Origin of the sequence: Methylobacterium sp. J-070, from assembly GCF_022829385.1 — a bacterium.
Classification (GTDB): domain Bacteria; phylum Pseudomonadota; class Alphaproteobacteria; order Rhizobiales; family Beijerinckiaceae; genus Methylobacterium.
Genome location: NZ_JAKSXX010000165.1, coordinates 336,693 through 418,987 on the forward strand (window position 1 = coordinate 336,693; position 82,295 = coordinate 418,987).

At 71.3% G+C, this 82,295-nt stretch carries 92 protein-coding genes and 1 pseudogene (1 of these 93 only partly in view); 43 read left to right on the forward strand and 50 right to left on the reverse strand.

Features of this window, described 5'->3' with window-relative positions; genetic code table 11:
- On the forward strand, positions 1 to 279 hold the end of the coding sequence (gene guaB, locus MKL01_RS17555; protein WP_243906480.1) for an IMP dehydrogenase. The gene continues 1,215 nt to the left of window position 1, outside the view; the window shows 279 of its 1,494 coding nt (coding positions 1,216-1,494); its start codon lies off the left edge, out of view; it ends in the stop codon at positions 277 to 279.
- 9 nt (positions 280 to 288) lie between these two features.
- The gene (panE, locus tag MKL01_RS17560) at positions 289 to 1,233 is read left to right on the forward strand and encodes a 2-dehydropantoate 2-reductase (RefSeq protein WP_243906481.1); all 945 of its coding nucleotides are present in this window, start codon (positions 289 to 291) and stop codon (positions 1,231 to 1,233) included.
- A gap of 21 nt (positions 1,234 to 1,254) precedes the next feature.
- Here panE and MKL01_RS17565 read toward each other — a convergent pair whose 3' ends face one another.
- Positions 1,255 to 1,428 (reverse strand): hypothetical protein, encoded by a 174-nt coding sequence (locus tag MKL01_RS17565; protein ID WP_243906482.1) that lies wholly within the window; start codon positions 1,426 to 1,428, stop codon positions 1,255 to 1,257.
- A 225-nt stretch (positions 1,429 to 1,653) separates the two neighbouring features.
- Between MKL01_RS17565 and MKL01_RS17570 the strand changes: the two genes are divergently transcribed.
- Complete coding sequence (locus MKL01_RS17570) at positions 1,654 to 2,955, forward strand: RsmB/NOP family class I SAM-dependent RNA methyltransferase (RefSeq protein WP_243906580.1); 1,302 nt, start codon at positions 1,654 to 1,656, stop codon at positions 2,953 to 2,955.
- 106 nt (positions 2,956 to 3,061) lie between these two features.
- Complete coding sequence (locus tag MKL01_RS17575) at positions 3,062 to 4,081, forward strand: alpha/beta hydrolase (RefSeq protein WP_243906483.1); 1,020 nt, start codon at positions 3,062 to 3,064, stop codon at positions 4,079 to 4,081.
- Positions 4,082 to 4,085: 4 nt separating this feature from the next.
- Here the strand turns inward: MKL01_RS17575 and MKL01_RS17580 are convergent, their stop codons facing one another.
- The 4 genes from MKL01_RS17580 to MKL01_RS17595 form a co-directional block, all read right to left on the reverse strand.
- Positions 4,086 to 5,324 carry a peptide ABC transporter permease gene (locus MKL01_RS17580; protein ID WP_243906484.1) on the reverse strand — a complete coding sequence of 413 codons (1,239 nt, stop codon included), beginning with the start codon at positions 5,322 to 5,324 and terminating at the stop codon, positions 4,086 to 4,088.
- A 107-nt stretch (positions 5,325 to 5,431) separates the two neighbouring features.
- Positions 5,432 to 5,956, reverse strand: a complete 525-nt coding sequence (locus tag MKL01_RS17585) for a DUF2937 family protein (RefSeq protein WP_243906485.1) — start codon at positions 5,954 to 5,956, stop codon at positions 5,432 to 5,434.
- Positions 5,957 to 6,025: 69 nt separating this feature from the next.
- Positions 6,026 to 7,039: a WD40 repeat domain-containing protein gene (locus MKL01_RS17590; RefSeq protein WP_243906486.1), complete on the reverse strand. Its 1,014-nt coding sequence runs from the start codon at positions 7,037 to 7,039 to the stop codon at positions 6,026 to 6,028.
- Entirely contained in the window at positions 7,036 to 7,710 is a 675-nt protein-coding gene (locus tag MKL01_RS17595; RefSeq protein WP_243906487.1) for a YoaK family protein, read from the reverse strand. The genes MKL01_RS17590 and MKL01_RS17595 overlap by 4 nt, the downstream gene beginning before the upstream one ends.
- 207 nt (positions 7,711 to 7,917) lie before the next feature.
- Here MKL01_RS17595 and MKL01_RS17600 point away from each other — a divergent pair, with 207 nt between their 5' ends.
- Positions 7,918 to 8,349: a response regulator gene (locus MKL01_RS17600; RefSeq protein ID WP_243906488.1), complete on the forward strand. Its 432-nt coding sequence runs from the start codon at positions 7,918 to 7,920 to the stop codon at positions 8,347 to 8,349.
- A 24-nt stretch (positions 8,350 to 8,373) separates the two neighbouring features.
- Positions 8,374 to 8,733 (forward strand): photosystem reaction center subunit H, encoded by a 360-nt coding sequence (locus MKL01_RS17605; RefSeq protein ID WP_243906489.1) that lies wholly within the window; start codon positions 8,374 to 8,376, stop codon positions 8,731 to 8,733.
- Between the two features lie 101 nt (positions 8,734 to 8,834).
- Here MKL01_RS17605 and MKL01_RS17610 read toward each other — a convergent pair whose 3' ends face one another.
- From MKL01_RS17610 to MKL01_RS17685, 16 genes are all read right to left on the reverse strand, one after another.
- Entirely contained in the window at positions 8,835 to 9,464 is a 630-nt protein-coding gene (locus MKL01_RS17610; RefSeq protein WP_243906490.1) for a DUF2939 domain-containing protein, read from the reverse strand.
- Between the two features lie 24 nt (positions 9,465 to 9,488).
- Positions 9,489 to 10,043 (reverse strand): RNA pyrophosphohydrolase, encoded by a 555-nt coding sequence (locus MKL01_RS17615; protein WP_243906491.1) that lies wholly within the window; start codon positions 10,041 to 10,043, stop codon positions 9,489 to 9,491.
- A 95-nt stretch (positions 10,044 to 10,138) separates the two neighbouring features.
- Positions 10,139 to 11,374 (reverse strand): divergent polysaccharide deacetylase family protein, encoded by a 1,236-nt coding sequence (locus tag MKL01_RS17620; protein ID WP_243906492.1) that lies wholly within the window; start codon positions 11,372 to 11,374, stop codon positions 10,139 to 10,141.
- Positions 11,375 to 11,546: 172 nt separating this feature from the next.
- The gene (locus MKL01_RS17625) at positions 11,547 to 12,887 is read right to left on the reverse strand and encodes a S41 family peptidase (RefSeq protein ID WP_243906493.1); all 1,341 of its coding nucleotides are present in this window, start codon (positions 12,885 to 12,887) and stop codon (positions 11,547 to 11,549) included.
- Positions 12,887 to 14,179, reverse strand: coding sequence for a murein hydrolase activator EnvC family protein (locus MKL01_RS17630; protein WP_243906494.1), 1,293 nt, complete (start codon positions 14,177 to 14,179; stop codon positions 12,887 to 12,889). Before MKL01_RS17630 ends, MKL01_RS17625 begins: the two co-directional genes overlap by 1 nt.
- Before the next feature lie 294 nt (positions 14,180 to 14,473).
- Positions 14,474 to 14,968 carry a 23S rRNA (pseudouridine(1915)-N(3))-methyltransferase RlmH gene (gene rlmH, locus MKL01_RS17635; RefSeq protein ID WP_243906495.1) on the reverse strand — a complete coding sequence of 165 codons (495 nt, stop codon included), beginning with the start codon at positions 14,966 to 14,968 and terminating at the stop codon, positions 14,474 to 14,476.
- Between the two features lie 16 nt (positions 14,969 to 14,984).
- Complete coding sequence (gene rsfS / locus MKL01_RS17640; RefSeq protein WP_243906581.1) at positions 14,985 to 15,371, reverse strand: ribosome silencing factor; 387 nt, start codon at positions 15,369 to 15,371, stop codon at positions 14,985 to 14,987.
- A gap of 60 nt (positions 15,372 to 15,431) precedes the next feature.
- Positions 15,432 to 16,106: a nicotinate-nucleotide adenylyltransferase gene (locus tag MKL01_RS17645; protein ID WP_313901472.1), complete on the reverse strand. Its 675-nt coding sequence runs from the start codon at positions 16,104 to 16,106 to the stop codon at positions 15,432 to 15,434.
- Positions 16,107 to 16,125: 19 nt separating this feature from the next.
- A complete protein-coding gene (locus tag MKL01_RS17650) occupies positions 16,126 to 17,424 on the reverse strand; it encodes a glutamate-5-semialdehyde dehydrogenase (protein ID WP_243906496.1) in 1,299 nt (432 codons plus the stop codon).
- Positions 17,425 to 17,585: 161 nt separating this feature from the next.
- Complete coding sequence (gene proB / locus MKL01_RS17655; protein WP_243906497.1) at positions 17,586 to 18,701, reverse strand: glutamate 5-kinase; 1,116 nt, start codon at positions 18,699 to 18,701, stop codon at positions 17,586 to 17,588.
- A gap of 272 nt (positions 18,702 to 18,973) precedes the next feature.
- Complete coding sequence (gene obgE / locus MKL01_RS17660; RefSeq protein WP_243906498.1) at positions 18,974 to 20,002, reverse strand: GTPase ObgE; 1,029 nt, start codon at positions 20,000 to 20,002, stop codon at positions 18,974 to 18,976.
- Between the two features lie 182 nt (positions 20,003 to 20,184).
- A complete protein-coding gene (locus MKL01_RS17665; RefSeq protein WP_243906499.1) occupies positions 20,185 to 20,781 on the reverse strand; it encodes a GNAT family N-acetyltransferase in 597 nt (198 codons plus the stop codon).
- A gap of 184 nt (positions 20,782 to 20,965) precedes the next feature.
- On the reverse strand, positions 20,966 to 21,232 hold the full coding sequence (gene rpmA, locus MKL01_RS17670; RefSeq protein WP_243906500.1) for a 50S ribosomal protein L27: 267 nt from the start codon (positions 21,230 to 21,232) through the stop codon (positions 20,966 to 20,968).
- A 62-nt stretch (positions 21,233 to 21,294) separates the two neighbouring features.
- Positions 21,295 to 21,609 carry a 50S ribosomal protein L21 gene (gene rplU, locus MKL01_RS17675; protein WP_243906501.1) on the reverse strand — a complete coding sequence of 105 codons (315 nt, stop codon included), beginning with the start codon at positions 21,607 to 21,609 and terminating at the stop codon, positions 21,295 to 21,297.
- A 178-nt stretch (positions 21,610 to 21,787) separates the two neighbouring features.
- Complete coding sequence (locus MKL01_RS17680) at positions 21,788 to 22,153, reverse strand: hypothetical protein (protein ID WP_243906502.1); 366 nt, start codon at positions 22,151 to 22,153, stop codon at positions 21,788 to 21,790.
- A 124-nt stretch (positions 22,154 to 22,277) separates the two neighbouring features.
- A complete protein-coding gene (locus MKL01_RS17685) occupies positions 22,278 to 22,907 on the reverse strand; it encodes a YceI family protein (protein WP_243906503.1) in 630 nt (209 codons plus the stop codon).
- Positions 22,908 to 23,030: 123 nt separating this feature from the next.
- Here MKL01_RS17685 and ruvA point away from each other — a divergent pair, with 123 nt between their 5' ends.
- From ruvA to MKL01_RS17720, 7 genes are all read left to right on the forward strand, one after another.
- The gene (gene ruvA, locus MKL01_RS17690) at positions 23,031 to 23,648 is read left to right on the forward strand and encodes a Holliday junction branch migration protein RuvA (RefSeq protein ID WP_243906504.1); all 618 of its coding nucleotides are present in this window, start codon (positions 23,031 to 23,033) and stop codon (positions 23,646 to 23,648) included.
- A 206-nt stretch (positions 23,649 to 23,854) separates the two neighbouring features.
- The gene (locus MKL01_RS17695; protein ID WP_243906505.1) at positions 23,855 to 24,127 is read left to right on the forward strand and encodes a bacterioferritin-associated ferredoxin; all 273 of its coding nucleotides are present in this window, start codon (positions 23,855 to 23,857) and stop codon (positions 24,125 to 24,127) included.
- A gap of 43 nt (positions 24,128 to 24,170) precedes the next feature.
- Positions 24,171 to 24,668, forward strand: coding sequence for a bacterioferritin (gene bfr, locus MKL01_RS17700; RefSeq protein ID WP_243906506.1), 498 nt, complete (start codon positions 24,171 to 24,173; stop codon positions 24,666 to 24,668).
- Positions 24,669 to 24,795: 127 nt separating this feature from the next.
- Positions 24,796 to 25,593 (forward strand): 4-hydroxy-tetrahydrodipicolinate reductase, encoded by a 798-nt coding sequence (dapB, locus tag MKL01_RS17705; protein ID WP_243906507.1) that lies wholly within the window; start codon positions 24,796 to 24,798, stop codon positions 25,591 to 25,593.
- The gene (locus MKL01_RS17710) at positions 25,590 to 26,246 is read left to right on the forward strand and encodes a 2,3-bisphosphoglycerate-dependent phosphoglycerate mutase (protein ID WP_243906508.1); all 657 of its coding nucleotides are present in this window, start codon (positions 25,590 to 25,592) and stop codon (positions 26,244 to 26,246) included. The genes dapB and MKL01_RS17710 overlap by 4 nt, the downstream gene beginning before the upstream one ends.
- Positions 26,247 to 26,921, forward strand: a complete 675-nt coding sequence (locus MKL01_RS17715; protein ID WP_243906509.1) for an alpha-ketoglutarate-dependent dioxygenase AlkB — start codon at positions 26,247 to 26,249, stop codon at positions 26,919 to 26,921.
- 87 nt (positions 26,922 to 27,008) lie between these two features.
- Entirely contained in the window at positions 27,009 to 27,977 is a 969-nt protein-coding gene (locus MKL01_RS17720; RefSeq protein WP_243906510.1) for a hypothetical protein, read from the forward strand.
- A gap of 4 nt (positions 27,978 to 27,981) precedes the next feature.
- Here the strand turns inward: MKL01_RS17720 and MKL01_RS17725 are convergent, their stop codons facing one another.
- From MKL01_RS17725 to MKL01_RS17735, 3 genes are all read right to left on the reverse strand, one after another.
- On the reverse strand, positions 27,982 to 29,601 hold the full coding sequence (locus MKL01_RS17725) for a gamma-glutamyltransferase family protein (RefSeq protein WP_243906511.1): 1,620 nt from the start codon (positions 29,599 to 29,601) through the stop codon (positions 27,982 to 27,984).
- Positions 29,602 to 29,959: 358 nt separating this feature from the next.
- Positions 29,960 to 30,382 carry a hypothetical protein gene (locus tag MKL01_RS17730; protein ID WP_243906512.1) on the reverse strand — a complete coding sequence of 141 codons (423 nt, stop codon included), beginning with the start codon at positions 30,380 to 30,382 and terminating at the stop codon, positions 29,960 to 29,962.
- A gap of 136 nt (positions 30,383 to 30,518) precedes the next feature.
- Entirely contained in the window at positions 30,519 to 31,361 is an 843-nt protein-coding gene (locus MKL01_RS17735; protein WP_243906513.1) for a hypothetical protein, read from the reverse strand.
- Between the two features lie 320 nt (positions 31,362 to 31,681).
- Between MKL01_RS17735 and MKL01_RS17740 the strand changes: the two genes are divergently transcribed.
- Together MKL01_RS17740 and MKL01_RS17745 are read left to right on the forward strand one after the other, a co-directional pair.
- A complete protein-coding gene (locus MKL01_RS17740; protein WP_243906514.1) occupies positions 31,682 to 32,719 on the forward strand; it encodes an aspartate-semialdehyde dehydrogenase in 1,038 nt (345 codons plus the stop codon).
- A 330-nt stretch (positions 32,720 to 33,049) separates the two neighbouring features.
- Positions 33,050 to 34,879 carry an alkaline phosphatase family protein gene (locus MKL01_RS17745; RefSeq protein WP_243906515.1) on the forward strand — a complete coding sequence of 610 codons (1,830 nt, stop codon included), beginning with the start codon at positions 33,050 to 33,052 and terminating at the stop codon, positions 34,877 to 34,879.
- Positions 34,880 to 34,991: 112 nt separating this feature from the next.
- Here MKL01_RS17745 and MKL01_RS17750 read toward each other — a convergent pair whose 3' ends face one another.
- From MKL01_RS17750 to MKL01_RS17760, 3 genes are all read right to left on the reverse strand, one after another.
- A complete protein-coding gene (locus MKL01_RS17750) occupies positions 34,992 to 35,273 on the reverse strand; it encodes a DUF2312 domain-containing protein (protein ID WP_243906583.1) in 282 nt (93 codons plus the stop codon).
- A gap of 116 nt (positions 35,274 to 35,389) precedes the next feature.
- Positions 35,390 to 35,698: a DUF1244 domain-containing protein gene (locus MKL01_RS17755; RefSeq protein ID WP_243906516.1), complete on the reverse strand. Its 309-nt coding sequence runs from the start codon at positions 35,696 to 35,698 to the stop codon at positions 35,390 to 35,392.
- Between the two features lie 55 nt (positions 35,699 to 35,753).
- On the reverse strand, positions 35,754 to 36,518 hold the full coding sequence (locus MKL01_RS17760; protein ID WP_243906517.1) for an N-formylglutamate amidohydrolase: 765 nt from the start codon (positions 36,516 to 36,518) through the stop codon (positions 35,754 to 35,756).
- Positions 36,519 to 36,693: 175 nt separating this feature from the next.
- Between MKL01_RS17760 and MKL01_RS17765 the strand changes: the two genes are divergently transcribed.
- From MKL01_RS17765 to pyk, 3 genes are all read left to right on the forward strand, one after another.
- On the forward strand, positions 36,694 to 38,013 hold the full coding sequence (locus tag MKL01_RS17765; protein ID WP_243906518.1) for a glycerate kinase: 1,320 nt from the start codon (positions 36,694 to 36,696) through the stop codon (positions 38,011 to 38,013).
- Positions 37,979 to 38,461, forward strand: coding sequence for a DUF1036 domain-containing protein (locus MKL01_RS17770; protein WP_243906519.1), 483 nt, complete (start codon positions 37,979 to 37,981; stop codon positions 38,459 to 38,461). Before MKL01_RS17765 ends, MKL01_RS17770 begins: the two co-directional genes overlap by 35 nt.
- 111 nt (positions 38,462 to 38,572) lie before the next feature.
- Entirely contained in the window at positions 38,573 to 40,009 is a 1,437-nt protein-coding gene (gene pyk / locus MKL01_RS17775; RefSeq protein ID WP_243906520.1) for a pyruvate kinase, read from the forward strand.
- A 36-nt stretch (positions 40,010 to 40,045) separates the two neighbouring features.
- Here the strand turns inward: pyk and MKL01_RS17780 are convergent, their stop codons facing one another.
- From MKL01_RS17780 to ubiG, 6 genes are all read right to left on the reverse strand, one after another.
- Positions 40,046 to 41,065: an alpha/beta fold hydrolase gene (locus MKL01_RS17780; RefSeq protein WP_243906521.1), complete on the reverse strand. Its 1,020-nt coding sequence runs from the start codon at positions 41,063 to 41,065 to the stop codon at positions 40,046 to 40,048.
- Positions 41,062 to 41,673: a tetratricopeptide repeat protein gene (locus MKL01_RS17785; RefSeq protein WP_243906522.1), complete on the reverse strand. Its 612-nt coding sequence runs from the start codon at positions 41,671 to 41,673 to the stop codon at positions 41,062 to 41,064. The genes MKL01_RS17780 and MKL01_RS17785 overlap by 4 nt, the downstream gene beginning before the upstream one ends.
- 186 nt (positions 41,674 to 41,859) lie before the next feature.
- Entirely contained in the window at positions 41,860 to 41,985 is a 126-nt protein-coding gene (gene ykgO / locus MKL01_RS17790; RefSeq protein WP_003601867.1) for a type B 50S ribosomal protein L36, read from the reverse strand.
- A 176-nt stretch (positions 41,986 to 42,161) separates the two neighbouring features.
- Positions 42,162 to 42,782 (reverse strand): PAS domain-containing protein, encoded by a 621-nt coding sequence (locus MKL01_RS17795; RefSeq protein ID WP_243906523.1) that lies wholly within the window; start codon positions 42,780 to 42,782, stop codon positions 42,162 to 42,164.
- A gap of 135 nt (positions 42,783 to 42,917) precedes the next feature.
- The gene (locus MKL01_RS17800) at positions 42,918 to 43,490 is read right to left on the reverse strand and encodes a YbhB/YbcL family Raf kinase inhibitor-like protein (RefSeq protein WP_243906524.1); all 573 of its coding nucleotides are present in this window, start codon (positions 43,488 to 43,490) and stop codon (positions 42,918 to 42,920) included.
- 46 nt (positions 43,491 to 43,536) lie between these two features.
- A complete protein-coding gene (gene ubiG / locus MKL01_RS17805) occupies positions 43,537 to 44,298 on the reverse strand; it encodes a bifunctional 2-polyprenyl-6-hydroxyphenol methylase/3-demethylubiquinol 3-O-methyltransferase UbiG (RefSeq protein WP_243906525.1) in 762 nt (253 codons plus the stop codon).
- 309 nt (positions 44,299 to 44,607) lie between these two features.
- On the opposite strand from ubiG, the gene MKL01_RS17810 reads away from it, so the two are divergent.
- The 4 genes from MKL01_RS17810 (at position 44,608) to prmC (ending at position 50,513) form a co-directional block, all read left to right on the forward strand.
- Positions 44,608 to 45,843 carry an aspartate kinase gene (locus tag MKL01_RS17810; protein ID WP_243906526.1) on the forward strand — a complete coding sequence of 412 codons (1,236 nt, stop codon included), beginning with the start codon at positions 44,608 to 44,610 and terminating at the stop codon, positions 45,841 to 45,843.
- A 188-nt stretch (positions 45,844 to 46,031) separates the two neighbouring features.
- Positions 46,032 to 48,293, forward strand: coding sequence for a phosphoenolpyruvate--protein phosphotransferase (gene ptsP / locus MKL01_RS17815; RefSeq protein ID WP_243906527.1), 2,262 nt, complete (start codon positions 46,032 to 46,034; stop codon positions 48,291 to 48,293).
- A 220-nt stretch (positions 48,294 to 48,513) separates the two neighbouring features.
- Positions 48,514 to 49,599 (forward strand): peptide chain release factor 1, encoded by a 1,086-nt coding sequence (gene prfA / locus MKL01_RS17820; RefSeq protein ID WP_243906528.1) that lies wholly within the window; start codon positions 48,514 to 48,516, stop codon positions 49,597 to 49,599.
- Positions 49,600 to 49,607: 8 nt separating this feature from the next.
- Positions 49,608 to 50,513 (forward strand): peptide chain release factor N(5)-glutamine methyltransferase, encoded by a 906-nt coding sequence (prmC, locus tag MKL01_RS17825; RefSeq protein WP_243906529.1) that lies wholly within the window; start codon positions 49,608 to 49,610, stop codon positions 50,511 to 50,513.
- Positions 50,514 to 50,555: 42 nt separating this feature from the next.
- On the opposite strand, the gene MKL01_RS17830 is transcribed toward prmC, so the two are convergent.
- Complete coding sequence (locus tag MKL01_RS17830; protein ID WP_243906530.1) at positions 50,556 to 50,849, reverse strand: hypothetical protein; 294 nt, start codon at positions 50,847 to 50,849, stop codon at positions 50,556 to 50,558.
- Positions 50,850 to 50,935: 86 nt separating this feature from the next.
- On the opposite strand from MKL01_RS17830, the gene MKL01_RS17835 reads away from it, so the two are divergent.
- On the forward strand, positions 50,936 to 52,012 hold the full coding sequence (locus MKL01_RS17835; protein WP_243906531.1) for a DUF4167 domain-containing protein: 1,077 nt from the start codon (positions 50,936 to 50,938) through the stop codon (positions 52,010 to 52,012).
- Between the two features lie 73 nt (positions 52,013 to 52,085).
- On the opposite strand, the gene MKL01_RS17840 is transcribed toward MKL01_RS17835, so the two are convergent.
- The 4 genes from MKL01_RS17840 to MKL01_RS17855 all read right to left on the reverse strand — a co-directional run bounded on the left by MKL01_RS17840 (position 52,086) and on the right by MKL01_RS17855 (position 55,267).
- Entirely contained in the window at positions 52,086 to 52,853 is a 768-nt protein-coding gene (locus tag MKL01_RS17840; protein WP_243906532.1) for a hypothetical protein, read from the reverse strand.
- An 11-nt stretch (positions 52,854 to 52,864) separates the two neighbouring features.
- Positions 52,865 to 53,590: an RlmE family RNA methyltransferase gene (locus MKL01_RS17845; RefSeq protein ID WP_243906533.1), complete on the reverse strand. Its 726-nt coding sequence runs from the start codon at positions 53,588 to 53,590 to the stop codon at positions 52,865 to 52,867.
- A 10-nt stretch (positions 53,591 to 53,600) separates the two neighbouring features.
- Positions 53,601 to 54,683, reverse strand: a complete 1,083-nt coding sequence (locus MKL01_RS17850; RefSeq protein WP_243906534.1) for a Ppx/GppA phosphatase family protein — start codon at positions 54,681 to 54,683, stop codon at positions 53,601 to 53,603.
- Positions 54,684 to 54,793: 110 nt separating this feature from the next.
- Positions 54,794 to 55,267 carry a response regulator gene (locus MKL01_RS17855; RefSeq protein WP_243906535.1) on the reverse strand — a complete coding sequence of 158 codons (474 nt, stop codon included), beginning with the start codon at positions 55,265 to 55,267 and terminating at the stop codon, positions 54,794 to 54,796.
- Positions 55,268 to 55,581: 314 nt separating this feature from the next.
- Here MKL01_RS17855 and MKL01_RS35760 point away from each other — a divergent pair, with 314 nt between their 5' ends.
- From MKL01_RS35760 to MKL01_RS17905, 9 genes are all read left to right on the forward strand, one after another.
- Complete coding sequence (locus MKL01_RS35760; RefSeq protein WP_279604671.1) at positions 55,582 to 56,382, forward strand: cold-shock protein; 801 nt, start codon at positions 55,582 to 55,584, stop codon at positions 56,380 to 56,382.
- Positions 56,383 to 56,479: 97 nt separating this feature from the next.
- A complete protein-coding gene (locus MKL01_RS17870) occupies positions 56,480 to 56,743 on the forward strand; it encodes a hypothetical protein (protein WP_243906536.1) in 264 nt (87 codons plus the stop codon).
- Between the two features lie 252 nt (positions 56,744 to 56,995).
- On the forward strand, positions 56,996 to 57,310 hold the full coding sequence (locus MKL01_RS17875; RefSeq protein ID WP_243906537.1) for an iron transporter: 315 nt from the start codon (positions 56,996 to 56,998) through the stop codon (positions 57,308 to 57,310).
- A 26-nt stretch (positions 57,311 to 57,336) separates the two neighbouring features.
- A complete protein-coding gene (locus MKL01_RS17880) occupies positions 57,337 to 58,827 on the forward strand; it encodes a PepSY-associated TM helix domain-containing protein (protein ID WP_243906538.1) in 1,491 nt (496 codons plus the stop codon).
- Positions 58,824 to 59,171, forward strand: coding sequence for a DUF3325 domain-containing protein (locus tag MKL01_RS17885; protein ID WP_243906539.1), 348 nt, complete (start codon positions 58,824 to 58,826; stop codon positions 59,169 to 59,171). Before MKL01_RS17880 ends, MKL01_RS17885 begins: the two co-directional genes overlap by 4 nt.
- Positions 59,172 to 59,517: 346 nt before the next feature.
- Complete coding sequence (gene adh, locus MKL01_RS17890; RefSeq protein ID WP_243906540.1) at positions 59,518 to 61,041, forward strand: aldehyde dehydrogenase; 1,524 nt, start codon at positions 59,518 to 59,520, stop codon at positions 61,039 to 61,041.
- 143 nt (positions 61,042 to 61,184) lie between these two features.
- Positions 61,185 to 61,604 (forward strand): DUF779 domain-containing protein, encoded by a 420-nt coding sequence (locus tag MKL01_RS17895; RefSeq protein ID WP_243906541.1) that lies wholly within the window; start codon positions 61,185 to 61,187, stop codon positions 61,602 to 61,604.
- Between the two features lie 12 nt (positions 61,605 to 61,616).
- Positions 61,617 to 62,030, forward strand: a complete 414-nt coding sequence (locus MKL01_RS17900) for a carboxymuconolactone decarboxylase family protein (RefSeq protein WP_243906542.1) — start codon at positions 61,617 to 61,619, stop codon at positions 62,028 to 62,030.
- Positions 62,027 to 62,467, forward strand: a complete 441-nt coding sequence (locus MKL01_RS17905) for a cupin domain-containing protein (protein ID WP_243906543.1) — start codon at positions 62,027 to 62,029, stop codon at positions 62,465 to 62,467. Before MKL01_RS17900 ends, MKL01_RS17905 begins: the two co-directional genes overlap by 4 nt.
- A 232-nt stretch (positions 62,468 to 62,699) precedes the next feature.
- Here the strand turns inward: MKL01_RS17905 and MKL01_RS17910 are convergent, their stop codons facing one another.
- The 7 genes from MKL01_RS17910 to gap all read right to left on the reverse strand — a co-directional run bounded on the left by MKL01_RS17910 (position 62,700) and on the right by gap (position 68,792).
- Positions 62,700 to 63,746, reverse strand: coding sequence for a tetratricopeptide repeat protein (locus MKL01_RS17910; RefSeq protein ID WP_243906544.1), 1,047 nt, complete (start codon positions 63,744 to 63,746; stop codon positions 62,700 to 62,702).
- On the reverse strand, positions 63,743 to 64,387 hold the full coding sequence (locus tag MKL01_RS17915; protein ID WP_243906545.1) for a thiamine phosphate synthase: 645 nt from the start codon (positions 64,385 to 64,387) through the stop codon (positions 63,743 to 63,745). Before MKL01_RS17915 ends, MKL01_RS17910 begins: the two co-directional genes overlap by 4 nt.
- A gap of 20 nt (positions 64,388 to 64,407) precedes the next feature.
- Positions 64,408 to 65,478 carry a class II fructose-bisphosphate aldolase gene (fba, locus tag MKL01_RS17920; RefSeq protein WP_243906546.1) on the reverse strand — a complete coding sequence of 357 codons (1,071 nt, stop codon included), beginning with the start codon at positions 65,476 to 65,478 and terminating at the stop codon, positions 64,408 to 64,410.
- 179 nt (positions 65,479 to 65,657) lie between these two features.
- Positions 65,658 to 65,915, reverse strand: coding sequence for a hypothetical protein (locus tag MKL01_RS17925; RefSeq protein WP_243906547.1), 258 nt, complete (start codon positions 65,913 to 65,915; stop codon positions 65,658 to 65,660).
- 84 nt (positions 65,916 to 65,999) lie between these two features.
- The gene (locus tag MKL01_RS17930) at positions 66,000 to 67,202 is read right to left on the reverse strand and encodes a phosphoglycerate kinase (RefSeq protein WP_243906548.1); all 1,203 of its coding nucleotides are present in this window, start codon (positions 67,200 to 67,202) and stop codon (positions 66,000 to 66,002) included.
- Between the two features lie 35 nt (positions 67,203 to 67,237).
- Positions 67,238 to 67,705, reverse strand: coding sequence for a hypothetical protein (locus MKL01_RS17935; RefSeq protein WP_243906549.1), 468 nt, complete (start codon positions 67,703 to 67,705; stop codon positions 67,238 to 67,240).
- Positions 67,706 to 67,787: 82 nt separating this feature from the next.
- Positions 67,788 to 68,792 carry a type I glyceraldehyde-3-phosphate dehydrogenase gene (gene gap / locus MKL01_RS17940; RefSeq protein ID WP_243906550.1) on the reverse strand — a complete coding sequence of 335 codons (1,005 nt, stop codon included), beginning with the start codon at positions 68,790 to 68,792 and terminating at the stop codon, positions 67,788 to 67,790.
- A 439-nt stretch (positions 68,793 to 69,231) separates the two neighbouring features.
- On the opposite strand from gap, the gene MKL01_RS17945 reads away from it, so the two are divergent.
- Positions 69,232 to 69,516, forward strand: a complete 285-nt coding sequence (locus MKL01_RS17945; protein ID WP_243906551.1) for a DUF4164 family protein — start codon at positions 69,232 to 69,234, stop codon at positions 69,514 to 69,516.
- A 68-nt stretch (positions 69,517 to 69,584) separates the two neighbouring features.
- Entirely contained in the window at positions 69,585 to 69,956 is a 372-nt protein-coding gene (locus MKL01_RS17950) for a cell division protein ZapA (RefSeq protein WP_243906552.1), read from the forward strand.
- Between the two features lie 289 nt (positions 69,957 to 70,245).
- Here the strand turns inward: MKL01_RS17950 and MKL01_RS17955 are convergent, their stop codons facing one another.
- The 3 genes from MKL01_RS17955 to madL all read right to left on the reverse strand — a co-directional run bounded on the left by MKL01_RS17955 (position 70,246) and on the right by madL (position 72,243).
- The gene (locus MKL01_RS17955) at positions 70,246 to 70,914 is read right to left on the reverse strand and encodes a GntR family transcriptional regulator (protein ID WP_243906553.1); all 669 of its coding nucleotides are present in this window, start codon (positions 70,912 to 70,914) and stop codon (positions 70,246 to 70,248) included.
- Positions 70,915 to 71,003: 89 nt separating this feature from the next.
- Positions 71,004 to 71,768, reverse strand: a complete 765-nt coding sequence (madM, locus tag MKL01_RS17960; RefSeq protein ID WP_243906585.1) for a malonate transporter subunit MadM — start codon at positions 71,766 to 71,768, stop codon at positions 71,004 to 71,006.
- A gap of 16 nt (positions 71,769 to 71,784) precedes the next feature.
- Positions 71,785 to 72,243 (reverse strand): malonate transporter subunit MadL, encoded by a 459-nt coding sequence (gene madL, locus MKL01_RS17965; protein WP_243906554.1) that lies wholly within the window; start codon positions 72,241 to 72,243, stop codon positions 71,785 to 71,787.
- A gap of 226 nt (positions 72,244 to 72,469) precedes the next feature.
- Between madL and mdcA the strand changes: the two genes are divergently transcribed.
- The 8 genes from mdcA to MKL01_RS18005 all read left to right on the forward strand — a co-directional run bounded on the left by mdcA (position 72,470) and on the right by MKL01_RS18005 (position 80,391).
- Positions 72,470 to 74,116 (forward strand): malonate decarboxylase subunit alpha, encoded by a 1,647-nt coding sequence (gene mdcA / locus MKL01_RS17970; RefSeq protein WP_243906555.1) that lies wholly within the window; start codon positions 72,470 to 72,472, stop codon positions 74,114 to 74,116.
- A 51-nt stretch (positions 74,117 to 74,167) separates the two neighbouring features.
- Positions 74,168 to 74,476: a malonate decarboxylase acyl carrier protein gene (gene mdcC, locus MKL01_RS17975; protein ID WP_243906556.1), complete on the forward strand. Its 309-nt coding sequence runs from the start codon at positions 74,168 to 74,170 to the stop codon at positions 74,474 to 74,476.
- Positions 74,477 to 74,478: 2 nt separating this feature from the next.
- On the forward strand, positions 74,479 to 75,408 hold the full coding sequence (locus MKL01_RS17980; protein ID WP_243906557.1) for a biotin-independent malonate decarboxylase subunit beta: 930 nt from the start codon (positions 74,479 to 74,481) through the stop codon (positions 75,406 to 75,408).
- Positions 75,395 to 76,111, forward strand: coding sequence for a biotin-independent malonate decarboxylase subunit gamma (gene mdcE / locus MKL01_RS17985; RefSeq protein WP_243906558.1), 717 nt, complete (start codon positions 75,395 to 75,397; stop codon positions 76,109 to 76,111). The genes MKL01_RS17980 and mdcE overlap by 14 nt, the downstream gene beginning before the upstream one ends.
- Positions 76,104 to 76,763 carry a malonate decarboxylase holo-[acyl-carrier-protein] synthase gene (gene mdcG / locus MKL01_RS17990; RefSeq protein ID WP_243906559.1) on the forward strand — a complete coding sequence of 220 codons (660 nt, stop codon included), beginning with the start codon at positions 76,104 to 76,106 and terminating at the stop codon, positions 76,761 to 76,763. The genes mdcE and mdcG overlap by 8 nt, the downstream gene beginning before the upstream one ends.
- Positions 76,760 to 77,686 carry an acyltransferase domain-containing protein gene (locus MKL01_RS17995; RefSeq protein WP_243906560.1) on the forward strand — a complete coding sequence of 309 codons (927 nt, stop codon included), beginning with the start codon at positions 76,760 to 76,762 and terminating at the stop codon, positions 77,684 to 77,686. The genes mdcG and MKL01_RS17995 overlap by 4 nt, the downstream gene beginning before the upstream one ends.
- 175 nt (positions 77,687 to 77,861) lie before the next feature.
- Positions 77,862 to 78,845 carry a GDP-mannose 4,6-dehydratase gene (gmd, locus tag MKL01_RS18000; RefSeq protein WP_243906561.1) on the forward strand — a complete coding sequence of 328 codons (984 nt, stop codon included), beginning with the start codon at positions 77,862 to 77,864 and terminating at the stop codon, positions 78,843 to 78,845.
- Positions 78,846 to 78,909: 64 nt separating this feature from the next.
- On the forward strand, positions 78,910 to 80,391 hold the full coding sequence (locus tag MKL01_RS18005; RefSeq protein ID WP_243906562.1) for an aldehyde dehydrogenase: 1,482 nt from the start codon (positions 78,910 to 78,912) through the stop codon (positions 80,389 to 80,391).
- Between the two features lie 149 nt (positions 80,392 to 80,540).
- Here the strand turns inward: MKL01_RS18005 and MKL01_RS18010 are convergent, their stop codons facing one another.
- Entirely contained in the window at positions 80,541 to 80,750 is a 210-nt protein-coding gene (locus MKL01_RS18010) for a hypothetical protein (RefSeq protein ID WP_243906563.1), read from the reverse strand.
- A 16-nt stretch (positions 80,751 to 80,766) separates the two neighbouring features.
- A complete protein-coding gene (locus tag MKL01_RS18015; RefSeq protein ID WP_243906564.1) occupies positions 80,767 to 81,894 on the reverse strand; it encodes a glycosyltransferase in 1,128 nt (375 codons plus the stop codon).
- Positions 81,895 to 81,932: 38 nt separating this feature from the next.
- Here MKL01_RS18015 and MKL01_RS18020 point away from each other — a divergent pair.
- Positions 81,933 to 82,175: pseudogene (locus MKL01_RS18020) on the forward strand (class I tRNA ligase family protein); the annotation flags it as partial.
- Positions 82,176 to 82,295 lie beyond the last annotated feature (120 nt).

Below are 82,295 nucleotides of genomic sequence, written 5' to 3' on the forward strand. Positions count from 1 at the left end.
TCGGCCGACCGCTACTTCCAGGCCGAGGTCAACGACACCCACAAGCTCGTGCCCGAGGGCATCGAGGGGCAGGTGCCCTACAAGGGGCCGGTGGGCAACGTCCTGCACCAGCTTGCCGGCGGCCTGCGCGCCGCCATGGGCTATGTCGGCGGCGCCACCATCCCGGAATTCCAGGCGCGGGCGCAGTTCATCCGCATCACCAATGCCGGCCTGCGCGAGAGCCACGTCCACGACGTGACGATCACCCGCGAGAGCCCGAACTACCCGTCCCGGACCTGAGGATCGCCGATGCGCACGCTGATCGTCGGAGCCGGCGCGACCGGCGGCTATTTCGGGGCGCGCCTCGCCGAGTCCGGCGCCGACGTGACCTTCCTGGTCCGGCCGGCCCGGGCGGCGAAGCTCGCCGCGCAGGGTCTCAACCTGCGCAGCCCGCTCGGTGATCTGCATCTCCCGGACCCGGCCACCGTCACGGCCGACCGGCTGGGGCAGGCCGGCCGGTTCGATCTGATCCTGCTGTCCTGCAAGGCCTACGACCTCGACAGCGCGCTGACGGACGTGGCGCCCGCTGTGGGCGAGGGCACGGCGATCCTGCCGGTCCTGAACGGCATGTCCCATCTGGACGCGCTCGACGCCCGGTTTGGAGCCGAGCGGGTCCTGGGCGGCGCCTGCGCGATCGCCGCGACGCTCGCGCCGGACGGCACGATCCACCACATGAGCGAATTGTGCAGCATCACCTACGGCGAGCGGGACGGGTCGCGTTCGGCGCGGATCGAGGCGGTCGACGCCCTGATGCGCGGCCTCAAGTTCCAGCCGCGGCTGAGCGACGTGATCCTGCAGGAGATGTGGGAGAAGTGGGTGTTCCTGGCCTCGCTGGCGGGGGCGACGACTCTGATGCGCGCGGCGGTCGGCGACATCGTGGCGGCGCCGGGCGGGACGGCGTTCATCGCGGCGCTCCACGCGGAATGCACGGCGGTGGCCGCCGCCAGCGGCTTCGAGCCCCGGGCCGTGGTGGCCGAGCGGGCGCGGGCGCAGTTGACGGCAGCCGGCTCCACCTTCACGGCCTCGATGCTGCGCGACATCGAGGGCAAGGGACGGATCGAGGCGGATCACGTGATCGGCGACCTGATCGCCCGTGGCCGGCGGCTCGCCCCCGAGGCCGCGTTCCCCATGCTGGCGAAGGTCTATACCGGTCTCAAGGCCTACGAAGCCCGGCGGGCGCGGGAGGCGGCCTGAGCCGCGCCCCGCGCCTTGCCGTCAGTAGCGGCCGGGCGGCGGCGGGGGCGGGCTGCCGTATTCGAGCTGCGTCTTGGCATCGACCGGCCGGCGCGGCGGCGGGGTGAAGTCCGGCTGAGCGGCGGGGGCACTCGCGCAGGCGGCGAGCGAGGCGGCGACCAGGGCCGCGAGGGCGACGCGAACGGCAGACGTCATGGGTGGGGATACTCCGGAGGCACGCCGGACCGCGAACCGCTCTGGTCCGAAGCCGGCGGATGCCATACGACACGCGGCGGCCCGCACGGCGGGCCACCCGAACGCGGTCTGAGCCGCGAACGTGCTCGAAGCTCGGCCGTACCGTGGCGTCATCGTGGGTGAAGCGTGGCCGTTTCGCGTCGACGCGAGCCCGTTCCACCAGACACAATCCGAAGGATCAGACCCCTGACACCCGCTGCCCGCTGCTCTGCCGCCATCGAGGTCCTGAGCGACATCTCCGAGCGCCGCCGGCCGGCCGCCGACGCCCTCAAGGATTGGGGCCTCGCACACCGCTTCGCCGGGTCGGGCGACCGGGCGGGCATCGCCAGCCTCGTCTACGATGCCCTGCGCCGCCGGTCGTCCGCCGCCTGGATCATGGGCTCGGACACGCCGCGCGCCGTCCTGCTCGGCGCCCTGCGGCTGCAGCAAGGCCTCGCCGCCGCCTCGGTGGCGGCGCTGTTCTCGGGCGAGCGCTTCGCCCCCGAGCCCCTGAGCGCCGACGAGCGCGCGCGGCTCGAGATCGGCTCCCTGCAGGACGCGCCGCCGGAGGTGGCGGGCGACGCACCGGGATTCATCCTCCCCGACCTCGCGGCCACGCTCGGCGACGACCTCGTGCCGGAGCTGAAGGCGCTGGCCCGGCGCGCGCCGCTGGACATCCGGGTGAATGCCCTGCGCGGCAGCCGGGACGCGGTGATGCCGGCTCTGGCCGCCTTTTCGGCGGCTCCGACGCCCTACGCGCCCGATGGCCTGCGGATCCCGATCGGCGCGGACGGGCGCGGCCCGGCGCTGCATGTCGAGGGGGAGTTCCTGGACGGCTGGTACGAGATCCAGGACGAAGGCTCGCAGCTCGCCGCGCTCCTGGCCGCGCCGCGGGCCGGCGAGACCATCGTCGATCTCTGCGCGGGCGGCGGCGGCAAGACGCTCGCCCTCGCCGCGGGGACCCGGAACGGCGCCCGCCTGATCGCCACGGACGGCGATCCCCGCCGCCTCGCGCCGATCCACGAGCGGCTCCGCCGGTCGGACGCCGCCGCCGAGGTGCGCACGCCGCGGACCGGCAAGGCCCGGACCGACGTGCTGGAGGATCTCGACGGACGCGTCGACCGGGTGGTGGTCGACGCGCCCTGCACGGGGTCCGGCACCTGGCGCCGGAACCCGGACGCCAAGTGGCGGCTCCGGCCCGGCAGCCTCGCGCTCCGCACCGCGGAGCAGACCCAGGTCCTCGACCGGGCGGCGCGCCTGGTGCGACCGGGCGGCCGGATCGTCTACATCACCTGCTCGCTTCTCTCCGCCGAGAACGACGCGGCGGTCGCCGGCCTGATGTCGCGCTGGCGCGGGCGTTTCGACGCCGTCCCGGCGGCCGATATGCTGGCGGCGGGTCCGGCCGCGCTGCGGGAGGCGGTCCGCACCACACTCCACGGGGTGCAGATGAGCCCGCACCGGACCGGGACGGACGGCTTCTACGTCGCCACCCTCGCGCGTCGGGACTGAGTCGCGGCGGAACCCGGGCCGGCATCCGCGACATAGATCGGGGCTCCTCGGGGAGCCGGGTTGGTCGGCGGGCGCCCCCGCCCGCGGCCTCATCGGGGAGACGCCCTTGCGCTTCGACCGCCGATTCCTGCTCGCCGGGCTCGGGAGCGCCCTCGGCCTGCGCTCTGCCCGGGCGGAGATCGACGGGCCGCCGGAGCCCACCTCCGGGCCGGCCCCACACGAGTCCGTCCGGGCTCTGCCGCGCTCCCTGCCGGGCGCGGACCTCCAGGTCATCGACCTGTGGCCGGGCGATGCGCCGGGCGGCGGCAGCGGGCCCGACGCGGACGGGTATCGCTATGTCGAGGGTCCCCGGGGCGACATCACCCGCGTCGCGCGGCCCTGCCTCCTGGTGATGCGGCCCGCCAACGCCAACGGCGCCGCGATGATCGTCGCCGCCGGGGGCGGCTACGCGTTCATCGCGCTCGGCAACGAGGGCGTGCCGGTCGGGCGGGTGCTGAATGCCGCGGGCATCACGGTGTTCCTGCTGATCTACCGCCTGCCCGGGGAGGGCTGGGGCTCGGGTCCCGACGCGCCCCGGCAGGACGCGCAGCGCGCCCTGCGGCTGGTGCGGGCGCGCGGCACGGAGTTCGGCGTCGATCCCGGGCGGGTCGGCGTCCTCGGCTTCTCGGCGGGGGGCCACCTGATGGGCGAGACGGCCGTCGGCAGCGCCCGCGACCTCTACCCCGGCGTCGATGCGATCGACGCCCAGCCGGTGCGTCCCGCCCTGGCCGGGCTGATCTACCCGGTCATCACCATGCGCAAGCCGTTCGACCGGACCGCCACGCGCCGGATCCTGGTGGGCGACGACGTGACCCCCACCGAGATGAAGACCTACTCGGTGGACCTGCAGGTCGGGCCGGAGACCCCGCCGACCTTCCTGGTTCAGGCCATCGACGACCCGATCGCGGTCGCCGACCATCCGCTGCTGATGTTCTCGGCCCTGCGCAAGGCGCGGGTGCCGGCCGAGCTGCACCTGTTCGAGCAGGGCGGCCACGGCTTCGGTCTCGGCGTGCCCGGGACCCCGGCGGCGGCATGGCCCGGCCTGTTCCTGGCCTGGATCCGCCTGCACGGCTTCCTGCGCGGCTGAGCGCTCAGCCTCCGCCGGCCTGCAACCGGTGCAGCTTGGCAACCTTCGGCCGGCTGGTACGGAACTGACCCCGCTCGACCGACACGAACACGATGGTGGCGATGGCCAGGGTGGTCAGCCACCAGATCGCCGTCAGGCCGACGCCGAGGCACGCGACCGCGAAGGCGGCGGCGAAACATCCCATCGCGCCCGGCACCAGGGCCGGGCTGTCCCGCCCGGCCCGGCGGATCGAGGCATAGAGCGCGAAGGCGGCGGCCAGGGCGCCGACCACGCCGAGCTCGTACCAGAACTCGAACAGCGCGGTGGTCGGCGCGTTCAGCGGGACCAGCCCGACCAGGCGTCCGCGCAGGGCGGTCTCGAATCCGTGGCCGGTGATCAGCCGCACAGGATCGGTCGTCACCACCTTCTGCCAGCTCTTCAGCGACAGCACCGAGGGGGCCAGGGGGCCGAGCAGGGCCGCGCCCACCGGCCGCGCCAGGAACGGCAGCAGCGGCGCCAGGGCCAGGAGCGCGGCCGCCAGGGAGGCCGTCAGGACCACACCGAGCCTCGGCCGGTAGCTCGTCACCGCGAAGGCGACGGCACCGACGGCCAGGGCGGCGATCTGGGTCGCGTCCGGCTGCACCGTGAGCGCAAGGGCGACCAGCAGGGCGAGGCCCAGGGCCTCGCGGTCGCGGCGCCGGGAGCGGAGCCAGGCGAGGGCGGGCCAGAGCAGCAGGATCAGGAGGACGAGGCCGCGGTCGAGGGCTCCGTCATCCTCGGTGCCGGACGGCGCCATGTGGGCACCGAACACGCCGAGCATGATCGCCACGATGGCGCTGGCCACCACCCCGAGCGGCAGCAGATAGAGGTTCGCCGAGCGCATCCGGTCGGGCAGGGCGAGATAGCCTAGGAGGGCGAGGCCGATCGTGGCCATCAGGTTGGCCAGCCGCTCGAGGGCCGGCCCCAGGAACGGCGTCCAGGTCAGCGACAGTGCCGACCACAGGACCACCAGCATGCCGGCCAGGAAGGCCGGCGCGGTCAGGAGGCGGGAGGCGGCCGGACGCACCGGGCGCTGGCGCCGGTCGATCACGCTGGCGATGATGAACAGGATCACCGCGATGGGCGCCAGGATCACCGATGCGCGGCGGGCCACCTGCGCGAGGACCGGAAGCACCACGAACAGGCCGAAGAAACCGATACGCCGCAGCAAGGCGGCGGCGTCGAGCGCCGGATCGATGGTGGACGAGGTCGACGCGCGCGGCATCTGGCGCCCTTTTCCCGAACCGGAACGGCCGGATCCCTGCTCGATACGCAAGGCTCGCGCAAGCCGCTGTAGACGTAGCGCCACACTTCCCGGTGTGCGGCGCCTCCTCAGGCCGTCGTGACGGCCCCACGCGGTCGGCGGCGGACCATCCGCCGGCCGAGATCCGACAGGACCCGCCAGCCGCCCCAGGCGGCGAAGAAGCCGATCAGCCCCGCGGCCAGCCCGTCCGCACTGGTCGGAACGGCCGGACTGAAGTCCCGGTAGGCGGCCTGGGCGACCGGCAGGTCGGGATCGCGCAGCATCGCCACCACCCGGCCGAGCGGGCTCATGGCCGAGGCCAGGGCCTGCCGCTGGGCATCGAGCCGGCCGAGCCGCGCGATGTCGGTGCGTGCGGCGTCGCCGCGCCGGGCCACGAGCTGGTCCGGATTCGTGCGGAGCCGGTCCACGGCGTCGTCACGGGTCGTGCCGGAGGCCCGCGCGTCGGAGTCGAGGACCTCAACCTGCCGGCGCAGCTCGTCCGCGGCGCCGCCGAGCCGCTGCGCGTATTGCTGCGCGAATTCGGGTGCCTGCGCCGCCACCACGCCGCCGAGCAGGCCCAGGGCGAGGCCGAGGGTGCGGAACACGCGGAACACGGTGGGCCTCCGGCACGACGAATCGACCTTCGACAAAGAGCATGCCTCCGGCCGGGGTTCCAGCGGGGCTCAGCCCGGAAGCGTCAGCAGGCCCGCATCCCCGTCGGCGCAGCCGAACAGCAACCGCGCGCCGCGGCCGTCCCACGCCAGCGCCGTCACGGTGCTGCCGGGCACCGCCGGGCGCACCAGCAGCTCGGCCGCATCGGCGAAGCGGACGAGCAGGATGCAGCCGTCCTCATAGCCGATCGCCAGCACCGGCGCCTTCGGGTGGAAGGCGACGCGGGACACCCGGGCCGGGCGGACCCCGCATTCCCGCGGGGCCTTGCCGGTCGGCCCCTCCTTCGAGTCGAAGGGCCACACGATGGCGGCCTCGGCGCCGCTGGTGGCGAGCCAGTGCCCGTCGGACGACCACGCCACCGAGCGGACCTTCCCGGGATAGCCCGACATCCGCATATGGCCGCGATCCGGCTGAAGCCGCCAGCCGTGCAGGGCGCTCTCCTGCATGGTCGAGACCACGAAGCGTCCGTCCGGCGACCACGTCACGTCGATGTGCGAGCCCTTCCACTCGATCACCTCGGCGGGCGTCTCCAGGTTCGGATACCAGAGGCTGACGCCGTTGTAGTGCGCCACCCCGAGGCGGTAGCCCTTGGGCGCGAACACGAGGCCGCGGGCGCTGGTCGGCGCCTGGAAGTGCCGTTCGCGCCCCTTGGCGTCCCGCGCCACGACGTTGCGGCCGGCGGACCAGGCCACGGCACCGTCCGGGTGCAGCGCCAGCGCGTCGATCCAGGCCCCGCCCTTGGCGAGGCCGAGCGGCTCCAGGGTTCCGTCGGCGCGGATCTCGACCACGCGACCGTCGTCGCCACCCGTGAGCAGCCGACCGCCACCGCCTGCGGCGACCAGGATCCCGCTCCCGGGATGCGCCGTGAGGCGCGTCAGGGCGCCCTCCCGCGCCAGCGCCACCGTGCCGTCGCCGAGCGCCAGGGCCGGGACGTCCTTCAGGAAATGGGCCGCGACCACGTGGGCCCCGGCCTTCAGCGCGGCCACGTGACTGGTCAGGGAGGGGTTGCTGAGCGGGCTCGTCATGTCGGGGGAACCTTCGCGGCGGCCGGATGGGCGCGCAAGACCAGGACTGCCGTGATCACCGCCAGTCCGCCGGAAATCGCCGCCGGCGCGACCAGGGCATAGAGGGAGAAGAGCCCGTAGGCGTGAGCGCCCAGGAAGGCGCCGAACAGCAGGGAGAGCCAGACCATCCCGTCGCCGACCCAACCGAACGGATCGCCGGTCCGGGTCAGCGCCTGGGCGATCTTCTGGCCCAGGCTGAACAGGGCACCGGTGACGAAGGTCGTGCCGGCGCGGAACCCCTTCACCTGCGCCAGGACCGCGTTCTGCGAGCCCATGGCCACGGCGACGAAGAAGGCCGCGAGGCCGAGTTCGGGGGATTGCAGGCCCAGGCCCAGACCGCCCAGGATCAGGAGCGATTCGTAGGCGAGGACCACCGGCGTCGTCCAACGCGGCGGCACCAGGATGGCGAGCCCGCTGCCCAGCACCGATCCGGTCAGGAAGGCCAGGAGCAGGATTGCGGGCAGGATCATGCGGTGCAGCTCGGCCTCCGCACCGAAGACGGCGAGCTGCGTGGTGTTGCCGCTCATGAACGAGGTGTAGAGGCCCCCCAGCCGCACGAAGCCCAGGGCGTCGACATAGCCGGCGAGGCCCGTGAGGAGCAGGCCGATGCCGAGCTGCCAGCGCCGGTTCACGCCGCGGCCCCGCGGCGGCGGCTCGGTAACCCTTCGTTAACCATTCGGGCCATTTCGTTCATCAGCGCCGGGGCTCGGTTAACGCACCGCTCACCAAACCCGCGCAAATGGATGCAATCAGGGTGAACACCGCGTCGGAAGGGGCCGTTGCCCCTGCGATCCGGTCTGGGGTTCTCGCGCCCCCGCCGGGTGAGTGGGAGTTGCGTCATGGTTCCGTTCGCTGCCGCTTTCGTCTGCCCGTCCATGCCCGTCCTGGACCCGGCCGCCGCCACGATCCTCGTCGTCGAGGATGAGCCGACCGTGTGCGAGCTGGCCGCCGAGGCGCTCCTCGACGCGGGTTATCGGGTGCTCACCGCCGCGGATGCGTGGCAGGCCGAGGCGATCCTGGCCGGGGAGAGCGTGGACATGCTCTTCACCGATATCGATCTCGCCCGCAACACGAATGGCCTGGCGCTGGCGCGGATGGCGCGGCGGCTCTGCCCGGACCTCGCGGTGGTCTACACCTCGGGCGGCCGGGCCAACCTGTCGCCCCGCGAGGCCGTGCCGGGCTCGGTCTTCGTGCCGAAGCCCTATCGGCCCGGCCAGCTCGTGAACCTCACCCGCGACGTCCTGCGCGCCGCGCTCCTCCACCACGCCTGATCCCGGCCTCCAAGGACCTTCGCCATGCGGCGCATTCTTTCCGCAGCCGGCCTCGCCCTCGCGGTGGCCGCCACGCCGGCCGAGGCGGCGTGCGACGTGAAGGGCGCGCAGATCGAGGAGGCGATCGCCGCCAAGAGCACCCTGCAGGCCGATGCGAACGCCCAGCTGGTGCGCGACCTGCGCACCCTGCGGGACGCGGCGATCGTGCTCGACACCTACAAGTTCCCGGGCGAGTGCGAGGTGCTGCTCGGGGTCGCCAAGTCGCTCCTGGCCAATCCCGGCCAGACCATCGAGCAGGGCGGCGATACCGACGAGGACAAGGCCGAGAGCCTTGTGGAGGCCCGGAAGCCCAAGGACGCGGCCGGCGGCACGAAGGCGAAGTGACGGCGCGGCCGGCGCGGGCCTGAGCGTTCGCCCGCCGCGGGCCGCCGCGTTCCGGCCTCAGAGCCGGCCTTCGCGGAACCGCGAAGGCGAACCTACCGGCCTCACCGCTCCTCCCCGGCGCTGGCGCCGATCCTGGCCCGCGCGAGCGCGCGGCCGAGCTTGGCGGCGATCTGTTGCCGGAGCAGGTCGGCCATCTCGATATCCACGAGCCGCCAGCTGAGGCCGCGCAGCCGCAGCCTGATCCGCGTGCGCTCCGCGCGCGCTGCCTCGGGCGGGATCGGGATCACCACCGATCGGAAGCCGCGCATCTCGAGGGCGGCGTAATAGGGCATCAGCCGGTCGAGCTTGCGGATCGCGAGGCCCTCCGGGCGGGCGCCCGCGGGCCGCTCCAGGTCGAGCTTGTCGGGCCAGCCGTTGGCCAGGAGATCGATCACCGTGTCGGGCGTCACCATCGTCTCGGACAGGGCGAGCGCGAGCCCGTAGGCGGCATCGTTCAGGCGCTGGCGGTCGCGGGGCTCCAGGTCCGTGTCGGTCTCGGCGGCGGCGCGCATCGCCGCGGTGATCTGCCGGACCAGGGATAGGCGCAGCGTCCGGAAATTCACGTGCGCCTCGACATAGGCGGCGTCGTGACGGCGCACGGCCTGCGCGAGATCGTAGAGCGACCAGAGCGGGCTCACCGTGAAGGCCAGCCATGCCAGGGCCAGGCCGAGCGGGATCGCGAGCCAGCGCACGGCCTCAGGACCCGGTACGCGGCGTCATGGCTCGCCCGCCCATTGCGCGAGCCCGGAAAACGCCGCCGCTACGCGTTCGTAGACGGGCCGCTTGAACGGCACGATCAGGTCCGGCAGCTCGGAGAACCCGGCCCAGCGCCACGCGTCGAATTCCGGCTTGTGCGCGCCCCCTCCCGGCTGATGCACGTCGATGAGATCCTCGGCGCCGAGGAAGCCGAAGGCGAACCATTTCTGGGACTGCCCTCTGTAGCGGCCCTTCCAGGCCTGCTTCATCACGGCCGGCGGCAGATCGTAGGCGAGCCAGTCCGGGATCTCGGCGAGCAGCCGGAGCGCCTCCGACGGGACGTTGGTCTCCTCGAAGAGCTCGCGGCGGGCGGCCGTCTCGGGATCCTCGCCGGGGTCGATGCCGCCCTGGGGCATCTGCCACATGTGATGGCCGGCAACGTGCTCGGGACCGGCATCCTGCCGCCGACGCCCGACGAAGACGCCCCCCGATCGCGCGATCAGGGCGACGCCCACGCAGGGCCGGTAGGGCAGGGCGCTGCCGAAGTCCGAATCCGTCGTCATCGGGAGGACCATAGGTCAGGCCTGCGTCGGGCGGCAACGCCGACTGGGGATGTCCGTCCGGGTCCGACGGCGCCATCAAGTTCCGCGACCGATGATCCTGCGGTCACTCAATCGGCCGTTGAGACACGCTTGTCGCGCGACCCGCGAAGCGCCACGCTGGCCGGCACGAGGTGAAGATTCCGGGCGTCGAGCTCCCTGGCCCAGCGCGCGATTCGGTCGACGCTGAGGGCGGCGCCGCTGGCCGAGACGAGGACGAAGCCGTTGGCCCGCGCCCGGGCCTCGGCCTGGGCCAGGGCCGCGTCGATGGCTTCGGCGCGCGGGGTGGCGTCGAGGACGATCTCGGCCCGGGCGATCGGGGTCTTCGCCTTGTTGAGGGGCGCGGCCGCCGTCTTCGGAGCCGTGCCGTCGTCGATGAAGCCGAGACCGCGGGCGCCGATCTCGCGCAGGACCGGCTCGAAGGCGGGATCCGCCATCAGCTTGGAGCCCATGAAGTTCGCGACGCCGACATAGCCCGGGAAGCGGGCGAGCGCCCAGGCCAGACGGTCGGCGTTCTCGGGCCCCTTCAGGGCCGTGAGCAGGGCCTGCGGGCCGGGATCGCTGTCGGGATAGTCGAAAGGCTCCATCGGCAGCTGGAGGAAGACCTCGTGACCGGCGTCGCGGGCCCGGGCAGCGGCGCGCTCGGCCTCGCCCCCGTAGGGCAGGAACGCGAGGCTGACCGCCGCCGGGAGGCGGGCGGTGGCGCCGGCGGTGGCCGCCTGGCCGACACCGAGGCCGGTCACCACGATGGCGATGCGCGGGCCGGTGCCGGGTTCCTCGTTCCGGGCATAGACGTCGAGGGCGCGGACGCGGCCCTCGCCGAGCTTCGGCATGAGACCGTGGCGCCCCGTCTCGCTGATCCGCGGGTCCGGGGCGGCGGCGAGCCGCGGCGCGGTCGGCGGGGGCACCCGGATCACCACGGCGTCGGAGGGCCCGGATCCGGCCGGGCGCACCACCGTCACGCCCGAGGCGGTCTCGACCTCCTCCGCGCTGCGCTGGAGCGACGGCGGCGCGGGGAGCGCGGCGGCGACCTGCGGCGCGGCGGCCGGCGCGGCCGGTGCGGACCGGCTCATCGGTTCGCGCAGCGTGATCCTGGCTTCCGCACGCGGTTCACCGCCCCGGGGATCGCCCAGCGCGAGCACCAGGCCGGCGGTCGCCAGGAGAGCCGCCGCGATGAATCCGGCCGCGACCCTGGGCTTGCGGGCGGACGCGACGAGGCGTCCGAACCGGCCGCCGGTCTGCTCCGGCGCCTCCGCCTCCGGCACCCCGAGGGGCCGCGTGAGGATATCGTCGGTGGACTCGGTCAAGCGGCTCTCGATGCGGGATCGTGGTCCCAGCACCGTCGGACGCGGCGCGGATCCCTGCACCTATTGCTGCCGGGTATGGTTAACGTTCCGCTAATACCCGGTCCGGATAGAAAAATCCCGCCCGGCGGCTGGCCGGGCGGGATCGGATACCTGGCGATCCGCGATCGACGGATCAGTTCGGCAGGCTCGGCTTCTGCTGCTGCGCCGCCGGCGTGCCGTTGGCCGCACCCTTCTGGATCCCGTGCAGGAAGTCGACGGCCGAGATCAGCTGCTTGTCCTTGGCCGGATCCGGCGGGACGTAGGCGGACGAGCCGCCGCGCTCGTCGGTGTCCTTCTGCTTCAGGTGCCCCTTCAGGCCGGCCTCGCCCTTGGTCTCGTCCTTGCCCTTCAGCTCGTCCGGAACCTCCTGCAGCACTTCGACATCCGGCTCGATGCCCTTCGCCTGGATCGAGCGGCCCGACGGCGTGTAGTAGCGCGCCGTGGTCAGCCGCAGCGCGCCGGAGCCGCCGAGGGGGATGATCGACTGCACCGAACCCTTGCCGAACGAGCGCGTGCCCAGGATGGTCGCGCGCTTGTGATCCTGGAGGGCGCCGGCCACGATCTCCGAGGCGGAGGCCGAGCCGCCGTTGACCAGCACCACCACCGGCTTGCCCTTGGTCAGATCGCCGGACTTCGCCGAGAACCGCTGCGTCTCATCGGGGTTGCGGCCGCGGGTGGAGACGATCTCGCCGCGATCCAGGAACGCGTCCGACACCATCACGGCCTGGTCGAGGAGGCCGCCCGGGTTGTTGCGCAGGTCGATGACGTAGCCCTTGAGCTTGTCGGCGCCGATCTCGCCCGACAGCTTGTCGATGGCCGCGCGCATGCCGTCGAAGGTCTGCTCGTTGAACTGCGTCAGGCGGATATAGGCGACGTCGCCGCCCTCGACCTTGGAGCGGACCGGCTTGATCTTGATCACGTCGCGGGTGAGCGTGACGTCGATCGGGTCCTTCGATTCCTTACGGGAGATCTTGAGCTTCACGCTCGAATTGACCGGGCCGCGCATCTTGTCGACGGCCTGGTTCAGGGTCAGGCCCTGGACCTGGTCGTCGTCGATCTGGGTGATGACGTCGTTCGCGAGAAGCCCGGCCTTGGCGGCCGGCGTGTCGTCGATGGGGGTGACGACCTTGATCAGGCCGTCCTCCATGGTGACCTCGATGCCGAGGCCGCCGAACTCGCCCCGCGTGGTCGTCTGCATGTCCCGGAACGCCTTGGCGTCCATGTAGCTCGAATGCGGATCGAGGGAGGTCAGCATGCCGTTGACCGCCGCCTCGATCATCTTCGACTCGTCCGGCTTCTCGACGTAGTCGGTGCGGACCTTCTCGAAGACATCGCCGAACAGGCTGAGCTGGCGATAGGTCTCGGCGGAGGCGGCCACCGCCCGCGGACCCGACAGAAAATCGGTCTGGGTCGCCACCATGGAGGTGCCGGCACCCAGGAAGGCGCCGAGCATGATCAGGGATGTCTTGCGCATCAGCCGCGAACCTTCTCGCCAAGTACCGTATTGCTCGGGCTCTTCGCCCACCACGGCTCCGGGTCGATGGAGCCGCCGTCCTTCTTGAACTCGACGTACAGGGTGGGATCGCCGTCGGACACCGACGGGCCCGCGCCCTTCTCGCCCATGCTGCCGACCGGTTCGCCCGCGAGCACGAACTGGCCGACCTCGACGCTGATCTGATCCATCCCCGCGAGCAGAAGATAGTAGCCGTCGCCCGCGTTGATGATCAAGAGTCGCCCGTAAGACCGGAAGGGTCCGGCGAATTGCACCCACCCGTCGGCGGGGGCGGAGACCGTCGCCTTCGGGCGCGTGGTGAACGACACGCCGCGCGTCATACCGCCGTTTCCGTCGGGCTGGTTGAAACCGCGCATCATCCGGCCACTCACCGGCCGCGGCACTTCGCCCCGTACATCGGCAAAATGCACTTTCGGTGCCAGGCGCGCCGGATCCCGGAACCCCGCCGCGGCAAATCGCTCCTGCGTGACCCGGACCTCGCGCTCGGCCGCGGCCTTCGCCTCTTCGGCGTTGCGTTTGGCCGCGACGACCTCCGCCTCGGTCCTGTCGAGCAGATCCTTCAGGGACTTGGCCTGGGCACCCAGTTCGGCGGCGCGCCGACGCTCGGCGGAGAGGCCGCTCTCGATCTCGGCCTGCCGGGCGCGACGGGCCGCGACCAGGGCCTGCAGCCGCTGCTGCTCGCGCGCCCAGCCGGCGAGGTCCGTCGCCAGACCCTCCTTGTCCTGGGCGATCAGACCGCGCAGGCGGATCATCTCGGCGAGATCGGCCGCGAGGGTGTCGACCTCGCCGCGCAGCTCCGGCACCACGGCGCCGAGCAGCATCGAGGTGCGGATGGCCGCCAGCACATCCTCCGGGCTCACCAGCACCGCCGGCGGCGGCCGACGGCCCATGCGCTGAAGGGCCGCCAGGATCTCGGCGACGATGCTCCGGCGCCCCTGGAGCGAGCGCCGGATCGCGGCCTCGCTCTCGCTCATCGCCTTCAGGCGGTCCTCCAGACGGCTCAGACGCTCCTCGGTCGCCTGCGCCTGCCGACCGGCGTCGAGGAGCGCGGCGTCCAGCTTGGCCCGATCGGTTCCGATCGCGGCAATCTCGGTCTCGAACTGGGCCCGCTGCCCGGCGCTGGCGGCGAGCGCATCCTGCACGCGTTTCAGGTTCTCGGCGCGGCGGTCGCGCTCCTCGTTGGCCCGCTGGGTCGCCGCCGCATCGTCGGGCGCGGGGGTCTCGGCGCGCGCGGGCGCGGAGATGAGGGCCATGCCCAGCAGAGCGAGGGCGGAAAGCCCATGTCGACGGCCGCAGGGCGGGCGCCGGATGGCGCGGACAGAAGTCTTCCGACCGGCACCGCTCACCGGGAGAGGCCCGAGCCGAACCGGGGCCGCCTCCAGGCCCGCCGGCGACGGCAGGTCGGTCCCCGCCCGATCCGCCGACGCGCGCATCTCCGGATGCGCGCGCCGGGCGGCGAGCCTGGACGGGAGAGGCCGGTACGTCCCGGAGGGATCATCCGCACCAGCGGAACGCGCGCTCACCGCGCCGGATGTCGCCACGGCCGGTCAGCCCGCCTCGCCGCGGTGATACGGATGGCCGGCCAGGATGGTCAGGCTACGATAGAGCTGTTCGAGAGCGAGCACGCGCACGAGTCCGTGGGGCAGGGTGGCGGCCCCGAAGGACAGAATCAGCTCCGCCTTCGTCCGAATTGAGGCATCGAGCCCGTCCGGGCCGCCGATCGCCACGACGAGGGCGGGTCGCGCCACGTCGCGCCAGGCCGCCACACGCTCGGCCAGGGCCTCGCTGCCGAGATCGGCCCGCCCGCGCTCGTCGTAGGCGAGCAGAACGCCGCCGGGCGGCAGATGGGCCGCGAGCGCCAAGGCCTCCTCGGCGCAGCGGTCGGCGGCCCGCCTCGCGCGGGACTCCGGGATCTCGACGCTGTCGCAGGCGAGGAAGCCCAGGCCGCGTCCCACCTGCGCGGCGCGGTCGCGATATCGTGACGCCAACTCGCGCTCAGGGCCGGCCTTCAGCCGGCCGACCGCCGCCAGGATGAGGCGCACCCCGGCACGCCCCGGCTCAGCCGGCCGCGAGCCCGATGGGACGATCGGCGCCCCACATCTTCTCGAGGTTGTAGAACCCCCGCACTTCGGGACGGAAGATGTGCACGAGCACGTCGCCCGCGTCGATCAGCACCCAGTCGCAGGCGGGCAGGCCCTCGACCCGGGCGTTGCCGAAGCCGCGGTTCTTCATCTCCTGGATGACCTTGTCGGCGATCGAGCCGACGTGGCGCTGCGAACGGCCGGAGGTGATGATCATGGTGTCGGCCAGGGACGTCTTGCCGGCCAGGTCGATGGCGATCGTCTCCTCGGCCTTCATCTCGTCGAGGCATCCGAGGGCGAGGGCCTTCAGGTCGTCCGAGCGCGCTAGGCCCGACTCATCCGGGGCCTGGACGGGGGTGCGGATCGTTTCCGTGCGGATGGTCTCGGGCAGAGTCCTGGTTCCTCGTGGTGCCGCGCAGCGGAGTCACGCCTGGCGGGAAAAGGGGAAATTGGCGGCATCCGGTCGCGATTGCAACCGTTGAGGCCCGGATCGGGCGGTGCCGGCCCCGCCGCCGTCGCGGATCGCCGTCGACGACAGGGCCGAACGGGGGCCGTGGAGGAACACCCAAGCCGGCGGGGTGCGCAGCGGAAGCGCCGGCGCGTCCGCCTCGGCCAGCCGTGCCCCGGCGAGCCGCCGCGCCGCCCGGGCGCTGAGCGGGGTCATCGTGAAGCCGGGCCGGTCGATGACGGCGATCGGCACCAGCCGCGCGATCTCGGCGAACCCCTTCCACCGGTGAAACGTCGCGAGCGAATCGGCACCCATGATCCAGACGAAGTGCACGCCGGGGCGCCGGCGCGCCAGGAAGCGCAGGGTCTGGACCGTGAAACGCGCGTTGAGGGCCGCCTCCACACCGGTGACCGCGATCCGCGGATGCCGCGCGACCCGCTGCGCCTGCGCGCATCTAAACGCCACGGCGGGCAGCGCAGTCCGGCTCTTCAGCGGGTTGCCCGGGCTGACGAGCCACCAGACGCGGTCGAGGCCGAGCCGGCGCAGCGCCATCAGGGTGACGTGCCGATGCCCGAGATGGGCGGGGTTGAAGGACCCGCCGTAGAGGCCGATCCGCATGCCGGGGGCGCTCGGCGGCAGGGTCAGCCGCACGCCGGGTCCTCGGCCGGCCTCACGGACGGGTCTGGCCGCTGCCGTGGACGCGGTACTTGAACGTCGTGAGCTGCTCGACGCCCACCGGCCCGCGCGCGTGCATGCGCCCCGTGGCGATGCCGATCTCGGCGCCGAAGCCGAACTCGCCGCCATCCGCGAACTGGGTGGAGGCATTGTGGGTCACGATAGCGGAATCCACCTCCGCCAGGAAGCGCGTGGCCGCGGCGTCGTCCTCGGTGACGATCGCGTCCGTGTGGTGGGACCCGTAGGTCTCGATGTGCTCGATCGCCGCGTCGATCCCGTCCACCACGCGGACCGCGATGATCGCGTCCAAGTATTCGGTCCGCCAATCCTCCTCGGTGGCCGCGACGACCCGCGGATCCGCCGACTGGGCCTCGGCATCGCCGCGGACGCTGCAGCCGGCGTCGAGCAGCGCACCCACCAGGGGCGCGAGGTGCGTCGCCGCGCAGGCGCGGTCCACCAGCAGGGTCTCGGCGGCGCCGCAGACGCTGGTCCGGCGCATCTTGCTGTTGAGGAGCACGGTGCGCGCCATGTCGAGGTCGGCGGCGGCGTCGACGTAGACGTGGTTGATCCCGTCGAGATGGGCGAAGACCGGAACCCGCGCCTCCGCCTGGACACGGGTGACCAGGCCGCGCCCGCCCCGGGGCACGATCACGTCGACGCAGCCGTCGAGTCCGGCAAGCATCAGGCCCACCGCGTCCCGGCTGCGCGTCGGCACGAGCTGGATCGCGTCCTCCGGCAGCCCGGCATCCGCGAGGCCGCGGCTCATAGCCCGGGCGATCGCCATGGCGGTGCGATGGCTGTCGGAGCCCGCCCGCAGGATGGCGGCGTTCCCGGCCTTGAGGCACAGCGCGCCGGCATCGGCGGTGACGTTGGGCCGGCTCTCGAAGATCACGCCGATCACGCCGAGCGGCACCGCGACGCGCTCGATCAGCAGGCCGTTGGGCCGCTCGATGGCGGCGAGCTGGCGCCCGACCGGATCCGCCAGGGACCCGACCTTCTCGACGGCATCCGCCATGGCGGCCAAGCGGCCGGGGTCCAGGGTCAGGCGGTCGATCAGCGCTACGCTCTGGCCAGCATTGCGCGCCGCCGCCACGTCGCGGGCGTTCTCGGCCAGGATCTCGTCGCCGCTCGCCCGCAGACGCTCGGCGATCCGCTTCAGCGCGACATCCTTGGTCCGGGCCGAGGCCAGCGCCATCCGGCGGGAAGCCGCCCGGGCGCGGCGGCCGATCGCCGCCATCTGCTCCGGGAGGCCGTCAGCCTCGGCGAAGTCCGATCTCAGGTTCAGGACGGGCACGCTGGCGTCCTCGATAGGGGTCCGCCGACCGATCGGCGCGGCGCAGGGAGCACGCGGTATTTGCACACCGGGCGCCGCACACACAAGCGTGCCCGAGTGCGGGTCGTCACACTAATCGACGACAGCACGATTGTGATTAATCCAATGCGAAAGTACGGAATCTATAATAATGCCAGATCATCACGATGCACCATCCAGGCACGGCCGGGATAATTGAGCAGATCCGGAATGCGCGCGCTCGGGTGCCCGATGATCAGGGCGGCTTCGGCGCTGTCGTAGGCGACGAGGCCGCGTCCGAGCACACGGCCTTCCGCGTCGCGGATCATCACGGCGTCGCCGCGGGAGAAGCTGCCCTCGATCGCCCGCACGCCGACCGGCAGCAGGCTCGCGCCGCCCATCAGGGCCTTGGCGGCCCCGGCATCGATGGTCAGCGTGCCCCGCGGCTCCAGGGAGCCGGCGATCCAGGTCTTCCGGGCGGCCGTCGGTGTGGACCCCGAGAGGAACCACGTGCAGCGGGCCCCCTCGCGCACGGCGCGCAGCGGGTTCTTCCCCCGACCGTCGGCGATCACCAGATGGGTGCCGCCCGAGATCGCGATCTTGGCCGCCTCGACCTTGGTGCGCATGCCGCCCCTGGACAGCTCCGAGGCCGGCCCGCCGGCCATGGCCTCGATCTCGGGGGTGATGCGCTCGACGACCGGCAGGTGCCGGGCGTCCGGGTCGACCTTCGGCGGGGCGGTGTACAGGCCGTCGATATCCGAGAACAGCACCAGCACGTCGGCGTCGATCATGGTGGCGACGCGGGCCGCGAGCCGGTCGTTGTCGCCGTAGCGGATCTCGGAGGTCGCCACCGTGTCGTTCTCGTTGACGACCGGCACCGCGCGCATCTCCAGGAGCTTCAGGACGGTCGCCCGGGCATTGAGGTAGCGGCGGCGCTCTTCTGTGTCCTGGGGTGTCACGAGGATCTGCCCGGCGACGATGCCGTGATGGCCCAGCGCCTCGGCCCAATGGCGCGCCAGGGTGATCTGCCCCACCGAGGCGGCACCCTGGCTCTCCTCCAGCCGCAGAGGACCGGCGGGCAGGCCGAGCACGGTTCGCCCCAGGGCGATGCTGCCCGAGGACACGACCAGCACGTCGACGCCGCGGGCGTGCAGCTCCGCGATGTCCTCCGCGAGGGCCGCCAGCCAAGCATGACGCAGGCGGCCGGCGACGCGGTCGACCAGCAGGGCCGACCCGACCTTGATGACGACGCGGCGGAATTCTTCGAGGACGGGGATCATGAGTCTGGCGAATGCGGGCGATTGACGCGGTGTGAACGAAGCGCGGGCCGTTGAACAGACGCCGGAGCACACGGGACGCATCGCGCCAGCCGCTCTGGCCGGCGAGCAGGGTGGAGGCTGTCAGACCGGGGCGCGGCATCCGTCGGGTCGGGCGCGACGCCGGGGCTGCCCGAAATCTCGCCCACGCCGGACATCGGCATCGGGGATCTTCACGGGCCCATGCATCCTGGCCCCGGCGCCGCCAGACGTGGCCCGGCCGCGGCGCCCGTCGCTCACGGCTCCCAGGCGGCCACCGGCTTCCGTTCGGCCTCCGCGCTGGCATCGATCTCGGCCTGGAGCGCCCGCAGCGCTTCGGGCACGCCCTTCCGGCTCGCCGAGGACAGCACCAGCGGCGCGCGGCCGGCGGCGCGCTTCAGCTTCGCCACCTGGCTCTTCAGCGTCTCGGGATCGAGGGCGTCGGCCTTCGACAGCGCCACGATCTCGGGCTTCTCGGCCAGCCCGTTGCCGTAGGCCTCGATCTCGCCGCGCACGAGCTTGTAGCTCTTTCCGGCATGCTCGCTGGTGCCATCGACGAGGTGCAGCAGCACCCGGCAGCGCTCGACGTGGGCGAGGAACCGATCGCCGAGCCCGACGCCCTCGTGCGCGCCCTCGATCAGGCCGGGGATGTCGGCGAGGACGAATTCCCGGTTGTCCGAGCGGACCACGCCCAGGCCCGGATGCAGGGTGGTGAACGGATAGTCGGCGATCTTCGGCTTGGCCGCCGTGACGCTCGCCAGGAAGGTCGACTTGCCGGCATTCGGCAGGCCGATGAGGCCGGCATCGGCGATCAGCTTGAGGCGCAGCCAGATCCACATCTCCTGCCCTTCCAGGCCGGGATTGGCGTGCTTCGGAGCGCGGTTGGTGGAGGTGGTGAAATACGCGTTGCCGAAGCCGCCGTTGCCGCCCTTGGCCAGCCGGATCCTCTGGCCGACCTCGGTCAGGTCGGCGATCAGGGTCTCCCCGTCGTCGGCGAAGATCTGCGTGCCCGCCGGGACCTTCAGCACCGCGTCGGACCCGTTGGCGCCGTGGCAGTTCGAGCCCATGCCGTGCTCGCCCTTCCTGGCCTTGAAATGCTGCTGGTAGCGGTAGTCGATCAGGGTGTTCAGCCCCTCGACGCACTCGACCCAGACGTCGCCGCCGCGGCCGCCGTCGCCGCCGTTCGGGCCGCCGAACTCGATGAACTTCTCCCGCCGGAACGAGACGCAGCCGGGACCGCCGTCACCGGAGCGGACATAGACCTTGGCTTCGTCGAGGAATTTCACAACGCTATCCCTTTGAGAGCACCGTCCCGGACCGCGGTCCGGGGCGATTCCCCAAGTCCCTCATCGGCATCGGCCCGAAAACCGGCCGCCCGTTCGGGACGATGATCTAAGGTGCGGACCAGCGATCCGCACCCTCGTTTCGTCGACGCGCGCCGTGCATCGCAGAGCGCGGAGGCGCCACCTCAGGCGGCTTCCGTCAGCGCCGCCTCGGCGACGCAGGCTCGCCACCGGGCCCGATCCAGCTGGAACAGGTCCACGGGCAAGTCGGCGCCGCGGGCGGGGAACGGCTTCATGCCGGTGCCGGTATGCACGAACCCGCAGGCCTCCAGCACGCGCCGAGAGGCGGGGTTCACGACCAGCGCCGCGGAGGCGAGCTCCGTCCCGCCCGCATAGGCGAAGAAGGCGTCGCACAGAGCCCGCACAGCCTCGCGCATCAGGCCGGCGCCCCAAAACGGCTGGCCGAGCCAGTAGCCGAGTTCCGGCGTGGCATCGGTGCCGGGGTGGATGCTGACCACGCCGATCAGGCTCGCCGGGGCCGAGCGCCGCGCGAGCGTCAGGGTCAATCCGGCGCCGGCCGCGTTCTCGGCCCGTGCCTGCAGCAGGAAGGCGTCGACCACGGGGGCCGGCAGCGGATGCGGCACCCGCGCCAGCATCTCGGCCACCGCGCGCTCGCCGGCCAGCGTCAGGATGGCGTCCCTGTCCCTGGCCATCGGCCAGCGCAGCCAGAGCCGGCGGGTCTCGATCCGGAAGACGTCGTCGCGGGTGAGATCGGGGAACATCGTGCCCTCGCAGGGCGGCGTCCCCGGCTCCGGGGCACCGCCTCAAGACGACGAAGGGGAGGATGGCGTCCCATCCTCCCCGGTGTTCCGTCCGATCCGGCCCGGCGGGGCTCGGCTACGACGTCTCCGGTCCGGTGTGGGACACCGGGCGGGACGCCAGCTTCGCCACTTGGGCGCCCGCCTGTTATTCCGCGGCCTCGGCCAGCGGCGTCACCGCCACGAACTCGCGCCCGCGGCGCGTCTCGAAGCGCACATGGCCCGGTACCAGCGCGAAGAGCGTGTGGTCCTTGCCCATGCCGACGTTGCTGCCGGGATGCCATTTCGTGCCGCGTTGGCGCACGATGATGTTGCCCGGGATCACGGCCTCCGAGCCGAACTTCTTGACGCCGAGGCGACGGCCGGCCGAGTCGCGGCCGTTGCGGGACGAGCCGCCTGCTTTCTTGTGTGCCATGGGACCTGCTCCGAATGCTGTGGGTCGCGCGGATCGCGGGCCCGATCAGGGCCCGCGCTCGATCACGCGGAGATGCCGGTGATGCGCACCACGGTGTGGTGCTGGCGGTGACCGCGCTTGCGGCGCGAGTTCTGGCGGCGGCGCTTCTTGAAGGCGATCACCTTCTTGTCGCGGCCGTGGCTCACGATCTCGCCCGTGACGCTGATGCCCGACAGGGTCGGCGCGCCGACCTGCGTGGCGCCCGCACCGTCGGCGAACAGCAGGACCTCGCCGAAGGTCACGGCCTCGCCGGCCTCGCCCGCCAGGGAGGCGATGGTGATGGTGTCGTTGGCGGCGACGCGGTACTGCTTACCGCCCGTCTTGATGACTGCGAACATCGTTCTCTCGTGTTCTCGAACGGCCTCCGGGGCGGCTGCCCCTGGACCGGCTTCTTGTTTGAAGTCATTGCGCGGGCTTGGCCCGGACAACGCGAAACGCGCGGACCCCAGGAGAGGCCGCGCGCCATGCGGCGTCACTACGGGCGCCGCGGCGGCGTGTCAATCCTGGCGGCCCGGATCAGCGGATCGGTGCGCCGGTCGCCAGGATGCCTTTCGCGACCGTGCCCTGCGGGCCGAAGGCCGCCAGGGCGTCCGTGCACCACGCGTCCCGGCCGTCCGCGGCGAGCTGCTGGCGCACCTGCGCGGCGCGGATCCGCAGCTTCTCCTCGAGGACGGCCTCCTGTCCGGCATTCACCCGGGCGGCGAGGCGAAGCGTGGTCAGCTGGCCGGCCCGCACCTGCACGCCGGGACAGGTCTGCTCGGCGATGATCGTGGTGGCGGCCGCCGCGGCGTAATTGTCGAGGGGGGAAGCGCTTGCCGGCGGCGCCGGGGGCGCGCCCACCTGTGCGGTGGCCGGCCCGGCCAGGGCCAGGGAGATGCTCACGACGCGCGCAATCCGCACAGCTCAGACCTCAACGGTGGCGCGGCCCGGCAGGGTGACGCGCCCGCACGGTTCCGGACGGCGGCTGACTACACCGGCACGGGCCCGGCGTCACCCGACCGACGCGTCAGGGGGCGGCCTTGAACTCGCCCTCGATGCGCAGCGTCACCTCGTCGCCGAGCTGCGGCAGGAAGGCGTTGATGCCGAACTCCGAGCGCTTGACGACGGCGCGCCCGTCGAAGCCCACGGTGTAGCGCTGGTCCACCGGGTGGATGCCCGCCTGATTGAAGGTGGCGTCGATCGCCAGCGGCCGGACGGTGCCGCGCAGGGTCAGGTCGCCGGTGATCCGTGCGGTGGTCGGGCTGGTCGGTTCGACCTTGGCGGCACTGAAGGTGGCGGTCGGGAACTTGGCGGTGTCGAGGAAGTCGGGCGTCGCGAGGCGCTCGTTCAGGCGCGCGCTGCCGGTGATCACGCCGCCGAGGGGCACGGTCACGGTGAGGCGGCTCTTCTCCGGCGCCTTCGGATCGAGGTCGAGCGTGCCGGTCAGGCCGGTGAACTGACCGTAATAGGTCGAGTAGCCGAGATGCGACACGGACCAGGTGATCTTGCCGTGGTCGGGATCGAGCACGTAGGAGCCCGGCCGCACCTGGGTCGGGTCCGCGCTCGGGGCGATCGGAGCCGCTGTGACCGGGTCGTCCGCCGCCCGGGCGGCGCCCAGGCACAGCATACCGATCAAGGCAAGAAGCGGCGCACGCATGATCATCCCCCGGCGCCCGGGCGGCACCGCGCCCCTGATTTCATGAACCCCCGGCGCGCTCAAGCATGTCTGGCGAAGGCCGCCCCGCTTCTGTAGGCATCCCGGGACAGCGGCAGGCGTGGCATGATCGGCAAGCTCAGAGGCGTCGTGGACTCGTTCGGGGAGGATTTCGTGATCCTCGACGTCTCGGGGGTCGGCTACATCGTTCACTGCTCCGCACGGACGCTGCAGCGCATGCCCAAGGTCGGCGAAGCCGCGGAGCTGTCGATCGAGACCCACGTCCGCGAGGACATGATCCGCCTCTACGGCTTCCGCTCCGACGCCGAGCGGGAATGGTTCCGCCTGCTCCAGACCGTGCAGGGTGTCGGAGCCCGCGTGGCGCTCGGCGTCCTGTCGGTGCTGGAGCCGGACGCGCTGGCCGGCGCCATCGCGACCGGCGACAAGAATACGATCAGCCGCGCCCCAGGGGTCGGGCCGCGGCTCGCGGCCCGGCTCGCCGCCGAGCTGAAGGACAAGGCTCCGGCCTTCGCGCCGATCGACCCGGCCCTCATCGCGCTCACCGGGGCCGTGGAGGAGGGCGCCGCGCCGCAGCCGGTGGCCGATGCAGTCTCCGCCCTGGTCAATCTCGGCTACCCGCAGGTCCAGGCCGCCGCCGCCATCGCGGCCGCCCTCAAGGGGGCGGGGGAGGGGGCCGAGGCCAAGGTCCTGATCCGGCTCGGACTGCGCGAACTCGCCCGCTGAGGCGGCCCACACGGGCCAATCCGAAGGCGGCCATCGCCGCCGTGCGGGTCCTCACTTGACCCGACGGGTGACGAGTGCCATTCGGTCCGCGGCCGGTAAGACGTTGAAATGTCGCTACTTTTCAATCTTTCTAATCTGGCTGAGTGAGGCTGTTTGGTCCGACCGGGTCGTGACCCGCTGGCACAGGGACGGGATTGACGGCGCGTATGATCGTCTGCTCTTGCAATGTCATATCGGACGGGGCCGTGCGGTCCTGTCTGTCGCCCGGCCCGGGATGCCCGCGCACGCCGGCGCAGGTCTACGCGTGCCTCGGCTGCAGCCCGAAATGCGGCCGCTGCGCCAGGACCATCCGTTCCATCATGGACAGCGCCCTGGGCCAAGGCGATTTGGCGGAGGGCAGCCATTCCTGCTCGACGGCTTGCGCGAAAGCCTGCAGTTTGGCTTTATTCCAAACTGCGGATGAGGGAGTCGCGGCCTGACATGGCTGCTCCCCGCCTCTATTGAGTTAGGAGTTCGGGGGCCATGAAGGGCGACACCAAAGTCATCGAGTACCTCAATCGCGGCCTTCGCAGTGAGTTGACCGCCGTGAGCCAGTACTGGCTCCACTTCCGGATGCTCAACAACTGGGGCTATATCGATCTCGCCAAGTTCTGGCGCAAGGAATCGATCGAGGAGATGAACCACGCCGATCGGTTCATCGACCGGATCCTGTTCCTCGACGGGTTCCCGAACCTGCAGGAACTCGAGCCGCTGCGGATCGGTCAGACCGTCCAGGAGGTGATCGAGTGCGATCTGGCCGCCGAGCACGGCGCCCGGACCCTCTACCTCGAAGCCGCGCAGTACTGCGATTCGATCAACGACCGCGTCTCCATGCGGCTGTTCGAGGATCTGGCGGAGGACGAGGAGGGCCATATCGACTTCCTCGAGACCCAGCTCGATCTGATCAGGCAGATCGGCCTGCCGCTCTACGCCCAGCGCCATATCGGCGGACTGGAGCCGATCGCGCCCGAGAAGGATTGATTCCGCGCGGAGCGGATGAAGCGTCGCGGACCGCCGCTTCATCCGCTCCGATCCGACAGCGCGGGTCTGCCGCGAAGGGGCGGCCGGTCTCGCGGGACCGGCCGGGTGCACGAGGACGGAAACCGGGATGCGGCTGGTGGTTGTCGGCGCCGACGGGCGCATGGGGCGGATGCTGGTCCGCGCGGTCGCGCAGGCGGACGGCTGCACGCTCTCCGCGGCGATCGAGCGCCCGGGTTCCCCGGCGATCGGCCAGGATGCCGGGACGCTCGCCGGCCTCGCCCCCCTCGATGTGCCCGTCACGGACGATCCCCTCGCCGCCTTCGCGGCCGCGGACGGCGTGCTCGACTTCACCGCGCCGGCCGCCACCGTGGCGTTCGCCGAGCTCGCCGCCCAGGCCCGGATCGTCCACGTCGTCGGCACGACCGGCCTGTCCGAGGATGACCTGGCGAAGCTCAAGGCGGCCTCGTACCACGCCCGCATCGTGCAGTCGGGCAACATGTCCCTCGGCATCAACCTGATGGCCGAGCTGGTGCGCCGCGTGGCCAAGTCCCTGGGCGACGAGTTCGACATCGAGATCTCCGAGATGCACCATCGCATGAAGGTGGATGCGCCCTCCGGCACGGCCCTGCTGCTGGGCGAGGCCGCCGCGGAGGGCCGCGGCGTCGACCTGAAGGCGGTCCGCGTCTCGACGCGGGACGGGCATACCGGCGCGCGCCGGCCCGGCGATATCGGCTTCGCCACGCTCCGCGGCGGCAGCGTCGTGGGGGATCACAGCGTGATCTTCGCCGGCGCCGGGGAGAGCCTGACGATCAGCCATCACGCCGCCGACCGCGGCCTGTTCGCCGCGGGCGCCGTCAAGGCGGCGCTCTGGGCGCAGCCCAAGCCGCCGGGACTCTACGCCATGACGGACGTGCTCGGCCTGTGACCGGCGCGGCGGCCTCGGAACGGCTCCTGGTCCTCGTCCGGCACGGCCAGAGCGAGTGGAACCTCCAGAACCTGTTCACCGGCTGGCGCGATCCCGATCTGACCGAGCGCGGCGTCGCCGAGGCCCGGGCGGCCGGCCGCGGACTGAAGCGGGCGGGCTACGTCTTCGACGTCGCGTTCACGTCGGAACTCGTGCGGGCGCAGCGCACCTGCGCCCTCGTCCTGGAGGAGATGGGCCTCCAGGGGCTTCCGGTGATCCGGGACCGCGCGCTCAACGAACGTGACTACGGCGACCTCGCGGGCCTCAACAAGGACGACGCCCGCGCCCGGTGGGGCGACGCCCAGGTCCATGCCTGGCGCCGGTCCTACGACGTGCGGCCCCCCGGGGGCGAGAGCCTGAAGGACACCGCCGCGCGGGTGCTGCCCTACTACATCGAGACGGTCCTGCCCCGCGTGATGGCGGGCGAGCGGGTGCTGGTCGCGGCCCACGGCAACTCGCTGCGCGCGCTGGCGATGGTCCTCGACCGCCTGGACGGCGGCCGCGTCGCGGATCTGGAGATCAAGACCGGAATCCCCCTGATCTACCGGCTCAACGCGGACACCACGGTCGCCTCCAAGACGGTTCAGGAGCGGGACGGCGACGCGGACCTCTGAGTGGCGACCGAACTCGCCCCGGGCCTGATCCACCATCCGGGCTTCCTCGACGCGGCCGCGCGCGAGCGGCTGGCCGCCGAGGTCGCGGCGATCCTCGAAGCCGCGCCGCCCGTCACCCCGCGGATGCCCCGCACGGGCAAGCCGTTCTCCGTGCGGATGTCGAATGCCGGGCCCCTCGGCTGGGTGTCCGACATCCGCGGCTACCGCTACCAGGCGGCGCATCCCGAGACCGGCCGACCCTGGCCCGCCATGCCGCCCACCGCCCTGGCGGCCTGGGACGCCCTGGCGGCGTTTCCCGCCGGGCCCGAGGCCTGCCTGATCAACCTCTATGCCCCCGGGACCCGGATGGGACTGCACCAGGACCGGGACGAGGCCGAACTCGCCGCGCCGGTGCTCTCGCTCTCCCTCGGTGCACCCGCCCTGTTCCGCTACGGCGGGCTGAAACGCTCCGACCGGACGCGCTCGGTGCGCCTCGAGTCCGGGGACGCCCTGGTGATCGGCGGAGCCTCACGGCTGATCCACCACGGCGTCGACCGGCTCTACGGCACCGGCGACCTGCTCGACGCCGAGACGGGGCCCGGTTTCCTGCCGCCCGGCGGTCGCTGTAACCTCACGCTGCGCCGGGTGACGAACGTTGCGTCTCGCACGGATGCGTCAAACCTCCCGAACTGCTGATCTTCCTGGCGCTTGACAGTCGCCGCGCGGAGTCCGACCCATCTTCGGAAGCGGGGCCCTCGGGCTCTTGTGGAGATCGAAGGTCCGATGCTGGTGCGTCCCCTGTCACTGCGTCTCGGGCGGCTTCTCGTCCTCGCCACCCTGGCGGCCGGCCCGGTCACCGGGGCCGGGGCCAGCGACGCCGTCTTCCCGCCGGGATCCCGCTTCGGCTTCGATCCGCCCGGCGACATGTCGCTCTCGCGCCGCTTCTCCGGCTTCGAGCGCAAGGAGGGCGGCGCCACCCTGTCGGTGGTGGAACTGCCGCCCAACGCCTTCGCGGAACTCGTCAGCGGCTTCACCGACGCCAACCTGCTGAACCAGGGCTTCGCCGTCGAGAAGCGCGAGGAGGTCAAGATCGGCGACAACGAGGGCATGCTCTACACCGGCGAGCAGCCCGCCGATCCCAACACCTCGGCCCCGGCGATCCGGAAGTGGATCCTCGTCGTCGGCGCGCCGAGCGTGACCGGCCTCGTCATCGCGCAGGCGCTCCCCGACGCCGAGACCGATGCGACGATGCGCAAGATGGTGACCGGCGTCACCCTGCGTCCGGCGCTGAGCCTGACCCAGCAGGTCGACGCGCTGCCGTTCCGGATCGCCGACATGGCGGGTTTCCGTCCGGTGCGGGTGCTGGCCGGCAACTCGGTCCTGCTCACGCAGGGGCCCAAGGACCAGATGCAGAATCTGGAGCAGCCGATCCTCGTCCTCGCGCAGGCCGTGCAGCAACCGCCCACCGCCGATCAGCGGGACGGCTTCGCCCGGGCCGCCCTGGCGTCGAACCAGACCCTGAAGGATTTCGTGATCGAGCGGGCGCAGAGCTACCGCTCGAACGGGATCGACTGGCACGAGATCGTGGCCCGGGCCGTTGACCAGCCGACGAACGTGCCGGTGGTGGTGTCGCAGACCATCCGGTTCGCGCCGGACGGCTATCTGCGCGCCCTCGGGGTGGTCCGCGAGGATCAGCGGACCGGGGTTCTGGCGAAGTTCCGCGAGGTCGTGGACAGCGTGCAGGTGAAGTAGCGCCTCACCAGACCGCGGCCTGTCCGTCGCGGCGCGGGTCGCTCGCGGCCACGTACCCCTCCACGGCCGGATCGCCCATCCGCCAGATGAACTGCCCGGCGCCGAAATCCTGGTAGCTGTCCTCGATCACCTCCAGCCGGTGGCCGAGGGCCGTCAGCCGGTCCAGGGTCGCGGCCGGCATCGCCGCCTCGACGTTGATGTCGAGGCCCTCGCTCACCCGCCAGCGCGGGGCGTCGCAGGCGGCCTGGGGGTTCTGGCCGTGATCCAGCATGCGCACCAGCGTCTGGACGTGGCCCTGGGGCTGCATATTGCCGCCCATCACGCCGAAGCTCATCACCGGCGCCCCGTCCCGCGTCAGGAAGCCCGGGATGATGGTGTGGAAAGGCCGCTTGCCCGGCGCCACCACGTTCGGGCTCGCCGGATCGAGAACGAAGCCGTAGCCGCGGTTCTGCAGGGAGATGCCCCAGCCCGGAACGACCACGCCCGAGCCGAAGCCCATGAAGTTCGACTGGATGAAGCTCACCATCATGCCGGATTCGTCCGCCGCGGTGAGGTAGATCGTGCCGCCGGCCGGCGGCTTGCCGGGCCCGAACACCTGCGCGCGGTTCCGGTCGATCAGCCTGGCGCGCTCCGCCAGGTAGGCGGCATCGAGCATCGCCTCCGGGGTCACCGCCATGCTGCCCGGATCGGCGACGTAGCGGTAGGTGTCGCTGAAGGCGAGCTTCATCGCTTCGATCTGGAGATGCTGCGCCTCAGGGCCGTCGACGGGCAGGCCGGCGAGGTCGAAATGCTCCAGGATACCCAGCGCGATCTGCGCCGCGATGCCCTGCCCGTTCGGCGGGATCTCGTGGAGCGTGTAGCCGCGATAGTCCTGGGCCGTCGGCGTCACCCATTCGGGGCGGTAGGCGGCGAGGTCGGCCGCCGTCATGGCGCCGCCGTTGGCCCGGGCATGCGCGGCGATCGCCTCGGCGATCTCGCCCCGGTAGAAGGCCTCGCCCTTGGTCTCGCCGATCAGCCGGAGGGTCCGCTCGGCGCCCGGGAACGTGACCAGCTCGCCGACCTCCGGCGCCCGGCCCTTCGGCAGGAAGAAGTCCGAAAACCCCGGCTGGCGGGTGATCGCCTCGACCCGGGCGGCGGCCGCCCATTTCTGCTGCACGACCACCGGCGCGAGATAGCCGCGCTCGGCGATGCGGATCGCCGGCTGCATCAGGTCGGCGAAGGGGAGGCGGCCGAAACGCTCGCTCAGGGCCGCCCAGGCGGCGACCGCGCCGGGAACGGTGACGGAATCCCAGCCGCGCATCGGCGGCCGATCGGCCGGCCCGTACTTGCTCAGGAAGTAATCCCGGGTCCAGGCCGCCGGCGCACCGCCCGAGGCGTTGAGACCGTGCAGGGCCTGCCCGTCCCACAGGATGCAGAAGGCATCCGACCCGAGGCCGTTGCTGCAGGGCTCGGTGACGGTCTTGGCGGCCGCCGCGGCGATGGCCGCGTCGACGGCGTTCCCCCCCGCTTGGAGCATCTGGAGGCCAGCCTGGGCGGCCAGCGCGTGGGAGGTCGCCACGCAATTGCGCCCGAACATCGGCATGCGCACCGACGGATATCCGGTCACCCAGTCGAACGGCATCATGGAACGGATCCCGGCAGCGGCAGCACCACCGCTCCCGTCCCCCTGGCATACAGGATATCCGGGACCGGTGAACGGCCGAAACGGCAGGGTCGCAAACGAAAAACGCGGACCCGAGGGCCCGCGCGACTGCTCAGTACGATCTTTATGGCACGCGACCTTCTCCCGGGCGCATGCAGCCTTAGCGGAATGCGACCCGGGATCCGCCACGAGGGGTCGCGAAGCGCCTTACTGGATCAATCCGTGCCGCTGCCGTGGCGCTTCCTGTGCTGGATCCAAGATCAGGCTTCGCTGACGCTTCACCTGTCCAGGAAAGGGGTGCGTCACGATCCCGGAAGAGCGCCGATCCCTTGCCGCGCGATCAGTACGGGCGGCCGTAGAGCGGCGAAGTCGGGTCGAGACGGTCGACGAAGGAGAGGTCGACGTTGCGGATCGCGGACGAGCGCGCACCGATGAACGGGCCGTTGGTGATCGGATCCGGCAGGACGCCGCGGCCGTAGCGGTCGCTCGGGCCGTAGGGCGGGGTCAGCTGGTTGGAGGCGGCGATCAGATAGGGGTTCAGGGCCGGGTTGCCGGACCCGCCGGCGCCGGGAACGTTGGAGGTCAGCGGCACGTTGCCGGCGTCGAGCCAGGACCGCGGACGCACGCGGATCGGCAGCGGCCGGCTGACCCGATAGACCGGGCCGGACACGAAGCCGTCCTGGGCGACGGCGGGCGCGGAGGCCAGAGCGCCGAGGCCGGTGGCGGCGACGACGCCGAGAAGGGCGATCTTGAGCGAGCGCATGGCCAACCTTATCAATGAGTGCCGACACTATGGCGGCCGAAGCTTAACAGTTCGCCGCCTTTGACCAGAAGACGCTTGAGCGGGGCTGTTGTTCCGCCCTTATGGCAGAGCTTGTGCGATTTGCCACACTCTGGCCTCATTTTTTGTTTCGCGAACGTTGCGGAATCGATCCCGTCCGGTTGGAAACCTCCGACGCGGGGGGCGGGGCGGGACAGGTCCGCGGCGCCTGTGGGGCACTCGCGAAGGCCGCGCTGGTCTCCGGATCGGCGAGATCGAGGAAGCTCAGCGCGTCGAGCATGCAGGCCAGAGCCTGGGCCTCCGGCGGACGTCCGAGCGGGGCGCAGAACCACCCATCCAGCCGGATCGCGCCGTCCCGGGTGACGAAGCCCGTGCAGGTCCGAGGCGTCGCGCCCCCGAAGGTCAGCTCCAACGTCTCCACGACACCGAATCTGGTGCGGATCTGGCCGCGTGACCCGGTCCGCAGCACCGAGAGGGCCGGTCGATCGATCGCGGGGCCCCCCGCGGCACGCCGGGCCATCAGCACGAACAGCGAGGCCGCCACGTCGGGGACCGCGCCGCGGGTCAGCGTGACCCGCAGCGCCGGGGCCTCGATCGCCGCGACGTCGCCCTGGGTCAGGGCGTCCTCCCGCAGGCCGGTCAGCCGGTCGATCCGCGCGGCGACGTGCGCCGGGTCCGGACCCGGCTGCGCGAAACCGAACCGGGCCGGAGGCGCCGGCGGCGGCGCGGGGGCGGCCTTCGTGGCCGGCACGAAGGCCGGTTCCGCGCCGAGCAGGGCAGACGCCGCGCCGGGGACCGAGCCGGGCTTCCTGCCGGGCGGCAGGGCGCAGACGCACAGCAGCGCGATGACCGATGAGGCCAGGGCGACGCGCAGGCCGAGATCGACGAGCGACGGCGCGGCCCGCGCGGTCAGCATGCGGGAATCGGCCCGCGCGCCCGCAAGCGCTGTTTCGATCGGCATGGCGCCCCGTGCAGACGGCGAACCTCATGGTCCGCCTGCGACCCTCGCGGGCAAGGATTGAATTCCCTTGTCCGGCGGGTCTCCGTCACCGGATTCTCCGGATCAGGGTGAATCGATCGTTGCCCGGCCGCCGGCCTTGACAGCACGTCCCCGCGCGCGCCTTGCTCGGTGCGGCCGTCGATCCCACCTCAGGCGAGGTCGGGGTCTGCGGCCGCGTCCGTTCTGCGGGCGTCATCCGGCACGAACGATCCGTCGGCCGATTTTGCTGGCTAGAGGCGCGGCGCCCGGATCGATCAGGGCCATCCGCGCGGAGACGAGAGATGGGTTACAAGGTCGCCATCGTCGGCGCCACGGGCAACGTGGGCCGCGAGATGCTCGATATCCTGGCCGAGCGGGCGTTCCCCGCCGACGAGGTCGTGGCGCTGGCCTCGCGCCGCAGCCAGGGCCAGGAGGTCTCCTTCGGCGACAAGACGCTCAAGGTCAAAACCCTCGACACCTACGACTTCTCCGACACCGACATCTGCCTGATGTCGGCGGGCGGCGAGACGTCCAAGGAATGGTCTCCGCGGATCGCCAAGCAGGGCTGCGTGGTCATCGATAACTCGTCCGCGTTCCGCTACGACGCCGACGTGCCGCTGATCGTCCCCGAGGTGAACGCCGACGCGATCGTGGGCTTCACCAAGCGCAACATCATCGCCAACCCGAACTGCTCGACCGCTCAGCTGGTCGTCGCCCTCAAGCCCCTGCACGAGGCGGCCACGATCAAGCGCGTCGTGGTGTCGACCTACCAGTCGGTCTCCGGCGCCGGCAAGGAGGCGATGGACGAGCTGTTCAACCAGACCCGCGCCGTCTTCACCGCCGGCGAGATCAAGCAGGGCGGCAAGTTCACCAAGCGGATCGCCTTCAACGTCATCCCCCACATCGACGTCTTCATGGAGGATGGCTACACGAAGGAAGAGTGGAAGATGGTCGCCGAGACCAAGAAGATGCTCGATCCGAAGATCAAGCTGACCGCCACCGCGGTTCGCGTGCCGGTCTTCATCGGCCACGCCGAGGCGGTGAACGTCGAGTTCGAGCGCCCGCTCTCGGCCGAGAGGGCCACCGAGATCCTGCGCGCCGCCCCCGGCGTGCTGGTGATCGATAAGCGCGAGAACGGCGGCTACATGACGCCCCACGAGGCGGCCGGCGAGGACGCGACCTACGTCTCGCGCATCCGCGAGGACGCGACCATCGAGAACGGCCTGAATTTCTGGTGCGTCTCCGACAACCTCCGCAAGGGCGCGGCCCTCAACACGGTTCAGATCGCCGAGGTTCTGGTCAACCGCAAGCTGCTGAACCGGTCCAAGCGCGCGGCCTGAAGCCGTCCGGCAGGGCGGTTCGGCGACTGGGACACGGCCGGTCCGAACCCTGTTTCCCCGCCGCACGTGCGGGGTTTTTCACCCGTTCCGGCAACGCAGCTTCAGGATCGGGCGCGGGTCCGCCCTCCCCCCTTTGCGGGGGAGGGAAACGCGCGCATCTCTCTCATTGTCCTGTTCCCGACAGAGAGGGCTGAGTGACGCGCGATCGATCGCACACGGTCTCGGCCGCAGGTCGATGAATCCGCACGCTGCGCGGCCCGGCACCACGCGTGTCACGCGCCTGTCATCGTCTCCCCGCACGTCACACCCCGGAACGTTCGGAGAGTCATCGTGCGGCGCGCACTCTTTTCCTGCCTGATCGGACTGGGGCTGCTCGGTTCGTCCGACGCGGGGGCGCAGCCCCGCAACGTCGTCCTGTTCGTGGCCGACGGCCTGCGCTACGGGATGGTGAACGCCGCCAACGCGCCGACCATGGACCGGCTCATGAAGACGGGCGTGCGGTTCACCAACCCGCATTCCCTGTTCCCGACCTTCACGATGCCCAACGCCACCGCGATGGCGACGGGGCACATGCTTGGGGACACCGGCCAGTTCGGCAACACGATCTACACCGCCTTTCCCGTGCCGGGCGCCGGCAACAGCCTCACGCCGTTCCTGGAGAGCGACCCGGTCCTCGGCGACGTCGACGCGCATTTCGCCGGCAACTACCTCAACGAGGAGACGATCCTGCGGGCCGCCCACGCCAAGGGGCTGTCCACGGCGAGCATCGGCAAGCTCGGTCCATCCCTTGTCTTCGACCACACGGCGCGCTCCGGCCAGGAGACCATCCTGATCGACGACAGCACGGGGCGGCCGGGCGGGGTGCCGCTGAACGACGACCTCCGGGCGCGCCTCGACGCGGCCGGCCTGCCGGCCCAGACCCCGGCGCGGGGCGCCAACGGTCAGGCCGGGACCTCGACCACGCCCGGCACGGTGACGGCCAACGTGGAGCAGCAGGGCTATTTCGCCGCCGTGGCGGCGCGGGCGGTGCTGCCGCTGTTCAAGGCGCGGGGCGCTCCCTTCGTGCTGGTGTTCTGGTCACGCGATCCGGATGGGACGCAGCACAACCAGGGTGACAGGCTGGGCCAGCTGGTGCCGGGTATCAACGGCCCGACGAGCCTCGCGGCCATCCGCAACGCCGACACGAACCTCGCGGCCCTGCTCGCGGCCCTGGCAGAGCAGGGGCTCGCCGATACCACCGACGTGGTCCTGACCTCCGATCACGGCTTCTCCACCATCTCGAAGGAGAGCGCCACGGCCTACTCCGCGACGCGGAGCTACAAGGGCGTGCCGGGCCACCAGCTCCCGCCCGGCTTCCTCGCCATCGACCTCGCCCACGATCTGGGCCTCGACCTGTTCGATCCGGACGCCGCCGGCGCCAAGCTCGGCCCCGACAGCTTTCCGAGCCGGGCCAACGGACTGATCGGCACGGATCCGGCCAAGCCCGACGTGGTGGTCGCCGCCAACGGCGGGTCCGACCTCGTCTACCTGCCCGGCGGCGACGCGGCGCTGGCGCGCCGGGTCGTGGCGGCGCTGTCCCGCCAGGACTACGTCAGCGGCCTGTTCGTCAGCGCCGCCCTGGGCGCGATCCCGGGCACGCTGCCGCTCTCCAGCATCGCCCTCGACGGTTCGGCGCTGACCCCGATGCCGGCCATCGTGGTGAATTTCCGGAGCTTCTCGACGGGCTGCGCGGATCCCACCACCTGCGGCGTCGAGGTCTCCGATACCGTGCTGCAGCAGGGGCAGGGGATGCACGGCAGCTTCTCGCGCGCCGACACCCGGAACGTGATGGGTGCCATGGGTCCGAGCTTCCGGACGGCCCGCGAGAGCGCGGTCCCGGCGAGCAACGCCGATTTCGGGCGGACGATCGCCCGGATCCTCGACCTGACGATCCCCGCGAAGGGCACCCTCGTCGGGCGCGTCCTGACCGAGGCGCTGGCGAACGGCGCGACGCCGAACGCCGAGGCGCACGTGCTGCGATCGGAGCCCGACGCCACCGGCCAGGTGACGGTCCTCAGGTACCAGACGGTCGACGGGACCCGTTACTTCGATGCCGCCGGCTATCCCGGCCGCACGCTCGGCCTCAGCGAGGCCACCCAGGCGGCGGCCGAGCCGCGCTGAGCGGCTCCGCGGCCCACCCTCTGTCCCCTGCGGACCGCAGCCCAGAGAAGTTGGGGGCGAAGGCGCCGTGTGGCCTGCGCCCGCGGCGGGACCGCGGGCGCCGACCTGCCGCCTACGCCATGCCGAGGGCCTGCAGGTAGAGCTCGAGGATCGCCTCCTGCTCCTGGCGCTCGCTGTGATCCTGCTTGCGGATCCGCAGGATGGTGCGCACCGCCTTGGCGTCGAAGCCCCGGCCCTTCAACTCGGCGAACACCTCCTTGATGTCGCCCATGATGCCGGCCTTCTCCTCCTCCAGGCGCTCGAGGCGCTCGATGAACTGCTTCAACTCGTCGGCGGCGACGCCCTCGGCGGACGAGACGTCGCCGCTGGGCCGCTGGGCCGCCGCGGTGGGCATTGCATGGGCGTTCATGAAGCTCTCCGGAATGCACGGCGCGGCTGCGCCCTGGACCCGTGGTTAACGGGCCGGCCTTACCGGAAGCTTAGCCGATTCGCGCGGGGCCGGCCGCTCCCTCAATGGTCCTTGGCCTGCGCGGTCGCGAAATGCGCCCGCTGCTCCGGGCTCGCCTCCGCCTGGTAGCGGTCCTTCCAGGCGGCGTAGGGCATCCCGTAGACGGCCTCGCGGCTCTCGTCCTTGGTCAGCGGAACACCGGCCTCGTCGGCGGCGTCCTTGAGCCAGTTCGACAGGCAGTTCCGGCAGAAGCCGGCGAGGTTCATCAGGTCGATATTCTGCACGTCGGTCCGGTCGCGCAGATGCGCGACGAGGCGGCGGAACACGGCCGCGTCGAGCGCCGTCTGGGTGCCGGGATCGATCTCGCTCATCGGACGCAGTTCTCCTGTCGGGTCTGGCCCCATTTCGGGACCGGCCGGCCCGACATCAAGCCGCCAGCAACGGGCGCAGGATGCGGGCGAAGCGCTCGGCCCACTCCGCCTGCCCGTCCGCGCCGGCGATGAGGTCCTGGCGGATCTCCACCAGGGCGTTGGCGAGGCCCCGCGCGGTGGCGTGGCGGTCGATCGTGTCCCCCGGCAGGCCGCCGCCGTAGGGCTCGTTGTCGCCGACGGTCAGTCCGGCGGGATCGTCCGCGAGGGCGCGGATGAGCGCCCGGGCGAAGCGCTCGTCGCGGTCGTACAGGATGCCGACCTGCCAGGGCCGCGCGATGCCGCGCCAGTAGGGCGTGAAGCTGTGCAGGGTCAGGAGCGCGGGCGGCCGGCCCGCCGCCACGGCGGCCCCGATCGCGTCATCGATGGCCGCGTCGAACGGCGCGTAGAAGCGGGCGATCCGGGCCTGCCGGCCGGCCTCGTCGATGCGGGCATTGCCCGGCACGATGGCGCCGTCGGACAGGCGCATCACCAGGGTCGGATCGGATCGGCCGCGGTTCGGATCGATGATCAGGCGGGAGAAGTTCGTCAGGATCGCCGGCACGTTCAGCCGGGCCGCGAGCAGGCGTGTGACGCCGGCTGCGCCGATGTCGTAGGCGATGTGCCGTCCGAACTCGGAGGCCGGCACGCCGAGATCGATGTCGGGGGGGACATGGTTCGAGGCGTGGTCGCAGGCGATGACGAGGCCGCAGGCGGGGTCGCCGGCGATGATCTCGCAGGGATGCACCGGCAAGGCGTCGGCTTCTGTCTCCGGGCTGGTCACGGGGCTCCGAGGTCTTGTGATCTGTGGGGGACGCCGATGGCGCTTGCCGTGACGCGGTCGCTCGGGCAGATCACCTATCAAGGATCGTGCGCTCACGGCAAGAAACGGGCCCGCCGCCCAGGGAAGAAACGGGCGGGGATCGCGCGACACGAAGGAGAGGAGCCCGTTCGACGCCATGACCGAGACCGTCCCGCCCGTCGCCGATCCGGCCATCCAGGCGCAGCGCGCGCTTCTCGACAGGATCCTCACGGCGGCCATCCGCGCCGCCCATCCGGACCTCGCCCTGCCGCCGCACCTGCCGGAGCCGAGCCCGGGCCGGCTGATCATCCTGGCGGCGGGCAAGGCCGCGGGCAGCATGAGCGCCGTGGCGAGCCGGTTCTACCGCGAGCAGCACGGGCTCGGCGACGACCGGATCGTCGGCCTGGCGGTGGCGCGGCACGGCTACGGTCAGGACGCGCCGGGCATCCACATGGTCGAGGCCGGGCACCCGGTCCCCGACGAGGCCGGCATCGCCGCCACCCAGGAGGCCCTGCGGCTCGCCACCGAGGCGGGCCCGGATGACGAGGTGCTGGTGCTCCTCTCGGGGGGCGGTTCGGCCAACTGGATCGCCCCGGCCGGTGCCCTGACGCTCACCGAGAAGCAGGCCATCACCCGGGCGATGCTCCGCTCCGGCGCGCCGATCGGCGAGATCAACACGGTGCGCAAGCACATCTCGCGGATCAAGGGCGGCCGCCTCGCCCTTGCGGCCCGCAACGCCCGGCGGATCCTGACGCTCGCGATCTCGGACGTCCCCTTCGACGATCCGGCGGTGATCGCGTCGGGACCCACGGTGCCCGATCCCTCGACCCTGGCGGACGCCCGGGGCATCTGCGAGCGCCGGGGCATACCCCTGCCGGCGGAGGCGGTGCGGCTCCTCAACGACCCGAACAACGAGACGCCGAAGGCCGGCGATCCCGCCTTCGCCCGGGCCGAGTACCGCATCATCGCCCGCCCGATCGACGCGCTGAACGCCGCCGCCGAGGCCGCCCGGGCCGCAGGCTACGAGCCCATGATGCTGGGGGCCGATCTCGAAGGCGAGGCCCGCGCGGTCGCGGCCGAGCACGCGGTCGAAGCCAAGCGCCACAAGTCCGCCGGGCGGCGCGTCGCGCTGATCTCGGGGGGCGAATTGACCGTCACCATCCGGGGCGAGGGCAACGGCGGGCCGAACCAGGAATACGCGCTGGCGCTCGCGGTCGCGCTGGCCGGCGCGCCGGGCATCTCCGGGATCAGCGCCGACACGGACGGCACCGATGGCGGGCGGGGCCTCGCCACCGACCCGGCGGGCGGACTGATCGACCCGACGACGCTGGCGCGCGCCAGGGCCGCCGGCCTCGACCCGGCCGCGATGCTGGAGCAGAACGACTCGACCGCGTTCTTCGCGGCCCTCGGCGACCTCGTGAACCCCGGTCCGACCTGCACCAATGTCAACGATTGTCGCGTCATCCTCGTCGACTAAGCGTCGCGTCCCGGCGGCTCAGCCCCTCGCCCTCGTCACCGCTCTCGGCCTCGCGCTCTTCGGCGCGGGCCCGGCGCGGGCGGATCTGCGCCTCTGCAACCAGACCGGCAGCAAGGTCGGGATCTCCCTGGGCTACCGGGACCCGCAGGGCTGGGTCACGGAGGGCTGGTGGGATCTCGCGCCCAAGGCCTGCGAGACCCTGCTGAAGGGCGCCCTCGCGGCGCGGTTCTACTACGTCTTCGCGGTCGACTACACGCGCGGCGGCGAGTGGAGCGGCCGGTCCCTGATGTGCACCCGCGATTCGGAATACACGATCCGCGGCACCGAGGATTGTCTCGCCCGCGGCTACGACCGCAACGGCTTCTTCGAGGTCGATACCGGCGAGCAGAAGAGCTGGACGATCCAGCTCACCGATCCGAACCGCGCGGATACGCCGTCGAAACCGTGACGGGCCGGCGGCGCCCTTGACGGTGCGCCGCGCGGAATGCTCACACCCGCACCGCGGTCTCGACACGGCGAAGCCCGTCGGACCGCCAACAGACCATCCGGAGGATGACGCTTGAAACGCTCGCGCCGCACGAAGATCGTCGCCACCCTCGGGCCGGCCTCCGACACGCCGGAGATGATCGAGCGGCTGTTCCGCGCGGGCGTGGATGTGTTCCGGCTCAACATGAGCCATCTGCCGCGGGAGAAGCTGCCCGAGAAGGTCGAGGCGATCCGCACCATCGAGCGGGAAGCCAAGCACCCGATCGGCATCCTGGTCGACCTGCAGGGCCCGAAGCTGCGGCTCGGCACCTTCGCGGAGGGCGCCGTGATGATCGAGGCCGGCGCCACCTTCGTGCTCGACGGCGATCCGACCCCGGGCGACGCCGCGCGCTGCCACCTGCCGCATCCGGAGATCCTGCAGGCCCTGGAGCCGGGCCACGCGATCCTGCTCGACGACGGCAAGCTGCGGCTCAGCGTGCTGGAGACGTCGGAGAACCGCGCCGTGACCCGCGTCGAAGTCGGCGGACGGATCTCGAACCGCAAGGGCGTGTCGCTGCCCCACACGGTGATCCCGGTCCCGGCGATGACCGACAAGGACCGGGCGGATCTCGATGCCGGCCTCAACGCCGGGGCCGACTGGATCGCCGTGTCCTTCGTCCAGCGCCCCGAGGACGTGGCGGAGGTCAAGAAGGTCTGCGCCGGTCGCGCCCTCGTGATGGCCAAGATCGAGAAGCCTCAGGCGCTCACCCGCCTCGACGAGATCCTGGAGATCTCCGACGGGCTCATGGTCGCCCGGGGCGATCTCGGCGTGGAGATGCCGCTGGAGCAGGTGCCGGGGGTGCAGAAGCGCATCACCCGGGCGGCCCGGCGCTTCGGCAAGCCGGTCGTGGTGGCGACCCAGATGCTCGAATCGATGATCACCGCGCCGGTGCCGACCCGCGCCGAGGTCTCGGATGTGGCCACCGCGGTCTACGAGGGCGCCGACGCCGTGATGCTGTCGGCCGAGAGCGCGTCGGGGGCCTATCCGATCGGCGCGGTGGAGACCATGAACCGCATCGCCGAGCAGGTGGAGCGCGACCAGATCTACTGGTCGATCATCCGGGCCCAGAACGCGACGCCGGACGAGACGGCGGCCGACGCCATCGCGGCCGCCGCGCACCAGATGGTCGACGCGCTGAATCTCGACGCCATCATGGCCTGGACCAATTCCGGCTCGACGGCCCTGCGTCTCGCCCGCGAGCGCCCGAACGCCACGGTGATCGCCCTGACGCCCCGGCGCGAGACCGCCCGCCGCCTCGCCATGGCCTGGGGCACGCATCCGATCGTCACCAAGGACGCGAGCGACGTGGACGACATGTCGTTCCGAGCGGCCAAGTTCGCCGTGCGCGAGAAGTTCGCCGCGGTGGGCGACCGGGTGATCGTCGTGGCCGGCCTGCCGTTCGGCACGCCCGGGGCGACGAACCTCGTCCGGCTGACGTTCATCACCCGGGAGCACGCCGAGAAGGCCTGAGGCCCGATCCGACGCGGGCGCCCCGGGGGCGCCCGCTCAGCGCGGGTCGGCCGGAGCCGCCGTCACCGTGCCCTTCAGGCTGCGGGACAGCGCCGCCACCTCCTCGGCCACCCGGTCCGCCGCGACGTACTGGAGCATGTGGCCGATCCCCGGGAGCAGGACGAGGCGCGCATCCGGGATCGCCCGCGCCAGCGGCACGGCCTGCGCGGCGCTGCGCACGATGGGGTCGGCTTCGCCGGAGACGATGAGCGTCGGAACCCGGATCTCGGCATAGCGGCGGCTCTGGGCCGCCAGCGCCGCCGGCAATCCCAGCAGGTCCTGCACGTTGGCGAGCAGGGTGCCCGGCCGCAGGACCAGGGCCGCCCGTGCCCGTTCGGCGTAATCGGGCATGGCGGGCTGGGGCTGGAACACCCGGCGCGCCGCCTCGGGAAGGAAATGCTGCGCCAGCGGCGGCCCCGCGGTCCGGCTGAGGAGCCACGCCACCGGCGGCTTCACGGCGAGGCGCCAGTACCAGGGCAGGGCCGGCATCTGATCCGGCATCGGCATTGCCACGGGCGCCGCGAGCGCGAGGGCGGAAACCCGGTCCGGATGGTCGAGGGCCAGCGCCAGGGCCAGGGCGCCGGCCCAGGAATGGCCGAACACGATCGCCGGACCGATGCCCATCCGCCGGAGCGCCTCCGCGATCAGGCGCGCCTGCACCGCCGGCGCGGCCGCCTCGGCCCCGGCGATGCGGTCGCTCCAGCCAAAGCCGGGGCGGTCGAAGGCGATGACCCGGAAGCCCCGGGCGGCGAGGAGCCGGCCGACCCCCTCCATCGGGTCCGAGGCGTTGGCCGAAGCCCCGTGCAGGAGGACGATGGGGGGTCCGTCGAGCGGGCCATCCTGGATCGTCGCGAGCCGGCCGCCCGCGATCTCCACGAACGGGCCGCGCGGCGGATACGTGGATCCGACCCACAGCGTGATCGCGAGGCTCGCCAGACCGCCGAGGATCAGCACGAGGCCGACGCCCGCAAGCGGCAGGGCCAGGACGGTGAGGAGAATGCCGACCACCCGCGTCACAGGTCGCGGCCGTCAACCTCCGGGGCGAGGCGGGTGATCGCCTCGTCGATCTTGTCCATCTGCGGGTAGAGGGCGTGAGCCCGGCGGAACGCCGCGAGCGCCCGGGGCTTGTCGTCGGCCGATTCGTAGATCCGGCCCAGGGCCGCCCAGGCCTCGAAATGGCGCGGCTCGAGCACGAGCGCCCGCTGGAGATCCGCGATGGCGTCGTCCTTGTCGGTCAGCAGCCAGAACACCGTCGCGCGCCGGTTCCAGCCCTCGGACCAGCCGGGCTCCAGAACGGTGACCCGGTCCATCAGTTCGGCCGCCAGCGGGAAGTCGTGGGCCGTGACCGCCTGCCGGGCGCGATCCGTCAGCAGATCCGCGGTCGCGCTGCCGGAGCCGGCGAAGCGACGCTCGATCAGGAGGGCGATGCCCTTCGCCTCGGCGGGGTCTTCGCTGGCGCGCAGGCGGGCGAACAGGTCGTCGAGGCTCGGCGGTTTCGGCGCGGGCTTCGCCTCGGACGCCGGGCGGCCCGACCGGCCCGCATCGGCGGCCGCCCGGGCGACCGGGGGCTCCGCCGCGAAGGCCGAGAAGCAGATCAGGGTGGCGAGGGCGCGCGTCGGCAACATCGCGCCAGACTGGGCGTCGCCGGCAAACCCGTCAACGTGCCGCGGTGCCGCGCAGACGCAAACAGCCACACCCGATGACGGATGCGGCTGCTTCGGCAATGCCGGGCCCGCCGGCGGGCCGGATGCCCCGGCACATCGCGTTTCCCCGCAGGGGCGGTGACCGCCCCGCGGAACGACGGCGCGGCCTCAGCCCTGGCGGGCCTTGAAGCGCTTCTGGGTCTTGTTGATCACGTAGACCCGGCCCTTGCGGCGCACGAGCTGGTTGTCGCGGTGACGGCCACGCAGGGACTTGAGGGAATTGCGGATCTTCATCGGTCTCTCGAGCCCGGAGGGGCCGTCCATGGCAAGGGTGTCGGGAACGTGGTCACGAGGCAGGACGCGCGATCGCGTCCGGCGATCACGGCACACGCATCGCGGGATGGCGCCGCCATATCAGGATTCGCCTCCGGAAGGCAAGGCAAGCCACCGCTTGAGGCCACCAAGCCGGCCTAATGGACGCTGTCGAGGTCCGACACCGGCGGCGCGCCGACGAGCTGCCGGCCGATCTCGAGGAGCAGAACATCGAGCATCGGCTTCAGGCCCTTGAAGCCAGCCGCAGGCAGACCCTCCTCTGCCGCCGAGAACAGCATCAGGGCGAGTTCCGCGACCCGATCGATGCCGCCGACCGGCACGTCGGTCGCACAGAAGGCGGACTCGTCCAGGAATCCGTCGCGGCTGCTCTCGGTGACGTCGATGACGATCCCGCGCGCCTCGCTGACGCCGCCCTCGGCGTCCCGGCTGAACCGGCCCCGGGCCAGGATCCAGCGCACATCGCCGGGCTCCGGAACGGTGCGGTACTGGGCGATGTAGAGGCCGCCCTGACGGCGAAGGTCGTCGATGAGCGAGCCGATCCGCCGCCGATCCTCCGGATGGATCCTCTCAAGGAACAGCGCGAAGGTCGCACCGCGGTCCCCCCGCGCCCGCGGCACGCCCAACATGGCCGCCGCGACGGCGTCGCAGCGCACCATGTCGTCCGAGAGGTGCCACTCCCAGGTGCCGACATCGGATGCGGCGAGCGCGCGCGCCACGCTCTCGCTGCCCCGCCGCTTCGTCCGCGCGTCGACGCCCACAGGCCCGAACTCCAGTTCCGATTGGGAGATGCTGCCCTGACCGGGGCGTCCCCATGACACGGTACTGATGTGCGCGGGTCGGCACAACGCGCCGGCCGGCAGGTTCGCTATTCGACCCCGCGCGTTCTTCAAGCCTCAGGGGCGGGCATAGGACCCGATCAGCCTGCCCTTGCCGACGACGTGGCCGCGCATCGCCTCCAGAAGCGCGCCGCGGCCGGGCTCCTGCGGAAGGTCCAGCGCCTGCCGGAGGGCGTAGATCTGGAACACGTAATCGTGCCGGCCGTGACCGCTCGGGGGATCCGGTGGCAGCCAGTCCGCGCGCAGGAAGCTGTTCCGGCCGATCCGGCTCGGATCGCCGGGCCGGGCCTGACCCGACAGGACGCCTTCGCCCAGACCGGCCGGCTGGGGCGGAACGTTGGCCACGATCAGGTGGACCAGCGGGTGCGGCGTCGGGCTGCCGGCATCCTCGGCGAGGAGGACGAGGGCGGCGGTCGCGTCCGGCAGGCCGCTCCAGGCCAGGGGCGGCGACAGGCCTTCGCCGTCGGCGGTGAACCGTGCGGGGATCTCCGCGCCGTCCGCGAAGGCCGGACTCGTCAGGCTGATGGTTTCGGGGATGTCCGCGAAGGTCCCGTGATAGGCCGTCTTCGCCATGCCGGCCTTCAGGCCCGACAGGGCGCTGCCCAGGGCGCTGGGAATGTGTTCGAGCATCGCCGTATCCTCCGCTGCACGCCCAACGGCGGAGAGTCCGGCCGGTTCAGTCCGGGCGCTCAGCTGCGACCATGTAATTCACGGCCGTGTCGCGCCCGGTGCGCCAGCCGTCGGTGAGCGGATTGTAGACGACGCCCACCGGGTCGGCCGGCGCGAGGCCGCCGGCCCGGATCGCCCGGTCGAGTTCCGCCGGCGTCACGAACTTCTCCCAGTCATGGGTGCCGCGGGGCAGCCAGCCGAGCACGTACTCGGCCCCGACGATCGCCAGCGCGAAGGAGCGCAGGGTCCGGTTGAGGGTCGCGGCGAACAGCATGCCGCCGGGCTTCACGGCGGCACACGCGGTCCGCACGAAGGCCGGCATGTCCGACACGTGCTCCACCACCTCCATGATCAGCACGGCGTCGAATGTCTGGCCCGACGCCACCACGGCCTCGATCGTCTCGCCGCGATAGTCGACCGGCACGCCCGCCGCCTCGGCGTGGGCCCGCGCCACCGCGATGTTCTGCTCCGCCGGATCGAGGCCGGTCACCGTCGCGCCGAGCCGCGCCAGCGGTTCCGAGAGCACGCCGCCGCCGCAGCCGACATCGCAGATCGTCAGACCGTCCAGGGGGAACGGCGCCATCGGCTCCCGGCCCTGGTGCCGGCAGAGCGCGTCGCGGATGTAGGCGAGCCGGACCGGGTTGAACCGGTGCAGCACCCGCATCGGGCCGGTCTCGTCCCACCAGGTGCCGGCGAGCGCGTCGAAGCGCGCGACCTCGCCGCGATCGACGAATCCGCCCGTCACGCCGTCCGTGCCCGTCCTGTCCATGCGCGCTCCGTTCAGCTTCCGGCGTCCGAGACCGCCGCCCCGGATCCCGCCCGCGCCTTAGCACGCCGGCCGCCGGGAAGTCGCTGCGACGCGCAGGGCCGAACCGCGGCTCCCCGAATTGGGGGCGAATCCGAACGCCGGCACCCCGTCGTCCCGGGCCGCCGCGGGCCGGCCCGGACCCGGCGCGCCGGTGCCGTGACCGGCGGCTTGTTGACACTCCACCGGGCGGCTTGTACCCGCCGGGCACCGTCCGGAACGGCCCGAAGCGGTCCTCTCCGATCACCACCGGGAACCCGCGACCGAGAGACCATGCCCCGTCTGGTGATGAAATTCGGCGGCACCTCCGTCGCCAACGTCGACCGCATCCGCAACGTCGCGCGCCACGTCGCCCGCGAGGTGGCGGCCGGCTACGACGTCGCCGTGATCGTGTCGGCCATGTCGGGCAAGACCAATGAGCTGGTCGACTGGGTCAAGGACGCCAACCCGCTCTACGATCCGCGGGAATACGACGCCGTCGTCGCCTCGGGCGAGCTGGTCACCGCCGGCCTCCTGGCGATCGCGCTCCAGAAGGACGGGATCAAGGCCCGCTCCTGGCAGGGCTGGCAGATTCCGGTGGTGACCTCGGACGCGCACGGCTCCGCCCGCATCGCCGACATCGACCCGAAGAACCTCGATGCCGGTTTCGCCGGAGGCGAGGTCGCGGTGATCGCCGGCTTCCAGGGCGTCCACGCCGAGACCGGCCGGGTGACGACCCTCGGGCGCGGCGGCTCGGACACGTCGGCGGTGGCGGTGGCGGCCGCCATCGGGGCCGAGCGCTGCGACATCTACACGGACGTGGACGGGGTCTACACCACCGACCCGCGCGTCGTGCCGAAGGCCCGCCGCATGGAGCGGGTGACCTTCGAGGAGATGCTGGAGATGGCCTCGCTCGGCGCCAAGGTGCTGCAGGTCCGCTCGGTGGAGCTCGCCATGGTCCACCGGGTGCCGACCACGGTGCGGTCCTCCTTCGATCCGCCGGACGCCGCGCGCCCGGGCACCCTCATCTGCGACGAGGACGACATCGTGGAACAGCAGATCATCACCGGGATCGCGTTCTCCCGGGACGAGGCGCAGATCACCCTGCGCAAGGTCAAGGACAGCCCCGGCGTGGCGGCCGCCATCTTCGGGCCGCTCGCCGACGCCAACATCAACGTCGACATGATCATCCAGACCGTGTCGGGCGACCAGTCGACGACCGACATGACCTTCACGGTGCCGACCTCCGAATATCAGCGCTGCCGGGCGATCCTCGACGAGGCCCGCGGCCAGATCGGGTACGCGCAGATCGAGGGCGCCACCGACGTGGTGAAGGTCTCGGCGATCGGCGTCGGCATGCGCAGTCATGCGGGCGTCGCGGCGAAAGCGTTCCGGGCGCTGGCCGAGAAGGGCATCAACATCCGGGCGATCACCACGTCGGAGATCAAGTTCTCCGTGCTGATCGATGCTGCTTATACGGAGCTTGCCGTGCGCACGCTTCACTCGCTATACGGCCTGGATCAGGCCTGAGCCTGGGACGACGCGGTTTCGAGCGGTCGCGTGGTCTGAGCTTAACAGTCGCGGGCCGATCCTCCGATCCCAGAGAGCCTCTGGGGCCAGCGGTACGGTCCATCGGGTGCCGGCCGTCCCGCGCTTGGCGCCAAGGTTGCAGGGTGGTCCACGCCAAGGCCGCTCACCAACGCTGGAACGACGAGAAGATGCCCGCTGCGCCCGGAGGCCCGCGCCTGCTGCTGCGCCGCCTCCGCGAAGCGATGGCGGAGCCGGTCAGCCCCCAGGCACGCCTAGACCGCATCGTCGTCCTGATCGCCGCCAACGTCGTGGCCGAGGTCTGCTCGGTCTACGTCCTGCGGGATGACAACACCCTCGAGCTGTTCGCCACGGAAGGGTTGAACCGCGAGGCGGTCCACCAGACCCGCATGCGCGCCGACGAGGGCCTGGTCGGCCTTATCGCCCGCACGGCCGAGCCGCTGTCGCTCTCCGACGCCCAGAACCACCCGTCCTTCTCGTACCGGCCGGAGACGGGGGAGGAATCCTACCACGCCTTCCTGGGCGTGCCGCTGCTGCGGGCCGGCAACACGCTCGGCGTCCTCACCGTCCAGAACAAGACCTACCGGGTCTATTCCGAGGAGGAGATCGAGGCGCTCCAGACCACCGCCATGGTGCTCTCGGAGATGATCGCCTCCGGCGAGCTGGAAGGCCTGGCACCCGATGCCGGCACCGCCGCCCGCCGCCCGGTGGTGGCGCGGGGCATCGCGCTCGCCGACGGGATCGGCCTCGGCCACGTGGTGCTCCACGAGCCGCGCGTGGTCGTGAAGACCCTGATCGCCGAGAACGTCGAGCGCGAGGTCGCGCGCCTCGACGAGGCGATCGAGAAGGTGCGCTCGGCGATCGACGCGCTCGTTGAGCGCGGCGACCGCATCGGCACGGCGGAATCGCGGGAGGTCCTGGAGACTGTCCGGATGTTCGCCCACGACAAGGGCTGGCTGCGGCGGATGCGCGAGGCGGTGACGTCCGGCCTGACCGCGGAGGCCGCGGTCGAGCGCGTCCAGTCCGACAACCGGGCCCGGATGATGCGGCAGTCCGACCCGTATCTGCGGGAGCGGCTCCACGATCTCGACGACCTGACCAACCGCGTCCTGCGCACGCTGCTCGGCTCCGAGGGGACCGGGGTGGCGATCCTGCCCGAGAACGCCATCCTGGTGGCGCGCACCATGGGCCCGGCGGCGCTCCTCGACTACGAGGCCTCGACGCTACGCGGGATCGTCCTGGAGGAGGGCGGTCCCACCAGCCACGTGGCGATCGTCGCCCGGGCGCTGGGCATCCCGGCGGTGGGCGAGGTCGAGAACGCCACCGCGCTGTGCGACGCCGGCGACGCCATCATCGTCGACGGCGTGGCCGGTGAGATCCACGTCCGCCCCGGTCCCGAGGTCGAGGCGGCCTACGCCGAGATGGTCCGCCTGCGCGCCCGCCGGCAGGAGCAGTACCGGGCGCTGCGCGACCTGCCGGCGCGGACGCGCGACGGGGTGCGGGTGGGCCTGCACCTCAACGCCGGGCTGCTGGTCGATTTCAGCCACCTCCAGGAGACGGGCGCCGAGGGCGTCGGCCTGTTCCGCACCGAACTGCAGTTCATGGTCGCCCAGCGCATGCCTTCGGCCGCGGAGCAGCAGGACCTCTACCGCAAGGTGTTCGCGGCCTCGAAGGGCAAGCCGGTGACGGTGCGCACCCTCGACATCGGCGGCGACAAGATCCTGCCCTACATGGCCAAGCTCGAGGAGGAGAACCCGGCGCTCGGCTGGCGGGCGATCCGGATCGGCCTCGACCGGCCGGCCCTGCTGCGCATGCAGCTCCGGGCGCTGCTGAAGGCCGCGGACGGCGACCCGCTCAAGATCATGTTCCCGATGGTCGCCACGGTGGACGAGTTCGTGCGCGCCCGCGGCATCGTCGAGCGCGAGAAGGCCTATCTGAAGCGCCACGGCTACCGCCTGCCGGCCGAATGCCGCCTCGGCGCGATGATCGAGGTGCCCTCGCTGCTGTTCCAGATCGACGAGATCTCCCGGGAGGCGGATTTCCTCTCGGTCGGCTCGAACGACCTGATGCAGTTCCTGTTCGCGGTCGACCGGGAGAATCGCCGGGTCGCCGACCGGTTCGACCCGTTGAGCGTCGCGGCGCTGCGGGCGTTCCGGCTGATCGCCGAGCGGGCCAACGCGGCCGGCTGCCCGGTGACGGTCTGCGGCGAGATCGGCGGCCGGCCCCTCGACGCCATGGCGCTGATCGGCCTGGGCTATCGCGACCTGTCGATGTCGCCGGCCGCCATCGGGCCGGTCAAGGCGATGGTGCTGAACCTCGACGCCGGCGCCGTGGCCCATCTCATCGACAGCGAGATGGCGCGCATGCACGACGGCGATTCGCTGCGGCCGGCGCTGGCCGCCTTCGCGCACGCCCACGGCGTCCCTATCTAAGCGCGCAGGCGACCCTTGCCGAACATTCGACCGGGGTTGTACGGCAACGCCACGACGCTTTCGGCCGAAGCGCCGCGGCTTCCGTTCTCGAACGGAAGAGGCGTGGATTGGGGGACGTCCTGCCGGGCCAAACATTCCTCCGAGCCGCGCATCTCCCTTCGCGATGCATGGCCCGAGCCCGGCCCGAAGCGGCACGCACAGACTTGCAGAAACACGGGCGATGATCCCCTTTCCCACCGAGCGCCTCGATGCCATCCTGGCGCGGCACGACATGGTCACCGCGCAGCTCGCCTCGGGCGAGGGCGAGCCCGACACCGTGGTCCAGCTCTCGCGGGAGCTGTCCGACCTCGATCCGGTCGTGGCGGCGATCCGCGCCTATCGGGCGGCCCTGGAGAACCTCGCGGGCGTCGAGGCGCTGATCGACGAGCCCGGCACCGATCCGGAGATGCGGGCGCTCGCCGCCGCGGAGAAGCCGGAGGCGCAGGAGGCGCTCGAAGCCGCCCACCGCGACCTCCAGCTCCTGCTGCTGCCGAAGGATGCGGCGGATGAGAAGAGTGCGATCCTGGAGGTCCGCGCCGGCACCGGCGGCGACGAGGCCGCGCTGTTCGCCGGCGACCTGTTCCGGATGTACGCGAAATACGCCGAGGCGAAGGGCTGGCGGGTCGAGGTGATCTCCGAGAGCGAGGGCACGGTCGGCGGCTTCCGGGAGGTCGTCGCCGAGGTCAAGGGTCGGGGCGTGTTCGCCCGCCTCAAGTTCGAGAGCGGCGCCCACCGGGTCCAGCGCGTGCCCGACACCGAGACGCAGGGACGCATCCACACCTCGGCCGCCACGGTGGCGGTGCTGCCGGAGGCCGAGGAGGTCGACATCCACGTCAACGACGCGGATCTGAAGATCGACACGATGCGGGCCCAGGGCGCGGGCGGCCAGCACGTCAACAAGACGGAGTCGGCGATCCGCATCACCCACCTGCCGACCGGAATCGTGGTGTTCGTCCAGGAAGAGCGCTCCCAGCACAAGAACCGGGCCCGCGCAATGACGCTGCTGCGCGCCCGGCTGTACGAGGCCGAGCGCAACGCCAAGGATTCGGCCCGGGCCGCCGACCGGAAGGCGCAGGTCGGCTCCGGGGACCGCAGCGAACGGATCCGCACCTACAATTTCCCGCAGGGCCGGGTCACCGATCACCGGATTAACCTCACCCTCTACAAGCTGGAGGAGGTGATGGCCGGGACCGCCCTGGACGAGGTGGTCGACGCCCTGATCACCGAACACCAGGCCGAGCTCCTGGCCGCGGAGGGCATGGCCTGAGCGCGCCCGTGACGGTCGGGTCGAGCCGGGGCCGGTCCCTCCGCGAAGCCCTGCGGTGGAGTGCGGCGCGCCTGAGCGCCGGCGGGGTCGGGGAGGCGGCCGGCGACGCCCGCTTCCTCCTGCTCGGTCTCCTCGGCCTGGAGACCCGCGATCTTCTGCTCGACGGCGATCGATGCCTCGCCGCGGCGGAATCCGCGGCGCTGGACGCGGCCCTCGAACGGCGGCTCGGCGGCGAACCCGTCGCCCGCATTTTGGGCACCTGGGAGTTCTGGGGTCTGCCGTTCCGGCTCGGCCCCGACACCCTGGTGCCGCGTCCGGACACCGAGATCCTCGTCGAGGCCGCCCTCGCGGCCGTCACGGATCGGACTGCGCCGCTCCGATGCCTCGATCTCGGCACGGGATCGGGCTGCATCCTGACGGCCCTTCTGTCCGAGCTTCCCCGCGCCCTCGGGATCGGCGTCGACCGCTCTGCGGCGGCCCTGACCGTGGCCCGGGACAATGCCTTGGCGAACGGGGTCGGCGGGCGGGCCGGCTTCCTGGCCGGAGACTGGTGCGACGCGATCGGCGGCCGGTTCGACCTCGTCGTCTCGAATCCCCCCTACATCAGACACGGCGTGCTTCCGACGCTCGACCGCGCGGTGCGGGACCACGATCCGGTCGCGGCCCTCGACGGCGGCGCGGACGGGCTCGACGCCTATCGGCGGATCCTGGACGGCGTGCACGCGGGGGGCCTCCTCGCCCGGGGCGGGACGCTCGCCCTCGAGATCGGCTACGATCAGGCCGAGGCGGTGCGGCAGCTCGCGCGGGCCGCCGGCTTCGCGGATCGCGGGCTGCGTCGCGATCTCGCCGGCCACGACCGGGTTCTCAGCTTCGGTGGGCCGGACGGCCTTCCATCCGGCCACAGGGATGCCTAACTCTGTCTCGAAGATCGCGGCGTCGAGAAAATGCTTGTTGCATCAACCGGGGAACGCTAAAGTCGGCTTGAAGATCGCGAACCGTTCGTTAAGACGGACGACCATAGGGTCGGTGGTGACCGTGCGTCGCTGTTTGGTTTGCTGATCCCCCGTAACCGTCGGACCAGAGCGCGCAGGTGTTTGCGCGGCGGTTCGCCGGTATTCGAACCTGACAATCGACTGGTTGCCGCACTTGGTTCCGAGCGCGCGGCGCGAGGGATGGTCAGACAGGCGCGCAGGCCGCTCAGTGGCCTCCACGCGCGGCGCCGCCGGACGCGCTTGGCCGGTCTGCGTCATGAGATCCCGGCCGGGCGCCCCCGTAGACAGTCGTTTGCGTGAACGAGGGTCATTACAGACCGATGAGACCAAACCAGAATCGACGGATGCGCGGCCGCAATCGGCCGAAGGGTCCGAATCCGCTGACGCGCTCCTACGAGTCCAACGGTCCCGACGTTAAGATCCGCGGCACCCCGCAGCACATCGCCGACAAGTACGCGCAGCTCGCGCGCGACGCGCTGGCGGCGGGTGATCCGGTGGCGGCCGAGAACTACTTCCAGCACGGCGAGCACTACTTCCGGATCGTCTCCGGCGCCCAGGAGCAGACTCGTCCGGCCAACACCGGCGGCTATGCCAGCCGGCCCTTCGACGACGAGATGGACGAGGGCGACGAGGACGGTCAGGGCAACGGCTCGGCCCAGAACGGTCACGCCTATAACGGCTACGACGACGGCGATCCCGGCCAGCAGCCGCAGCCGTACGAGAACCGTCCGGACTCGAACCAGGACGGTCGTCAGGGCCGGGACCGGTTCCAGAACCGGGATCAGCGCCGCTTCGACAATAATGGCCGGCAGGATTACAGGCGTCAGGACCAGTCGCGGCAGGATCTGCCGCGTCAGGAGTACCGCCAGGATTATCAGCGCCCGGACTACCGCCAGGATCGGCAGGACCGTCCCGAGCGCCAGGATTACAACCGGCCGGACTATCGCCAGGACCGACAGGAGACCCGGCAAGACGCCCGACAGGACAATCGGCAAGACGGCCGGCAGGACAGCCGTCAGGACAACAGGCAAGAGAACCGCCAGGAGGTCCGCTCGGACCAGGGCCGCTACGACAACGGCCGCGGGGAGGGCATGCGGACCGAGCCCCGCTCGGACAACCGCCCCGAGCGTGCGCCGCGCAGCGAGGCGCCGCGCCAGACCGAGCCGGCCCCGCGCCGCGAGCGCCGCCGCGAGGCCGCACCTGCGACGGTGGCCGAGGACCCGGCCGGCCTGCCGGCCTTCCTGATGGCGCCGACCCGTCCCGTCCCGGCGGTCGAGCCGCCCGCGGTCCAGGAGCCGGAAGCGGCCGCCGAGGAAGCTCCCGTCGCCAAGCCGCGCCGTCGCCGCCGTCCGCGCTTCGAGGGCCTCGTGGCCGACGAGGGCGGAGCCGGGACGCCCGGCGAGGATCCGCCGACGGAGTGATAAGCTGATCCGCCTGCTGCGCGGGCGTGAGCAGCCGATCTGAAGGGTCGTCCCGGGTGACCGGGGCGGCCCTTCACGCGTCCGGGGATCGGGCCCGGGCCGAGCGCCAGTCGGCGTAGGCGTGCACCCGGTGGATCAGCCGCTGCCGCCGGTCGACCTCGCCGAACGGAGCGATCTCCCAGTCCCAGGCGGCGTCGGACGGCGGCAGGGTCGCGCCGAACATCAGGTCTAGGCTGTCGGTGACGCACCCGGCGCGATCCTCCTCACGCTGCACGGTGTCGGTGATCAGGCAGACACGCTCCGCCTGCTCCGCCAGGGCATCCAGGGACGCGAGGTGCGCCTCAATGAGGTGCCGCGCGAGCTGCGGGGGCGCCTCCCGGTCCGCGGCCTCGTAGCGGTCCAGCGGGACGATCGGGAGTTGCGACAGCAAATTGGCCGAGACGATCAGGTCGGAGCCGGCGCAGAGTTCTCCGAGACCGCCTGCGAGGCCGGCGCTGATCTCGGCGTGCGTCAGGGTCACGTTATCGTGACGCCGGGCGGCGAGCCGGGCCGGCCAGGGATGCACCGCGTCCACCAGGGTGACCCGGTCGAACAGGCGGCCGAGTGTTTCGAGGGGCACGTCCTCGAGGAGCCCCGACCCGAGCACGACGGCGTGGCGGCGCCGCCCGGTCGCTTCGGCCGCGGCGGCGACGACGCTCCGGGCCCGTGCGAGATGCGGCGCCCAGGATGCGCGACAGCGGCGGGACCGGGCATGGAGCAGGCCGCTCTGGCGGACATAGCCGAGCCGGCGCAGGCGCAGCGGCGCGGGATTGACCAGCGAGAGCGCCCACGCGACCAGCATCGCCGACCGGCTCAGTCGTCCTCGGGTGCCGGCGCCCGGGACGCGATCCCGCGGTAGCCCGTCGCCAGGACGTAGAGTTCGCTGGAATCGGCGCGGCTCGCGGCCGGCTTGACGTGGCGGACGGTGGTGAAGTCGCGCTTCAGGTCGGTCAGCAGCGCGCCCTCCGTACCGCCCTGGAACACCTTGGCGAGGTAGGCGCCCCCCGGTCCCAGGATCTCGCGGGCGAACACCGCCGCGGTCTCGGCGAGGCCGATGATGCGCAGGTGATCGGTCTTCTTGTGGCCCGTCGCGTTGGCGGCCATGTCGGACAGGACCAGGTCGGCCGGACCGCCGAGCAAGGCGGTGAGTTGGGCCGGCGCCGCGGGATCGAGGAAATCCAGCGTGATGAACTCGACCCCGGCCATCGGCTCGATCTCCAGGAGATCGATGCCCACGACCCGTCCCGTCGGCCCCACGGTCCGCGCGGCGACCTGCGACCAGCCTCCGGGCGCGGCGCCGAGATCGACCACCCGCTGGCCGGCCCTCAGCAGCTTGTAGCGCTCGTCGATCTCGATGAGCTTGTAGGCCGCCCGGGACCGATAGCCCTCGCGCTTGGCCCGCGCCACGTAGGGATCGTTGAGCTGGCGCTCCAGCCACCGCTTCTGCGACAGGGTCCGGCCGCGGCCGGTCTTCACCCGCTGCTTCAGATCCCCGCGCACGCCGCCGCCGGAACTCGCGCCGCCGCGCCGGTCGCTCATCGCGATTCCCTCATCGGACCGGCTTCCTGTTCCAGACGCCGTCCTCCCGCATCATGTTCATCAGCAGGCCCTCGCGCAGTCCGCGGTCGGCGATGCGCAGGCGCTCGGACGGGAAAGCCCGGCGGATCGCCTCGAGGATCGCGCAGCCCGCGAGCACGAGATCCGCCCGGTCCCGGCCGATGCAGGGATTGTCGGCCCGCTGCTCCAGGCGCGTGTCGAGCAGGTCGTCGATCGCGGTGGTGACGTCCGCATCGTGCATCCACAGGCCGTCGACCCGCCGCCGCTCGTAGCGCGCCAGCCGCAGATGCATCGCGGCGATCGTCGTGACCGTCCCGGAGGTACCGAGCAGGTGGAAGTGCGGTGCGGTCGCGGCGGCCGCGGCCCGGAGCGCGAAGGCCGAGAGCTTCTCGGCCACTTCCTCGACCATGCCCTCGAACATGCGCCGGGTGACCTCCGCGCCGCCATGCCGCTCGGCCAGAGTCACCACACCGACCGGGAGCGAATCCCACGCCCGGATCCGCAGGGTCGGGTCGGTGGAGGGATTGGCGGCGGCCCCGTCGAGCCACGCGATCTCGGTGGAGCCGCCGCCGATGTCGAAGATCACCACCGATTCGGCCAGGGGATCCGCCAGCGCCGCGCAGCCGGTCACCGCGAGATAGGCCTCGGTCTGGCGGTCGACGATCTCCAGGTCCAGCCCCACCCCCCGGCGGACCCGCTCGACGAAGGCGGCCCCGTTCACCGCGAGCCGGCAGGCCTCCGTGGCGATGATCTTGGCCCGCTGCACGCCCCGGGACTGCATCTTGGTCCGGCAGATCCGCAGCGCCTCGACGGTCCGCTCGATCGCGGTCTCGCTCAGGCGGTCGGAGGTTCCGAGACCTTCGCCGAGCCGGACGATGCGCGAGAACGCGTCGATCACCCGGAACCCGCTGAAGGTCGGCTCGGCGATCAGCAGGCGGCAATTGTTGGTGCCCAGGTCGAGCGCCGCGTAGGTGGCGCGACGGCGCTCGCGGCCCGGATACGGGGCCGGCGTGTGGAGCGGCGCTGCGCCGGTCTGGAGTCGAGACGGCTCGGCCGCGGCGGTCTCGTCCCTCATCGGCGCGGCCGTCGATCCTTCGGGTCGGCCGGGCGCGTGGCGCCTGGCCTTCGTTGACCTGCGACCCTACAGGCTCGGCGGGGAACTGCAACGTCCGATCGCAGGCCCGGTCAGGCCACCGCCTTCATGGCGCTGGCGCGCCGGGGGATCGGCCGGAGGAGGCTCTTCACCTGGGAATAGGGGCGGGGGCGGTGGATCACCTCGTCGAGGCGGGACCACAGGGTCTTGGGCGAGAACGGCTTGGCGATGATCTCGTTGACCCCGAGCGCCACCGCCCGGTCCACGACGTTCCGGCGCGGCTGGGCCAGCATCAGGATGATCGGGATCGTGGGGCAGGGCGAGGTCGTCGGCGTGCGCGCGAGACGGATGAACTCCTCGCCCGAGAGAATCGACAGATCCCAGTCGATGATGCTGATGTCCGGCTTGCTCTCCGCCAGCACGCCGAGCGCCTCCGCGCCGTCCGGCGCTTCGAGCACGCGCTTGATGCCGACGCGCATCAGCATGTCGCGCACGATTCGCCGGATATAGAGGCTCTCGTCGACGACGAGGGCGGAGAGGTCTGGGAAGGTGGGAGTCGCGATCATGGACGGCCGGCTTTGCGGGGCGCGACCACGAGGCTAGCCCGGCAGCGTTTGCGTTTCGCTAACGCCTTCGCTCCAATCAGAAAGACCGTCGCGGACGCCCGTCGACCACTGCGTTGTTTACCGCAAGAAAGTAACGGAACCGGCGCGTTTGAGACGAGAAGGTCCTTGCGGTCAAGGCCCGATTGCGTCAGGACTGGGGCGTTATTCTTGGTTACCGCGACCTGGGGTAATGATAGTGCGGGGCGTGGGCTGTCTGGGATGGCGCGCACGCGGTATTCGAGACAAGGGCGGCGGACGGTTTTTGCGAGCTTTCTATGGGACGTGGTCGTGATTTTAGGGGGCCGCAGAAGCGCGGCTTCGACGAGAGTGGCGAGCCGAGATGGCCTGATCAAGCCCCCCCCAGCGGCGGGTTCGGTGGCGGTGGTTTCGGTGGTGGCGGCGGCGGCGGCTTCGGCGGGGGTGGTTTCGACCGCGGCCCGGCGCGTGGCGCAGCCCCGGTCGCTTCCGGGCCAGAGCGTGATGCCACGGTCAAGTGGTTCAACAAGGAGAAGGGCTTCGGTTTCGTCGAGCTGGGTGACGGCTCGGGCGATGCCTTCCTCCACATCCGCGCCGTCGAGGCTGCCGGTCACGACGATCTCATGCCGGGTACCCGCCTGACGGTGACCACGGCCCAGGGTCAGAAGGGCCCGCAGGTGACGAGCGTCACCAGCGTCGACACGTCCACGGCCGAGGCGCCTGCGCCCCGGCGTGAGTTCCGTCCGCGGACCGGCGGCTTCGGCGCCGGCGGTGGCGGCGGTGGTTACGGCGGCGGCGGTGGTGGCTACGGCGGCGGTGGCGGTGGTTACGGCGGCGGTGGCGGCTACGGCGGTGGCGGCGGCGGTGGCCGTCCCTCCGGCGGACCGTCGGTCGAGATGAGCGGCACCGTGAAGTGGTACGATCCCGCCAAGGGCTTCGGCTTCGTCTCGGTGAACGACGGCGGCAAGGACGTGTTCGTCCACCGCTCCGCTCTGTCGCGGGCCGGGCTCGAGTCGCTGGCCGAAGGCCAGCAGGTCACGCTGGGCGTGGTCGAGGGCCAGAAGGGCCGTGAGGCCCAGAGCATCAACGTCGAGGATTGACGGCGTCGCGGCGGCCGCTTTGCCGCCGCGATCCGCGACGACACTTCAGGGCGGCGTCTTCCACGGGAGGCGCCGCCCTTCTCATGTCCGGTGGATCATGCCCCGCGTCCTGCTGCCGACCCTGCTGATCCTGATCTCCGGCGCGGCGCGGGCGGAGGATTTCACCGGCTTCTACGCGGGCCTCAACGCCGGCTACGCCCGGGGTCACGAACGCGACCGGCCCGTGACCGCCCCCCGGCCCGTCTCCGGTGGCGGGACGTACGGGCGCGGCCCCGATCTGCCGCCGAGCGCCCTGGAAGCGGCAGCCTCGATGCGCCGAGGCGGCGGGACGATCCGGCCGGACACGTCCGCTGGGCGCTGAGCCCGGACATTCGAAGCCGCGTCGCCGACCGACGCGCGCGCCGCACGGGACGCCGGGGTCACCCCTGCGGCGCAGGCCCGACGGCGCCGACCGGGGCTTGCGATCGACCCGGGGAAGGCCGGTCACGGGTCTTGCCAAAATCCCCTAACCGCCTCTCCGCACACTGGAATCGTTCCGGAACATAGCCGTTGCGCCGCCGGGGCCGCCGCTGTTAGGTCCCGCCATGGGCTCACGGAAGCGAGGGGAGGCGCCATGAGCGCCCGCACGATATCGGCTCCGGTCTATCGTCGACTCATCGTTGCCGGGCGCGTCGGTCTGGCGGCTCTGGGCGGGTACGCGGTGGCCGCGCTCGCCAGCGGAGTCCTCGCCCTCATCCTGCCGGGTCCGCGGGCCGAGGCCGTGTCCACCGCGATGCTCGCGAGCTTCGCCATCATGGCGACGGCGGTGATCTGGGTCTTCGCCGCGCGGACCCTCCGGCGCGCCGCGCTGATCCTGGGCGTCGCGGCCTGCGCGCTGACCGCTGCCCTGTGGCTCGCGGGCGCGTTCCGGGCGGGGGGTGCGGCGTGAGCCGGCCCCGGAGCTTCCGCCAATCGATGGCGTGGCTGCACACGTGGTCCGGCCTCGTGGTCGGCTGGGTGCTGTTCGCGATCTTCGTGACCGGGACCGCGAGCTATTACCGCGGCGAGATCTCGCGCTGGATGCGTCCCGAACTGTCCGAGACCGCGACCGACGCCGCCCTCGCGGCGAGCCGCGCCGGCGCGTTCCTCCAGAGGACCATGCCGGATGCCGCGGGCTGGTCCGTCAAGCTGCCGGACGCCGAGAACCCGGCCGTCGAAGTCTATTGGTGGCGGGACCTCAGCGGCCCCTTCCACCACGCGCTGCTCGATCCCGCCACGGGCGAGCGGTCGAAGATCCGCGAGACCCGCGGCGGCGATTTCCTCTACCGCTTCCATTTCGAGCTGAACCTGCCGCCGATCTGGGGACGGTGGATCGTCTCGGCCTGCGCGATGGTCCTGCTGATCGCGCTGATCTCCGGCATCGTGACGCATCGGCGGATCTTCGCGGACTTCTTCACCTTCCGGCGGGACCGCTCGGCCCAGCGGGGCTGGCTCGACGCCCACAACGTCGCGGGCGTGCTCGCCCTGCCGTTCCACCTGATGATCGTCTACACCGGGCTCGTCACCCTCGCGCCGATGCTGATGCCGTGGGCGGTCCTGACCGCGTATCGCGGCGACGGTCAGCGCTACTATGCGGAGGCCGGCATCATGCTGGCGGGCCGCCCGCCGGCGGACCGGCCCGGCGTGGTCCTGCCGCTCGGCGAGATCGTGTCGCGGGCGCGCGCTTCGGCCGGCGAATGGCCCGAACTCGTGGTGGTTCACAAGCCGGGCGATGCCGCGGCCACCGCCACGGCGTACTTCACGGAGCCGCCCGGGCTCGCGCACATCCATCCGCAGATCGCCTACGACGCGGTCACGGGCGCGGAGATCGGGCGCCTGGGAGAGGCCGGCGCGGCCACCCAGACCGGCGCCGCGATGGTGGGGATCCACGAGGCGCACTTCGCGGCCGCGCCCCTGCGTCTGGTATTCTTCCTCTGCGGGCTCATGGGCGCCGCCACCGTGGCCACGGGGCTCGTCCTCTGGACGGTCGCGCGGGCACCGAAGGGTGCCGATCCCGAGGGCTTCGGGCTGCGCCTCGTGCGGATCCTGAACCTCGGCACCATCGCGGGCCTCCCCGTCGGCCTCGCGGCCTATTTCCTCGCCAACCGGCTGTTGCCCCCGGATCTGGCGGCGCGGGCGGATTGGGAAGTGCGCGGCTTCTTTGCCGCCTGGATCCTCGCGGCCCTGGCCTCCGCGCTGTATCGGCGGGCCTGGGCGTGGCCCCTCGCCCTCGCCGTGCCGGCGACCGCCTTCCTGTCGATCCCCGTCGTCGACCTGCTGACCGTCGCGGAGGGGCGCTTCCTCGGGTTCGACGCGGCGATGGCGCTTCTGGGCCTGCTCTTCCTCGCAGCGGCACGGCTGACGGCGCGGAGCCTGCAGGGTCGGACCCGGCCCGGGGCGGCCCTGCACAGACCGGCGGAAGCATGACCGTTCCAGCCCTGCTCCTGAGCCTCCTCCTGGGCTTTGCGGGCTTCGCCGCCCTGGCCCTGAGCCTGGACCGGCATCACCGGGCCGTCTTCCGGGCCCCGGTCCCCGGGCGGCGGGTCGGGGGCCTGCGCGCCGCCGGCTGGTCCGGCCTCGCCCTCTCGTTCGCCGCCGCCGTCGCCGCTGCGGGCTGGAGTTTCGGTCCTGTCCAGGGGATCGGCTCGCTCACGGGATCGGCGCTCGCCGTGGTGTTGCTGATGGCCTATCGGCCGACCTGGATCCGGACCGCCGCCCTGGCGGCCCTGCCGCTTGCCGCCCTCACGCTGCCGCTCGCCCTCCTGGCCTGACCGGATCGATCGAACGTTCCCGGGGGCGAACGGTGCCGTTGATCGGTCGACCGATAGACAAAGCGCCAGTTTTGGCCGGCGCCGCATTTCCGGGATGTGGCCGGCAAGCCCGGGCTCGACGGCCCTGATCGCCCGCTGCATTGTCCCCTCGCGGCACCGCATGGAAGAGCGTAGGATCGTTCCACTCGCGCACTGGCCAAAAGTCCACCTTGATTCGGCACGCCAAAAGCCGTTGGCTGTGCCCACACTCGACCGAGGCGCGGCGCCAACGCGCCGGCCGGCGGAAATCAGCTGACGCCAAAGAGCCGCGGTTCGCGAGGCCGTGGCCAACGGAGGGAACAGAGCGATGAACAAGCCGGAATTCCTCGGCGACGCCAAGGTCAAGTCGCCCTTCTCGGCACGCTACGAGAACTTCATCGGCGGCCAGTGGGTCGCCCCCGCCGCCGGACGCTACTTCGAGAACACCTCGCCCATCACCGGCAAGGTGATCTGCGAGGTTGCCCGCTCGGATGCGCAGGACGTCGAGAAGGCGCTGGACGCCGCCCACGCGGCCAAGGAAGCCTGGGGCCGCACGGCGCCGGCCGAGCGCGCCCGCATCCTGCTCAAGATGGCCGACCGGATGGAGGAGAACCTCGATCTGATCGCCCTCGCCGAGACCTGGGACAATGGCAAGCCGATCCGCGAGACCGTCAACGCCGACATCCCCCTCGCCATCGACCATTTCCGCTACTTCGCCGGCTGCGTGCGGGCGCAGGAGGGCTCGATCTCCGAGATCGACCACGACACGGTCGCCTACCACTTCCACGAGCCGCTGGGCGTCGTCGGCCAGATCATCCCGTGGAATTTCCCCATCCTGATGGCGGTGTGGAAGCTCGCCCCGGCGCTGGCCGCCGGCAACTGCGTGGTGCTCAAGCCCGCAGAGCAGACCCCGGCCTCGGTGCTGGTGCTGATGGAGATCATCGGCGACCTGCTGCCGCCGGGCGTTCTGAATGTGATCAACGGCTTCGGCCTGGAGGCCGGCAAGCCGCTCGCCTCCTCGCCGCGGATCGCCAAGATCGCCTTCACCGGCGAGACGACCACCGGCCGCCTGATCATGCAGTACGCCTCGCAGAACCTGATCCCGGTGACGCTGGAGCTCGGCGGCAAGTCGCCGAACATCTTCTTCGCGGATGTGGCCAACGAGGACGACGACTTCTTCGACAAGGCGCTGGAGGGCTTTACGATGTTCGCCCTCAACCAGGGCGAAGTCTGCACCTGCCCGAGCCGGGCGCTCGTCCACGAATCGATCTACGACCGGTTCATGGAGCGGGCGGTGAAGCGCGTCGAGGCGATCACGCAGGGCTCACCGCTGGACCCCGCCACGATGATCGGCGCCCAGGCCTCGGGCGAGCAGATGGAGAAGATCCTCTCCTACATCGACATCGGCAAGCAGGAGGGCGCGCAGCTGCTCACCGGCGGCGAGCGCAACGTCAAGGACGGCGACTTCGCCGAGGGCTTCTACGTGAAGCCGACGGTGTTCCGCGGCCACAACAAGATGCGCATCTTCCAGGAGGAGATCTTCGGGCCGGTCCTGTCGGTCACGACCTTCAAGGACGATGCCGAGGCGCTCTCCATCGCCAACGACACGCTCTACGGCCTCGGCGCCGGCGTCTGGACCCGCGACGGGACCCGCGCCTACCGCTTCGGCCGGGCGATCCAGGCCGGCCGCGTCTGGACGAACTGCTACCATGCCTACCCGGCCCACGCGGCCTTCGGCGGCTACAAGCAGTCGGGCATCGGCCGCGAGACCCACAAGATGATGCTCGATCACTACCAGCAGACCAAGAACATGCTGGTCAGCTACTCGGCCAAGAAGCTCGGATTCTTCTGACCTTCCTGCCGGGTCAACCCCCGAGACAACTTCAGCCCCGGCCCTGCGGCCGGGGCTTTTTCGATCCGGGCGATCCGATCCGGGACCGGCGTGGAAAGCCGCCGCGCACCGCACATATTCAGGGCTGGAGCGGGGAGGATGACATGGGTAGCGACATGACGGCCGACGTTGCGGAGCAGGCCGGCGCCGACGGCACGCCCCTCCGGGTGACCGCAACCCCGACGGCGCTCGCGCTGATCGACGAACTGCGCGGCGAGTACGGCCCGGTCATGTTCCACCAGTCCGGCGGATGCTGCGACGGCTCCTCGCCGATGTGCTACCCGGTGGGCGATTTCGTCGTCGGCGACGGCGATGTCCGGCTCGGCACCGTCGGGGGCGCCGAGTTCTTCATCAGCCGCTCGCAGTTCGAAGTCTGGAAGCACACCCACCTTCTCCTCGACGTCGTGCCCGGGCGCGGCGGCATGTTCTCCCTGGAGAACGGGCGCGAGAAGCGCTTCCACATCCGCTCGCGGTTGTTCTCCGACGCGGAGAACCGCGCGCTCGAAGGGGCGTGCAAGCTCTGAGGGGGGGCTGCGATGGCGACCGTGAAGCTCTGGAGTGACGCGGAGGCCGGGGCCGATCCGCGCGTTGCCGCGGTCTTCGCCGACATCCGGGCGACCCGCGGCTCGGACTTCATCAACAATTTCTGGCGCGGCCTCGCCAACGATCCGGGGCTGCTGGAGCGGACTTGGTCGACGCTCAAGGCGGTCATGGGACCGGGCAGCTTGGATCCGCTGACCAAGGAACTGGTCTACATCGCGGTCTCGATCGCCAACGGCTGTCCGTACTGCATCCATTCCCACACCGCCGCCGCGCGGGCGAAGGGCTTGACGGCGGAGCAGCACGGGGAGTTCCTGGCGGTGGTGGGCATGGCCAACCAGACGAACGCGCTGGTCAACGGCCTGCAGGTCCCCGTCGATCCCGCCTTCAGGGTGGAGGATGGTCCATGAGTATCGGGTCGGAGACGCCGAAGCAGGGGTTTCGCGTGGTGCGCGAGAGTGCGCCGTTCCGCGGCAAACAGGGGCATCTCTATCGGCCGGCGATCTCCGCCGAGGCCGTGGGGTCGAAGGCGCTGCACATGCAGCTCCTGGAGATCCCGCCCGGGGAACGCGCCCACGCCCACAAGCACCAGTCGCACGAGACGTCGATCTACGTCCTGTCGGGCGTGTCGGGCTGCTTCTGGGGCGAGCGGCTGGAGAACCACGCGATCGCCGGAGCCGGCGAGTTCGTCTACATCGCCGCCGACGTGCCGCACCTGCCCTACAACCGCAGCCGGACCGAGCCGGTGACGGCCGTGATCGCCCGGACCGATCCGAACGAGCAGGAGAGCGTCGTGCTGCTCCCGGAACTCGAGGCCGGCGTCGACTGGTCCAAGGCCGAGGCGTGATAGGCTCCGCGGCCGAAGCCTAGGTCGACACGAACTGGGGAGATCCGGCAAGGCCCGGCTCCCGGGCGCCCGCGATTGACTGTCGAATCGGCGCCGGAGACGCAACGGCGCCGCGCGGGCACCTCGGTACGACGGGGATGGGGGGACGCCCTACGTCCCGGCGCGCCGCCCAAGCGCCGCGCCCCGCTTTCAAGGCGGCGCCGACACCAGCGATCGGCAGCAGTCCGCGCCGTCAGCGCTGCTCGATCCGCTCGTTGGCGAGGCGCTCGGCGCGGGTGCGCTCGTCGGCCGAGAGGCCCGACAGCGTCTGATCGAGCCAGGCGTCGGACAGCCCCTGGCCGGCGGCGGCGAGATTCCACGCCGCGGCCTCCACCGGGTTCTTCGGCACGCCGCGGCCGACCGCGTAGAGCCGCGCGACGCGGTTCTGCGCGATCGCGTTGCCGCGGGAGGCGGCGTGCAGGAAGTAGCGGGCCGCCGAGCGCTCGTCCTTGGTGACGCCGGTGCCGTTGAACAGCAGGATCGCGTACTCGACCTCGCTGGCGAGGTCGCCGTTATCGGCGCCGCGCCGGAACAGCTCCGCCGCCTTGACCGGGTCCTTCGGCACGCCGCGACCCTGGAGATAGAGCACGCCCAGATCGTGCTGCGCGGCACCGATCTCGGAATCCGCGGCCTTGCGGAACTGCGCCGCCGCCGCGGCCTCGTCGGCGGCCACGCCGCTCCCGATGAGGATCAGGCCGAGATTGTAGGCCGCGGTGGGCGAACCATGGGCGGTCGCCTGCTCCAGCCAGTGGCGTCCGGCCTTCGGATCCTTCGCCATCCCGCGGCCGTCGAGGGCCATCAGCCCCAACGACGACATGGCGGCGGCGTCGTTCTGCGCCGCGGCCAGCCGGTACCACTCGGCCGCCTTGACGGGGTTCTGCTTCACGCCGAGCCCCTGGTTGTACAGCTCGCCGAGCAGCGTCATCGCGGCTGCATCCTTGGGATTGGCCTCGATGCGCTTGGTCGCTTCCCGGAAGGCGGTGACGTACTGACCGCGCTGGTAGGCCCCGTAGGCCACATCCGGCGGTTGCCCGCTGGCGGGCGGCACCGCGCCCCGGGTGTAGTTCGGCGTGTAGGGGCTCGGGAGATCCGGCATCGGCTTCTTGCCGGCGGCGGCGTTCGCCGCGGCCGGCGTCGCGGCCCTGGCCGGATCGGCCGGCCCCGAGGCGGCGCGCGCCGGCTGCGCGAGGGCGCAGGCCGCGGCCAGACACAGCACGCCACGGACCACACGCCCGCTCACGCGGCGGCCTCCTGCAGGGTGCGCTGCGCCCGCTCGACGGCACCGGGATCCTGAAGCCAGAGCCCGCTCTCCAGTCCGACGAATTCCGCGCCGGCCGAACAGAGCGGCCCGACCTCGTCCGGCAGCGCCGCGACGGCGATGCACGGCGTCTCGAAGATCTCGGCCCACCAGGCGGCGCGCGCCCGGACAAGCTCCGGGTCCGGGGCGACGCCATCCGGATAGAGGCCGCCGAACATCAGGTAGTCGATCCCGGCCTCGCCGGCCTCCATGGCCGTGTGCTTGGTCTCCAGCCCGCCGGCGCCGAGGATCCGCCCGTCGGGCAAGCGGCCGCGCAGATCCCGCAGGTCGCGCGGCTTGTCGACATGGATCCCGTCGGCACCCCCGCGGATCGCGACGGTCGCGAGGTCCCCGGCGAACCCCGCGCAGGCCACCACCAGGGCGGCACCCTGTGCCTGCGTCACCGGCGCGATCTGCTTGACGCGGGCGGTCAGCGCCCGCTCGTCGGCCGCGGCGAGCCGCAGGACCACGGCGGCCACATCGCCGACGCCGCAGGCAGCCTTCAACGCCGCCGCGAAGGCCTCGATGCCGTCGGCATCGAGGCCGTGAGGCCCCAGGAGGGCGAGACGCGCGCTTCTGCTCATCGCAACCGACAATCCGCGCCCTATCGCGCCCCGATCTTCGGGTCGAGGGCGCCGCTGGCGTAACGCTTGGCCATCTCGGCGACGGAGATCGGCCGGATCTTCGCGCCCTTGCCGGCGGTGCCGAACTCCTCGAAGCGCTGCTTGCAGAGCTTCGTCATCGCCTCCATGGCGGGCTTGAGATACTTGCGCGGATCGAACTCGGACGGATTCTCGGTCAGGATCTTCCGGATCTGGCCGGTCATCGCCATGCGGTTGTCGGTGTCGATGTTGATCTTGCGCACGCCGTGCTTGATGCCGCGCTGGATCTCCTCCACCGGCACGCCCCAGGTCGGCTTCATCTGACCGCCGTACTGGTTGATGATGTCCTGGAGATCCTGCGGCACGGAGGACGAACCGTGCATGACCAGATGGGTCGAGGGCAGGCGGCGGTGGATCTCCTCGATCACGTTCATCGCCAGCACCTCGCCGTCGGGCTTGCGGGTGAACTTGTAGGCGCCGTGGCTGGTGCCCATGGCCACCGCCAGCGCGTCGACCTGGGTGGCCTCGACGAACTTTACCGCCTCGTCCGGATCGGTCAGCAGCTGGTCGTGGCTCAGCGTGCCCTCTGCGCCGTGGCCGTCCTCGGCCTCGCCCTGGCCGCTCTCCAGGGAGCCGAGAACGCCGAGCTCACCCTCGACGGAGACGCCGGCCCAGTGGGCCATCTTGGTGACGTTGCGGGTGATCTCGACGTTGTACGTGTAGTCCGCCGGGGTCTTGCCGTCGGCCTTGAGCGAGCCGTCCATCATCACCGAGGTGAAGCCGTACTGGATCGCGGTGGCGCAGGTCGCCTCGTTGTTCCCGTGGTCGAGATGCATGCAGACCGGGATGTGCGGGTAGATCTCGACCAAGCCGTCGATCAGCTTGGCCAGAACCACGTCGTTGGCGTAGGCGCGGGCACCGCGGCTGGCCTGCAGGATCACGGGCGAGTCGGTGGCATCCGCCGCCGCCATGATCGCCAGGCCCTGCTCCATGTTGTTCAGGTTGAAGGCGGGCACGCCGTACTCGTGCTCGGCCGCGTGATCGAGGAGTTGCCGGAGGGTGATGCGTGCCATCGTCGTCTGTCTTCCCGCTTGCCGTCTGGTGGTCCGCCCGATCGCCCCCGGCGACGGAAATCGAGAGCCTCGGTCTGAATATCGGATCCAGACACAGGCTCCAGCGTATCAACTGCGCATCATAGCAGCTTGTGAACCGGTCTCGGTCTCGGGAATGCTGCTGTCTACAGCGCCTGGGTCTAAAGCGCCCGGGTCTCCAGAGCCGTGACGCGCTCCTCGACCTCGCTGACGCGCGCGTCGAAATCGCCCGCGGTCGCGCGCATCATCACCAGCATGCCGGCCGCATTGCGCCGATCCTTGCGCAGGCTCGCCTCGAGCTTGTCGAAGCGCGCCAGCGTCTCAGACCGAAACGCCGTGGTGTCCGCCCGCAACTGCGCGATGCTGCCCTGAATCCCCTTCAGGATCTCGATCGTCGCGTTCTCCACGTTGTCACTCATCGACTCAGACCCCCGCCATCGGACGCCGGGAGTATAGATAGGTGCGCGGCGACGCGGGAGGAGCGCATGGGCGCCGCGTTGGCCTCAAGCTTTCGCCCGCAAGGCCTCGACGCCCGGCAGGGCCTTGCCCTCCAGCCATTCGAGGAAGGCGCCCCCCGCGGTCGACACGTAGGTGAAGTCCTGGGCCACGCCCGCGTGGTTCAGGGCGGCCACGGTGTCGCCGCCGCCGGCCACGGAGACCAGCCTGCCGTCCGTGGTGCGCGCCGCCGCGTGCCTGGCGGCGGCGACCGTGGCGGCGTCGAACGGGGCGAGTTCGAAGGCGCCGAGCGGGCCGTTCCAGACCAGGGTCTTGGCGCCGTCGATGGCGGCGTTGATCTCGGCGACCGATCGCGGGCCGGCATCGAGGATCATGCTGGCCTCGGGGATCGAGTCCACCGAAACGGTCTCGTGCGGCGCATGGGCCTTGAACTCGGCGGCCGCGACGGCGTCGACCGGCAGGATGATCCGGCAACCAGCCCTCTCGGCCGCCGCCAGGATGCGCGTGGCGGTTGCGGCGAGGTCCTTCTCGCAGAGCGACTTGCCCACGGGCTTTCCCTGCGCGTGCAGGAAGGTGTTGGCCATGCCGCCGCCGATCACCAGCATGTCGACCTTGGCGACGAGGTTCTCCAGGAGGTCGATCTTCGACGACACCTTGGCGCCGCCGACGAGCGCGATCACCGGACGCTGCGGGTCTTCGAGGCCCTTGGTGAGCGCCTCGAGCTCCGCCTGCATCTCCCGGCCCGCGAACGCGGGCAGCCGGTGGGCCAGCCCCTCGGTGGAGGCGTGGGCCCGGTGGGCGGCCGAGAAGGCCTCGTTGACGTAGACATCGCCATTCGCCGCCAGCGCGTCGGCGAAGCCCGGGTCGTTCTTTTCCTCGCCGGCGTGGAAGCGGGTGTTCTCGAGGAGCAGGACGTCGCCGTCCCGGAGCGCCGTCACCGCTTCGGCGGCCTCCGGGCCGATGCAGTCGGCCGCGAAGGCGACCGGACGCCCGAGGACGCTCCGGAGAGCCGGAACCACGGGCTCCAGGGACTCCTTGGGCTCGCGCTTGCCCTTCGGCCTGCCGAAATGGGCCAACAGGATCACCTTGGCGCCCTGATCGGCGACCTCACGGATCGTCGGCGCGACGCGCGCGATCCGGGTATCGTCGGTGACGCGGCCGTTCTCCATCGGCACGTTCAGGTCGACGCGCATGAGAACCCGCCGGCCCTTCAGGGAACCGGCGTCGTCGAGGGTGCGGAAGGCGCTCATGCGGTCCAGTCGAAGTCCTGTGCGGGCGTTGAGGCTTACTGCGCGGTGGCACCGACCGACGGCCTTTGCGGCAGCAGGCGGTCGAGGTTCAGCCGCTGCACCGCGACCATCAGCACGACGGTCAGGATGGCGGTGATCACCGCCGTCAGGACCAACGCGCCGGTGCCGGGCAGGCGGCGGGTGCGCTCGGCGAGGGCGCGCGTTTCCGTCCGCAGCGCCGCGAGATCGGATTGCCGGGCGGCCTCGTTCATCCGGTTGGCGGCGTTCTCCGCCTTGTCCTCGACGCGCGACAGCAGCGCCTCCGAGCGGGCATACTTGTCCTCGATGCGGGAGCACTTGTCCTCGATCCGCGCGAGCTGGTCGAAGAGCTGATTGGCCGGAAGCGCGTGGAGCGGCGCGGAAGCGGCCGGCGCCCCGGCCACCACGGGCGGAGGCGGAGCCGGGCGCGGTGCCGGCGGCACCACGGCCGGCCCGCTCGACGTGCCCTGCGAAGCGTCGGTCATTCCGGAGAATCCCTGGTTCGAGGTGTTGCCGCCGATTCAAGCGCAGGCCCGCCGCCCGTTCAAGGGCGGCGGGGGACGCGGCTCAGATGAGCTTGGCCATCGCTACGGCGGTATCGGCCATGCGGTTCGAGAAGCCCCACTCGTTGTCGTACCAGGCCAGGATGCGCACGAAGGTGCCGTCCATGACCTTGGTCTGGTCGAGGTGGAAGGTCGACGAATGCGGATCGTGGTTGAAGTCGATCGAGACGTTCGGCTGGTCGGTGACGCCGAGCACGCCCTTGAGCGGGCCCGCAGCGGCGGCCTTGATGGCGTCGTTGATCTCCTGGACCGACGTCGCGCGCTTGGCCGAGAACACCAGGTCCACCGCCGAGACGTTCGGGGTCGGCACGCGGATCGAGGTCCCGTCGAGCTTGCCCTTCAGCTCCGGCAGGACGAGCCCCACGGCCTTGGCGGCGCCGGTGGTCGTCGGGATCATCGAGAGCGCCGCGGCGCGGGCCCGGTAGAGATCCTTGTGCATCTGGTCCAGCGAGGGCTGGTCGTTGGTGTAGGAATGGATCGTGGTCATGAAGCCGCGCTCGATGCCCACGGCCTCGTTCAGCACCTTCGCCACCGGGGCGAGGCAGTTGGTGGTGCAGGAGGCGTTAGAAACGACGAGGTGCTCGGCCGTCAGCTTGTCGTGGTTCACGCCGTAGACCACCGTCAGGTCGGCGCCGTCGGCGGGCGCCGAGACGAGGACGCGCTTGGCGCCGGCGTCGAGGTGGGCCTTGGCCTTGTCCTTGGCGGTGAAGATGCCGGTGCATTCCAGCGCGATGTCGACGCCGAGGTCCCGGTGCGGCAGCTCGGCGGGGTTGCGCACGGCGGTGACCTTGATGCGCTTGCCGTTCACCACCAGGAACTCGCCGTCCACCGCGACCTCGCCGGGGAAGCGGCCATGCACGGAGTCGAAGCGGAGCAGGTGGGCGTTGGTCTCCACCGGGCCGAGATCGTTGATCGCCACGACCTCGATGTCGCTGCGGCCGGCCTCGGCGATCGCGCGCAGGACGTTGCGGCCGATGCGTCCGAACCCGTTGATGGCAACCTTCGTCACGGCGTCACTCCTTCCTGATGCGGCTCACCGCGCGTCGGACCCGTTGAGGGCGGCTCCCGGAGCGGTCTCGGCGGCCCGCCGCCGCGCCGGGCGGATCTGGGCGGGCGGGTTTGAACCTGCGATGAACCGGGTCGGGAGAGGCCGGGCTTCGTCGCCCGTGGCCGTCGGATCGAACGGCGCGGCTGAGGCCTCGGGACTGTCACGGACCGGCCATCCGGCCTGGCGCGTGCGGACCCTCTCGGGAGCGCGCGGCTGTCTAACATGGCGCCCCGACCTGTCAAACGCGGGACCGTGACAAAGACGTTGGATCCACCGACCAATAAACAGCTTCGTGGCGATCCATCCCGCGAACCGATCGATCCCGACCGGAGAGACCATTTCGGACTGGAATTCCGACACCATTCCACGGAAAGCTTCGCGTCGAAGCGGATGACCGATCATGGCCGACGAGACCGAACCAAGCCCGATCGATGCGGCGCTCGCGCGTCTCGACGCGGCCGTCAACCGCCTCGACGCCGTCGTGACGCATCGGATCCAGGCGGCCGCGCAGCCGGACGACCGGGATGCGGAACTCGCCCTGATGGACGAGGATCGCGCCCGCCTCGCCGCCGCCCTGGATGCGGCGAGCGCGCGCCTCGCCGCGGTCACGACCACGACCGGGGAACTCGGTCAGCGGCTCGACCGGGCGATCGAGACCGTTCAGGATGTGCTCCATCGCGCCTGACGCGGGATCGTCCGCCATCCGGGGCGCCCCTCGGAGCCGCCCCTCGGAGCCGCCCCTCGGAGCCACCCTTGCCGCAGATCAACGTGACCATCGACGGCCGCCTCTACCGCATGGCCTGCGGCGAGGGCGAGGAGGCCCACCTGACAGGCCTCGCCGAAACCCTCGACGGGCGCATCGCCGAGATGCGCAAGAGCTTCGGCGAGATCGGCGACATGCGCCTTCAGGTGATGGCCGCGCTGACGATCGCGGACGAGCTGGTCGAGCTGCGGGGACGCCTCGCTGCGTTGGAGACGGACGTCGCGGCGTTGCGCGCCGCCGCTGAGGCCACCGAGAAGGCGCGGACCGAGGAGGCCGCGCGCGCGGCGGACGGCATCGGCCGCGCCGCCGAGCGGGTCGGCAGGCTGGCGGAGGCCCTCGGGGGATCCCCGCCGCGGGGATGAGGACGGGCTCGGCCGCGCAGATCCGCGACGAGGCCGGGCGGCCGAGGAGCGGTCGCGTCGCCGCCAACAGCTTCCGGGATCCCGCATCGCTGAGGTCATTCGCCCGGGTTCCGATCACGGATGGGCGCGCAGACGACTGGCGGTTCAGCCGGCAACGATTGCGGTCCCAGGATCCGGCTACCGCTTTTCAGGCGTGTTCACTTTGCGGGTGGATAGGACCGGAACGGACCTGAGCGGATCGATGGAAGCTTGAAGCGGGAGCGATGAGACGCCGACCGGCACCTGAGCCTCATCCGGTCTCGGCGATGTAGCGCCCCAACGCCGCCGCCGCCCGGAGCATGTGCGCGCGCATGCGCCGGGCGGCCGTCTCGCCGTCGCCCTCGGCGATCGCGGTCAGGATCTCGCCATGCTCGTCCCGGGAGCGGCGGATCCGGTCCGCGTGGCGGAGCTGGGTCCTTCGAAAGGCCGCGAGCCGTTCGCGGATCGCCAGCGCCTGCTCGGCCATGAAGCCGTTATGCGTCCCTGCGTAGAGCGCCTCGTGGAAGGTGCGGTTGAAGCGGTCGTAGGCATCGAGGTCGCCGGCCTCCACGGCATCGGAGGATTGCTCGTGCAGCTCCATGAGCCGGCCCCGTTCGAGGGGCGTCATCCGGTAGGTGGCGAGGCGCGTGCACAGCGCCTCGACCTCGGCGGTGGTCTCGAACATGTCGGCGATCCGCTGCGGCGTCAGGCGCACCACCACCACGCCGCGGCGGGGCCGGATCTCCACCAGACCCGAGGCCGCGAGCTGCCGCAGGGCTTCCCGGACCGGCGTCCGGGACGCGCCGTAGCGCTGCGCGAGGTTCTGCTCGTCGAGGGCGGTGCCGGCGGCGATATCCCCGGAGGCGATGGCATCCGTGAGCGCGTCGCGGATCCGGTCCGAGATCAGGCCCGTGTCGATCTTCTGAAAATCACCGTGCATCCGCCCCTCCTAGACCAAACCGCCCCCGGCGGCTTCAGGTCTCTCGGCAGACGAAGTGGGACGATACCCTCATCCGGTGGACCGGCCGTTCAGCCCACCAGGGCGCGCACCGTCAGGAACAGGATCGAGGGACCGACGAGGCACCCGATCCCGGTGTGGAAGGTCGCGGTGAGCGCACCGTAGGGCACCAGCTTCGGATCGGTGGCGGCCAGACCGCCCGCGACGCCGCTCACCGTCCCCATCAGGCCGCCATACGCCATCGCGGAGCGCGGATTGTCGAGTCCGATCAGCCGGGCCACCAGAGGCGTCCCGACCATCACCATGACGGCCTTGGTCACGCCCGTCGCGATGGACAGCGCCATCACGGTGGAATCCGCCCCGATCGCCGCGCCGGTGACCGGGCCGACGATGTAGGTGATCGCCCCCGCGCCGATCGTCGTGATCGAGACCGCGTCGTGATAGCCGAAGGCCACGGCGGTGAGCGTCCCCACGATGAACGGCAGGATCGTGCCGAGCGCCAGCGCCAGGACGCCGAGCAGGCCGGCGCGCCGCGCCTCGATCACATCCACCTCGAACGCCGTGGCGACGATGGCGAAGTCGCGCAGCATCGCCCCGCCCATCAGGCCGATGCCGGCGAGGGCCGGGATGTCGGCGAGCCCCTTCTTTCCGCCCGTGTAGAGCCCGCCGACATAGGCCAGCACCAGACCCAGCACGATGGCGATCGCGGAGCCGTGGACACGCCCGTTGGTGAAGCGCTTGGCGGCCAGGTTGGAGACCAGGATCAGCGCGCCCACCACCGCGAACGCAGCCACGAGGCTCTGCTCGACGAAGACGTGCTCGATCCCGTGCCAGATCTCGAGTCCCATGGCGTCAGCCCTTCCTGCCGGCGGGTGAGACGGGGTGTATGGAAGCGGCCGGATCCGTCTCCCCTCCGATGATCGATCCGCCGTGCTCGACCGACGCGGCGACGGGATCGCGGTGGCCGATACGGCTGAGGAGCGCCACGGCGCCGAAGCACAGGACCAGGGAGCCCGTGGCGGCGATGAGCACGATCGGACCGCCGCTCACCGCCGCCACGACGTTCTGCTGCGCCGCCATCGCGACGACGATCGGGATGTACATCCCGGCCCAGAACTCGACGCCGAACTGGACACCCTTGCTGAGCTTGCCCCGGCGCGAGAGCCAGAGGCGGGCGGCGATGAGCAGGATCATGGCGATGCCGACGCCGCCGACATTGGCCTTCACCCCGAGGGCCAGGCCGAGGAGATCGCCGAGGTACACGCCGATCAGCGTGCAGGCCGCGAGCAGGGCGACACCGAGAACGATCATCGGCGTCGCCCCGGCTGGACGCAGAGCGATCCGCCGCGCGGCGGCGAACGAGTCAACGCACGCGTCATGGAGCGTCTCCTTCCCGAATCGGCCTTCCAGCCGTTCTGATTAGTATGCAGGATATTGACAATTCCGCAATCCCGTATACGAAACTGTGATCGATGACCCATTGGAAATACCGGACGCGGCACTAAATTGCGTTCGGCATATCGGCGGGGGTTCGCGGATGACCGAGTGGCGCAGAGAGAAGCTGGCACGCGAGGCCCGCATCGAGGCCGGTCGGGTCCATGCCGCCGGCAAGGTGGTCCCGGCCGGCACCGCGGTGGCGCTCCTGGAGGCGGTCCTTCGGCCGGGCGACCGGGTCTGCCTCGAGGGCGACAACCAGAAGCAGGCCGACTGCCTCGCCCGGGCGCTCAGCGCCTGCGATCCCGAGACCATCCACGACCTGCACATGGTCCAGTCGGGGATCGTCCTGCCGGAACACCTCGACGTGTTCGAGACCGGCATCGCCAAGCGGCTGGATTATTCCTATTCCGGCCCCCAGGGCGCGCGCATCGCCAAGATGCTCTACGGCGGCCAGATCCAGCTCGGGGCGGTGCATACCTACCTCGAGCTGTTCGCCCGCTACTTCGTCGACCTGACGCCGAACGTGGCGCTGATCGCGGGCGTCTCGGCCGACCGGGACGGCAACCTCTATACCGGGCCCAACACCGAGGACACGCCCACCGTTGTGGAGGCGACCGCCTTCAAGAACGGGGTCGTCATCGCGCAGGTCAACGAGATCGTCGACAAGGTCCCGCGGGTCGACATCCCGGGCGACCGGATCGACTTCGTGGTCGAGGCCGACACGCCGTTCTACGTCGAGCCGCTCTTCACCCGCGACCCGGCGGCCATGACCGAGACGCAGATCCTGATCGCCATGATGGCGATCAAGGGAATCTACGCCGAGTACGGCATCCGCCGGCTCAACCACGGCATCGGCTTCGGGACCGCGGCCATCGAGCTATTGCTGCCGACCTACGGCGAGAAGCTCGGCCTGAAGGGCAAGATCGCCACCCACTGGGCGCTCAACCCGCACCCGACCCTGATCCCCGCGATCGAATCCGGTTGGGTCAAGCAGATCCACTGCTTCGGCTCCGAGGTCGGCATGGACCGCTACATCCGCGCGCGGCCGGACGTCTTCTTCACCGGGGCGGATGGCAGCCTGCGCTCGAACCGGGCCTTCTGCCAGACCGCCGGCCTGTACGCCTGCGACATGTTCATCGGGGCGACGCTCCAGATCGACCTGATGGGCCATTCCTCGACGATCACGCAGTCGCGGGTCGCCGGGTTCGGGGGTGCACCCAATATGGGCTCCGACCCGCACGGCCGCCGCCATCCGTCCGACGCCTGGATGAAGGCGGGCCGCGAGGGAGAGATCGTCGGCGACCCCGCCCTGATGCGCGGGCGCAAGCTCGTGGTGCAGCTGGTCGAGACCTTCGGCGACAAGCTGGTCCCCACCTTCGTGGAGAGGCTCGACGCCCTCGAACTGGCGAAGACGATCGGGCTCGAACTGGCGCCGGTGATGATCTACGCCGACGACGTGACCCATATCGTCACCGAGGAGGGCATCGCCAACCTGCTTCTCTGCCGGAACGCCGACGAGCGCGAGCAGGCGATCCGCGGGGTGGCGGGCTACACGGAGGTCGGTCGCGGCCGCGACCGGGCGAAGGTCGAGGCGCTGCGGGCGCGGGGCGTCATCCGCCGCCCGGAGGATCTCGGCATCGAGCCGCTCGACGCGGACCGGGCGCTCCTCGCCGCGAAGTCGATCAAGGATCTCGTACACTGGTCCGGCGGGCTCTACGAGCCGCCGGCCCGGTTCCGGAATTGGTGAGCCTCTGCCCTCGGACTTGGGGAAGCGGAACCGCGCTGAAGGAGCTGCCGGATGGAATCCCTGACCTTTCGCCACACGACGAAGACGCCGCTGCCGGGCTCGGTGCCGAGCGCGATCACCGGCGTGGTCGCCTCCGGCAATCTCGAGATCCTCCTGGAGCGGGTCCTGCCGACGGATGTCTGCGAGGTCGCGATCGAGACCCCGATCGCCGGCTACGGCGATGTCTGGGAGGCCGTCGTGGCGGATTTCGTCGCGCGGGCGCAGCCGGGCGGGCTGCGCATCAGCATCAATGACGGCGGTGCGCGTCCCGACACCGTATCCCTGCGCCTGCTCCAGGGCGCACGGCTGATGGAGGCCTGACCATGGCCGGCACCCGCGCCGCGCGCATCGATCCGGACACCGTGAGCTGGTACGAGGCCACGGCCCGCCAGCGCGTCAGGGCCCTGGTCGATCCCGGAAGCTTTCGCGAGTTCCTCGGTCCGACCGAGCGCCGCATGAGCCCGCATCTGCCGCTGTTCGATCTGCCCCGCGCCTTCGACGACGGCATCGTGGTGGGCCGGGCAGACCTCGACGGCGGCCCGGTCCTGATCGCCGCCCAGGAAGGCCGATTCATGGGCGGGGCGTTCGGCGAGGTCCACGGCGGCAAGCTGGTCGGCCTGCTCCGCGCGGCGCTCGAGCTGAAGCCCACGGCCGTGTTGATCCTGTTCGATACCGGCGGCGTCCGCCTCCAGGAGGCCAATGCCGGCGAGACCGCCATCGCCGAGGCGATGCGGGCGATCGTCGATGTCCGGGCGGCCGGGATCCCGGTGATCGGGCTGATCGGCGGCCGGGCCGGCTGCTACGGCGGCGGCGGCCTCATCGCCGGCACCTGCTCGCGGCTCGCCGTCTCGGAGGGCGGCCGGATCTCGGTGTCGGGTCCCGAAGTGATCGAGACCAACAAGGGCGCGGAGGAGTTCGATTCCCGCGACCGGGCGCTGGTCTGGCGGACGATGGGCGGCAAGCACCGCCGGCTGATCGGCGGCGCCGATGCCTTCTGCGCCGACACGGTCGCGGCGTTCCGGCACGCGGCGCTCGATCTGATCCGCCGGGCCCCGACCTTCGACCTCGCCACCCTCGACGCCGAGCAGGCGCGGCTCGAGTCCCGGATCGCGCGCTTCGGCGAGTGCCGGGACGCCACGGACGTGTGGGCACGGCTCGGGGTCAACGACCCGGAGGCCGTACCCGCCATGGATACGCGCGCCTTCGACGAGACCGTGTCACGGGTGGGGGACGCCGATCATGACGCTCGCTGAGATCCTGGCCTCCCTGTTCCCGAGCGGGCACGCCGTCGCGGTGCAGGACGGGCTCGTGACCGGAAGCGGGCCGTTCGAGGGCGGCACGATGCACGTCGTGGGCATCGACGGCGACACGCCCCTCGGGGTCGAGGGCGCCGCGACCCTGTCCCGGGCGGTGCTCGACGCGGTGCGCACGGGCGACCGGGCGCCGATCCTGGTGGCGGTCGATTCCGACAGCCAGCGGATGAGCCGGCGGGACGAGCTTCTCGGCCTGAACGAGTGTCTCGCGCACCTCGCCAAGACGTTGCTGCTCGCCGACCGGTCGGGCCATCCGACGATCGGGCTGATCTACGGCCATTCCGCCGCCGGGGCCTTCATCGCCACCGCACTCGCGACCCGGGTGCTGGTGGCGCTGCCGGGCGCCGAGCCGAGCGTCATGGACCTGCCCTCGGTGGCCCGCGTCACCAAGCTGCCCCTGGACAAGCTCCAGGAGATGGCGAAGACGACGCCGGTCTTCGCGCCGGGCCTCGACAACATGGTGGCGACCGGCGCCGTCCACGTGGTCCTGGATCCGGCGCGACCCCTGGCCGGCCAGATCCGTGACGTCATCGACGGGATGCAGCCCGGCGACGTGCGCGACCGCCTCGGCGCGGAGCGCGGCGGGCGGCCGGTGGCGCGCGCCGTCGCGGCCGCTGTGATCGACCAGGCCCGTCTTGGCTGAGGCCTACGCGCGCCACGATCTCGTCCGGGTCGATCCGGGGGCCTGGGCGGCGTGGCTCGGCACGCGGACCGACCTCGCTGGCCTGCGCCATCTCGGCGGCTGGGCCGCGTCCGGCCGGCCCCTGGTCGTCCGCCGCCGGATGCCGGGCGAGGGCACCGATCTGGTTCCCCTCGGACTGCCCCTGCCGCCCGAGGACGGCAAGAGGCGGATCGGCCTGGCGCTCCCGCCGGCCGCGCTGACACCCTCGGCTCCGCCAAACCTCGCCGACGTCGCCGGCCATGCGCCGCTGCTTTGGCAGCCGACCGTCGAGGCCCTGGTGGGGATCGGGCGGGCCCATGCGGTCGTGCCGCGGCCGTTCGGCGCGCTGCTCTGGCAGGCCGTCACCGGCCTGGCCTACCTGAGCCCGGCTTCCGATCTCGACCTGCTCTGGCCCTGCCGGGATGCGGTCCCGGCCGGCCTGCTCGACGCGATTCGCGCCGTCGCGGACGCGGCACCCATGCGCATCGACGGAGAGATCCTGCTTCCGAACGGCGCCGGCCTGCACTGGCGGGAGCTGCACGCGGCACCGGACGGCGGATCGGTGCTGGCGAAGTTCCCGGACAGGCTGGCGCTCACGCCCGTCGCAAACCTGCGCGGCCCGGTCCCCGCATGACCCTGGCGATCCTCCTGTCCGGCCAGGGCGGCCGGCACCCGGCGATGTTCGACCTCACGGCGGAGCAGCCGGAGGCGCAGGCGATCTTCGCCGCCGCCAAGCCTGTCCTCGGCGGCGTCGACCCGCGCGATGTCGCCCGGAGGGGCGGCGACGCCCTGCACGCGAACCGGACGGGCCAGATCCTGTGCTGCGTCGCGGCGCTCAGCGCCTGGCGGGCCCTCGGCTCCGCCCGATCGGACCGTGCCATCGTGGCCGGGTACAGCATCGGCGATCTGGCGGCGTGGGGCGTCGGCGGCCGGCTCGAACCGGAGGACGTCCTGTCCCTCGCCGCCCGGCGCGCGGAGGCGATGGATGCGGCCTCCGGGACGGGCTTCGGGCTGGCCGGCATCCGCGGTCTTTCCCTCGACGCCCTCGCGCGACTCGCCGACCGGCACGGATGTCACCTCGCCATCCGCAATGCCGCCGACAGCGGCGTGGTCGGCGGGCGCCGCCCGGCGCTGGAGGACCTGTGCCGCGCGGCGACAGGATCCGGGGCGCAGCGGGCGGTGGTTCTGCCGGTCCAGACCCCGTCGCACACGCCGCTCCTCGCGGCGGCCACGGACGCGTTCCGGGACGCGCTCGCCCGGACGACGCCGCAGCGCCCGCCGCCCGCCGCCCCCCGCCTCGTCAGCGGTCTCGACGGGGCGACCGTGTTCCGCGTCGCGGACGGTCTCGAGAAGCTCGCGCTCCAGATCTCGCATACCCTCGACTGGGCCGCGTGCCTGGATGCCTGCCGCGAATACGGTGCGGACCGCGTGCTCGAACTGGGACCCGGCCACGCCCTGGCGACGATGGCGCGCACGGCGCTGCCGGACGCCCGAGTCCACGCGCTCGAGGAGTTCCGGTCGATCGCGGGCGTGATCGACTGGCTCGGCAATGGCTGAGTTTGCCGGCCCGGTCCGGTAATCGTGGTCCGGCGCGACCGCTCTCCGCCCGGTCTTCAGGCCCCACGCCCCGGGGTGGCGCGGGACTTCGACAAGTCCTGGAGCCGGGCCCTCGCCTTGACGGGGATGCCGTCGCGGTCGTAGCAGCCGGGCGATACTGAAACAGGACGAGTTCATGACGGCCAAGCGAGCGCTGATCACGGGAGTGACGGGCCAGGATGGCGCGTATCTGGCGCAGTTCCTCCTGGAGAAGGGCTACGCGGTCACCGGGATCGTGCGCCGCTCCAGCCATGCCGGCGTGTTCGACCACCGTCTGAAGTGGCTCGGCATCCTGGACGATGTCGAGCTGGTCGACGGCAACCTGCTCGACCCGTCCGCGCTGCTGCGGATCGTCCAGGCCGCCAAGCCCGACGAGATCTACAACCTCGCCGCCCAGTCGTTCGTCACGTCGTCCTGGCAGCAGCCGCTGCTCACCGGCCAGGTCACGGGCATCGGTGCGGTGAACATGCTGGAATGCCTGCGCTCGGTGGCCCCGCACGCGCGCTACTACCAGGCCTCGACCTCGGAGATGTTCGGGCTGATCCAGGAGGAGCGCCAGAGCGAGACGACGCCGTTCTACCCGCGCTCGCCCTACGGCGTGGCCAAGCTCTACGCCCACTGGATGACGATCAACTACCGGGAGAGCTACGGGCTGCACGCCTCGAACGGCATCCTGTTCAACCACGAGAGCCCGCTGCGCGGCGTCGAGTTCGTGACCCGCAAGGTCACCGACGCGGTGGCGCGGATCAAGCTCGGCAAGCAGAAGGAGCTGCGGCTCGGCAACATCGACGCCAAGCGCGACTGGGGGCACGCCCAGGACTACGTGCAGGCGATGTGGCTGATGCTGCAGCAGGACCGGCCGGACGATTACGTGATCGCCACCGGGCGGACCACGACGGTGCGGGACATGTGCGCGATCGCGTTCAAGCATGTCGGCCTGAACATCGACGACCATCTGGTGATCGATCCGGCCCTGTTCCGGCCGGCGGAGGTCGAGGTGCTGCTGGGCAATCCCACCAAGGCGAAGACGACCTTCGGCTGGGAGGCGACGACCAGCCTCGAAGCGCTGATCACCGAGATGGTCGACGCCGACATCAAGCGCCTCAGCGCCAACGCCTGATCGGGTCTCGCCGCGGCCCGCATCCGGTCCATATGGCGCGCATCCGCTGACGGAGAGGCGCGCCGTGAAGACCTATCAGCTCTATATCGACGGCCAGCACGTCGACCCGGTCGAGGGCTCGTGGTTCGAGTCGATCGATCCCTATCGGGGCGAACCCTGGGCCCGGATACCCCGTGCCGGGCGTGCCGACGTCGACCGCGCGGTCGCCGCGGCAAAGCACGCCATGTGGGAGGGCCCCTGGGCCACCATGACCGCCTCGGCCCGCGGCAAGGTCCTGCGCCGGATCGGCGACCTCGTGGAGCGCGACGCGAAGGCGCTCGCCGAGGTCGAGGTCCGCGACAACGGCAAGCTGTTCGCCGAGATGTACGGCCAGACCCGCTACCAGCCGGAATGGTGGTGGTACTATGCGGGCCTCGCCGACAAGGTCGAGGGCGCCCAGGTGCCGATCGACAAGCCCGAGACCTTCGCGTTCACCCGGCACGAGCCGGTGGGCGTGGTCGGGGCGCTGACCGCCTGGAACTCGCCGCTGCTGTTCGTGGCCTGGAAATGCGCCCCGGCCCTCGCGGCCGGCTGCGCGGTGGTGGTGAAGCCCTCCGAATTCGCCTCCGCCAGCACGCTGGAATTCGCCCGCCTGACCAAGGAGGCCGGGCTCCCGGACGGGATGTTCAACGTGGTGACCGGCTTCGGCGGCGAAGCGGGGTCCGCGATCGTCGAGCATCCCGACGTCGCCAAGATCACCTTCACCGGCTCCGACGTTACCGGCGCCAAGGTCTACGAGGCGGCCGCGCGCCAGATCAAGCGCGTGTCGCTGGAGCTCGGCGGCAAGTCGCCCAACATCGTCTTCGTCGATGCCGACCTGAAGGCCGCCGCCGCGGGCGCGATCTCCGGCATCTTCGCCGCCACCGGGCAGACCTGCATCGCCGGTTCCCGGCTGCTGGTCCAGAACAGCATCCGCGAGGACTTCGTCGAGCGGCTGATCGCGCTGGCGCGGACCGCCAAGCTCGGCGACCCGATGCAGGCCGACACCAACATCGGGCCGATCACCACGCCGCCTCAATACGCCAAGGTGCTCGACTACATCGCGCTGGCCAGGAGCGAGGGCGCGCGCTGCGTGTTCGGCGGGAACCCCGCCTCCGGGCCCGGGGTGCTGGGCGGCCAGTTCGTCGAGCCGACGATCTTCACCGGCGTCACCAACGACATGCGCATCGCCCAGGAGGAGGTCTTCGGACCGGTCCTGTCGATCATCGGCTTCGAGGATGAAGCGGAGGCGCTCAGGATCGGCAACGACGTAATCTACGGGCTCGCCGCGGGCGTCTGGACCCAGGATATCGGCCGCGCGCTGCGGATGTCGAAGGGCCTGCGGGCCGGGACCGTCTGGGTGAACACCTACCGGGCGGTGAGCTACATGATGCCGTTCGGCGGCATGAAGCGGTCGGGGATCGGCCGCGAGAGCGGCATCGAGTCGATCCGCGAGTTCCTCGAGACCAAGAGCGTGTGGATCTCCACGAGCCGCGAGACCCCCGACAACCCGTTCGTGATGCGCTGAGCCGGCTTCGCAGACGTGGCCGCCGGTTTTTCGGCGAGACCCTGCGACCCCACAGGGACCTGAACGGACGACGCGTCGGCCTGCCGACGCCAATCCGCTCAGGCGTCGTGGCGCCGCCGCGAGGGGGACGGCGGCCGGCAACGCCAGACCTACCGCGAGAAGCGGGTCGTCGGCCTGCGATCCGTGACCAGTTCGGACGGCGCCCGGTCGTTTTGCCGGATCGGCGCGTGCCAAAGCAGCGCAAGCGCGTCGTCGCCGGCCCGTCGACCCTGAACGGCCGCATCCGGGAAGATCGTCACCGCGAGGCGCCCGCGCTGCAGCGCGGCGATGCGGCCGCGCGTGTCGCCGCCGCCCAGCAACCGCGATCTCCGTACCCTACACCTGCCAGAGGGGCATGAACTCCGACGCATATCCGGACCGGCCGATCCCCCAGGTCGAATCGACCATCTTGGCCAGCGCCATGCGGCACAAGGTGGCGATGCGCGACCGATGCTCGGCCTTGACGTCCGGCTGCCCGAGAATTTCGAAGCCGGCATGCAGGCAGGCGCGGTACTGGCCCGTGTAGAAAGAGTTCACCGCACATTCGTGCCGCAGACCGTATCGGTAGATCCAGGTCTGAAGGAACAGCCCCTCGGGTGGCATCCGCGTCGGAAGGCCGGCCTCGGCATAGCGCAGGCCGCGGGCGTAATCACCGTTGTCGCTGCAGATCCGGCTGGCCCCGTGGCGCGCCTCCGCCCGTTCCGGGCAGACCGCGATGGCCCGGTCGTAGACCGCGCAGATCGCCCCGGCCGGCGCGTCCAGGCCTTCCATCAGGTAGGCGACATTGAGGAGACTGACGTAGATCTCCTCTTTCCAATGTCCAAGTTCGGCGCGTTTCAGGTAGAGGGCGATCGCCTTCTGCTTCTCGCCGCAATCGCGATAGCTCTGCGCCAGATAGAACGTATATCGCGCGACGAGGGACGGATCCTGCTCGGTGGCGAGAGCCTTCTCGAGGATGTCGGCGTCGCGCCTGTAGGTTTCCGTGTCGCGATGGCGCGCCCCGTCCTCGCCGCGTCGCATCGCGAGCGGAAGCGTATCGGTCCAGGATATCCCCGCGCAGGCTATGACTTCGTGGATCACGCCGCGATAGAACCATTTCAGCGCATTGCTGACGAGCTGCGTCCGCCTGTATTGGGTGGGACCGTCCAGGATCGTGACGACATAGCCGGGCGCGTCGAGCCTCGGCATGGTGAAGTCTTGCGGGATGAGAAGCTCGTCATCGGCATCGATGATCAGGGCGTAATGGCCGTGCGGCCGCGCCAGTTCGAGCGCCTCGCTCCGGTTGGCGGCGAAATCGACCCAGGGGCGCTTCACGAGGGTGCCGGGAACGTCCGCCAGCGCGGCCCGGATGACCTCCTCGGTCCCGTCCGTCGATCCGGTATCGACGATCACCCAATGATCGATGATCGGCCGAACGGACTCGAGACACCGGCGGATGACGTGCGCCTCGTTCTTGACGAACATCGAAAGGCAGATCGTCTGACCGGTGCTGGACGGGCGCGATCAACCGCTGGGCGCTCGCCGAGGCGGCCCGGGCGGTGGACGAGGTCACGGCGGGGCTGGAAGGCTACCGGTTCAACGATGCGGGCGGGGCCGCCTACCGGTTCGTGTGGAACATCTTCTGCGACTGGTACCTCGAACTCGCCAAGCCCGTACTGCAGGGCGAGGGCGTCGATCCCGCGATCAAGGCCGAGACGCAGGCCAGCGTGGCGTTCCTGATCGACCAGATCGCTCATGCTTTGAATGTACTTATCGCCGAGCCAGACAAGCTGGCTGAGTATCGCGTCAACGCTTACGAAGCCGCTCGCCGCACGTATCACTGGGAGATGGAGGAGCGGAAGTTCGTAGAAGCCTTCGATCGGGCC

Bases quoted from the DNA above. Each gene is read 5' to 3' on its own strand.
- ptsP (WP_243906527.1), top strand. From the start codon at position 46,032: ATGCCCGCTGCGCCCGGAGGCCCGCGCCTGCTGCTGCGCCGCCTCCGC.
- MKL01_RS17885 (WP_243906539.1), top strand. From the start codon at position 58,824: ATGACCGTTCCAGCCCTGCTCCTGAGCCTCCTCCTGGGCTTTGCGGGC.
- MKL01_RS17770 (WP_243906519.1), top strand. From the start codon at position 37,979: ATGTCAACGATTGTCGCGTCATCCTCGTCGACTAAGCGTCGCGTCCCG.
- MKL01_RS17875 (WP_243906537.1), top strand. From the start codon at position 56,996: ATGAGCGCCCGCACGATATCGGCTCCGGTCTATCGTCGACTCATCGTT.
- MKL01_RS17565 (WP_243906482.1), bottom strand. From the start codon at position 1,428: ATGACGTCTGCCGTTCGCGTCGCCCTCGCGGCCCTGGTCGCCGCCTCG.
- mdcC (WP_243906556.1), top strand. From the start codon at position 74,168: ATGGAATCCCTGACCTTTCGCCACACGACGAAGACGCCGCTGCCGGGC.
- bfr (WP_243906506.1), top strand. From the start codon at position 24,171: ATGAAGGGCGACACCAAAGTCATCGAGTACCTCAATCGCGGCCTTCGC.
- MKL01_RS17835 (WP_243906531.1), top strand. From the start codon at position 50,936: ATGCGCGGCCGCAATCGGCCGAAGGGTCCGAATCCGCTGACGCGCTCC.
- prfA (WP_243906528.1), top strand. From the start codon at position 48,514: ATGATCCCCTTTCCCACCGAGCGCCTCGATGCCATCCTGGCGCGGCAC.
- MKL01_RS17600 (WP_243906488.1), top strand. From the start codon at position 7,918: ATGGTTCCGTTCGCTGCCGCTTTCGTCTGCCCGTCCATGCCCGTCCTG.
- MKL01_RS17830 (WP_243906530.1), bottom strand. From the start codon at position 50,849: ATGACGCAGACCGGCCAAGCGCGTCCGGCGGCGCCGCGCGTGGAGGCC.
- dapB (WP_243906507.1), top strand. From the start codon at position 24,796: ATGCGGCTGGTGGTTGTCGGCGCCGACGGGCGCATGGGGCGGATGCTG.
- ykgO (WP_003601867.1), bottom strand. From the start codon at position 41,985: ATGAAGATCCGCAATTCCCTCAAGTCCCTGCGTGGCCGTCACCGCGAC.
- MKL01_RS17725 (WP_243906511.1), bottom strand. From the start codon at position 29,601: ATGATGCCGTTCGACTGGGTGACCGGATATCCGTCGGTGCGCATGCCG.
- MKL01_RS17905 (WP_243906543.1), top strand. From the start codon at position 62,027: ATGAGTATCGGGTCGGAGACGCCGAAGCAGGGGTTTCGCGTGGTGCGC.
- MKL01_RS17995 (WP_243906560.1), top strand. From the start codon at position 76,760: ATGACCCTGGCGATCCTCCTGTCCGGCCAGGGCGGCCGGCACCCGGCG.
- MKL01_RS17785 (WP_243906522.1), bottom strand. From the start codon at position 41,673: ATGTTGCCGACGCGCGCCCTCGCCACCCTGATCTGCTTCTCGGCCTTC.
- rpmA (WP_243906500.1), bottom strand. From the start codon at position 21,232: ATGGCACACAAGAAAGCAGGCGGCTCGTCCCGCAACGGCCGCGACTCG.
- MKL01_RS17580 (WP_243906484.1), bottom strand. From the start codon at position 5,324: ATGCCGCGCGCGTCGACCTCGTCCACCATCGATCCGGCGCTCGACGCC.
- rplU (WP_243906501.1), bottom strand. From the start codon at position 21,609: ATGTTCGCAGTCATCAAGACGGGCGGTAAGCAGTACCGCGTCGCCGCC.
- gmd (WP_243906561.1), top strand. From the start codon at position 77,862: ATGACGGCCAAGCGAGCGCTGATCACGGGAGTGACGGGCCAGGATGGC.
- MKL01_RS17810 (WP_243906526.1), top strand. From the start codon at position 44,608: ATGCCCCGTCTGGTGATGAAATTCGGCGGCACCTCCGTCGCCAACGTC.
- MKL01_RS17625 (WP_243906493.1), bottom strand. From the start codon at position 12,887: ATGCGCAAGACATCCCTGATCATGCTCGGCGCCTTCCTGGGTGCCGGC.
- MKL01_RS17895 (WP_243906541.1), top strand. From the start codon at position 61,185: ATGGGTAGCGACATGACGGCCGACGTTGCGGAGCAGGCCGGCGCCGAC.
- MKL01_RS17695 (WP_243906505.1), top strand. From the start codon at position 23,855: ATGATCGTCTGCTCTTGCAATGTCATATCGGACGGGGCCGTGCGGTCC.
- mdcE (WP_243906558.1), top strand. From the start codon at position 75,395: ATGACGCTCGCTGAGATCCTGGCCTCCCTGTTCCCGAGCGGGCACGCC.
- MKL01_RS17765 (WP_243906518.1), top strand. From the start codon at position 36,694: ATGACCGAGACCGTCCCGCCCGTCGCCGATCCGGCCATCCAGGCGCAG.
- MKL01_RS17915 (WP_243906545.1), bottom strand. From the start codon at position 64,387: ATGAGCAGAAGCGCGCGTCTCGCCCTCCTGGGGCCTCACGGCCTCGAT.
- MKL01_RS17665 (WP_243906499.1), bottom strand. From the start codon at position 20,781: ATGTTCCCCGATCTCACCCGCGACGACGTCTTCCGGATCGAGACCCGC.
- panE (WP_243906481.1), top strand. From the start codon at position 289: ATGCGCACGCTGATCGTCGGAGCCGGCGCGACCGGCGGCTATTTCGGG.
- MKL01_RS17900 (WP_243906542.1), top strand. From the start codon at position 61,617: ATGGCGACCGTGAAGCTCTGGAGTGACGCGGAGGCCGGGGCCGATCCG.
- MKL01_RS35760 (WP_279604671.1), top strand. From the start codon at position 55,582: ATGGGACGTGGTCGTGATTTTAGGGGGCCGCAGAAGCGCGGCTTCGAC.
- MKL01_RS17955 (WP_243906553.1), bottom strand. From the start codon at position 70,914: ATGCACGGTGATTTTCAGAAGATCGACACGGGCCTGATCTCGGACCGG.
- MKL01_RS17925 (WP_243906547.1), bottom strand. From the start codon at position 65,915: ATGAGTGACAACGTGGAGAACGCGACGATCGAGATCCTGAAGGGGATT.
- madL (WP_243906554.1), bottom strand. From the start codon at position 72,243: ATGATCGTTCTCGGTGTCGCCCTGCTCGCGGCCTGCACGCTGATCGGC.
- MKL01_RS17750 (WP_243906583.1), bottom strand. From the start codon at position 35,273: ATGCCCACCGCGGCGGCCCAGCGGCCCAGCGGCGACGTCTCGTCCGCC.
- MKL01_RS17740 (WP_243906514.1), top strand. From the start codon at position 31,682: ATGGGTTACAAGGTCGCCATCGTCGGCGCCACGGGCAACGTGGGCCGC.
- MKL01_RS17935 (WP_243906549.1), bottom strand. From the start codon at position 67,705: ATGACCGACGCTTCGCAGGGCACGTCGAGCGGGCCGGCCGTGGTGCCG.
- MKL01_RS17880 (WP_243906538.1), top strand. From the start codon at position 57,337: ATGGCGTGGCTGCACACGTGGTCCGGCCTCGTGGTCGGCTGGGTGCTG.
- MKL01_RS17605 (WP_243906489.1), top strand. From the start codon at position 8,374: ATGCGGCGCATTCTTTCCGCAGCCGGCCTCGCCCTCGCGGTGGCCGCC.
- MKL01_RS17615 (WP_243906491.1), bottom strand. From the start codon at position 10,043: ATGGTCCTCCCGATGACGACGGATTCGGACTTCGGCAGCGCCCTGCCC.
- MKL01_RS17930 (WP_243906548.1), bottom strand. From the start codon at position 67,202: ATGAGCGCCTTCCGCACCCTCGACGACGCCGGTTCCCTGAAGGGCCGG.
- MKL01_RS17855 (WP_243906535.1), bottom strand. From the start codon at position 55,267: ATGATCGCGACTCCCACCTTCCCAGACCTCTCCGCCCTCGTCGTCGAC.
- MKL01_RS17735 (WP_243906513.1), bottom strand. From the start codon at position 31,361: ATGCCGATCGAAACAGCGCTTGCGGGCGCGCGGGCCGATTCCCGCATG.
- MKL01_RS17755 (WP_243906516.1), bottom strand. From the start codon at position 35,698: ATGAGCGAGATCGATCCCGGCACCCAGACGGCGCTCGACGCGGCCGTG.
- MKL01_RS17945 (WP_243906551.1), top strand. From the start codon at position 69,232: ATGGCCGACGAGACCGAACCAAGCCCGATCGATGCGGCGCTCGCGCGT.
- MKL01_RS17720 (WP_243906510.1), top strand. From the start codon at position 27,009: ATGCTGGTGCGTCCCCTGTCACTGCGTCTCGGGCGGCTTCTCGTCCTC.
- MKL01_RS17870 (WP_243906536.1), top strand. From the start codon at position 56,480: ATGCCCCGCGTCCTGCTGCCGACCCTGCTGATCCTGATCTCCGGCGCG.
- fba (WP_243906546.1), bottom strand. From the start codon at position 65,478: ATGGCACGCATCACCCTCCGGCAACTCCTCGATCACGCGGCCGAGCAC.
- MKL01_RS17840 (WP_243906532.1), bottom strand. From the start codon at position 52,853: ATGCTGGTCGCGTGGGCGCTCTCGCTGGTCAATCCCGCGCCGCTGCGC.
- MKL01_RS17845 (WP_243906533.1), bottom strand. From the start codon at position 53,590: ATGAGCGACCGGCGCGGCGGCGCGAGTTCCGGCGGCGGCGTGCGCGGG.
- MKL01_RS17730 (WP_243906512.1), bottom strand. From the start codon at position 30,382: ATGCGCTCGCTCAAGATCGCCCTTCTCGGCGTCGTCGCCGCCACCGGC.
- ubiG (WP_243906525.1), bottom strand. From the start codon at position 44,298: ATGGACAGGACGGGCACGGACGGCGTGACGGGCGGATTCGTCGATCGC.
- MKL01_RS18015 (WP_243906564.1), bottom strand. From the start codon at position 81,894: ATGTTCGTCAAGAACGAGGCGCACGTCATCCGCCGGTGTCTCGAGTCC.
- mdcA (WP_243906555.1), top strand. From the start codon at position 72,470: ATGACCGAGTGGCGCAGAGAGAAGCTGGCACGCGAGGCCCGCATCGAG.
- MKL01_RS17980 (WP_243906557.1), top strand. From the start codon at position 74,479: ATGGCCGGCACCCGCGCCGCGCGCATCGATCCGGACACCGTGAGCTGG.
- MKL01_RS17590 (WP_243906486.1), bottom strand. From the start codon at position 7,039: ATGACGAGCCCGCTCAGCAACCCCTCCCTGACCAGTCACGTGGCCGCG.
- MKL01_RS17630 (WP_243906494.1), bottom strand. From the start codon at position 14,179: ATGGCCCTCATCTCCGCGCCCGCGCGCGCCGAGACCCCCGCGCCCGAC.
- MKL01_RS17685 (WP_243906503.1), bottom strand. From the start codon at position 22,907: ATGCGTGCGCCGCTTCTTGCCTTGATCGGTATGCTGTGCCTGGGCGCC.
- MKL01_RS17800 (WP_243906524.1), bottom strand. From the start codon at position 43,490: ATGCTCGAACACATTCCCAGCGCCCTGGGCAGCGCCCTGTCGGGCCTG.
- MKL01_RS17850 (WP_243906534.1), bottom strand. From the start codon at position 54,683: ATGAGGGACGAGACCGCCGCGGCCGAGCCGTCTCGACTCCAGACCGGC.
- ruvA (WP_243906504.1), top strand. From the start codon at position 23,031: ATGATCGGCAAGCTCAGAGGCGTCGTGGACTCGTTCGGGGAGGATTTC.
- proB (WP_243906497.1), bottom strand. From the start codon at position 18,701: ATGATCCCCGTCCTCGAAGAATTCCGCCGCGTCGTCATCAAGGTCGGG.
- adh (WP_243906540.1), top strand. From the start codon at position 59,518: ATGAACAAGCCGGAATTCCTCGGCGACGCCAAGGTCAAGTCGCCCTTC.